Consider the following 92,067-nt stretch of genomic DNA (forward strand, 5'->3'; position numbering starts at 1 on the left):
CCTTGATCCCCGCCGGGTCGTAGCCGCGCACCACCGTGCTGCCGATGGTCAGCAGCGGCACGCCGCGGCCGTCCAGCGCCTCGTAGGCGCGGCGACCTTCGCTGGACTTCTCGATGTCGATCTCGGTGTAGGGAATGCCCTGCTCGGCGAGGAACGAGCGGGTCTTGGCGCAGTAGCCGCACCAGGCGGTGGCGTACAGCACCACGCCGGCTTCGGCCGCCGCCACTTGCGGGGTCGGCCTCAGGCCGAGGAAGGTCTCGATGCGGTCCCAGTGCTGCCAGGCGGCGAGCACTGCCAGCAGCACGAATATCCGTTTGCCCATGTCACTCCTTGCGACGCTTGAGTTGGTCCTTGAGCTGGGTCGGTACCTGGCGAATGATCAGCATGTCGCGCGCCTCATCGTACTCGATCTTCGAGCCCAGCAGATGGGCCTCGAAGCTGATCGACAGCCCCTCGGCGCGGCCGGTGAAGCGGCGGAACTGGCTGAGGGTGCGCTTGTCCGCGGGAAATTCCGGCGCCATGCCGTAATCCTTGTTGCGGATGTGTTCAAAGAAGGCGCGTGGGCGATCCTCGTCGATCAGCCCGGACAGCTCGTCCAGGGTGATCGGCTCGCCCAGCTTGGCCTGGCTGGTGGCGTAGTCGACCAGCGTCTCGGTCTTGGTGCGGGCCTGCTCCTCGGCCATGTCCTCGCTCTCGACGAAGTCGCTGAAGGCCTTGAGCAGGGTGCGCGTCTCGCTCGGCGCGTCCACGCCCTCCTGGCAGCCGATGAAGTCGCGGAAGTAATCCGAGACCTTCTTGCCGTTCTTGCCGCGGATGAACGAGATGTACTGCTTGGAGTGGGCGTTGTTGCGCCACTCGGAGATGTTGATGCGCGCCGCCAGGTGCAGCTGGCCGAGGTCCAGGTGCTTGGCCGGCGCCACGTCCAGCGCCTCGGTCACCGCCACGCCCTCGCTGTGGTGCAGCAGGGCGATGGCCAGGTAGTCGGTCATGCCCTGCTGGTAGTGGGCGAACAGCACGTGGCCGCCGGTGGACAGGTTGGATTCCTCCATCAGCTTCTGCAGCTGTTCCACCGCCTGGCGGCTGAACGCGGTGAAGTCCTGCTCGTCGTCCAGGTAGGCCTTCAGCCAGCCGCTGAACGGGTAGGCGCCGGACTCCTCGTGGAACAGGCCCCAGGCCTTGCCCTGCTTGGCGTTGTAGCTCTCGTTGAGATCGGCCAGCAGGTTCTCCATGGCCGGCGAGGCGGCCAGCTCCGAGTCGCGGGCGTGGAGCACGGCCGGCGAGCCGTCGGGCTTCTTGTCGATCAGGTGGACGATGCAGTGGCGGATCGGCATGGCGGGCGTCTTCGGGCTGTGGAAAGGGGAGCGGGCAGAGTCTACCCGACATCGCCGCGCCGGTGGGGTGGTGCTGGCGATGTGCTGGCATCTTGAGGGGTTATGCGTCGATCAGTCGTCATTTTCAGGAAATCGCGCATCTGTCGCTTCGCTTGCCGGAAGAACGCCGTCTACCGTCTTCTCGTCCACACGACGCAGTAAGGGACGGCACGCGCGGCGCCACAAGCGCTCGCGCATCCATCTGCTCCAAACATGGATTGGAGAACCCCCATGCACCTCAACAAGAAACCTCACCTGTTGTTGGCTTCCCTCCTGGCCGGCGTGTCCGCGCCGGCCCTGGCCACCGAGGCCCGCGACCTGGGCTCGCTGTTCGACAAGCTCTGGAGCCCCACGCGGCTCGGTCCGCTGGAATGCCGCTACGGCCAGATCAACGCCACGCCGCTTTTGCTGCCGCGCTGCATGCAGGCCGAGCGAACGGAACAGCACCTGCAGATGCTCCACGACATCGCCCTGGCCAACGGCGGCAACCGCGCCGCCGGCCTGCCGGGCTACCAGGGCTCGATCGACTACGTGAAGCAGACCCTCGAACGCGCCGGCTACCAGGTGCGCCTGCAGGCCTTCCCGTTCAGCGCCTTCTACCCGCAGGGCCCGGGCCAGCTGCAGGCCGTGGCGCCGACCCCGGCGCAGTACGAGTGGGAGGTGGACTTCACTTACCTGTCGCAGACCGAGGCGGGCGACGTCACCGCCGCCGCCGTGCCGGTGGACATCGCCCTGGGCGACGGCAACACCTCCACCAGCGGCTGCGAGGCCGAGGATTTCGCCGGTTTCCCGGCCGGCGCCATCGCCCTGCTGCAACGCGGCGCCTGCGACTTCGCGACGAAGGCGCAGAACGCCGCCGACGCCGGCGCGACCGGCGTGGTGCTGTTCAACCAGGGCGACACCGAGGACCGCAAGGGCCTGATCAGCGCCACCCTGGGCGACGCCTATGCCGGCGGCATCCCGGTGCTGTTCGCCACCTACGAGGTGGGCGTGGCCCTGGCGCAGACCGCCGACGTACAGGTGCGGGTGGTGGCGGACGTGACGCGCAAGCGCACCGAGACCCACAACCTGATCGCCGAGACCCGCCACGGCAACCCGGGCAACGTGGTGATGGCCGGCGCGCATCTGGACTCGGTGTACGAGGGCGCGGGCATCAACGACAACGGCTCGGGCAGCGCCGCGCTGCTGGAACTGGCGCTACAGCTGAGCAAGGCCCGGCCGACCAACCGCCTGCGCTTCGCCTGGTGGGGCGCGGAGGAGTCCGGCCTGGTCGGCTCGACCTACTACGTCAGCCAGCTGCCGGCGGAGGAGAAGGCGAAGATCAAGGCGTACCTCAACTTCGACATGATCGCCTCGCCGAACTTCGCCTACTTCGTGTATGACGGCGACGGCTCCGCCTTCGGCCTGGAAGGCCCGCCCGGCTCGGCTGCCCTCGAGAAGCTGTTCGAGGAGTATTACAAGCTACGGGGCCTGCCGTTCGAGGGCGACGAGATCACCTTCCGCTCGGACTACGCGCAGTTCTTCACCGACGGCATCGCCTTCGGCGGCCTGTTCACCGGCGCCGAGGTGCTGAAGACCGAGGAGCAGGCGGCACGCTACGGCGGCACCGCCGGCATCGCGCTCGACCCTTGCTACCACGCGGCCTGCGACGACCTGAACAACATCGACCGGCGCGCGCTGGAGGTGAACGGCGACGCCATGGCCTTCGTCACCAGTTGGCTGTCGCTGTCGACCCGGGTGGTCGACGACGAGATCGCCGCCAGCCAGCCGACTGGCCCGAGCCTGAAGCGCGCGGCCAGGGCCTACGACATCACCCACTGGGGCAAGCACTGGATCAAGTGAGTCCCGCTTGAAGGAGAAAGGCCCTGCCGGTACGTCCGGTGGGGCCTTTTTCTGTTACGTGTTGGTGGCGCAATCATGCTTTGTGTGGGAGTGGCTGGGCGGCATTCCGATTGGCCGCGACATTCGCGGCCAAGGCCGCTCCCACGAGGTGTGTAACAACTAACGTGGACATGGCCAATAAAAAGGCTATGTACCCGTTACATGTTGCAGACGCTATAGCTGACCTGCGGAAGCGGCCTGCCTGGGAGCCGGTAGGGTGGTTGGGTCGCAGGCCATAACCCATCAGCGCGATCGACCCTACGCGTTGCGCGAGCAAGCCCCTCTATCTGAACACTGCGGCTGCCTGCCCCTGGATTATTCCCCTTCGGGCCAGCGCAAGCGCTGTTCAGCGATAAAGCTGCTGTCCCGCCTGCGCGGGAATGACGGTTTCGGAAGAAACTCCACCCCTACCTCGTCATCCCCGCGCAGGCGGGGACCCAGAAGGGGTCAGGGCAGTACAACATCTAACGGGGACATAGCCTTGTCATGGCGAAGCAAATCCGCGTAGCGGCAGAAGCAGATTATCAAGCAGCTCGGAGCCCGAGTCCCCGTCAGGAGGCCGAGTGGAGGTGTCGCGTAGGGGGATGAGCCGCATGGATGCGGCGAAAGGCATAACGGGCCAGGGATGGCCCGTGTATGCCGTGCCCCCGGAGCGGCACCGGAGGGAGGGAAGTCCGGGCGCAGCCCGGACCCGGATGCCGGGGTGCGCTTTCTTTTGCTTACTTTTCTTTGCGCAAACAAAGAAAAGTGAGTCGCCCGGGAGGGCGAAACCGGAAGTATCGGAACACTCGGCAATCGGCTGGAAACCAAAGCACCAGACGAACACCGCCCCCGGATTTCATCCGGGCTACCCGTTGCCAATTTATCGGTGCGCACGGCGCACCCTACGAAGCCATGTCTCCTGCCGCCTGCGCCCGGCGCTGCTGCACCGAGCGCAGGCGCTCGATCATGTAGCGCAGGTGCATGTGCAGCTCGTACAGCTCGTTGGAATAGGACAGCGGCACCTCGACCCGTGCCAGTTCGTCTTCCAGCTTCTCCAGCCGCGCGATCTCGGCGCCGATGTCGTCGTCGAGCTTGCCCTTGTACAACTGCTGGTCGATCTCGCGCAGGTGCTTGTACCAGCGGTAGATGCGCGCGCGGATGCGCCACTGGTAGATCGGCCCGACCGCCTTGAACAGCGGGAACAGCAGTACCAGCAGCGGAATGGCGAGGATGATGTAGCGGTCGGCCAGCGAGGCGATGCGGAACGGCACGTAGCGCTGCAGGATCGGCAGGCCCTTGTCGTAGTAGTAGTCCGCCTCCGCCAGGGTGGCCAGCGAGCGCGGCGGGCGCTGCGGGTAGCTGCCGGCCGGGTCGAGCAGGCTGCCGTTCTTCAGCACCTCGCGGGCGGCCTCCAAGATCAGCGGGGTGAGCGACGGGTGGAAGTTCTCGCCGGCCACCAGGGTCGCCACCGGGCCGAGGGTGACGATGTCGCGCTCGGGGGTGTTCTGCGCCATGTCGAGCATGCCTTCGCCGACCTCCAGCCGGCTGAGGTAGGGCAGGCGCGCCAGGTAGGCCTCGGTGCGGCGCAGGCTGACCAGTTGCAGGCGAGGCTCGCGGGCCAGGCGCTGGATCAGGGTGTTCTCCGCCGGGCCGACGAAGAAGGCGGCGTCCAGCTCGCCGGCCAGCAGGGCGTCGGCGGCGCGGCTGCCGCCCAGCGGCTGCCAGCCTTTCGGGTACTGCGCCGGCTCGATGCGGTTGGTGGCGAACAGGGCGGCGGTCACCGCCTGGGTGCCGCTGTCCTCGGCACCGATGGCCAGGCGCAGCTTGGTCAGGTCGGCCAGGCGCTCGAACTTCACCTTGCGGCTGGTGAACAGCCACAGCGGCTCGCGGTAGACCACGCCGAGCCCGGCCAGGCGCTCGCGCACGTCGTCGTCCAGGGTCAGCTCCTGGCCGCTCTGCACCAGCGCCAGCTCCACCTGGCCGTCGACCAGCCGGGCGAGGTTGTCGCGCGAGCCACGGCTGTTGACCAGCTCCAGCTCGAAGCCCTGCCGGGCCAGCTCCTCGCGCAGGCGCTCGGCGAAGGCGTGGTAGCCGCCGCTGGCGGCGCCGGTGGCCATGCGCGCGTGCATCGGCGGCGGCGGGGCGACGAAGTAGAACAGGGCGCCGACCAGGGCGGCCAGCACCGGCACTATCCACAGGTTGGCGAGGAGGAGGATTTTCAGGTCGCGGAGGATGCGGCGCATGGGGCTTCCTTTCGGCGGGCTCGCTGCAAGGATAGAACCCCTGGCGCGCTCAGGTCACCCCGTGCGGGGTGCCATGATCCTGGAGGGTGCGCATGGCGCACCCTACGTCAGGGATCTCTGCGTCAGGCGCAGGCGGTCGAGCAGCAGCAACAGGCCGACCAGGCCCAGGGCGTACAGCGCCTCGACGCCGAGCATCGCCAGCACCGCCGCGCAGAGCAGGGTGCTGAACGCCGCGAGCAGGCGCCAGGCGCCGCGTAGCAGCACCGCGCCGGCGGCCATGCTGAGCAGGTAGACCACCACGAAATTGCCGTTGGCGTAGCGGATCAGGTCGTCCACCGAGAGCTGCAGCAGGGTCGTCAGGCTGGCGCACAGGGCGCAGATCACGACCACCAGCAGCAGGGCGCGGGCCGGCACGCCGTGGCGGTTGAGGGTGCCCAGCGGGGCGGGCAGCTTGCCCTCGTCGGCCAGGCTCCAGATCAGCCGGGCGAAGCCCTGCATGTAGACGTTCATCGAGGCGAAGCAGGCCAGGTAGCCGACCGCCGCCACCAGGGTGCGCGCCTCGCCGCCGAGCAGCTGGTCCATCAGCCGCGGCAGCGAGGCGGCGTCGCTGTGCACGTCGCCGTAGACGTGGAAGCTCAGCACCGCCACCGAGAAGGCCCAGTACACCAGGCCGGCCAGCAGCACGCCGAGCAGCAGCGCCAGGGGGAAGTCGCGCTGCGGGTTGCGGAATTCCTCGCCCAGGTGGGTGAACGCCTCGATGCCGACGAAGCACCAGAACATTACGCCCAGCGCCGCCGGGATCAGCGTCCAGTTGTCGCCCAGGGCCGGCAGCAGCGGCTGGTGTGCCTGCGGCAGGTCGCCGACCCACCAGACCAGGGCCACGGTGCCGAGGATGGCCAGGGCGATCAGCCCCTGCACCAGGCCGCTGGCGCGCGCCGGGCGTTGGCCGAGGAGGAGCATGGCGCCAAGGGTGGCGAACTGGATCAGCAGGGCCTCGCCCCGGTTCACCGGCAGCACCGCCTGCCAGAAGCCGGTGGCGATGTTCAGCGCCGCCGGCAGGCCGACCGGCAGCACGGCGAGGAACAGGAAGGCGATCAGCCGCTCGGCGCGCGGGCCGAAGGCGCGGCCGATCAGGTGCGGCGCGCCGCCGGCGTGGGGGAAGCGGCGGCCGAGCTGGGCGAAGGTGAAGGCCACCGGCAGCACCAGGGCGATGAGGATCAGCCAGGCCCACAGCGAGGCCTCGCCGGCGGCGGTGGCGGCCAGCGCCGGCACCACGAAGATGCCGGTGCCCAGCAGCGAGGTGCTGAGCAGCGCGACGCCCTGCAGCAGGCCCAGTTCCTTGTTCAGGCGGCTCATGAGGTATTCTTGCTCCCTTCTTCTATCCCGCCATGTTAAGCCGGCCTCTGCGGCCAGGTTGCCGCCAGTGCATGGCAAAGTGACGGATTCCGCCGTCAAACTGCGAGAGCCACCGTGGACAAGTTCGACCGCCAGATCATCGCCCTCCTGCGTCAGGACGCGCGCACCTCCGTCAGCCAGATCGCCCGCGAGGTGAACCTGTCGCGCTCGGCGGTGAGCGAGCGCATCCGCCAGCTGGAGCAGGACGGGGTGATCCGCGGCTATCACGCCCAGGTGGCCGACCCGGCGAGCGGCGGGGTGAAGGCCTTCCTCGAACTGTTCTATCAGAACAGCCGCTGCCAGGAGTACGTCGACCGCATGCGCGCGTTCCCGGAAATCCGCCAGTGCTGCGGCATCAGCGGCGAGACCGACATGCTGGTGCAGGTGGAGGCGGCGAGCATGGCGCGCCTGGCCGAGATCCGCGGGGTGATCGAGGGCTTCCCCGGCATCCAGCGGGTGAAGACGCACATGGTGGTCAGCGAGTGGGCGATGTGACCTGGGCGAGGTCGGCGGGCTAGCGTTGCGCCGCTTCTTCCTCTGAGAGCGTGTATTTGCCCGCCTGCAGGTCCTGGAAGTAGCGGTCGTAGCGGCCGCTGTCGCGGAACGCCTGCAGGCGCTGGTTGAAGCGCTGCAGCAGCGCCTGGCTGCCGGCCAGGCGCTTGGGCAGCATCAGGTAGCTGCGATTGACCAGCAGCGGCCGCGGGTGGTGGGTGATGCGTGCGCGCTCGGCGGGGGTGAAGTGGCGGGCCAGGGCGGCGTAGCCGACGTTCATCTCCTGCGGGTAGAGCACCACCCGCTCCTTGAGCAGCTTGTCGAAGTTCTGCTGGTCGCTGGAGACGCGCTCCATCTTCACCGTGCCCTTGGCCAGGAAGGCGTCGAACGCGGGGCCGTAGCTGTATTCCAGGCCGCCGCCCAGGGTCATGCCGGCGAGGTCGTCGAAGCGATGCCAGTCGAACGGCTGCGACTTCAGGTGGAAGAACACGAACTGCTCGTCCAGCAGCGGCGCGCTGAACAGGAAGTCCGCCTCGCGCTCGCCCTTGTGCATCCACACTCCGGTGGCGTCGAACTTGCCGGCGGCGGTGGCCGAGTAGGCGCGCGGCCAGGGCAGGAAGCGGAAACTGACGCGGTAGCCTTCCTCGGCGAACAGGTCGCTGATGATGTGGGCGATCACGCCGTTGTGGCGCAGCTCGCTGGACAGGTAGGGCGGCCAGTCGCCGACGCTGATCTGCAGCTCGCGCGGCTCCGCCCGGAGGGCCAGGCACCAGGACAGGCAGCAGAAGGTCAGCAGGATTTTCCAGCGCATGGGGATTTCCCGGCTCCCGGGGGCTGTTACTCCATAAGCATAGTCAGGTCGACGGCGTGGCGGCTACCGCGTTCAACCGGGGGCGGCCAGCCATGCGCGGCGCGCGGCCGTGTCGTGGAAGGTCCAGGCGACGAAGCGGCTCTGCTTGTTGCCCTGGGCCATGTCGACCTGGCGCACGGCATGGGCGCCGGCCTGGCGCAGCGCCGCCTGCAGCGCGGGCAGGTTGCCGGCCTTGGACACCAGGCTGCTGAACCACAGCACCTGGCCGGCCACCGCCGCGCTCTCGCGGGCCATGCGCCGCAGGAAGGCCACTTCGCCGCCCTCGCACCACAGCTCGTTGCTCTGCCCACCGAAGTTGAGCACCGGCAGCTTGCGCTTCGGGTCGAGCCGGCCGAGGTTCTTCCACTTGCGCGTGCTGCCGCTGCGCGCCTCGTCGGCCGAGGCGTGGAAGGGCGGGTTGCACAGGGTCAGGGTGAAGCGCTCGTCGGCCGCCAGCAGGCCCTGGAAGATGTGTTTCGGCTCGCTCTGCCGGCGCAGTTCGATGGCGCCTTCCAGGCCGTTGGCACGGACGATGGCGCGGGCCGAATCGAGGGCCACCGGGTCGATGTCCGAACCGACGAAGCGCCAGCCGTAGTCGACCTGGCCGAGCAGCGGGTAGATGCAGTTGGCACCGCAGCCCACGTCCAGCGCGCGTACCCCGGCACCGCGCGGCGGGGCGCCGTCGTGGTCCTCGGCCAGCAGGTCGGCCAGGCCGTGCAGGTAGTCGGCGCGCCCGGGAATCGGCGGGCACAGGTAGCCCGGCGGGATGTCCCAGTGGCGGATGCCGTAGAGCTGGCGCAGCAACGCGCGGTTGAACACCTTGACCGCGTCCGGGTTGGCGAAGTCGATGCTCTGCTTGCCGTAGGGATTGAGGATGACGAAGTCGGCCAGTTCGGGGCTGGCGGCGATCAGGCTAGGGAAGTCGTAGCGGCCCTGGTGGCGGTTGCGCGGATGCACCTGGCCCTTGGGGGCGGGTGTCGCGGCGCGGGGCGGAGTCTTCTGGCGCATGGCGGGCGGTTCGGCGGGAAAGGCGCGCATTGTCCCATAGGCGGTGTGGGCGCGGGGGCGGCGGCGACGAACCCTTGTGGGAGCGGCCTTGGCCGCGAAGCTTTGTGCCGGCCCTATCGCGGCCAAGGCTGCTCCCACAAGAGCAGCAAGAGCAAATCGCACGGGCTACGGGTTGCGGTGCTCCAGCAGCCGCCGTGCCGCTTCCTGGCCGCTGAGCCAGGCGCCTTCGACCCGGCCGGACAGGCACCAGTCGCCGCACACGTACAGGCCCAGGTCGGCGTCGGCCAAGGCGCCCCACTCGTGGGCGCCGGCCGGCCGGGCGTAGAGCCAGCGGTGGGCCAGGGCGAAGGCCGGGGCGGGCAGGGCGCAGCCGATCAGTTCGGCGAATGCGCCGTGCAGGCGTTCGATCACCGCGTCCTTGGGCAGGTCCAGGTGCTGCCGGCTCCAGGTGCTGGTGGCGTGCAGCACCCAGGTGTCGAAGCTGCCGTCGCGGCCCGGCTTGCTGCGGTTACGGGCCAGCCAGTCGAGCGCGCCGCCCTGCACGAAGCAGGCCTCGACGCGGGTCTCCAGCGGTGTGGCGAAGCCCAGGGCGACCGCCCAGGTCGGCTCCATGATCACGCTGGCGGCGGCGCCGGCCAGCTTGGGCGCGGCGGCCAGCAGGTTGGTCGCCTGCGGCGCTGGGGTGGCGACCAGCACGGCGCTGTAGGGACCGTGGCCGTTGCCCTCGGCGTCCTGCAGACTCCAGTGCTGCTCGCCGCGGAACACCTCGGTGATGCGGCAGGAGAAATGCACCGGCAGGGCGCCGAGCAGGGCGCGGCTGATGGCGCTCATGCGCGGCGTGCCGACCCAGCGCACCTGTTCGTCGGGGGAGGGCAGCAGGCCGTTCTGGTTGTAGTGGTAGAGCTGCGGATCCCACTCGGCGACCCAGCCGCGCGCCTGCCACTGCTGCACCACCTCGACGAAGCGGCGGTCGCGGGCGGTGAAGTACTGGGCGCCCAGGTCCAGCGAGCCGGCGTCGCTGCGCTTGCTGGCCATGCGCCCGCCGCTGCCGCGGCTCTTGTCGAACAGCTCGACCTCCAGCCCTGCGGCGTGCAGGGCCTGGGCGGCGGAGAGCCCCGCCAGGCCGGTACCGATTATCGCGATGGGTGCATTCATCATGAGCCTCGTTTCCCACGCCGGCCGCTCCTCGGAGCGATGGATGCCGGCTACCTGTTGGACACGGGTGGGCGATCATTGGTTGTACTCGTCTCGCGCCCGATTGCGCGAGTCGCTGAAACTGGGACGGCATCCTCGGCGGAAAAAGGCACGCCGCGCCGTCATGATTCAGACTAGGGGTTGACAGGCGGTTCACGCCAAGCGAGGAGGATGCCATGCACATATTGCTGACCGGCGGTACAGGGCTGATCGGCCGGGCGCTGTGTCGCCACTGGCTGGCCCAGGGGCATGCGCTGAGCGTCTGGAGCCGCTCGCCGGAGCGGGTCGCCGGTCTGTGCGGCGAGGCCGTGCGCGGCATCGGCCGGCTGCAGGACTATGGCCTGGGACCGCTGGACGCGGTGGTCAACCTGGCCGGCGCGCCCATCGCCGACCGGCCCTGGACGCACAAGCGCAAGGCGCTGCTGTGGGCCAGTCGCATCCACCTCACCGAACAGCTGCTGGCCTGGCTGGAAAGCCGCGACCACCGGCCGCAGGTGCTGATCTCCGGTTCCGCCGTAGGCTGGTATGGCGACGGCGGCGAGCGCGAGCTGAACGAAGGCAGCGCGCCGGTGATCGAGGACTTCGCCGCCCAGCTGTGCGGCGCCTGGGAAGAGACCGCGCAACGCGCCGAGGCGCTGGGCATCCGCGTGGTGCTGCTGCGCACAGGGCTGGTGCTGGCCCGTGAGGGAGGTTTCCTCAAGCGCCTGCTGCCGCCGTTCCGCCTCGGCCTGGGCGGACCGATCGGCAACGGCCGGCAGTGGATGCCGTGGATTCACCTGCGGGACGAAATCGGCCTGATCGATTTTCTCTTGCAGCGAGAGGACGCGCGCGGTCCCTATAATGCCTGCGCGCCGCAGCCGGTACGCAACAAGGCCTTCGCCCGCGCCCTCGGCCGCGCGCTGCACCGTCCGGCGCTGCTGCCGTTGCCGGGGCCGCTGCTGAAGCTGGGGCTGGGCGAGCTGTCCGGGCTGCTGCTCGGCGGGCAGAAGGCCGTGCCGCAGCGGGCGCTGGCTGAGGGTTACGCATTCCGCTTCACCGACCTCGACTCGGCCCTGGCCGATCTATTCAAGGACACCGCATGACCGATCATGCCCTGCTGTTGCTCAACCTGGGTTCGCCGGCCTCCACCTCGGTGGCCGACGTGCGTCGCTACCTCAACCAGTTCCTCATGGACCCCTACGTGGTCGACCTGCCTTGGCCGCTGCGCCGGCTGCTGGTCTCGCTGATCCTGGTCAAGCGCCCGGCCGAGTCGGCGCATGCCTATGCGTCGATCTGGTGGGAGGGCGGCTCGCCGCTGATCGTGCTCAGCCGGCGCCTGCAGCAGGCGATGCGCGAGCACTGGCCGCACGGCCCGGTGGAACTGGCGATGCGCTACGGCGAGCCGTCCATCGAGGCGGTGCTCGAACGCCTGGCGGCCCAGGGCGTGCGCAAGGTGACCCTGGCGCCGCTCTACCCGCAGTTCGCCGACAGCACCACCACCACCGCGCTGGAGGAAGTGCGCCGGGTGGCGCGCGCGCGCGGCCTGCCGCTGCAGTTCGCCAGCCTGCCGCCGTTCTACGACCAGCCGGAATACCTCGACGCCCTGGTGGAGAGCGCCAGGCCCTATCTGGAGCAGGACTTCGACCACCTGCTGCTGAGCTTCCACGGCCTGCCCGAGCGGCACATCCGCAAGCTGGTGAAGGACCCCGACCACAGCCTGACGGCGACCAGCAGCGCCGGCGTCAGCGCCGAGACCCTGGCGGTGTGCTACCGCAGCCAGTGCCTGCGCAGCGCCGAGCTGTTCGCCGCGCGCGCCGGCCTGCCGGCGGGCAAGTGGTCGGTGTCGTTCCAGTCGCGGCTGGGCCGGGCCAAGTGGATCGAGCCCTACACCGAGGCGCGCCTGGACGAGTTGGGCCGGGCCGGGGTGAAGCGGTTGTTGGTGATGTGCCCGGCGTTCGTCGCCGATTGCATCGAGACGCTGGAGGAGATCGGCCAGCGCGGGCAGGAGCAGTTCCGCGCGGCGGGGGGCGAGGAGTTGGTGCTGGTGCCTTGCCTGAATGATCATCCGCGGTGGGTGGGGGCGCTTGAGGTGCTTTGTGAGAGGGCGCCGGAGTGGGATGTGAAGTGAGGGGGTTGTGGCCCTGACTTCTTAAGTTCGGACTTGGCGCTTTCCTCGGCGGGGGCTACAGGTTTCGCCTCGCACGGCGAGTTCCTTTTGGCTGTCGCCCGGGTGGCCGGCCCCGCCATCCGGCCCTGCGCTTCGCTCCGGGTGACTCGCTACGCTCGCCCTTCGGGCCAGCCTGCGGCTGTTACTTCGCTGCGCTACGTTCGTTCGCTCCATCGCCGCTCCCGGGGCCCAGCGCGAAGGGCCATCCCTACCTAGGCGGCCCCGGCCATCGCGCCTCTCGCGGCATCTATGCCGCTCAAACCTCCCCGGCCGGCCCCTTACGCAACGATTCCGCTCACCCTCCTAAGGGGTGTTTGGTGCTGCCTGACAGACCGGGTAAACAATTGGCTCGGCTGGTTGATGTAGGGTGCGCCGTGCGCACCGATGACTTGGAGGACGGTGCGCACGGCGCACCCTACGCGAGCCGCTTGGCTTTTGTAGGAGCGAGCTTGCTCGCGAATCAGGCCCGCAAAGAGCTTCGCGAGCAAAGCTCGCTCCTACTGGTAGCCCGGATGAAATCCGGGAAAAGGCATGCTCCCATCCCGGATTGCATCCGGGCTACATGAAAGCGTTGCTTTCATCTCAACTCCCAAGAAACTTTCAGGCAACCCGGGGCTGGGGTTCTCGTCAGGAAGGAGGGCGGAGCGGCCTTCTATTGGTTACCTCCCCGTAGCACCCGCCGAGGAACGCGCCGAGTCCGGAACACTCTCCAACCCCAAGCCACAAACAAAAAACGGAGGCCGAAGCCTCCGTTTCCAGCAACAGAGCCGAGGCTTACAGCACCTCGAACAGCCCCGCCGCGCCCATGCCGCCGCCGACGCACATGGTGATCACCACGTACTTCACGCCGCGCCGCTTACCTTCCAGCAGGGCGTGGCCGACCATCCGCGCGCCGCTCATGCCGTAGGGGTGGCCGATGGAGATGGCGCCGCCGTTGACGTTCAATTTGGCCGGGTCGATGCCGAGCTTCTGCGCGCTGTACAGCACCTGGCAGGCGAAGGCCTCGTTGAGTTCCCACAGGCCGATGTCGTCGACGGTCAGGCCGTGCTGCTTGAGCAGCTTGGGTACGGCGAACACCGGGCCGATGCCCATTTCCTCCGGGGCCAGGCCGGCCACGGCGATGCCGCGGTACAGGCCCAGCGGCTTGACGCCGCGCTGGGCTGCCAGGGCGCCGTTCATCAGCACGCAGGCGCTGGCGCCGTCGGACAGCTGGCTGGCGTTGCCGGCGGTGATGCAGCCGCCTTCGATCACCGGCTTGAGCTTGGTCAGGTCTTCCAGCACGGTCTGCGGGCGGTTGCCCTCGTCCAGGCTCAGGGTGACTTCCTCGTAGCTGACCGCGCCGGTCTCCTTGTCGACCAGCTTCTTGCGCGCGGTGACCGGGACGATTTCATTGGCGAACAGGCCGGCGGCCTGGGCCGCGGCGGTGCGCTGCTGCGATTGCAGGGAGTAGGCGTCCTGCTCTTCGCGGCTGATGCCGTAGCGCTTGGCGACCAGCTCGGCGGTCTGCAGCATCGGCATGTAGGCGTGCTCGGCCATCTTCACCACGGCCGGGTCGTAGTCGGTGGCGGTCCACTTCATGTGGGTGTTCTGTACCAGGCTGATCTGCTCCTGGCCGGCGCCGACGGTGACGGCCATGCCGTCGACCATGATCTGCTTGGCGGCGATGGAGATGGCCATCAGGCCCGAGGCGCACTGGCGGTCGATGGTCTGGCCGCTGACCGACAGCGGCAGGCCGGCGGCCAGCAGGGACAGGCGCGCCAGGTTGGTGGAGGCGGTGCCGCCCTGCATGGCGGTGCCCATCACCACGTCCTCGATCTCGGCGGCCTCGATGCCGGCGCGCTCGACCGCGGCGCGCAGGGCGACGGCGGCCATGGACGGCGACTTGAGGTCGTTGAAGGCGCCGCGGAAGGCCTTGGCGATCGGCGTGCGGGCGGTGGAAACGATGACGGCGTCTTGCATGGCGGAATCCTCTGTTGTTGTCGTGTCAGGAGTGCAGCAGGCGGGCGAGCGCCTGGCGCAGGTTTTCGGGAATCGGCACCGGCCGGTTGCTGGCGCGGTCGACGAAGACGTGGACGAAGCGCCCGGCGGCGCAGGCCTCGTCCTCGCCTGCCTTGAAGATGGCCAGTTCGTACTGCACCGAGCTGTTACCCAGCTTGCCGACCCGCAGGCCGACCTCGATGCGCTCGGGGAAGGCGATGGAGGCGAAGTAGTCGCAGGCCGAGCTGACCACGAAGCCGACCACCTGGCCGTCATGGATGTCCAGGCCGCCGACTTCGATCAGGTAGGTGTTCACCGCGCTGTCGAAGAAACCGTAGTAGACGACGTTGTTGACGTGGCCGTAGACGTCGTTGTCGTGCCAGCGGGTGGTGATCGGCTGGAAGTGGACGTAGTCGGCGCGGCGGTGCTGCGGTGGGTTCATGCTCGGTCCTCGTGTCGCGCTCAACCCTAAGCCCTCGGGGCGGCGCGGGAAACTTTGATTCGTGGGCTGTATTGCGAACTATTGGCTGGGGCCACCCCTCTCCCTTTGGGAGAGGGGAAGGGGCGGTCCGCGTAGGGTGAGGGATTCACAAGCGACTCCGAGTGGCCTGTCTCACCCTCACCCCGGCCCTCGGCTTTGGCTTCCTGCGTCGCTCTACCTTCTACATCCATGTAGTCGTCTCCCGGAGGGAGAGGGAGTTGCTCCGTCGCGTAGGGCGGGTGAAACCCGCGACGGTCGCGCATCGGCGCGCGGGTTGCACCCGCCCTACGGTGGAGTCAGTAGGCGGCCTGGTAGATCGCCAGGGCGTCGGCCTCGCTCACCTCGCGCGGGTTGTTCACCAGCAGGCGCTGCTGCAGCATCGCGTCGCTGGCCAGGGTCGCCAGCATGTCCTGCGGCACGCCGGCGTCGCGCAGGCGGCTGGGCAGGCCGCAGCGCGGGTTGAGCGCGGCCAGTTCGTTGATGAACTCGGCGCAGCGCTGCTCGCTGCTGCCGTCGCGGAAGCGCTCGCCGAGCAGCAGCGGCGCCAGCTCGGCGTACAGCGGTGTGGCCGCCGGGGTGTTGAAGCGCAGCACGTGCGGCAGCACCAGGGCGTTGCTCAGGCCGTGGGGAATGTGGAAGTGCCCGCCCAGCGGGTAGGCCAGGGCATGCACCGCCGCCACCGGGGCGTTGGCGAAGGCCTGGCCGGCCAGGCAGGCGCCCAGCAGCATGGCCTGGCGCGCCTCGCGGTTGCCGCCGTTGTGCACCGCCTCGTCCAGGTTGGCGGCGAGCAGGCGCAGGGCCTCGCGGGCCAGCAGGTCGGACAGCGGGTTCTTCTTCAGCTTGGTGGTGTAGGCCTCGATGGCGTGGACCATGGCGTCGATGCCGGTGGCGGCGGTCACCGCCGGCGGCAGGCCGAGGGTCAGTTCGGCGTCGAGCAGGGCCAGGTCCGGCAGCAGCAGGGGCGAGACCACGCCCATCTTGGTGGTTTCGCCGGTGGTGACGATGGAGATGGGGGTCACCTCCGAGCCGGTGCCGGCGGTGGTCGGCACCTGGATCAGTGGCAGGCGCTGGCCGCGCGCATTGCCCACGCCGTAGATGTCCTGCAGCGTCTGCTGGCCGTGCGGGTGGGCGAGCAGGGCGACCAGCTTGGCCACGTCCATCGAGCTGCCGCCGCCGAAGCCGACCACCAGGTCGGCGCCCAGCGCGCGGGCGCGCTCCACGGCGTTGAGCACGATGGCTTCGGGTGGGTCGGCGATGACCTGGTCGAACACTTCCACGGCCACGCCGGCCGTGGCGAAGCCGGGCAGCACGCCGTCGAGCAGGCCGAAGCGGGTGATGCCCGGGTCGGTGACCAGCATCACCCGCCGCGCGCCGCGCTCGCGGCACAGCTCGGCGAGGCGGCCGCTGGCGCCGGCTTCGCAGAGGATCTGCGCGGTGGTGGCGAAACTGAAGGGTTGCATGGCGATTCCTCCGAACAGGGTCATGGCTGCACCGGCGCCGGGCGCTGGCGGGCGAAGAAGTCCCAGATGGCGCGCGGGCCGTCGAAGCCCGACAGGGTGGGGCCGAGCAGGCGCGGGGCGCGGAAGCCGGCCTGGGGCAGCAGGTGGCCGCCGCCGATCACGCCGTACAGGGCGATCTCGGCGCGGTCCTTGGCCTGCCAGCGGTCGAGGTCGACGCGGCGGGCGGGCTCGCCGGCGTCGCGCCAGGCGCTTTCGTGGCGCACGTCCTTCGCGGCGTGGCCGGCGCGCTCGGCGAAGTACAGCGCTGACTCGAAGGCCGAGCGCACGGTGCCGCGGTCGCCGAAGCCGAACAGGGTGACGCGGCCGCCGTTGTAGGGGTTGATCGGGTCGCGGGTGCCGTTCATGAACAGCACCGGGGTGGCGCCGTCGACGGGCTGGCAGGCCAGGTTGTCCGGCGTCGGCAGGTTGGCCGCCACGGCGGCGACGCCGGCCAGCAGCCGCGGCTGCTCCAGGGCGATGCGCAGGCCCAGGTGGCCGCCGTTGGAGTAGCCGGCGAGGAAGGCGCGGCCCGGGTCGGCCCGCTGCTGCTCGGCGAAGCGCCGGATCAGCGCGGCGATGAGGCCTACATCGTCGACGTTCTGCGCGCGCGCCGGGTAGTCGGCCGTGGCGCGGCAGTCGTTCCAGTTGCGCTCGAAGCCTTGCGGGTAGACGACGATGAAGCCCTGTTCGTCGGCCTGGCGCTCGAATTCATAGGCGCTGAAGGTGCGGATGTCCTCGACGGTCTGCAGCGAGCCGTGCAGGACGAACAGCAGCGGCGCGCCGGCGGGCAGCCCGGCCGGGACATAGAAGGCATAGTCGCGCGGCAGGCCGCCGACCTCGATCTGCCCGTGTTGCAGGGCCGCGCTCAGGACGGGCGCCGCGGGTTTCGGGGCGTACAGGAAATAGGCGTACAGCCCGCCGAGCAAGGCGGCGAGCAGCAGGAGGACGCAGAGGGCTGTTTTTGTTTTTTTCACCACAAGTCTCTCGGTTGTCAGGGCCGCTCCGGTAGGGCGGGTGAAACCCGCGCGGGTTGCACCCGCCCTACGGGAGCGGCAGGTCAGGTCAGAACGCGAAACTCTCCTCCGGCATCGCCATCAGGCAGTCCGCGCCGCCCAGCAGGGCCTCGCGGTGGCTGCTGGCGCGCGGCAGCACGCGGCGCAGGTAGAACGTCGCGCTGTGCAGCTTGGCCTGGTAGAAGGCTGCCTCGCCGGTGCCCGCGTCCAGTGCGCGCTGGGCGGTGGCGGCGGCCTGCAGCCAGAGGCCGGCCAGCAACACATAGGCCGAGTACTGCAGGAAGTCCACCGAAGTGGCGCCGATTTCCTGGGCGTCGCGCTGGCTGCTGGCGATCACCTGTGCCGCCAGTTCACGCCACTGCTCCAGACGCGCCGTCACCACGCCCGCCGCTTCGGCCAGGGCCGGGTGCGCCGCCGCCGTGTCGGCGAGCGCGGCGAATTCGTCGATCAGCGCGTTCAGTTCCGCGCCGCCGTCGCCGAGCAGCTTGCGGCGGATCAGGTCGAGCGCCTGGATGCCGTTGGTGCCTTCATAGAGCTGCGTGATGCGGCTGTCGCGCATCAGTTGCTCCATGCCCCACTCACGGATGAAGCCGTGGCCGCCGTACACCTGCACGCCGTGGCTGGCGGATTCCTGGCCCATGTCGGTGAAGAACGCCTTGACGATCGGGATCAGCAGCGCGGCGCGCTTGGCCGCGGCCTTGCGCTCGGCCGGCTCGCCCGCGCCGTGCTCCAGGTCGAGCTGGCGCGCGGTGTAGGCGGCGAGCATGCGGCAGCCTTCGACCAGGGTCTTCTGGGTCAGCAGCATGCGCCGCACGTCCGGGTGAACGATGATCGGGTCGGCCGCCTTGTCGGGCGCCACCGCGCCGGCCAGGCCGCGCGACTGCAGGCGCTCGCGGGCGTAGCGCAGGGCGCCCTGGAAGGCCGCCTCGCCCAGGCCCAGGCCCTGCAAGCCGACCTGGAAGCGCGCGTCGTTCATCATGGTGAACATGCAGGCCAGGCCCTGGTTGGCCTCGCCGACCAGCCAGCCGGTGGCGCCGTCGAAGTTCATCACGCAGGTGGAGGCGCCCTTGATGCCCATCTTGTGCTCGATGGCGCCGCAGCTCACGGCGTTGGCCGCGCCCGGGGTGCCGTCGGCGTTGGCGACGAACTTGGGCACCAGCAGCAGGCTGATGCCCTTCACGCCGGCCGGGGCGTCCGGCAGGCGCGCCAGCACCAGGTGAACGATGTTCTCGGACAGGTCCTGCTCGCCGCCGCTGATGAAGATCTTGCTACCGCTGACCCGGTAGCTGCCATCGGCCTGGGGTTCGGCGCGGGTGCGCAGCAGGGCCAGGTCGGTGCCGGCCTGGGGTTCGGTCAGGCACATGGTGCCGGTCCACTGGCCGCTGACCAGCTTGCCCAGGTAGGCGTTCTTCAGTTCGGCGCTGCCGTGCTTGTCCAGCGCCAGCACCGCGCCCTCGGTGAGGCCGGAGTAGACGCGGAACGACAGCGAGGCGCCCATCAGCATCTCGTGGAAGGCGAAGGCCACCAGTTGCGGGAAGCCCTGGCCGCCGAAGTCGACCGGCCCGGTCATGCTCGCCCAGCCGTTGTCCACGTACTGCTGGTAGGCGGCGCGGAAGCCCTTGGGCGTGCTGACCTTGCCGTCCACCAGCTGGCAGCCTTCCTCGTCGCTGTTGCGGTTGAGCGGGGCGATCTCGTTGCCGGTGAAGGCGGCGGCTTCTTCCAGCACGCCGTCGATCAACTCGCGGTCCAGGCCGTTGCCCAGGCGCGCGCAGTGGCCGGCCACGTCGAACAGTTCGTGGAGGACGAAGCGCATGTCGCGCAGTGGCGCCTGGTAGCTCATGCGCGGCCCTCCTGTACATCGCTGAACTGCTTGCCGTCGGCCACCAGGCGCTCGATCAGCGCGGCCGGCTGCCAGTGGGAGCCGTGGCGCTCGGCCAGGTCCAGCAGGCGCTGGCGGATGGCGGCCACGCCCTGGGCGTCGGCCCAGGACATTGGCCCGCCCTTGTCGGCCGGGAAGCCGTAGCCGTTGAGGTACACCAGGTCGATGTCGTGGGCGTTGGCGGCGATGTTCTCTTCGAGAATCTTGGCGCCTTCGTTGACCAGGGCCAGCAGGCAGCGCTCGAGGATTTCCTCCGGGCCGATGGCGCGGCGCGCGTAGCCGAGGCGCTCGGCCTCGCGCTGTACCAGGGCGTCCACTTCCGGGTCGTGCTCGGCCTGGCGGCTGCCCGGCGCGTAGGTGTAGTAGCCCTTGCCGGACTTCTGGCCGAAGCGGCCGAGTTCGCACAGGCGGTTGTCGACCTGTACCTGGGGCACGTCCTGGTCCTGGCCGGCCAGCTCGCGGGCGCGCCATTCCAGGTCGATGCCGACCACGTCGTACATGCGGAACGGGCCCATGGCGAAGCCGAAACCCTGCAGGGCGGCGTCCACCTGGTGCGGGTAGGCGCCTTCGAGGAGCATGCTGCGCGCCTCGAACACGTAGGTGTGGAGCATGCGGTTGCCGATGAAGCCGTCGCAGTTGCCGGCCACCACGCTGACCTTGCCGATGCGCTCGCCCAGGGCCAGGGCGGCGTCGAGCACGGCCGGGGTGGTGCTGGCGCCGCGCACGATTTCCAGCAGCTTCATGATGTGCGCCGGGCTGAAGAAGTGCAGGCCGAGCACGTCCTGCGGGCGCTGGGTGACGGCGGCGATGGCGTCGATGTCCAGCGCCGAGGTGTTGCTGGCGAGGATGGCGCCCTGCTTCACGGTGTGGTCGAGGGTGCGGAAGATCTCCTGCTTGAGTTCGAGGTTCTCGTACACCGCCTCGATCACCAGATCGACCCCGGCCAGCGCAGCGTAGTCGGCCACCGCCTGGATGCGCGAACGGCGCAGGCTGGCCTCGCCGGTGCTGATGCGGCCCTTGGCGACGTTCTGCGCCCAGGTGTCCTCGGCCATCTGCAGGCCGGCCTCGACCATCTGCGGGTTGTTGTCCAGCCACAGCACCGGAATGCCGGCGTTGGCCAGGCTGATGACGATGCCGCGGCCCATGGTGCCCGCGCCGATCACGGCGGCCTGTTCGATCTTGTACTGGTTACTCATAGCCTTCCCTCGGTCACGTAAAACACAACTGACGCACAGTAAGTTCACGGGTACTATTTGGGAAATTTTGACTTGTGATAAGTTGAATTCTCCTCGTGAATATATCGACCTTCGATCTCAACCTGCTGCGGGTGCTCGACGCCCTGCTGCGCGAGCGCAACGTGTCGCGCGCCGCCGAGCGCCTGGCGCTGAGCCAGCCGGCGGTGAGCAACGCGCTGAACCGCCTGCGCGACCTGCTCGACGACCCGCTGCTGGTGCGCGTCGGCCGCGCCATGCAGCCGACGCCACGGGCGCTGGAGCTGGAAGCGCCAATCCGCGCGGCGCTGCGCCAGATCGAGGAGAGCCTGAGCGGCGCCGAGCGCTTCGAGCCGGCGCGCAGCCGCCAGCGCTTCACCATCGCCCTCACCGACTACGCCGAGATGCTGCTGATGCCGCGCCTGCTGGCGCACCTGGCCGGGCAGGCGCCGGGCATCCGCATCGACGTGCAGCACCTGTCGCCGCGGCTGCCGAGCGAGGCCCTGGAAAAGGGCGAGATCGACCTCGCCCTGGGCCGCTTCGAGGCCCTGCCGCCGCGCTTCTGCGGTGTGCCCTGGATGAGCGAGACCTTGCAGTTGGTGGCCCACCGCGACCATCCGCAACTGCGCGACGGGCTGGACCTGAACACCTTCCTGCGCCTGCGCCACCTGTGGGTGCACGGTGGGCAGACCCGCGGCATGGTCGAGCAGTGGCTCGGCGAGCAGGGCCTGACCCGGGAGATCGTCTACACCACGCCCAACTACCTGCAGGCGGCGCACATCGCCGCCAGCGGCGACCTGGTGGCGGTGCTGCCGACGCGGCTGGCCCGCTACTTCGCCGGGCTGCTGCCGCTGACCCTGCACGCGCTGCCCTTCGAGCTGGGGCCGTTCCAGCTGGAGATCGTCAGCCTCGACCTGCGTCGCCGGGACATGGCCCTGCAGTGGCTGATCGAGCAGATCGGCTCGCTCGGCGACGCCCGGGGCTGACCGTTCGTCGCATTCTGCGCGCTGCGCCGGCCGCGCAGGCGAAGCGGCGCGCCGTTGCATTGGCCCTTTCGCCAGCGCAACGGTGCCTGCGGCGTCGACGCCTCTGGGACGGGCGATTCCGCCGAGCGGCCCGGCGCGCTTTGGGCATGGGAGACCGTAAACGCCTGGAAAAGTGCTAGACCATCTGCGTCGGCGCCTTATGCCTCATCCGCCTAAAGCAGGGCTCCGCGACGCCATAGACTGAGGTTCCCAGGCCGGAAAACCAGGGAGAAGCCTATGGCCATCGCCATCAGCCCGATAACTGACACGCTTTACCAAGCGCGCCCGTTGCGCGCGATCGACGACAGCGGCACCGCGGTGGGCGCCGTGCGCAACCGCGCCGACAGCGAACTCGATCCCACCCGATCCGAGCGTCTGCAGGACCGCCTCGAACTGGCCCGCGAACGGGCCGCCGAGCGTTTCGCCCGCCAGCAGGAGCTGGCCGAAGAGCGTCGCGAGGCGCTGCGCGAGGAACTGGCGGAGCAGGCGCGCCAGACCAACGAGGAGGCCATCAGCAACCTGCAGGACCGCCTGCGCCAGCAGCAGGTGGAGCGCTTCCTGGAGGCGCGGCAGGTGGATCAGGACCTGAACGCCGAACGCAGCAATCCGGCGAACCCGCAGTCCCTTGCCCAGCCGCGCGCCGAGGCCGGCCAGCTGACCTTCGGGCCGGCGCAGACGGTGACCGCGCGGACGGCCATCGAGGCCATCACCACCTACCAGCAGACCCGCGACCTGATCGCCTAGTGGCCGTCGCGCCGCTCCTCGCAGGCGGCGCGGTCCGCCCGGCTGCCGAGGTACCAGCCGAGCAGCCCCCACAGCGCGGCGCAGGCCGCGCCCACCAGCGCCACCAGGGCGACGCCCTGGCCGAGGGTGTCGAGCAGGCTCTTGGCCCAGCCACTGAGCGCGTCGCCGCCGCGGTAGACCACGGTGTCGATGAAGTTCTTCGCCTTGTACTTGGTCTCCGCGTCCAGCGGGGCGAACAGCATCTCGCGGCCGGGGCGGACGAAGGCGTATTCGCCGATCCGCCGCACGATCATCAGCGCCGCCAGCACGGCGAAGGTCGGCGCCAGGGCCAGGCCGAGGAAGCCCAGGGCCATCAGCGCCGGCACCCCGGCCAGCAGCACGCGGATGCCCAGGCGCTGGGCCACGCGCCCGGTGATGAACAGCTGCGAGGCCAGCGCGCCGGCCTGCACCACGAAGTCGATGATGCCGAACACCCGCACCTGGGCGTCGCGCTCGGGGAACAGCTCGGCCACCAGCCGCGCCTGCTCGAAATAGAGGAAGGTGCTGACCGTCGCCAGCAGGATCACGAAGGCCGACACGCCGAGCAGGTAGGGCGAGTGCAGCACCCGGGTGAGGCCGCTGAACGGATTGCCCGGCACCGGCCGCCGCGGGTTCTCGCTGGGCGCGGCGCCAGGCTGGCCGGCGCCGGCGACTTCGCGCCAGGCCATCAGCCGCTGCTTGAGCAGCAGGGCCGCCACCAGCAGCGCGGCGGCCAGCAGGGCCAGCCCGGCGGCGTCCAGCGCGGCGATCAGCAGGGCGCTGAGCGCCGGCCCGGCCAGCCCGCCGACGCTGGCGCCGGCGGCGATGAAGGCGAACAGGCGCCGGGCCTGGGCGCCGTCGAACACGTCGGCCATCAGGCTCCAGGCCAGCGACACGACGAACAGGTTGTACACCGAGATCCACACGTAGAACGCGCGCGCCAGCCCCACGCTGTCGCCGAGGGCGGCGAACAGCGCGGCGAAGGCCAGCAGGTTGAGGGTGAAGAAGCCGAACACCCAGTCGACGAAGCGGCGGCGCGGCACCCGCGAGTTGAGCCAGGCGAACAGCGGCACCGCCAGCAGCATGGCGACGAAGGTGGCGGTGAACAGCCACTGCAGGTGCTCCACGCCAGCCTGGATGCCCATCGACTCGCGGATCGGGCGCAGCATGAAGTAGCCGCAGAACAGGCAGAAGAACAGGGCGAAGCCGGCCAGGGCGGCGTCCAGCTCGCCGGCCTCGGCGTTGATCGCCCGCGCCAGGCGCCGGCGCATGCTCAGGCGAACAGCTCGACGATGCGCCGCCGCTGCGCCGCGTCCGGCAGGCGGCCATGGCCGGCCTGCAGATTGTCGGCCATGTAGCGGGCCTTGGAGGTGGCGGGGATCACCGCCGTCACCGCCGGGTTGGCGAGGATGTACTTGAGCATCAGCTGGGCCCAGGAGCCGGCGTCCAGCTCCGCCCCGGCCCACTCGGGCAGGTCCTTGCCGCGCACCTTGTCGAACAGGGCGGCACGCTGGAACGGCCGGTTGATCAGCACGGCGATGCCCTTGTCGGCGCAGAACGGCAGCAGCTCGCGCTCGGCGTTGCGCTCGCCGATGGAGTAGTTGAACTGGACGAAGTCCAGCGGCTCGCGGCGCAGCACCTCCAGCAGCCGCTCGTGGGCGGCGTCGAGGTAGTGGGTGACGCCGATGTAGCGCACCTTGCCCTGTTCCTTCAGCTCGCGCAGCAGCTTGAGCTGGGTCTCGGTGTCCTGCAGGTTGTGCACCTGCAGCAGGTCGATCCGTTCGGTGCCGAGGTCCGCGAAGCTGGTCTCGATCTGCCGCAGTCCGGCCTCGCGTCCGCTGGAGGACACCTTGCTGGCGAGGAACAGCCGGTCGCGCGCGCCGGTGGCCAGGGCGCCGCACACCGCCTCGGCGCGGCCGTAGCTGGGCGCAGTGTCGACCAGGCTGGCGCCGCCGCCGATCAGGGTGGCCATGACTTCGCGCAGCGGCGCCAGGTGCGCCTCGTCGAGCGGTACGTCGTGGGTGCGCGAGGTGCCCAGGCCGATCACCGGCAGCAGCTCGCCGCTGGAGGGAATCCTGCGCCGCAGCAGGCCGCTGCTGTCCGCGGCCCAGGACAGGTTGGGCAGCAGGGGGCCGAGGGCGGCCAGGGCGGCGACGCCGGTGGTGTGCTGGAGGAAGCGACGGCGAGTGGGCATGGCGAGGGTCTCCCGTGTCGGTGGCGGTCCGGACAGTGATAGACCCTCATGCCGGCCCGCGGGTGCCGGGGCAATATCCGGTAACCAAACCGGGCGCGCGGAAAGACAGTGCTTTGGCGCGGCGGGAGCGTTCGCCCCGCGCCGGCCTGGATTAGGCTGCGGGCATTCCAACAACAAGGAACATCGCCATGCGCAAGCTGTTGTCGCTGATCGCGCTCGCCGGCTTCGGCTACCTGCTGTTCTGGCCCACCCCGTTGCAGCCGGTGGCCTGGCAACCCGGCGCGCTGCCGCCGGCCGCCGGCGTGTGGGCGCCGAACGCCCGGCTGGATGGCGCGGTGCTGGAGCAGGCCGGCCTGGACGGCCCGGACACGGTGGTGGTGGACGGCGAGGGGCGCCGCTACAGCGGCATCGGCGACGGCCGCATCCTGCGCTGGCACGCCGGCCGGGAGGCGCAGACCTTCGTCGCTCTGGACGGCCGCCCGGTGGGCATGAACTTCGGCCCGGACGGCAGCCTGTACGCGGCCGACGAGGCCAACGCCAAGGTCTGGCAGGTGACGCCCGAGGGCCGGGCGCGGGTGCTGGTGGATAGCGACGCGCGCCAGCGTTTCACCTTCCTCAACGACGTGTTCGTCGCCCGCGACGGCCGCCTGTTCTTCACCGAGGCCTCCAGCCGCTGGGGCCTGGCCGACAACAAGCGGGCGCTGCTGGAGCATGGCGGCGACGGCGCCGTGTTCGTGCGCCACCCGAACGGCCGCATCGAGCGCGTGCTGGACGGCCTGGAGTTCGCCAACGGCGTGGTGCTGAGCGCGGACGAGTCCTACCTGCTGGTGGCGGAGACCGGCGCCTACCGCGTCACCCGCCTGTGGCTCGCGGGCCCGCGCGCCGGTCAGCGCGAGGTGCTGGTGGACGACCTGCCGGGCTTCCCCGGCGACCTGTCGCTGGCGCCGGACGGCAGCTACTGGTGCTCCTTCTTCTCGCCGCGCAAGCCGCTGCTCGACGCGCTGGCGCCCTGGCCGTTCCTGCGCAAGGTGGCCTCGCGCCTGCCGCCGGCGCTGCTGGCCAGGCCGAGCCGCTACCCCCACGTGTTCCGCTTCGACGGCGAGGGGCGCGTGCTGGAGAGCCTGCAGGCGTCGCCGGACAGCGACCTGCCCAGCTTCAGCAGCGTGGTGCAGCACGGCGACGAGCTGCTGCTGGGCACGCCGGGTGGGGTCGGCGAGATCGATGCGGACCGCGCCTACCGTGTGCGCCTGCGCTGACCCGGGGCGGGCTGCACGTCAGCCCTGGGCGAGCCGCGCGCGCACCTCGGCGTAGGGGTAGGCCTCCAGCGCGGCGAAGCCGGCGATCTGCCGCGCCTTGAGCTTGGTGAACAGCGGCACGCTGATGCCGCAGAGAAAGCGCGTCAGGCATTCGCCGCTCGGCGCCGCGCCGCTGTATTCCACGTGGCGCTGGCTGAAGTCGGCGCACAGGGCTTGCAGGTCCAGTTCGGCCAGCGGGCGCAGGGGCGGCGCCGGCGGCAGGTGGGCGACCCGGCCCTGGCACACCGAGCAGTGCCCGCAGCGCGCCGGCGCATTGGCGTCGCCGAAGTAGGCGGCCAGGCGCTGGCTCAGGCAGCGGTCGCTGGCGAACAGGTCGAGCATGGCCTGGATGCGGCGGATTTCGCTGGCTTCCTGCTGCTGGAAGTAGGCGTGCAGTTCACCGCTCAACTGGTGCGGGTCGAAGTCCGGCCGGAGCAGGGCGTAGACCTCGGTCATCTGCTTGCTTTCCAGCTCGATCCAGCCGCGCTCCTGGAAGAAGTCCAGCGCCTTGACCACCCGCCCGCGCTCGGCCTGGTGCTGGTTATAGAGTGCGTCGAAGTCCACCGTGCACCAGGTCCGCGCCCGTGCCGAGGTGGCGACGATGGCCTCGACGAACTGGCGCCGCTCGCCCTCGAACTTGTCCAGCAGCGCCTCCGGCTCGATCAGGTACTTGAAGCGGTACTCGGCGAAGTAGGCGTAGCGCGGGGCGATGATGCCGCGCAGTTCCAGCTGCACCAGCAGGGTCTTGAGCGGCAGCTGGCGGATGTTGCTGTGCTCGGAGAGCTGGTTGAGCATCAGCTCCCACTGGCCGTCCGCCGCGCCGGCCAGCAGCTCGTCGAGCACCCGGCGGATGCCGTCCGGCTCGGGGGTGTCGCCGTAGACGAAGTTCTCCAGCACGTTGAGACCGTCGCGGTTGGCCAGCACCAGGCAGTCGGACGGCTGGCCGTCGCGCCCGGCACGACCGATCTCCTGGCTGTAGTTCTCGATCGACTTGGGCAGGTCGAAGTGCACCACGTTGCGGATGTCGCTCTTGTCGATGCCCATGCCGAAGGCGATGGTGGCGACGATGCAGTCGACCTGACCGTCCATGAAGCGGCGCTGGATCGCCTCGCGCGCCTCATGCGGCATGCCGGCGTGGTAGGCGCAGGCACCGAGGCCGCGTCGTTCGAGCAGCTCGGCCACCTGCTCGGCGGTCTTCTGCTGGGTGACGTAGACGATGCTCGGCTGGCCGGCCCGGGCGCCCAGCCATTCGACCAGGCGGCCCTGCTTGTCGCGCCCGGCCACCGGCTCCACCAGCAGGTTGAGGTTGGCGCGGTAGAAGCCGGTGGTGACCACATCCTCGGCGGCGATGGCGAACTTCTTCTGCATGTCGGCGATCACCGGCGGCGTGGCCGTGGCGGTGAGCAGCAGCACCTGGGGGATGCCGAACTGGCGCTGGTAGTCGGGCAGCTTGAGGTAGTCGGGGCGGAAGTTATGGCCCCACTCGGAAATGCAGTGCGCCTCGTCGACCACCAGCAGGGAGATCGGCACCTGGCCGATGAAGTTGCGGAAGCGCTCGTTCTTAAGGCGCTCGACCGAGATCATCAGGATCTTCAGCTCGCCGGACTTGGCCCTGGCCATGGTCTCGGCGACCTGCTCGCGGCTCTGCGCCGAGTCGATGCTGGCGGCGCTGATGCCACGGGCGTGGAGGAAGGCCAGCTGGTCCTGCATCAGCGCCAGCAGCGGCGACACCACCAGGGTCAGGTGCGGCAGGCGCAGCGCCGGCAACTGGTAGCACAGCGACTTGCCCGAACCGGTGGGAAAGATCGCCGCCGCCGACCGCCCGGCGAGCACGGCATCGACCACCCGCTCCTGGCCGGGCCGCAGGTGGGAAAAGCCGAAGACGCTGGCAAGGGTATCGAGCATGGGACGAGGCCGGAACGAGGAAAAGGCCGACGACCATAGCGCGCCGAACGACCTGAGGCCAGGCCGATGGCGCCGTAGAACTCGGCCGTCCGTAGGGTGCGCTGCGCGCACCGGCAGGACGACACATTGCCCCGGTGCGCATGGCGCACCCTACGGCAGCCTCGTAGCCCGGATGAAATCCGGGATGCATGAAAGCACTGCTTTCATTGGAGAAAAACCACACTTGCAGGCGGCTCGGAGCCGGAGTCCCCGGAAGGAGGCCGAGCGGCACCGGAAGGAGGGAGCCCGGAGCGAAGCGCAGGGCCGGATGCCGGTGTGGCCTTCTCTTTGGTTACTTTCTCTTGGTCCGGGCGGCGATCCGCAGACAAGAGCAACGAAGCGAAGCGGAGTAACAGCCGCAGGCTGGCCCGAAGGGCGAGCGTAGCGAGTCAAGTGACTCGCTCGGGTGGGCGAAACCAGAAGCATCGAAGCACACAGAAATCGGCTGGAAACCCAAGCACCAGACCAACACCGCCCCCGGATTTCATCCGGGCTACGCATCGACGTTACCGATTCATCGGTGCGCGCGGCGCACCCTACGAGGCAGCGCCGCGGACGCGGGGCTAAATCTCCGGATCGATCGGCGGATGCTTGTGCCAGGCACTGCCGCCCGGCAGCAGCAGGTTCAGCGCCAGGGCGCTGATGGCGCACAGGGAGATGCCGGACAGGGCGAACTCCTTGCCGCCGATCACCATGCCGCCGATGCCGAACACCAGCGTTACCGACACGATGATCAGGTTGCGCGCCTCGGACAGGTCCACCTGGTGGCGGATCAGGGTGTTCAGGCCGACCACCGCGATGGAGCCGAACAGCAGGCAGAGGATGCCGCCCATCACCGGCACCGGAATGGCCTGCAGCGCGGCGCCGAACTTGCCGACGAAGGCCAGCAGGATGGCGAACACCGCTGCCCAGGTCATCACCTTGGGGTTGAAGCTCTTGGTCAGCATCACCGCGCCGGTCACCTCGGCGTAGGTGGTGTTGGGCGGGCCGCCGAACAGGCCGGCGGCCGAGGTGGCCAGGCCGTCGCCAAGCAGGGTGCGGTGCAGGCCCGGCTTGCGCACGAAGTCCTTGCCGGTGACGGTGCCGACGGCGATCACCCCGCCGATGTGCTCGATGGCCGGCGCCAGGGCCACCGGCACCATGTACAGGATGGCGCCGAGGTGGAACTCGGGGGCGACGAAGTTGGGCATGGCCAGCCAGGCAGCGGCGGCGATGCCGGCGGTGTCGAACACGCCGAAGATCGCCGCCAGGGTGCAGCCCACGGCGATGCCGGCGAGGATCGGCACTAGGCGGAACAGGCCGCGGCCGAGCACGGCCACCAGCAGGGTGGTGACCAGCGCCGGCATGGAGATGAACATGGCGGTCTGGTAGGGCACCAGTTCGGCGGCGCCGTCGCCGGTCTTGCCCATGGCCATGTTCACCGCCACCGGCGACAGGGCCAGGCCGATGGCGATGATCACCGGGCCGATCACCACCGGCGGCAGGATGCGGTCGATGAAGCCCGGGCCCTTGAGCTTCACGGCCAGGCCGAGGAAGGTGTAGACGAAGCCGGCGGCGACCACGCCGCCGAGCACCGCCGGCAGGCCGAATTCGCCCTTGGCGGCGATGATCGGGGCGATGAAGGCGAAGCTGGAGGCGAGGAACACCGGCACCTGGCGGCCGGTGGCCAGCTGGAACAGGAGGGTGCCGATGCCGGCGGTGAACAGCGCCACGTTCGGGTCCATGCCGGTGATCAGGGGCATGAGCACCAGCGCGCCGAAGGCCACGAACAGCATCTGCGCGCCGGAGAGAATCTGCCGCGGCAGCGGGTCGTTGTACTCGCTCATGCTCAGGCGTCCTTCTGCTTGGTGCCGAAGATCTTGTCGCCGGCGTCGCCCAGGCCGGGGATGATGTAGCCGTGTTCGTTGAGCTGCTGGTCGATCGAGGCGGTGTAGATGGTCACGTCCGGGTGGGCGTCGCCCACCGCCTTGATGCCCTCCGGCGCGGCGACCAGCACCATGGCGCGGATTTCCTTGCAGCCGGCCTTCTTCAGCAGGTCGATGGTGGCGACCATGGAGCCGCCGGTGGCGAGCATCGGGTCGATGATCAGGGCCAGGCGCTCGTCGATCTCGGGCGCCAGCTTCTCCAGGTAGGTGTGGGCCTGCAGGGTCTCCTCGTTGCGGGCGACGCCCACGGCGCTGACCTTGGCCCCGGGGATCAGGCTGAGCACGCCGTCGAGCATGCCGATGCCGGCGCGCAGGATCGGCACCACGGTGATCTTCTTGCCGGCGATCTTCTCCACCTGCACCGGCCCGGCCCAGCCCGGGATCTCGTAGCTCTCCAGCGGCAGGTCGTTGGTCGCCTCGTAGGTGAGCAGGGCGCCCACTTCCTGGGCCAGTTCGCGGAAGTTCTTGGTGCTGATGTCGGCGCGGCGCATCAGACCGATCTTGTGGCGGATCAGCGGGTGGCGGATCTCACGGATGGGCATGCGGGGGTCTCCGGGGCGAGGATTTCTGGCTAGAGTAAAGCACTGCTCGTGCCGGAGTCGGGCGCAACCGGGGGACCGATTGTCGCGGCGGTGGATCGCACCGCAGCCTCCGGCGTGCAAGGCCGCGCAGTTTACCGCCTCCCCTGGGCGAGCGGTCAGAAAATCACCGGCGGGCTTGCCCTCGGGCGGGCATCTGAGTACCTTTGCCGCCCATTTTTCAGGCTATGTCCCGTTACGTGTTGGTGGCGCATCCTGCTTTTGTGGGAACGGCTGGGCGGCATTCCGATTGGCCGCGAAGTTCGCGGATAAATCCGCTCCCACAAGGTGTGCGACAGCTAACGTGGATATGGCCATTTCTTAACCAGTTGCCTTTCGCTGCCCGGAGCCACCATGCCCGCCGATCTCGCCCACATCCGTCAAATCATGGCCGAGGCCGACTGCCTCTTCAGCGAGGCCGAGGTCGAAGCGGCTATCGAGCGCGTCGGCGCGGCCATCTGCGAGGAACTGGCCGAGCGCAACCCGGTGGTGTTCTGCGTGATGAACGGCGGCCTGATCTTCGCCGGCAAGCTGCTGACCAAGCTGAACTTCCCGCTGGAGCTGTCCTACCTGCACGCCACCCGCTACCGCAGCGAGACCACCGGCGGCGAGCTGTTCTGGAAGGCCAAGCCGGAAATCTCCTTCATCGACCGCGAAGTGCTGATCATCGACGACATCCTCGACGAGGGGCACACCCTGGCCGCGATCATCGAGTTCTGCCGCCACGCCGGCGCCAGCGACGTGCACACCGCCGTGCTGATCGACAAGGACCACGACCGCAAGGCCCGCCCGGACCTCAAGGCCGATTACGTGGGCCTGTCCTGCGAGGACCGCTTCATCTTCGGCTACGGCATGGACTACAAGGGCTACTGGCGCAACGCGGCGGGCATCTTCGCGGTCAAGGGGCTGTAATCGCTACGCGGGTTTCACCCGCCCTACGTAGGGCGGGTGAAACCCGCGTTTGCTCATTCGGCGACCGCCGGTTCCAGCCAGCTCAACGCCTTGGCCCGCGCCTGGCGCAGGTCGCGGGCGAAGGCGAGCCGCCCCGGCTCGCGGTGGATGCCGGCCCGGCGCAGCTTCAGGCGCAGGTTGGCCGAGGCGCCGCTGAGCACCAGGCCGACGCCCTGGCGGTGGTAGTCGCGCAGCACGTTCTCCAGGGCCGCCAGGGCGGTCATGTCGAGCATCGGCACCGCGCTCATTTCCACGATCACCACCTTCACCTCCGGGTTGAACCGGCGCAGCACGCTCAGGGCCTTCTCCGCCGCGCCGAAGAACAGCGGGCCGCGGATGCTGTAGGTCAGCACCGAGTCCGGCAGCTCTCCCAGCTGGCTCAACTGCGGGCGCGGCAGCGGCCCGGCGTCGGTCAGCTCGCTCATGCGCTTGATGAACAGGCCGCAGGCCAGCAGCAGGCCGACGCCGACCGCCAGCACCATGTCGAACAGCACGGTCAGCACCAGGCAGGTCAGCAGCACCAGCACGTCGCTGCGCGGCGCGATGCGCAGGGTGTGGATGACGTGGTGCGGCTCGCTCATGTTCCACGCCACCATCAGCAGCAGGGCGGCCAGCGAGGCCATCGGCAGCAGGCTGAACACCGGCGCGAGCAGCAGCATGGCCAGCAGCACCACGCCGGCATGGATGATCGCGGAGAGCGGCGAGACGGCCCCGGCGCGGACGTTGGCGGCGGAACGGGCGATGGCGGCCGTGGCGGTGATGCCGCCGAACAGCGGCGCGACCAGGTTGCCCAGGCCCTGGCCGAGCAGCTCGCCGTTGGGGTCGTGCTTGCTGCCGGTCATGCCGTCCGCCACCACGGCGCACAGCAGCGACTCGATGGCGCCGAGCATGGCGATGGCGAAGGCCGGCGCCAGCAGCTGGCGGATCAGCTCGAAGGACAGCACCAGCGGCTGGCCGTCCGGCCCCGGCAGCTGCCAGGGCCAGGCGAAGTCAGGCAGGAACGGCGGGATGCCGGGGTGGCTGACGCCGTCCAGGGTGTAGCTGAAGCGCTCGCCCAGGGTCGCCACCGGCAGGCCGGCGGCCTCCAGCAGCTGGGCGACCAGCACGCCCACCGCCAGCGCCGCCAGGTGGCCGGGCACCTTGGGCACCAGCTTCGGCCAGATCAGCAGCGTGGCCAGGCTGGCGGCGGCGGTCAGGCCGTCGCCGGGGTGGAAGTCGGGCAGCGCCTCGGCGAGCAGCTCCAGCTGGTCGAGGAAGTGCTGCGGCGTGGCCGACAGCTGCAGGCCGAGCAGGTCCTTGATCTGCAGCACGGCGATGACGATGCCGATGCCGGCGGTGAAGCCCAGGGTCACCGGGTAGGGCACGAACTCGATCAGCTTGCCGGCGCGCAGCAGGCCGAGGGCGATGAGGATCGCCCCGGCGAGCATGGTGCACAGCAGCAGGCCGCCGAGGCCGTACTGCTGGCTGATCGGCAGCAGGATCACCACGAAGGCCGCCGTGGGGCCGGAAATGTTGAAGCGCGAGCCGCCGGCCAGGGCGATCAGCGGCGCGGCCACCAGCACGGTGTACAGGCCGTGCTGCGGCGCCACGCCCACCGCGATGGCCAGGGCCATGGCCAGCGGGATGGCGATGATGCCGACCGTCAGCCCCGCGATCAGGTCGCCGCGCAGGGCGTGCCGGGAATAGCCGACGGCCAGGACCTGGCGCCAGGCGGCGAACAGCGGAGGTAGAGACATCGCGGGGCTCCAGCGGGGACTGTGCGCATTATAGGGACGAAGGCCTCCGGCTTGCCCGGCTGGATGCGCTGCTTTAGTCGCGTTGAGCCGCGCCACGGGCGGGGGTAAACTGCCGGCCCCGTAATGCCCGCCAGCTGGAGAGCGTGATGCGCAAAGACAAGAAACAGGTGATTGGCGAAGAGATCGGCGACGACGCGATCAAGCTGTTCCTCGCGGTCGAGCCGGCCGACGACACGCCGCCGTCCCTGCACAAGCTGGTCAAGGCCTACCGCAGCCTGCGCATCGACGACTTCGAGCGTTTCCTGACCTTCTTCAGGGAGGCAGGTTACGACCTCGACGCCCGGGATGCCAAGGGCAACGACTTCGTCGCCCTGATTCAGGACCAGCGCCTGGCCGAGCCCTACATCGACGCGATAAAGGCGGCAAAAGCCTGACCTTCGTAGGAAAAATGACCGTCTGCCCCAGGTTCGTGCATTTTTTGCGGCTGGGCGAGCGGCAATAGTGGTATCGTGCGCGCCGGAAAACTCCCGACCCGGCGCCCCTGCTGGGCTGGCGCGTCAGTCGCGCGCGGGCGGGAAGTGAAGAATTGAACGCGCGGGCTGCCCACAGGCAGTCCACGCCGGACGAGGTTGCTCGGCATCGATCAGGCCAAGTCATCGGCCATGGTACGAGCCCTCCGAAGCTCCAGACACTTGTCTGGCTGTCAGTGATTAGACGCCGATGCGTGGCTCAAAAGGCCGATGCCAGCGGCTTGGTACTGCAGATCTTGGAGAAGCGTTAATGACGCAAGTCAATCACGAAACTGTGGATGTGCTGCTGGTCGGCGCCGGCATCATGAGCGCCACCCTGGCGGTGCTGCTCAAGGAGCTGGACCCGAGCCTCAAGCTGGAGATCGCCGAGCTGCGTTCCTCCGGCGCCATCGAGAGTTCCAACCCGTGGAACAACGCCGGCACCGGTCACGCCGGCCTCTGCGAGCTGAACTACACGCCGCAGGCTGCGGACGGTTCGATCGACATCAAGAAGGCCGTGCAGATCAACGCGCAGTTCGAGGTTTCCCGGCAGTTCTGGTCCCACCTGGCCGGCAAGGAAGGCTTCGGTTCGCCGCGCAGCTTCATCAATTCCGTGCCGCACATGAGCTTCGTGCGTGGCGAGAAGGATGTCGGTTTCCTCAAGAAGCGCCATGAACTGCTCAGCCAGCATCATGCCTTCGAGAACATGGAGTACACCGAGGACCGGGCCGTCATGGCCGACTGGATGCCGCTGATGATGGAAGGCCGCGACCCGGCCGAACGCATCGCCGCGACCCGCGCCGGCAACGGCACCGACGTCAACTTCGGCGCGCTGACCAACCAGTTGCTGCAGTTCCTCTCCGCCCAGGGCGGCACCACCCTCAGCTACAGCCAGAAGGTCACCGGCCTGGCGCGCAGCGGCGAGGGCTGGACCGCCCAGATCAAGAACACCAAGACCGGCGAACAGCGCGAGATCGGCGCGCGCTTCGTCTTCCTCGGTGCCGGCGGCGGCGCGCTGCCGCTGCTGCAGATGTCCGGCATCCCGGAAGGCAAGGGCTTCGGCGGCTTCCCGGTGAGCGGCCAGTGGCTGCGCTGCGACAACCCCGAGGTGGTCAAACAGCACCAGGCCAAGGTCTACAGCCAGGCCGAGGTGGGCGCGCCGCCCATGTCCGTGCCGCACCTGGACACCCGCGTGGTGGACGGCAAGACCTCGCTGCTGTTCGGCCCCTACGCCGGCTTCACCACCAAGTTCCTCAAGTTCGGCTCGTTCCTCGACCTGCCGCTGTCGGTGCGTCCGAGCAACATCGGCCCGATGCTGGCCGTGGCCCGCGACAACATGGCCCTGACCCGCTACCTGATCAAGGAAGTGCTGCAGTCGCCGGAGCAGCGCCTGGATTCCCTGCGCAAGTTCTACCCGAACGTGAAGGCCGAGGACTGGCGCCTGGAGATCGCCGGCCAGCGCGTGCAGATCATCAAGAAGGACGCCAAGAAGGGCGGCATCCTGCAGTTCGGCACCGAGCTGGTGGCGGCCGAGGACGGTTCCATCGCGGCGCTGCTCGGCGCCTCTCCGGGCGCCTCGGTGACCGTGTCGATCATGCTCAACCTGATCGAGCGCTGCTTCGCCGACAAGGCCCGGGGCGAGTGGGCCGCCAGGCTCGCGGAAATCTTCCCGGCGCGCGAGAAGGCGCTGGAAGACGATGCTGAGCTGTATCGCTCGGTCGCCGAGCAGTGCTCCAAGGCCCTGCAGCTCGCCTGAGTGCCGTAGGGCGGGTGCAACCCGCGTGTCGCCCCATGAAAAAGCCGCCCTCGGTCGGCTTTTTCGTTGGCGATGTCCCCGTTAGATGTTGCAGTGCTCTGAGCCCTTCTGGATCCCCGCCTGCGCGGGGATGACGAGGTAGGGGGGAATTTCTAATTTCTTCCGAAACCGTCATCCCCGCGCAGGCGGGGATCCAGGGGCAGGCAGCTACAGCGTTCAGCTAGAGGAGCTTGACCGCGCGATGTGTAGGGCGGGTTAGCTGCTTGCAACACGCAACGGGGACATAGCCTTTTCGTGGCCGGCCTCAGGCGGCCAGCGCCGGGCTCGGGCGCGTGCCGACGCGGCGCGGGGTGACCAGCACGTCCAGCGGCAGCGCCTGGCCCAGCCACTGGGCGCGCAGTTCGCGCACCTCCACCCAGCCCGGCTCGCCCGGCAGTTCGCGGGCCTCGCGCAGGGCGCGGCAGGTGCCCGAGGCATCCAGCAGGGCGAAGCGGCGCATCGGCGCGCGCGGCATGAGTAGCGACCACAGACTCATCATGGGGCAATCCTCCAGGGCAACAGCAGCCTTATCGCACGCCGAGGTGACAGGCCCGTGACAGGAACCGCTCGGGCGCGGCGGAGGTCAGAAACACAGCTGTCGACGCAAGCGGAGCGGCAGGTATACTGCCGGCCATTTTCCGCCGCCACCTTTCTGGAGATCGTCATGAAGAAACATCTGCTGTTCGGTCTGGTAGCCGCGCTCGGCGTCGCGCTGGTCGGTTGTGCCCACAGCCCCCAGCAGCTGCGTCCGCAGCCCAAGCTCACCGTGGCGCTGGTGCCTGTCGGCCAGGGCCAGCCGGTGGTGGTGCGCGTGGTCGACGGTCGCGCCTCGCCGGTGCTCGGCACCCGCGGCGGCCTGTACCCGGAGACCAGCAACATCAGCGTGCAGTCCCAGGACATCCTGCCGCGCCTGCAGGCCGAGGCCGAGGCGGCGGTGCGCCTGCTGGGCTTCACCCCCAGCCCCAACGCCTACAACGCCCCGCAGCTGACCCTGACCCTGGCCGACCTCAAGTACCAGTCGCCGAAGGAGGGCTCCTACGTCACCGAGGCCGACATCAGCGCCAGCATCCGCGCCGACGTGCAGAACAGCGCGCGCCGCTACAGCGGCCGCTACGGCGCCTCGCTGAACCAGCGCTTCGGCATGGCGCCGAACCAGGAGACCAACACCAAGCTGGTGTCCGATGTGCTGAGCGACGCGCTCACCCGCGCCTTCAAGGACCCGACCATCGGCCAGATGCTCGGCCAGCAGTAAGCGCCTCCCATAAAAAAGCCCGGCACATGCCGGGCTTTTTTATGGCTCTGTCCCCATTAGTTTTTGCACGCCTTGTGGGAGCGGCGCGAATTTCGCGGCTGAAGCTGCTCCCACAGAAGCGATTGCGTCGCCAACACATAACGAGGACATAGCGAAAAAAGCTATATCCCCGTTGCGTGTTGCAGACGAAGCGGCCTGCCTGGAGCCCCCGTAGGGTTGTTGGGCCACAGGCCGTAACCCACCAGCGCAATCGACCGTGGCACCACGGTGGGTTACGCCGTCAAACGGCTAACCCACCCTACGCGTTGCGCGAGCAAGCCCCTCTATCTGAACACTGCGGCTGCCTGCCCCTGGATTATTCCCCTTCGGGCCAGCGCAAGCGCTGTCCAGCGATTCAGCTGCTGTCCCGCCTGCGCGGGAATGACGGTTTCGGAAGCAATTCCATCCCCCTACCTCGTCATCCCTGCGCAGGCGGGGATCCAGAAGGGGATATTGCCTTTTTATGGCCATGCCCAGGCTGGTTGTTGCACACCTTGTGGGAGCGGATTTATCCGCGAATTTCGCGGCCAATCGGAATGCCGCCCAGCCGCTCCCACAGAAGCAGGATTGCGCCACCAACATGTAACCGATCCTGCTTTAGGAGCGACCGAGTGGTGGTCCGCGAACAAGAGCAACGAAGCGAAGCGGAGCGAGTCAAGTGGGGCGAGGCCAGAAGCAGCAGGCCGCTCGGCCACCGGCTGAGCTTAACGACGGAGCACCGACAGAGACCGCCTCCGGATTTCCTCCGGGCCACGACCCGTTGCCGGTGCATCGGTGCGCACGGCGCACCCTACAGGGCTCAGGCCGCCTCGGCGTACAGCTCCGGCAGGCTGAAGCCGGTGCGCTCGTCGATGTCCGGCAGGTCGTAGTGCTCGTGGCCGCCCAGGGCGCAGTAGACCAGCCAGTGGTGGTCCTGCACGTTGATGGAAAGTTCGTCCACTACCGCCTCCACTTCGTCCAGGGAGTCGATGAGGTAGTCGTGATCAACCGGTTGCGGGTTCAGCATGGCGGGTCCTCCGCTGTTATGGATATTGCTCCGTCACGTCAGTGACCGATTAGTCACAGATGGAGAGACAAACCCTAGGCCAGGTTGGTGACGTTTTTCAGACAGATTCGCGATTAGTCCTGTCGCTCGTCGGAAACGGAACTTATAACCCGCACGCTTCCAGTAGACTGCCGCCCGCCGCAGCCGCGCCCTGGCGCCGATCCAGCGAAACACCGCCTCGATCTGGTGCGCCGACGAAAGGCTGCAAGGTTGGCGCCAGAGCCTCCGGGCCGCTCATGCTCGCTGTTGGTGCCGGTGTTTTCCTGTCGATGGTGCATCGTTTTCGTCGCTGAGGTGATTCGCGTGTCCCTGCAGTACCTCTGGAACCTGTTTTCGACCTACCCCGCCCAAGTGCTCAACGGTCTGGCCCTGTTCTTCGCCCTGGCCGGCGGCTGGCTGCTGCTCGCCACCCGGCTGCGCGAACAGCGTGCCGGTGTGCGTCTGGCCTCCGACTCCGAGCTGGACGAACTGGACGCCGACGCCAGCCTGTTGGACGAGCGCACCCAGCGCATCAACCGTTTCTTCTACGCCTTCGGCGGCGCCACCCTGGCGGGCGCGCTGGCGCTGTCCTGGTTCAGCACCGGCTTCTGATTCATCCCGCGCAAACGAAAACGGCAGCCCTGGGCTGCCGTTTTCGCATGTGGGCGCCGCTCAGAGCGGCAGGCCGGCCCTGACCCGGTACTGGTTGCGCACCGGCGTGGCGTACTGGCGGATCAGCCAGGGACGCTGCTCGGCGGGGCAGGCGGCCATGCGCCGCTGCCACTCGGCGCGGGCGGCGGCTACCTCGGCGGCGGGGAACTGCTGCTCGGCCGTCGGCACCTGCAGCGCGGGGTCGCGTTCCTCCCACTCGGCGTAGGCCAGGTAGTGCACCGGGAACAGCCTGTAGCCGCCGAGGATGTGGCGATCCATCAGCGCCGCCAGCTGCTTGGCATCCTCGAAGCCCTCGCGCACCGGCGCGCCGAACTGCACGTGGACGCGGCCCTTGTAGCCGGTGATGCCGAGGGCGATGCTGGCGTCGTCCTCGCCCGGGGCCTTCTCGTAGCTACCGGTGGTGGCGCGGATCTGCAGCTCGCGGGCCTTGGCCTGGTCGCAGGGGTCGTACTCGTAGCTGATCGACACCGGGATCAGGTTGAGCGCCGCCAGGGCCTCGGCGAACGGCTCGTCCTTGCGGCTCATGTGGAACATCTTGAGGATCGCCGAGTCGGTGCGGTCGTCGCCGTCCTTGGCCCGGCCCTCGGCCTGGGCGATCCAGATCGAGTGGCCTTCCTCGCGGATGGAGTGGTTGATGTAGGCCGACAGCAGCTGGAAGGCCGCCAGCTTCTCGCGCCGCCCCGCCACGTTGCGATGCACGATGAAGCTCTTGTTCAGGCGCATCAGGTCGCTGACGAAGGGGCGCTGCAGCAGGTTGTCGCCGATGGCGATGCGCGGGGTCGGCAGTTCGGCGTGGAACACCGCGTAGTTGACGAAGGCCGGGTCCATCACGATGTCGCGGTGGTTGGCCATGAACAGGTAGGGCGCGCCCGCCTTCAGCTGCTCCAGCCCGGCGAAGGTGATGCCGTCGGTGGCGCGCTCCACGGTGCGGTCGATGTACGGCTCGATGCGCGCCTGCAGGGCGTCCACCGATTCGATCCCCGCCGTCTCGCGGCGCAGGCGATGGGCGATGAGGGGCTTGAGCAGCCAGCCGAAAGGCCCGGCCAGGCGCGGGAAGCGGAAACGGGTGAGGATGCCGAGGAAGGTGTCGTCGCTCAACAGGCGCGCCAGGACGGCGGGGACTTCGTGGTCGGCGTAGGGTCGGATCGAATCGAATTCGCCCATCATGTTCTCGTGGTCAGGCTGCTCGGAAGGCCCATGGCGGGCTGGCAAATAGGCCGGCGATTATAAGGCCAATCGCGCTTCCGGGCGGAGGGTTCCGCATGCCTCGTGCCTGGCAACGAGTCGATTGGCTCGCGCCAGTGGGCGCAGGTCGAGTGGGAAGGTGGCGTTGTTTCACTCACCCGCAGCCTCGGTATCGGGTTCGATGAGGTGGGTTTTGCCGGCGGCCAGAAAGATCGCCTCCAGCTGGGCGCGGCGGCGTTTGCCCCAGTCGATGGTTCTGAAATCGATCCTGCTCAGGCAAGGGAGCGTGGGCAGGAAGGAAAAGCGCTCCGCCTGCAGATGGGTATTGATCTCTTCAAGCACCAGCGTTTCCAGGCTGGGCAGGCTCTGCAGCACCTCGGGGTTGTCCCAGACTTTCAGACGCTTCAGTTCGAGATGCTTCAGGGCGGCCATGTTTGCAAGGCTGGGCAGCTGCTGCAGATGTGGTGCTCCATGGATTTTCAGGACCTCAAGGCCTGAAAAATCTGCCAGGGCATCCAATGTGTCGAGCTTCCTGAGAGAACTTAGAAAGAGTGCTTTCAGGCCACGGCGATTCAGGACCGCGAGGTTCTCGGGCGCGGTGCAGCCGTCCAGTGTCAGTGCGCTCAGGTCAGGCAGCGAGTCGAGCAGTTCATCCGTAGCGATTCTCGCGCCACCGGCATACAGGCTTTGCAGGCTGTGGCAGTCGGCCAGCGCTTCCAGCCCGCAGAAGTCGCCGTACAGCTCCAGGGTGCTCAGGTTCTTGAGGGCGGGCAGAAAGTCCAGGCTGACGGATTTGCCGCCCTTGAGTGTCAGGGCCTCCAGGTCCAGTTGCATCAGGGGCGAGATGACCCGGGCCTGAGCCAGGCTGATCTCCAGCTTGCGCACATGGCGCAGCGAAGCCAGTGCTTGCAACTCTTCGTCGCTGTAGCTCTTTTTGTTCGCAACCGTCCAGACCTGCAACCCCAGGTCCGGGCGTTTGGAAAAGACCTGCCTATCCAGTTCGAAGAGGTGCTCCAGCGCCTCGAAGCCGAAGGTGAAGCCAATGTGGCCACCGTGCCTTATCTGTGACCCAGCCTCTGCGATCGATGCAGACGTCCATGGCAGGCCGTTCATCGAGAAGGGGCGGTCAGCCTCATTCATTTTCTGACTCCTCAAGCGGGGCGGATTCCATCGAATGGCTAGGGCTCGCAGCGATAGCTCGCGAACTCGACGAGCCGCTCGGTGAGCGAGCGCTCCTGCCACCGGATATCGAGAATGACCCACCGATTGCCCTCGCGGCGAAGGACGACGGTGTCCGTCCAGTGAAAGTCGTCGTAGGCGAGCCGGGCGGAGACGCGGGCCGTATCGCCCGCGACGCTGGCCTGGGTGGACAGGAGGGCCTGGGCTCCTTCCGGCCAGAGGAAAAAGGGGCTCTGGTCCAGCATGTGGGGCTTCATGTCCGCCGGCACCAGGCGGGCACAGGATTCTTCATAGGCGCGTTGCGCTGCCAGGGCGGTGAACAGCTCCTGCCCCAGCAGCGGTTGCACCCGAGCCGCTTCCTTGTCCGGGTCGTTCGAGGGGGTGTGAATTGCCCAGGCGTAGAAGTCCTGGACGGTACGGTCGGGCGAATCGTGGGCCATGCTGCCGAATGGGATCAGCAGCAGGAGTATTGCCAGCAGGGAGCGACAGTCGTGCATGTGTGTCCTATGGCTTGAGTTCGGTATCACTGTTGGAGTGGTCAAGCCGAAGTTCCCGGGTGGTCATAGAAGTCGTCGTATTCGCGGTAATGGTTCGCGGCGAGCACGAATCTTTCGATCTCCTCCTGATTCGGATCTTTGGGGATGGAGGCGTTCTCGATAACGCCGACCAGAGTCCCACTCTCGAACCACGGGTACAGATCGAGATCGCGTAGCGCGATGGGCAGATACCCACCGTGTCTGCATTCGTACACCTCGTCGTCCGGCATATCATCGACCTCATCTTCGTCGATGAAGAAGAACCGGGCCGAATGAGGATCGCTGTTCCATTGCTTGCGATTGACATAGATCCAGCAATTCACGTCATCGCCCTCGGCGATTGTCGTGTTGATCAGCTGCTTCAGGCTGTCACATTGAATCATGGCGAGTCTCCTTCCCTGGGCGTGGCGTTTGGTTGATGGGGCGACGACGGTTGCCGCGGCTTGCACGTGCACGCCGATAGAGAGTTTGAGTGGTTTGAGAAACCCAGACAGTGAAGCGGCAGGTGAAAACGAGATATTCACCGGAGCGAGCGCATCGTCCAGCGCCATGAGAACGATGAGCGAGCGATTCCTGCAGGCAACGGGCTATCGGCCCTCCGACAAGCTACTGTTCCACAAGGGATTGTCAGACGCCACGACGAACCACATGGAGACTGCGATGCTGGAAACACAGCTGTACCAGTGCCCCTATTGCTGGGAGACGGCCGAGGCGGTGCTCGACCTGTCGGCCGGGGATCAGGAGTATGTGGAGGACTGCCCGGTGTGCTGTCGGCCGATCCTGTTCGACCTGCGCACCGATGGCGTGGAGTGGTCGCTGGACGTGCGTGGGGAGAACGAGTGATGCAGCGCATCTACGAGCCGCAGGACCTGCTGGAGGCGGAGCTGTTGCTGGGCATGCTGGCCAGCGAGGGGGTGGAGGCGCACCTGGCCGGGCGTCATCTGCTCGGCGCGGTGGGCGAGCTGCCGGCGCTGGGCCTGCTCGCCCTGGTGGTGGAGGACGAGGACGCCGAGCACGCGCGTCGGCTGATCGCCGGGTACAATGCCGCCGCCCCGTTGCCCGGCGAGGAGCCCGAGGGCTGCCCCGGCGTGCTGCTTTGCTAGTTCTGTCGGTACTGCCCTGCCCATGAGTGGACGTTACGCCCTGTTTCGCTGGCCCCAGGCCATTTCCGGCCTGCCGGGTTTTCCCGAGGGTTTCCCCCAGCGCTGGAACCTGGCGCCCGGCGCCCAGGTGCTGTTCATCCACCAGCCCGAGGGCGAGCTGCAGGCCGCGGCCGGGCGCTGGGGGCTGACCCCGGCCTGGCTCGACGACCTGTCGAAGGCGCCCGCCCATGCCCGCGCCGAGACCCTGGCCGAGCAGCCGATGTTTCGCGAGGCCTTCCGCCAGCGCCGCTGCCTGTTGCCGGCCAACGGCTTCTATGAATGGCGTGGTCAGGCCAACCGCAAGCGCCCGTACTGGTTGAGCAGCGAGGGGCTGCTGTACTTCGCCGGCGTCTGGGAGCCCTACCCGACGGCGGGGCAGACCTACCTCAGCGTGGCGATGATCACCGCGCCGGCCAGCTATCTGCGCCGGCCCATCGTGCTGGACCAGGCCGCCACCCGCGCCTGGCTCGACCCGCAGACCCCGGTCGAGACACTGCAGGCGCTGCTGGCCGCGCCGCAGCCACCACTGCGCGAGCGGGCGCTGGCGACCCTGATCAACGATCCGGCCTTCGACGGGCCGGACTGCCTTACTCCGACGTGATGCCGCCGGTGCGCGTGGACTAGGTTTCTCGGTATTCGGGGCGTTGCGCCAGCCCTTCCTTCAACAGTTCCACCAGCAGGCGCACCTTGGGCGAGAGGTGGCGCTGCTGCGGGTACATCGCCCACACGGCGGTGTGCGGCGGGCTCTGCTGCGGCAGCAGGTCGACCAGCGCGCCGCTGCGCAGGTGCGGCTGCACGTAGTAGTCCGGCAGCTGGCACAGGCCGAAGCCGCGCAGGGCGGCGTCGAGCACCGCTTCGCCGCTGTTGCAGCGCCAGTTGCCCTGCACCCGCACACCCAGCTCGCGGCCGTCCTGCTGGAAGCTCCATTGCTCGCTGCTGCCGATCAGGCAGTTGTGCCGCGCGAGTTCGGACAGCGAGTGCGGCCGGCCGTAGCGCTCCAGATAGGCGGGTGCCGCGCACAGGTGCATGACCCGTGGCGCCAGGCGGGTGGCGACCAGGCGCGAGTCGGGCAGGCGGCCGAGGCGGATCGCCAGGTCCAGGCCGCCGTGGAGCAGGTCGAGGGTCTGGTTGCTCAGTTCGATGTCCACCCGCAGTTGCGGGTGGCGGGCCATGAAGTCGTTGACCAGCGGCACCACGAAGCGCTCGCCGTAGGCCACCGCGCAGGTCATGCGCAGCAGGCCCTTGGGTTCGCCGGCCAGGTCGCCGACCGCGCGCAGGGCTTCCTCGCGGGCGTCCTGCAGGCGCTGGCAGTGCTGCAGGAAGGTCTGCCCGGCCTCGGTCAGCGCCACCTTGCGCGTGCTGCGGTAGAACAGGCGGGTCTGCAGGCGTTCCTCGAGGCGCGCCACCTGGCGGCTGACCTGGGAGGTGGACAGCCCCAGGCGCTGCGCGGCGGCGGCGAAGCGACCGCATTCGGCCACCGCGACGAACTCGTCCAGCCCTTCCCATCCGCTCATGGATTATCCCTGCCTGGAAATAATGTTTTGCTGATGGCTGGGATTATCCAGGAAATCGCGGAGGTCTACACTCTCCGGCACTTTTCATCCGCTGGAGAACGTCCATGATCAAGTCCCGTGCCGCCGTCGCGTTCGGCCCCAACCAGCCGTTGCAGATCGTCGAAGTGGACGTCGCCCCGCCGAAGGCCGGCGAGGTGCTGGTGCGCATCGTCGCCACCGGCGTCTGCCACACCGACGCCTACACCCTGTCCGGCGCCGACTCCGAGGGTGTGTTCCCGTCCATTCTCGGCCACGAGGGTGGCGGCATCGTCGAGGCCGTCGGCGAGGGCGTCACTTCGGTGAAGGTCGGCGACCACGTGATCCCGCTGTACACGGCCGAATGCCGCGAGTGCAAGTTCTGCACGTCCGGCAAGACCAACCTGTGCCAGAAGGTGCGCGCCACCCAGGGCAAGGGCCTGATGCCGGACGGCACCAGCCGCTTCAGCTACAACGGCGAGCCTATCTACCACTACATGGGCTGCTCGACCTTCTCCGAGTACACCGTGCTGCCGGAAATCTCCCTGGCCGTGATCCCCAAGGACGCCCCGCTGGAGAAGGTCTGCCTGCTCGGCTGCGGCGTCACCACCGGCATCGGCGCCGTGCTCAACACCGCCAAGGTGGAGGAGGGCGCCACCGTCGCCATCTTCGGCCTGGGCGGCATCGGCCTGGCGGCGATCATCGGCGCGAAGATGGCCAAGGCCTCGCGGATCATCGCCGTCGACATCAACCCGGCCAAGTTCGACGTGGCCCGCGAGCTGGGCGCGACCGATTTCGTCAACCCGAAAGACCATGACAAGCCGATCCAGGACGTGATCGTCGAACTCACCGACGGCGGCGTCGACTACAGCTTCGAGTGCGTCGGCAACGTGCAGCTGATGCGCGCGGCGCTGGAGTGCTGCCACAAGGGCTGGGGCGAGTCGGTGATCATCGGCGTGGCCGGCGCCGGCCAGGAAATCAGCACCCGTCCGTTCCAGCTGGTGACCGGCCGCGTCTGGCGCGGTAGCGCCTTCGGCGGCGTGAAGGGCCGCACCGAGCTGCCGAGCTACGTGGAGAAATCGCAGAGCGGCGAAATCCCGCTGGGTACCTTCATCACCCATACCATGGGCCTGGATCGGATCAACGAAGCCTTCGACCTGATGCACGAGGGCAAGAGCATCCGCACCGTCATCCATTACTGAGGAAATCCCGTGCGGCCCGCTGGCCGCGCGGATTGCTCGCAGGGTGCGCGGGGCCGCCCAGGTCGTGCGCACCACAAATCCATCGGTGCGCGCGGCGCACCCTACGGAGTGGGTCATGACCCTCGAAATCGTTTCCAGCAACAAGAGCTTCGGCGGCTGGCACAAGCGCTACCGCCACCGTTCCACCGCGCTCAACTGCGACATGGTGTTTGCCGTGTACCTGCCGCCGCAGGCGGAGCAGGGCGCCAAGCTGCCGGTGCTGTACTGGCTGAGCGGCCTGACCTGCAGCGACGAGAACTTCATGCAGAAGGCCGGCGCACACCGGCTGGCCGCCGAACTCGGCCTGATCATCGTCGCGCCGGACACCAGCCCGCGCGGCGAGTGCGTGCCGGACGACCCGGACAAGGCCTGGGACTTCGGCCTCGGCGCCGGCTTCTACGTCAACGCCACCCAGGAGCCCTGGGCGCGCCACTACCGCATGTACGACTACGTGGTGCAGGAGCTGCCGACGCTGATCGAGGCCAACTTCCCGGTCAGCGACCGGCGTGGCATTTCCGGTCACTCCATGGGCGGCCATGGCGCGCTGATCTGCGCGCTGAAGAACCCCGGGCGATACCGGTCGGTGTCGGCCTTCTCGCCGATCACCAACCCGCTCAATTGTCCCTGGGGCGAGAAGGCGTTCTCCCACTACCTGGGCGACGACCGTTCGCGCTGGCGCGAATGGGACGCCTGCGCGCTGATTGCCGAGGCGACGGAAAAGCTGCCGCTCCTGGTCGACCAGGGCGACCGCGACGACTTCCTCGAAGGCCAGCTCAAGCCCCAGGCGCTGCAGGCCGCAGCCAAGGCGGCGGATCATCCGCTGACCCTGCGCCTGCAGCCGGGCTACGATCACAGCTACTACTTCATCGCCAGCTTCATCGACGATCACCTGCGCCATCACGGCGAGGCGCTGAACCGCTGAACCACGAGGGGCGCCAACAATCAGGTCAGGTGTGGTGCCGTAGGGTGCGCCCTGCGCACCGAACGCCCCTGATGCGCACGACCAGGCGGCCCCGCGACACCTTACCGACGCCTGGCTGACAGGCTTGGCCCCATTGGCGCCCCTCGCTCACTGGCGACTCAGAAGTCGTAGCGGGTGGTCAGCATCACGTTGCGCGGCTCGCCCCAGGAGTAGGTGCTGTAGAAGTCCATGAGGGTCAGGTACTTCTCGTCCAGCAGGTTGTCCACGGTGAGCGTGGCCGAGAGGTTGTCGCTGACCTGGTAGCGGGCCATGACGTTGAGCAGCCAGAAGTCGTCCTGGCCGAAGTCCTGGTAACGATCGAGCGGGGCGTTCCACACCGAGCCCCAGGTACGGTCCTGCCAGCGCGCGCCGCCGCCGAGGGTGACTGGCGACAGCGCGCCATGCAGCTGGTAGGTGGTCTGGACGCTGAACTGGTTTTCCGGCTCCAGGGTGGAGATCTTCTCGCTGTCGAGGCGGGCGATCTTGTGGGTGAAGCCGGCCTGCAGGTTCCAGCCCTCCGCCAGCCTGCCGGAGATCTCCGCCTCGTAGCCCTTGGTCCTCACACCCTGGACCGCCTGGTAGGCGACCTCGCCGGTGCCGGGCACCGTGCCCACCGCTTCGCCGTAGTTGTCCTGCTTGATCTCGAAGTAGGCCAGGCTGGCATTCAGTCGGCCATCGAAGAACTCGGCCTTGAAGCCGGCCTCGTAGCTGTCGCCTTCCAGCGGGTCGAGGGTTCGGGAGTCCAGGTCGCGGATGCTCTGCGGCTTGAAGATGCTGGTGTAGCTGGCGTAGGCCGAGAGGTTGTCGGTCAGGTCGTAGACCAGGCCGGCATAGGGCACCGGCACGCCGCTCTCGCGGATGTCCTCGCCCTCGTAGTCGGACACCCGGACGCCGAGGATCGCCTTCAGGTCGTCGGCCAGGTTCAGGCGGGTGGCGAGGTAGGCGCCGCGCTCGCGGATCAGCTCGTCGTTGATCCCTGATGGCTCGCCCCATTCCGGTTCCGGCACCTTGCCGTTCCACCCGTAGTAGTCGCTCACCTCGCCGTCGTAGGCATAGCCCCAGTAGCCCTTGCCGTCCCATTCGCGGCGCGCCAGGCTGCCGCCGACGACCAGCTCGTGCTCCCGGCCGAAAGCCTGGAAGGGGCCGGACAGGTAGGCGTCGACGGCGTCGCTGACGGTTTCGCCGGTGTACTTGCCGGTCCACATGCTGGCGCCCGTGCCGGTGGCCGGGTCCGGGTTGCCGGCGGCCGCCGAGCCCAGGGTGGCGTAGTAGCCGTTGATCTGGTGGTTGAGCTGCAGCTTGCCCAGCCAGCCGTTGGCGAAATGGTGTTCGAGGGTGGCGAACAGCGTGCGGGTGTACTGCTCCCAGGTGCTCCACTCGGCGGCGTTGCTGAACGAGCGGGAGCGGTCGTTGAAGTTGCCGTTGGCGTCGAAGATGGGGTTGCCGCCCCAGGTGGAGCCTTGCGGCAGGTTGTCCTGGTAGTCCGCACCGAGGGTCAGCAGGGTGTCCTCGCCGAGGTCGGCCTCGAGGATGCCGTAATAGATGGTGCTTTCGCGGCTGTAGTTGTCCTGCACGCTGTGTTTCTTCTGGTGGGCGGCCACCGCCCGGCCGCGCAGGTTGCCGGTCTCGGTCAGCGGGCCGGAAACGTCCAGCTCGCTGCGGTAGGTGTCCCAGCGCCCGGCGCCCAGGCTCAGGTGGCCCTGGAAGTCGTGGGTGGGTTTCTTGCGGATCAGGTTGATGGTCGCGCCCGGGTCGCCGCTGCCGGTGAGCAGGCCGGTGGCGCCCTTGAGCACCTCGACGCGGTCGTAGATGGCCATGTCGCTGAGCGTGTTGCCCGCCGAGTAGGCCGAGTTGCGGGTCATCGGGACGCCATCGTACTGGAAGTTGTCGATGCTGAAGCCGCGGGCGAAGTAGACATTTCGCTCGCTGTCGAAGGTGACGATGCTGATGCCCGGGGTGTGGGCCATCACCTGGTCGATGGAGTTCAGGGCGAAGTCGTCCATGTGCTGGCGGGTCACCACGCTGATCGACTGCGGCGTCTCGCGTGGCGTCAGCACCAGGCGGGTGGCCGTGGCGATGGTGCCCGGCGTGTAGGAGCCGCTGTCCTCGGTGATGGTGCCGAGCTGGTTGCTGACGATGCTGGTGGCGCCCAGCTCCAGCGCGCCGCTGCCGTCACCGGCAGGGATCAGCTGGTAGCGGCCATCGCTGGTCCGCACGGCCTGCAGGCCGCTGCCGGAGAGCAGCAGGCCGAGGCCTTCCTCGACGCCGTAGTGGCCGTCGAGCCCGGCGCTGGACTGGCCGCGGGTCAGCGCCGGGTCGAACGACAGCACCACGCCGGCCTCGCTGGCGAAGCGGGTCAGCACCTGGCCCAGGTCGCCCTGGGCGAGGTGGTATTCGCGGGCGTCGGCATCCTGGGCCTGGACGGCCAGCGGGGCGCTCAGCAGGAGCGCGGAGCAGAGCAGCGCGTGGCTCAGCCCGACGCGCAGCGGGTGTAGGGGAAAGGGGATGCTCATGGTCGTGTTCTCTGTTTGGTTGGCGGGTGGGCATGGGGCCCACCTCCCCAAGTCGTACGAGAACGCGAAGAAGTATCATTCGAGATGATTTTTCATGTTTCCACCGGCACCACGCTGACCCAGTAGCGGGTGCGCCGCTCGATCCGCACCGGCAGGCTGTCGGCCAGGGCACGCAGGGCCTGGTCGGTGTCGTCGAGGGCGAAGGTGCCGCTGATGCGCAGGTCGGCGATCGAGGGATCGCAGCGCAGCAGGCCGGGGCGATGGCGCGACAGTTCGGCCAGGAAGCGGTCCAGGCGCTGGTCGTTGGCCACCAGCAGGCCCTTGCTCCAGGCGTCGTGGCCGGCTGCCAACGGCTCGACCCGGCCCGCGCCGCGGGCGTCGAAGCGGCACTGCTGTCCGGCTTCGAGCAGCACGGGCGAGCCCTGCTCGGGGATCCGCACCCGGCTGTGGAACACCGCCACCGTCACGCCGTCGTCGGCCAGCCTCACCGAGAAACGGGTGCCCAGCGCCTGCACCGGCCCGGCGGGGGGCTGTACCGCGAGCGGGCGGCCCAGCGGGTCGGGGTGGGTGGTCAGCAGCAGCTCTCCCCGGCGCAGCACCAGCAGACGTTGTTGAGGGCTGTAGCGGATGTCCACCGCGCTGTCGCTGTTGAGCTGCAGGCGCGAGCCGTCGGCGAGCAGCGTGTCCGTGCGCTCGCCGATGCCGCTGCGCCGGTCCGCCAGCCAGGCCCGCTCGTGGACCGCGCGGCTGCCGACCCAGCCCAGGGCGCCGGTGCCGGCGAGCAGAGCGAGGGTCTTGAGCACGGCGCGGCGATTGCGGTCGGCCAGGCCGAGGGCGTGGCGGGCCAACGGCCCCGGCATGTCGCGCAGGCGCGATTGCAGGCGTTCGGCCTGCTGCCAGGCCCAGCGGTGGAGCGGCTCCGCGTCCAGCCAGGCCTGCCAGGCCAGCTGGTCCTCGGGCGTGACGTCCTCGCAGGCCAGGCGGCTGTACCACTGGGCCGCCTGTTCCAGGGCCATGAGCTGGCGAGGGTCGAGGGACGGCACGTCAGGCGTCCAGCTGCAGGTGGTAGAGCATGCAGTGCTGCACGGCCCTGGCCATGTAGCGATTGACGGTGATCAGCGAGACGCCGAGGCGCTCGGCGATGTGCTTGTAGGTCATGCCCTCCAGCTGCGACAGCAGGAAAGCCTGGCGCACCCTGGGGCCGAGTCCGGCGAGCATGGCGTCCAGCTCGCACAGCGTTTCCAGCAGGATGGCCCGGGTCTCCTCGGAGATGTCCTGCGCTTCGGGGCGCTCCGCCAGCGCCTGCAGCCAGGCCTTCTCCAGGCGCACGCGGCGGAAGTGGTCGATCATCAGGCGCCGGGCGATGGTCGCCAGGTAGCCCTTGGGCTCGCGCACCTCGCTCAGCCTGCTGGAGGCGTCCTCGGCGCTGAGCACCCGCACGAACACGTCCTGCACCAGGTCGGCGGCCAGGTGGCGGCAGTCCACCCTGGGTTGCAGCCAGCCTCGCAGCCAGCGGTGGTGGTCCTGGTAGAGGCGGCCGACCTGGGCCTGGAGGGCGGGAGTGGGCGAGGTCATGGGGCTCGGTTCAAATGAGAATTTTTATCATTCTAGGGGCGGCGCGAGGGCGGGGACAAGTCCGGCTGCGGCGCGTCGCGACGCATTCGCGCTAGAATCCGGCCGAATTTCAGCAAGGCGTTCCCATCATGCGCATCGGTCACGGCTACGACGTCCATCGTTTCGGCGAAGGCGATTTCATCACCCTCGGCGGAGTGCGCATCCCGCACCGGTTCGGGCTGGTCGCCCACTCCGACGGCGACGTGCTGCTGCACGCGCTGTCCGACGCGCTGCTCGGCGCGGTGGCCCTGGGCGACATCGGCAAGCACTTCCCGGACACCGATCCGACCTTCAAGGGCGCCGACAGCCGCGCGCTGCTGCGCCACGTGGTCGGGCTGATCCGGGCCAAGGGCTACGCGGTCGGCAACGTCGATGCCACGATCATCGCCCAGGCGCCGAAGATGGCGCCGCACATCGAGACCATGCGCGCGCGCATCGCCGAGGACCTGCAGGTGGAACTGGACGCGGTCAACGTCAAGGCCACCACCACCGAGAAGCTCGGTTTCACCGGGCGCGAGGAGGGCATCGCGGTTCACGCCGTGGCGCTGCTGATCAAGGCATGACCGAACTGCAACTGCTGGGCCCGCGCGCCCATGGCGAGGCCTGTGGCCGCGCCGTGCTCAAGGCCACCGCCGAGGACTTCCAGGTCGACGAGGTGCTGGACATCCCGCTGGCCGGCGAGGGCGAGCACCTCTGGCTGTGGGTGGAGAAGCGCGGCCTCAATACCGAGGAGGCGGCGCGGCGCTTGGCGCGGGCGGCCGGCGTGTCGCAGCGCAATATCAGCTACGCGGGCCTGAAGGATCGCCAGGCGCTGACCCGCCAGTGGTTCAGCCTGCACCTGCCGGGCAAGGCCGATCCCGATTTGAGCGCTGCCGAGGGCGAGACCCTGGCCATCCTCAAGCAGGTGCGGCACAAGCGCAAACTGCAGCGTGGCGCCCATGCGGCGAACGGCTTCACCCTGCGCCTGACCGACCTGCGGGCCGACCGCGACGCGCTGGAGCAGCGCCTGCAGCGCATCCGCGAGCAGGGCGTGCCCAACTACTATGGCCTGCAGCGCTTCGGCTGGCAGGGCGGCAACGTGGCCGATGCCCGCGCCTTCGCCGAGCGTGGCGAGTTGCCGGAACAGCGCAACCTGCGCTCGCGGCTGCTCTCGGCGGCGCGCAGCTTCCTGTTCAACCGCGCACTGGCGGCGCGGGTGGAAGAGGGCAGCTGGAACCAGGCCCGGGTCGGCGACCTGCTGGCCTTCACCGACAGCCGCAGCTTCTTCATTGCCGGCGAAAGCGAGTGCGACGATCCGCGCCTGGCGATCCTCGACCTGCACCCGACCGGCCCGCTGTGGGGCGAAGGCCCGTCGCCGGCCGGCGGCGCCGCGCAGGCGCTGGAGCAGGGCATCGCTGAGGCCGAGCCGGCGCTGGCCGCCTGGCTGGCGAAGGCGGGCATGGCGCACGAACGGCGAATCCTGCGCCTCCCCATCGCCGACCTGACGTGGCATTATCCCGAGCCTGAGATAGTGCAACTGCAATTCGTCCTGCCGGCCGGTTGCTTCGCCACCGTCGTGGTGCGCGAACTGGTCGATCTGCTGCCGGCAGGGCAGACGGACTCTCCATGCGAATTCTGATTTCCAACGACGATGGGGTAATGGCTCCCGGCATCGCCGCGCTGCATGGCGCGCTGCAGGACTATGCCGAATGCACCATCGTCGCCCCCACCGAAGACAAGAGCGGCGCCAGCAGCTCGCTGACCCTGGACCGCCCGCTGCATCCGGCGACCATGCCCAACGGCTACATCGGCCTCAACGGCACGCCCACCGATTGCGTGCACCTGGGCCTCAACGGCCTGCTGGAGCAGGTGCCGGACATGGTCGTGTCGGGCATCAACCTGGGCGCCAACCTGGGCGACGACGTGCTCTATTCCGGCACCGTGGCGGCCGCCCTCGAAGGGCGTTTCCTGGCCCGGCCGGCCTTCGCCTTCTCGCTGGTCTCGCGGCGCACCGACAACCTGGCGACCGCCGCCTACTTCGCGCGCAAGCTGGTGGAGGCGCACGAGCAGCTCGACCTGCCGCCGCGCACCGTGCTCAACGTCAACGTGCCCAACCTGCCGCTGGACCGCATCCGCGGCATCCAGCTGACCCGCCTGGGCCACCGCGCTCGCGCCGCCGCGCCGGTGAAGATGGTCAACCCGCGGGGCAAGGAAGGCTACTGGATCTCCGTGTCCGGCGACGCCGAGGACGGCGGCCCGGGCACCGACTTCCACGCCGTGCTGCAGGGCTACGTGTCGATCACGCCGCTGCAGCTCGACCGCACCCTGCACGAAGCCGTCGACGGTCTCGGCGGCTGGCTGGAGGGCCTGGTCTGATGCGCGGCCAGGATCATCTGCAGCGCCAGGGCGTCGGCATGACCTCGCAGCGCACCCGCGAGCGTCTGATCGAGCGGCTGTACGAGGAAGGCCTGTCCAACCCGCGCGTGCTGGAAGTCATCCGCCGCACGCCGCGCCACCTGTTCGTCGACGAGGCCCTGGCCCATCGTGCCTACGAGGACACGGCGCTGCCCATCGGCCACAACCAGACCATCTCCCAGCCCTATATCGTCGGCCGCATGACCGAGCTGCTGCTGGCCGGCGGCCCGCTGGACAAGGTGCTGGAGATCGGCACCGGCTCCGGCTACCAGACCGCCGTGCTGGCGCAACTGGTGGAGCGGGTGTTCTCGGTGGAGCGCATCCAGTCGCTGCAGGACCGGGCCAAGGAGCGTCTGGTCGAACTCAAGCTGCGCAACGTGGTGTTCCGCTGGGGCGACGGCTGGGAGGGCTGGAACGCCCTGGGGCCGTACAACGGCATCATGGTCACCGCGGCCGCCGCGGAAGTGCCGCAGGCGCTGCTGGATCAGCTGGCCATCGGCGGGCGCCTGGTCATCCCGGTCGGTGCCGGGGAGACCCAGGAGCTGGTGCTGATCGTGCGCGAGGAGGACGGCTACAGTCGCCACGTGCTCGACCTGGTGCGTTTCGTGCCGCTGCTCAACGGCCCGCTGGCCTGAGCGGCGGGGCGTTCCTGCATCACAGTGCGCGCGCCGGACGCTGGCGATGCCGGATAAATCCGGCACAATGCACCACATTCATTTCAGGAATCACCGGCAAAGGGAGCAGGGGTTGAGTCTCACGAGCGGACAGCGGCGCAAGCGCCCGGCGAGGTATGGCCTCGGGGCGGTGGTCTTCGCGGTGATACTGTCGGGCTGTGGCAGCTCGCCTTCCACACCCGTGCAGGTGGTGGATCGCACCCATGGCGGCCAGGCGCGGCCGCAGGCGACCGCTGGCCAGTACATCGTGCAGCCGGGCGACACCCTCTATTCGATCGCTTTCCGCTTCGGCTGGGACTGGAAAGCCCTGGCGGCGCGCAATGGCATCGCCGCCCCCTACACCATCCGCCCGGGCCAGAGCATCCGCTTCGACCAGCAGGGCAGTGCGCCGGTGGCGGCACAGCCGAGCAAGCCGCCGGTGGTGAGCACGCCGTCCACCCCACCCAGGACTTCCACCCCGCAACCACCGGTGCAGACCCCGCCGCCGGTGGCGACACCAACCCCTTCCCAGCCACCGGTGAGCCAGCCTCCACCCACGGCCAGCACCACGCCGGCCACCCCCGGCAAGGTGCAGACGGTGCCCCGTTCCGCGACCGGCTGGGCATGGCCCGCCAGCGGCGTGCTGATCGGCAAGTTCTCCTCAAACGGGAGTTTGAATAAAGGCATTGATATCGCTGGTGAATTGGGCCAGCCTGTTTTGGCTGCGGCTGATGGTGCCGTCGTGTACGCCGGAAGTGGTTTACGGGGCTACGGCGAACTGGTGATCATCAAGCACAGCGATGCCTACGTAAGCGCCTACGGACATAACCGCAGGCTGCTGGTGCGGGAGGGACAGCAGGTCAAAGTCGGACAGCATATCGCCGAAATGGGATCCACGGGCACCGACCGGGTGAAGCTCCATTTTGAGATTCGCCGCCAGGGCAAACCGGTGGACCCCCTGCAATATCTGCCTCGCCGTTGACTCTGCAGACCAACCTGTTCCATGCGTGGGAGGAGCGGGCTTTGGTGTTGCCAGGGAGTCTTCCAGCTACTCATCAGGTGCGCGGTTATCGGCGGCAGGTCGGCCAGGAGGCTGACTTGGGGGGCCGGTTCTCTCTGATGTGAAACTGGGTCAGGCGCCGCCAGAGCTTGTTGTCGAACTCAGCACAGGACAACAACAATGGCACTCAGTAAAGAAGCGCCGGAGTTTGACGTCGACGATGAGGTTCTCCTGATGGAGCCCGGCATCGTCCTGGACGAAATGACAGAGGAAGCCGAGCTGTCCCTCGCCAGCGCCAAATCCAAGAACTCGAGCACGACTCTCAAGCAGCACAAGTACATCGACTACACCCGGGCGCTCGACGCGACCCAGCTGTACCTCAACGAAATCGGTTTCTCCCCCCTGCTGACTCCTCAGGAAGAAGTGCACTTCGCGCGCCTGGCGCAGAAGGGCGATCCTGCGGGTCGCAAACGCATGATCGAAAGCAACCTGCGCCTGGTGGTGAAGATCTCCCGGCGCTACGTCAATCGCGGCCTGTCGCTGCTGGATCTGATCGAGGAAGGCAACCTCGGCCTGATCCGCGCCGTGGAGAAGTTCGACCCCGAGCGTGGTTTCCGTTTCTCCACCTATGCGACCTGGTGGATCCGGCAGACCATCGAGCGGGCGATCATGAACCAGACCCGCACGATACGTCTGCCGATCCACGTGGTGAAGGAGCTGAACGTCTACCTGCGCGCGGCCCGCGAGCTGACCCAGAAGCTGGATCACGAGCCTTCCGCGGAAGAGATCGCCAACCTGCTCGAAAAGCCAGTGGACGAGGTCAAGCGCATGCTCGGCCTGAACGAGCGGGTCACCTCCGTGGACGTGTCCCTCGGCCCGGACTCCGACAAGACCCTGCTCGACACCCTGACCGACGACCGGCCCAGCGACCCCTGCGAACTGCTGCAGGACGATGATCTCTCCGAGAGCATCGACCAGTGGCTGTCCGAGCTGACCGACAAGCAGCGCGAGGTGGTGGTGCGCCGCTTCGGCCTGCGCGGCCACGAGAGCTGTACGCTGGAGGAAGTCGGCCAGGAGATCGGCCTGACCCGCGAGCGGGTGCGGCAAATTCAGGTCGAGGCCCTAAAGCGTCTGCGGGAGATTCTCGAGAAGAACGGCCTTTCCAGCGATGCCTTGTTCCAGTAGTCCGAACGCTTTCTGATGTACCCCGAGCCCGGCCAAGCGCCGGGCTTTTTCATGGCTATGTCCCCGTTGCGTGTTGCAGACTCTACAGCTGGCGTGCGGAAACGGCCTGCCTGCCATATCAATAGGAGCTCGTAGGATGGGTTAGGCCAGCAAGCGGCTGACCCACCCTATGCGATGCGTGGTCAAGCCCCTTATCCGAGCGCTGCAGCTGCCTGCTCCTGGATTCCCGCCTGCGCGGGAATGACGGTTCCGGAAGAAATTCCCCCTACCTCGTCATCCCCGCGCAGGCGGGGACCCAGAATGAGCCCGAGCGCTACAACACGTAATGGGTACACAGCCTTTTTCATGGTCGCATGGCCATACAGGTAGGGTGCGCCGTGCGCACCATCGAGCCCTCCCGGTGCGCACGGCGCACCCTACGAGCACGGACATATCCGAGGGGCGTGTAGGTAATTGCTTACACGGGCTGTAAGCGATTGCAGTCTGAATGCGCTGGTTGAGAGCCATTCTTATCTGATGATTTTTAGTAAGTGATTGAAATTATTTGATTTTTATAAATAGGCATCGAGTGCGAGAGGAGGTTTTCCCCTACCCGATGGCCTTGTCGGGCACTGAGGAAACGCTACTATGAGGTCGTGCCTAGGGATGAGGCACGGGGGCCAGGACGGCGACCAGGGAACCACTGCGGGACGCAGTTCATCAGGATGATGAAAGGATTCTCAGGGAGTAGGGAAGAAAGAGTGGGCGGCTAACACCGCCCCTTTTTTTGCCTGCGATTTGCCCATGACGAAAAAGGCCGCTCCAGCGAGGAGCGGCCTTTTTCGTTTTTGCCGGGCCGAGACGGGCCGGCTGGGCGATTACACCAGGGGATCGCCCACATGCAGGATCTTCATGGTGTTGGTCCCGCCGGTGCCGTGGTAGCTGTCACCCTTGGTCAGGATCACCCAGTCGCCGGGCTCGACCACGCCACGCTTGAGCAGTTCGTCCACCGCCGCCTGGCTGACTTTGCTGGCCGGCAGGGCGGCGGGGTCGAACGGCACCGTGTAGACGCCGCGGAACAGCGCCACGCGCGCCTGGGCCTCACGATGTGGGGTGAAGGCGAAGATCGGGATCGAAGAGCGGATGCGCGACATGATCAGCGGGCTGTAGCCACTCTCGGTCAGGCTGATGATGGCCTTGACCCCGGGGAAGTGGTTGGCGGTGTACATGGTGGCCAGGGCCACGCTCTCGTCGCAGCGCTCGAAGGTGCGACCGATGCGGTGGCTGGAGCGCTGGCTGGTCGGGTGCTTCTCGGCGCCCAGGCAGACCCGGGCCATGGCCTCGACCGCCTCCACCGGATATTCGCCGGCGGCGCTCTCGGCGGAGAGCATCACCGCGTCGGTGTAGTCGAGCGCGGCGTTGGCCACGTCGGACACTTCCGCGCGGGTCGGCATCGGGCTGTGGATCATCGACTCCATCATCTGGGTCGCGGTGATCACCGCTTTGTTGTAGCGGCGGGCGTGGGCGATGATCTTCTTCTGGATGCCGACCAGTTCGGCATCGCCGATTTCCACGGCGAGGTCGCCGCGGGCCACCATCACCGCGTCGCTGGCGCGGATCAGGCCGTCCAGCGTGGCATCGTCCGCCACGGCCTCGGCACGCTCGATCTTGGCCACCAGCCAGGCATTGCCGCCGGCCTCGGTGAGCAGGTTGCGGGCGTAGTCCATGTCGGCGGCGTCGCGCGGGAAGGATACGGCCACGTAGTCCAGTTCCAGTTCGGCGGCCAGCTTGATGTCGACCTTGTCCTTCTCGGTCAGGGCCGGGGCGGTAAGGCCGCCACCGCGACGGTTGATGCCCTTGTTGTCCGACAGCGGGCCGCCGATCTCGACGCGGCAGTGCAGCTCCTCGGCACCTTTCAGCTCCACGCGCATGACCACCCGGCCGTCGTCCAGCAGCAGCTCGTCGCCGACGTCGCAATCCTGGATCAGCGCCGGGTAGTCGATGCCGACCACTTCCTGATTGCCTTCGGTGCGCGAGTGGGTGGACGACAGACGGAACAGGTCGCCTTCCTTGAGCTCGATGCGCTTGTCGGCGAACTTGGCGATGCGGATCTTCGGCCCCTGCAGGTCGCCGAGCAGCGCCACGTGGCGGCCGTGTCTGGCGGCCAGCTCGCGCACCAGGGTGGCACGGGCCCTGTGGTCGTCGGCCGTGCCGTGGGAAAAGTTCAGGCGGGCGACGTCGATGCCGGCGACTATCAGTTGCTCCAGCACCTCCGGGGAGCTGCTGGCCGGGCCGAGGGTGGCGACGATTTTGGTGCGGCGCAGGGTCATGCGGTAACTCCAGTTGGCATAGCGTGCGGGGAGGCTACTACGGCCAGTCACTGTAGTCATTGTTCGCCTGTACTACCTGACTCTGCAGAAAAAGCGTCGGTGGCCGATACGCTTCTCACTGGAGGATTTTCATCATGCGAACCCTTGTTCTGATTCTGGCCCTGATCGCCCTGGCCGGCTGTACCCGAATCTCCCTGGACCGCCACATGGACCAGGCCTACCGGCACTACAACGAAGGCGACTGCGAGCAGGCGCTGCTCGACCTGAGCCGGGCCGAGCGCACCAGCTGCTCGCGGCGCTACCTGCAGCCGGAAATCTCCCTGCTGCGTGGCCAGTGCCTGGAACGGCAGAGCCTGTTCGTCGACGCGGCGCAGACCTACGAATTCATCGTCAGACGCTACCCCACCAGCGAATACGCCTATCGCGCGCATGCCAGGCTGGAGACATTGCGACAGCTCGGGCATCATCAGGCACCCGCGCCGGCCAAGGCGTCGCCCGCGTCGCTGTGACGCCGGCGTCGCGCCAGAGGGAAGGGCCGCGCCACGCTCGTCGCAGGAGGGAGCCTATGCGTCACCTGATTCTCATCGCCCTGCTTCTGCCCGGTCTCGCCGGCGCGGAAATCTACCGCTGGACCGACGCCCAGGGCCGCGTGCATTTCGGCGAGAGGCCAGGCGGCGAGGGCGCGCAGCAGGTGGAGGTGAAGCCCCAGGTGGTGGAGCGCGACGAGGCCACGCGCGAGCGCGAGGAGCGCTCCAGGAAATATTTCGACGCCCGCCGCGAGGAGAAGTCGGTAGCCGATGGCCGGGTCGCCGAGGCGCGCGCCGAGCGCCGCCAGGAGTGCGCCGAGCTGCGCAGCCGCCTGGAAAGAATCCAGCGCGACCAGCGCTATTTCTCCACGGCCCCGGACGGCACCCGGACCTACGCCAGCGCCGAGCAGATCGACGAGGCGCGCAGCCGTTTGTCGTCTCGCATCGCCGAGCGGTGCGACTGAGTCTGGTAGAGCGGCGGCTCAGCGGCCATACTCGGGGTCCTTCCATAGCGATTGGCCATCATGCACACCCAGCGCCGCATCGAACGCCACCAGCTGCCGTACTACCTCAAGGTGTTCAACCGCATCACCGACAAACCCATGGGCTATATCGGCAACGTCTCGCTGGACGGTCTCATGCTGATCAGCCAGTACCCCATGCTGGTCAACGCCCGCTTCGACATGCGCCTCAAGATTCCCGGCCGCGACGGACGCATCCATAACGTCGACTTCGCCGCCAACTGCCACTGGAGCCGCGAGGACATTACCCCCGGCACCTACGACTCGGGCTTCTCCCTGGCCGCGCCACCGCTCGAATACGTCGAGATGGTTGCCGCGCTGCGCAGCTACTTCAGCTTTCGCCCGCTGGCCGCGTCGGCCTGACTGACGTCGATCAGGCAATCGTCGGCAGGACGATCTCGTCGCTGCGGCGGATGCCCGCCGTCATCTCCCGGCACAGGTCGAGGAATTCGCGCATGGCGGCGGTCTGGTATTTCTGTCGGTGCCAGATGAAGTAGAACTGGCGGGTGAGGTCCAGCGCCGGCGTATCGACCGGTACCAGGCTGCCGCGGCGGAAGGCGTCGCGCAGCGCCAGGCGTGAGATGCAGCCGATGCCCAGTCCCGACTCCACGGCGCGCTTGATCGCCTCGGTATGTTCCAGCTCCAGGCGGATGTTGAGCTGCGCCGGGTGGTGGCGCATCGCCTGGTCGAAGGTCAGACGCGTGCCCGACCCCTGTTCGCGCAGAATCCAGGCTTCGCGGCTCAGCTCCTCCAGGGTCGCCGTGCCGCGCTCGGCCAGTGGGTGACGGGGGGCGCAGAAGACCACCAGTTCGTCCTCCACCCAGGGTTGCACCTCGATGTCCGGGTGCTGGCAGTCCCCCTCGATCAGGCCCAGGTCCAGCTCGTAGTGGGCGACCTGCTGCACCACGTTGGCGGTGTTCTGCACGTGCAGCTTGAGGCGGCATTCCGGGTGGCGTTGCATGAAGTTGCCGATCAGCAGGGTGGCCAGGTAGTTGCCGACGGTGAGGGTGGCGCCCACTTCGAGCAGGCCATAGCCGGTCTTGCCGCTGAGCAGGAGTTCCATTTCCCGGGCCTGGTCGAGCAGGGCGACGGCCTGGGGCAGCAGCTGGCGGCCCAGGGCATTGAGCGAGAGGCGCTTGCCGGCGCGGTCGAACAGCTGGCAGTCGGATTGCCGCTCCAGTTCGCTGAGCGAGGTGCTTGCCGCCGACTGGGACAAGGCCAGGGATTCGGCCGCGCGCGACACGCTTTCCTGCTTGGCCACGGCGACGAAGACTTCCAGCTGTCTGAGAGTGAATCGCATATCTATATAACCAATAATCGTTATCTTGATAATTCGCTTAACAGATATTGTGACTGCCTCTAGAATGGCGCGCAACGCTGCCGGCCCCGGCAGAGGATTGCCCGCGAAACTCGCCAACCATTGACCTGACTCAACAGGTCGGATGCGCTATCCGGCAATCTGACTACCGAGACTTTTGAGGACCTACCGCATGAGCAACATGAACTCGGAACGCGTACTCAGTGTGCATCACTGGAACGACACCCTGTTCAGCTTCAAGTGCACCCGCGACCCGGGCCTGCGCTTCGAGAACGGCCAGTTCGTGATGATCGGCCTGATGCAGCCCAACGGCCGCCCGCTGATGCGCGCCTACTCCATCGCCAGCCCGAACTGGGAAGAGAACCTGGAGTTCTTCAGCATCAAGGTGCCGGACGGCCCGCTGACCTCGCAGCTGCAGCACCTGAAGGAAGGTGACGAGATCATCATCAGCAAGAAGCCCACCGGCACGCTGGTGCTCGATGACCTCAACCCCGGCAAGCACCTGTACCTGCTCAGCACCGGCACTGGCCTGGCGCCGTTCATGAGCGTGATCCAGGACCCGGAAACCTACGAGCGCTTCGAGAAGGTGATCCTGGTTCACGGCGTGCGTTACGTGAACGAAGTCGCTTACCGCGAGTTCATCACCGAGCATCTGCCGAACAACGAGTTCTTCGGCGACGCGCTGAAGAACAAGCTGATCTATTACCCGACCGTGACCCGCGAGCCGTTCGAGAACCAGGGCCGCCTGACCGACCTGATGCGCAGCGGCAAGCTGTTCGCCGACATCGGCCTGCCGCCGATCAACCCGCAGGACGACCGCGCCATGATCTGCGGCAGCCCGAGCATGCTCGACGAGACCAGCGAAGTGCTCGACAGCTTCGGCCTGAAGATCTCCCCGCGCATGCGCGAGCCGGGCGACTACCTGATCGAGCGCGCCTTCGTCGAGAAGTAAGCGCCAGTCGCCGCACAGACAAACCCGCCTTCCGGCGGGTTTGTCGTTTCAGAGCCTGTTCACGATCCGATGTGTGGGAGCGGCTTCAGCCGCGAAGCTTTTCTGTGCCATCTCGGTTCGCGGCTAAAGCCGCTCCTACCTGCTGCTCTCGCGAGAGCATGAACAGTCTCTCAGTGCTCGCAGTGGCCTCAACCCGGCACCACTTCCAGCACGCGGATGCGGCCCGGTTCCGGGTAGTGCCAGCGCACCTGAACGTCCCAAAGCAGCACGCCGTAGCGCCGCTCCGGTTCCGGTACCTGATAGGCGGGGCGCGGGTCCTGGGCCAGGCACTGCTCGATCAGCTCCACCAGTGGCTCGCCCAGACGCAGGGCGTGGTCGCCGGCCTGGCGCAGCGCCATGTCGTCCCACTCCAGCACTACCCGGGGCGGCTGGGCGTCGGCCATGCGGTTGACGGCCTCGGGCACCTGGTCGGCGTAGGGCACGTAGGGCTTGATGTCCAGCACCGGCGTGCCGTCCAGCAGGTCGATGCCGGACAGCCACAGGCGGCCGGGTTCCACTTTCTCCAGCTTCACCACGGACTGGCCGATGCCGTTGGGCCGGTGGGTGGCGCGGGTGGCGAACACGCCCATCGAGGCGTTGCCGCCCAGCCGTGGCGGGCGCACCTTCAGCCGTGGTTTTTCCTCCAGCGCCTGGTGGAAGAGGAACAGCAGCCACACGTGGCTGACCTGCTCCAGGCCTTCGACGGCCTCGGCGCGGTCGAACGGCGGCACCAGCTCCAGCACGCCACGGGCGGCCGGAGCCAGCTGGGGCTGGCGCGGAATGGCGAACTTCTCCTTGAAGCAGGAGCGCAGGAAGCCGATGGGCGTGATGGTGTGCTGCATGATGTTCCGCGACGATCAGTTGCCGCGCCTGCTCTCGATCTTGACCAGGCGATTGCCCTGCAGGCGCAGGAAGTAGTACATGCCGTTCTTCGGCCCGTAGATCCATTCCTCCAGTGCCACTTCGCTGACGAAGCCGTATTCGTCGACCACCTCGCGGTAGCCGAGGAAGTCGCGGCTGACCGGCTCGCCGCACTTGGCCTGCACCTGGCTGGAGGTCTCGTCCAGGCTGATCAGCTTGCTGCCGCAGCGCAGCGTGGAGCCGGCTTCGGCCTGGGCGGCCAGAAGCAGGCAGAGTAGCGGCAGATACCTGTAGAACATGTCGGTTGTTACCTGAGAGTGAGTCAGTCGGCGCGCTTGGTTTCGATGCGCACCAGGCGGTTGCCCTGGAAGGTGAGGATGCTGAGCATGCCGTTGTTGGGGCCGTAGACCCATTCCTCGATCACCAGTTCGCGATCACCGTAGACGCCTCCGGTGTAGCCCACCAGATCGCGGTGGGCGGGCGTGCCGCACTTGCGCTCGACCTCGAAGGCGCGGTCGCCTTCGTTGACCAGCTTGCTGCCGCAGCGCAGCGTGCCCGCTTGCGCGAGGCCGCAGGCCAGGGTCAGGGCGGCGAGCCAGAGATACCTTTTCATCACATGCTTCCCAGGTGCAGGGTCGTGGACACGCGGTCGCCGCTGTCTTCCTTGTTCAGGCTGACATCGAGCAGATAGATGCGCTGGTCCTCCAGGCCGCCGCGTTCCACGAGATAGTCCTTGATGCTGGCCGCCCGCGCCTGGCCCAGCCGGCGCAGCAGCAGCTCGCTGCCGGCCCAGGATTGCAGCACGGCGTCGCGCATTTTCTTCGTACGCTCCTCGTCCGGCAACTCGCGCCACTCCGCCGGGGGCTGCTGTTTCAGGCGGGCGCGGTAGATGCCCTCCAGCAGCGCGGGTTTGTCGTCCTCGTCGACCACCAGCAGGGCGGGTTCGGCGGGCACCGTGTCGCCGCCGCGTTGCAGGATCTTGTACTGGGTGTTCTGGTATTCCAGCTCCAGGCGCTTCTCCGCCAGCAGCGGACCGTCGCCGGCCTGGGCGCTCACGCCCTCGACCTCCAGGCGCAGCACCGGGCGCTCCTTGAGCGCCGCGGCCAGGGTATCCAGGGACTTCTGCGCCGCCTCGTCCAGCTCGCTGCTGCCGGCGGCGAACTGGACCTGGCTGAGGTCGGTGTCGCTGCCGCCGACCAGGCCGGCGATGAACTTGAAGGGCGCCTGGGCGGCACGCAGTACCAGGTTGCGCAGGGTCTGCCAGACGATGGGCATGACGCTGAACTGCGGGTCGTTGAGGTTGCCCTGCACCGGCAGCTGGATGTCGATGTTGCCCTTGGTGTCCTTGAGCAGGGCCACCGCCAGGCGCACCGGCAGGTCTACGGCATCCTTGCTGTCGACCTTCTCGCCCAGCTGCAGGTCTTCCAGCAGCAGCTTGTTCTCGGCGTTGAGCTGGCCTTTCTCGATCCGGTAGTGCAGGTCGAGGTTCAGGCGACCCTTGCGGATGCGGTAGCCGGCGAACTTGCCGGAGTAGGGGGTGAGGGTGGTCAGCTCGACGTTCTTGAAGCTGGTGGCGATGTCCAGGCTGTTCATCGGATCGAACGGCGTCAGCTTGCCCTGGATACTCACCGGCGCGTACTTGTCGACCTTGCCCTTGACGTCGACGCTCGCCGCCTGCGGGCTCTGGTTGTCCAGGGTGCCGATGCGGCCGTCGAGCTGCTGGATGGCGGTGGCGAAGTTCGGCATCAGGCTGAAGTCGGCGAAGTTGGCCGAGCCGTTGCGGATGTCGATCCCGCCGATGCGGATCGGCAGCGGCTTGCCGGCCTCGGCGGGCTTGGCTTCGGGCTGGGCGGGCTGGGCGATGATCAGGTCGTTGACGTTGGTGGTCAGGTCCTCGTTGATGACGAAGCGGGCGTAGGGCTGCTGCAGGTCGACCTTGCCGATCACCAGGCCTTCGCCGTGCCGGTAGTCCAGGCCCTCGACCACCAGTTGCTGCCACTTGAGGAAATCGCGGTTTTTCAGGGTGTCCAGGGTGTGCAGCTGGTTGACCTCGGCCCGTCCGCTGACGCCGAAGGCCAGCGGTTCGACGCTTTTCAGCTCCACCGCCAGGTCGCTGCCGAGCGAGCCGCTGCGCAGCTCCAGGCGCACGAAGGGGTCGATATAGGCCTGGGCCAGGCGCAGGTCGATGTCGCGGGTGACCACCTGCAGCCTGGCCGTGGTCGGCTGCAGCTGGACCTGGCCCTCGGCCCCGATCCGGCCGCGCTTGTTCACCCCGGTGTCCAGCTTGAGGGCGAAGGGCGAGGTGCCCAGGCTGTCGAAGTCCTGGATGTCCAGGTTGAGCGGGGCCAGGTCGAGTTTGACCTCGTTGGCGCCGGCGGCGCGGTCGGCCAGGTGGACCTGGTAGTCGCGCAGCTGCACGTCGCGCAGCAGCACCTGCCAGGGCTTGGCCGGTTCGTCCGGTACCTGGGCAGTGGCCTGCGGCTCGGCTGCGGCTGCGGCTGCGGGTTCGGTGGCCGCCTCGCTGTCCGTGGCAGGCGGGGTGGCGGGCGCCTGGTCGGCGGAGGCCTCGCCGGCGAACAGCTTCTGCCAGTCCAGCTGGCCGTCCGCCTCGCGGGCGGCCCAGGTTTCCAGCTTCTGGCTGCGCACCTTGCCGACCGTCACCTGCTGTTTGGCCAGGTCCAGGCTGGCCTCGCTGACGTCCAGGCGTTCCAGGCGGGCCAGGGGCTTGCCGCTGGGGTCGTTGATGGCGAAGGGCGCGACGCTGATGGCGACATTCTGCAACTGCAGCTCAGTGCCCTTGGCCAGGTTCAGCACGTAGTCGCCGCTCAGGTTCAGGGTGCCCTTCTCCAGGGCCAGGGGCACGGCGTCGCGCACGTAGGGCCAGAAGCCCTTCATGTTGCCGTCGGTGACCTTGAGGCTGCCGCGGGAGGCGATCGGCGTCAGGCTGACCTGGCCCTGCCAGTCGATGCGCCCGCCGTAGGGGCCGGTGGCGACCATCTGCATGTCGGCGTTGTCGTCGGGCAGGGTGCTGAGGTTCTTCAGTTCGAGGTTGAGCGAGTCGTAGACGAACTCCACCGGCTCGCTGGGACGCAGGTCCTCGAAGTGCAGGCCGTTCTCGATCAGCACGATGCGCCCGATGCGCAGGGGGAAGGGATCGCCCGGCTCCTGCTCGGGCTTCGCTTCGCTGGGCGGCAGTTCGAACAGGCGGGTCAGGTTGAGCGTGCCGTCCTTGGCGAACAGCACCTCGGTGTGGGCACGCTCCAGTTCCACCCGGGCCAGGTGCAGCGCGCCGCTCCACAGGCTGTCGAGCTGCAGGTCGGCGTACAGGCGCTGGAAGGCGATCTGCGGCTTGTCGGCCTCGCCGATGTGCAGGCCCCAGAGCTGCAGCTCCAGGCTGAAGGGGTTGAGTTCGACGCGCTGCAGGCGCGCCGGCACGGTGGCCAACTGGTCCAGTTGCTGGTTGGCGACGCGCAGGGCGATCCCCGGGAGGATGAGGAAGCCCAGCAGGCTGTAGAGGCCGAGCGCGATGGCGAGGGCGTAGGCGGCGCGTTTCAATCCTTTGGGCATGGGGCTGCATATCTTCCGGGCCAAGACGCCTGGAGTATGGCATGGGCCGTCGGGCTTTGTGGGCCAGCACTGTGCCCTCTCGGTCGATTCAGAAGCGCAGGACCAGGGTCTTCAGCGGCGGCTGGCCATCGTGCGAGGGGAAGTCGGCGGCCGGTCGGAGCTGCTCCCATTCGCGCACCGGGCGGCCGAGCTTTTCGGCGCAGCGCAGCACCTGGGGGCGCCATTCGTCCATCGGCACCTTCGCCAGGTTGTTGCAGCAGATCAGCACGCCGTCGTCCTCGGTGGCGAGGATCGCCGGCTTGAGCAGGCTCTGGTAGTCGCGCAGCAGGTCGACGGTGCCGAAGGCGCTCTTGGCCCAGGCCGGCGGATCGAGCAGCACCAGATCGAACCGGCGTTGCTCCAGGCGCGGATAGCTCGGCAGCTTGTGTCCGCGGCGTGTGGCCACCGGGAGACCGGCCAGTTGGCGGATGGCCGGGAAGTAGTCGGACTGCACGAAGTCCATCGCCAGCCCCGGATTGAGTGCCAGGTTCTCCCGGCCCACCGCCAGGTTGCCCTCGGCGAAGTCCAGATTGAGGACCTCGCGCGCACCGCCGGCGGCGGCACAGAGGCCGACGCCGCAGGTGTAGGCGAACAGGTTGAGGACGCTTCTGCCGGCGCTGTTGCGCTTCACCCAGCCCCGCGCCTCGCGCAGGTCGAGGAACAGCAGCGGGTCCTGGCCGGGGTGGCGGCCGCGCACCCGGTAGTCGAGGCCCCATTCCCGGCCGATCAGGTCTTCCAGCGCCTCGGGCGTGGCCTGGTACACCGGATCGCGGCGGTCTACCCGCGAGTTGCCGCCGGAGCGGTCGTTGTAGACCAGGCGCAGCTCGCTGCCGAGGCGTTCGTTGATGGTGGTGTGCAGATCGAGCAGCGCATCGCGTTCCAGCGGCTGGTGGAAGCTCTGCACCATCAGCTGCGGGCCGTAACGGTCGGCGGTGAGGCCGGGGGCGCCTTCCTGGCTGCCGTGGAACAGGCGGTAGCAATCGGTCTGCTGCTGGTGCAGCTCGGCCAGCAGTGGCTGGCGGGCGTCGAGGGCGGCGCGCAGCGCCTGAGCGAGGGAGGACATGCGCGGCATCTCGGGGCGGAAGGGGCGCGCAGTCTACCAAGAAAAACGCCGGCTCTCGGCCGGCGCGTTCTGGGTGTTGGTGAGTCGGTAGGGCGGGTGAAACCCGCGAGGGGCACGCGCGGGTTTCACCCGCCCTACGGTCAGGCCCGCTCGATGGCCAGGGCCACGCCCTGGCCGCCGCCGATGCACAGGGTGGCCAGGCCCTTCTTGGCGTCGCGCTTGATCATTTCGTGCAGCAGGGTGACCAGCACGCGGCAGCCGGAGGCGCCGATGGGGTGGCCGAGGGCGATGGCGCCGCCGTTGACGTTGACCTTGGCCGCGTCCCAGCCCAGTTCCTTGCCCACCGACAGGGCCTGGGCGGCGAAGGCCTCGTTGGCCTCGATCAGGTCGAGGTCGGCCAGCTGCCAGCCGGCCTTGTCCAGGCAGCGGCGGGTGGCCGAGACCGGGCCGATGCCCATGATCGCCGGGTCGACCCCGGCGCTGGCGTAGGCGGCGATCTTCGCCAGCACCGGCAGACCCAGCGCCTTGGCCTTGTCTGCACTCATCAGCAGCACGGCGGCGGCGCCGTCGTTGAGGGTGGAGGCGTTGCCGGCGGTGACGCAGCCGTCCTTGCGGAAGGCCGGGCGCAGCTTGGCCAGGCTCTCGGCGGTGGTGCCGGCGCGCGGCTGTTCGTCGGTGTCGAAGACCTTCGGCTCGCCCTTCTTCTGCGGGATGGCGATCGGCGTGATCTCGTCACGGAAGCGGCCCGACTCGATGGCGGCCAGGGCCTTGCGCTGGGATTCGGCGGAGAAGGCGTCCTGTTCCTCGCGGCTGAGGCCGTACTTGTCCACCAGGTTCTCGGCGGTGATACCCATGTGGTAGTCGTTGAAGGCGTCCCACAGGCCGTCGGTGATCATGCTGTCGATCACCTGGGCGTGGCCCATGCGCAGGCCGGTGCGCGCGCCGGGCATGACGTAGGGCGCCAGGCTCATGCTCTCCTGGCCGCCGGCGATGACCACGTCGGCGTCGCCGCAGCGGATCGCCTGGGCGCCCAGGTGCAGGGCCTTGAGGCCGGAGCCGCAGACCTTGTTCAGGGTCAGCGCCGGCACGGCGTGGGGCAGGCCGGCCTGGATCGCGGCCTGGCGGGCGGGGTTCTGGCCGGCGCCGGCGGTCAGCACGTGGCCGAGGATCACTTCGTCGACCTGGGCGCCGTCCAGGCCGGTCTGCTCCAGCAGGCGGCGGATCACCGCGGCGCCCAGCTCGACGGCGGGCACCCCGGCCAGCGAACCCTGGAAGCTGCCGATGGCGGTGCGGGTGGCGGCGACGATGACGACTTCTTGCATGATGGGTTCCTCGGAGTCGGGGCGCGCGGTGGGCGCGACGGGGGCGTTATGTTGGCATAGCCGATTCGCCCCCGGCCAGTGCGCGAACCGACTGGTCAGTCCCGCAGTGGCAGGCCCATGCGCTGGCGGGCCCGGTGTACCGCGCCGCCGCGCACGGCCCAGCGCAGGGTCGGCGCCAGGCCGTTCACGCCCGCGCGGATGGCCCGGCTGCGCACGGGATCGACCCGCTCGCCGAGCAGCTCCTGGGCCCAGCCCGGCAGCAGGTCGACGCCGGCCTGCATCAGCAGCTTGCCCACCGGCACGGCCAGCGCGCTGGGGGCCGGGGCGCCGCGCAGGATGCGCAGAATTTCCCGCGAGCGTTCGTCGCACAGCAGTTGTGGGCGCACGCCCTCGAGGTAGGCGGCGACCTCGGCGCGCGAGCGCGGCACGCCTTCGGCGCCCAGGCGCTCGGCGATCAGCGCCACTTCGGCGTAGTAGCGGTCCTGGTCCGCCTCGCTCAGCGCGGGATTGCGGTAGCGCAGGTGGGCGGAGAGGAAGCTGGAGACCTCGGCCACGTGTACCCAGGTCAGCAGGGCCGGGTCGCTGGCGGCGTAGGGACGGCCGTCCGGCGCGGTGCCGACCACGCGCAGGTGGATGGTGCGCACCTTGTCGATCAGCCATTCGGCGTCGCGCCGGGAGGCGAAGGTGGTGCCGGAGATGAACTGGCCGGTGCGGCGCAGGCGGCCGATCAGGTCGTCGCGGAAGTTCGAGTGGTCCCACACTCCGGCCAGGGCCAGCGGGTGCAGGGCTTGCATCAGCAGCGCGCAGATGCCGCCGACCATCATGCTGGTGAAGTCGCCGTGGACCCGCCAGCACACGGCGCCCGGGCCGAACAGGCCGGGGTCGCCCACGGGCTGGCTGAAGTCGATCTGGCCGAGGGCGATGCCGCTGAGGCCGAGGACCTGGGCTTCGATGCGGCGACGGAGGAATTCCACGAGAGCAGCCTCAAGTTGCAAGCCGCAAGCGGCAAGTAAGAGCGAAAGCCTAACCGAGTCGATCCGGCTCTCATACTGGCTCGCTTGCAGCTTGCAGCTTGCAGCTTGCAGCTTGCAGCTTGCAGCTTGCAGCTTGCAGCTCTAGCGGTTCAGGCGCTGCTCGATCAGGCTGTCGACCACGCTGGGGTCGGCCAGGGTCGAGGTGTCGCCCATGTTTTCCAGTTCGTTGCAGGCGATCTTGCGCAGGATGCGCCGCATGATCTTGCCCGAACGGGTCTTGGGCAGGCCCGGCGCCCACTGGATCAGCTCCGGCTTGGCGAAGCTGCCGATCTCCTTGCCGACCAGCGAGAGCAGTTCCGCCTTCAGTTCCTCGGAGGGTTCCAGCCCCTTCATGGTGGTGACGAAGGCGTAGATGCCCTGGCCCTTCACGTCGTGCGGGTAGCCGACCACTGCGGCCTCGGCCACCGCGTCGTGCAGCACCAGGGCGCTCTCCACCTCGGCGGTGCCGATGCGGTGGCCGGAGACGTTGATCACGTCGTCGACCCGGCCGGTGATCCACCAGTAGCCGTCCTCGTCGCGGCGCGCGCCGTCGCCGGTGAAGTAGTAGCCGGGGTAGGGCTTGAAGTAGGTGTCGATCATCCGCTGGTGGTCGCCGTACACGCTGCGGATCTGGCTCGGCCAGCTGGCCTTGATCGCCAGCACGCCGGCGCCGGGGCCGTCGATCTCCTTGCCCTGTTCGTCGAGCAGCACCGGCTGCACGCCGAAGAAGGGGCGGGTGGCCGAGCCGGGCTTGAGGTCGGTGGCGCCGGGCAGCGGGGTGATCAGGATCGAGCCGGTCTCGGTCTGCCACCAGGTGTCGACGATCGGGCAGCGCCGGTCGCCGACCACGTTGTAGTACCACTCCCAGGCCTCGGGGTTGATCGGCTCGCCCACCGTGCCGAGCAGGCGCAGGCTGGAGCGGTCGGTGGCCTGCACCGGCGCCTCGCCCTCGCGCATCAGCGCGCGCAGGGCGGTCGGCGCGGTGTAGAAGATGTTCACCTGGTGCTTGTCGATCACCTGCCAGAAGCGCGAGGCGTCCGGGTAGTTGGGCACGCCCTCGAACATCAGGGTGGTGGCGCCGTTGGCCAGCGGGCCGTAGACGATGTAGCTGTGGCCGGTGACCCAGCCGACGTCGGCGGTGCACCAGTAGATGTCGCCGTCGTGGTAGTCGAACACGTACTTGTGGGTCATGGCCGCGCCCAGCAGGTAGCCGCCGGTGGTGTGCAGCACGCCCTTGGGTTTGCCGGTGCTGCCCGAGGTGTAGAGGATGAACATCGGGTCCTCAGCGTCCATCGGTTCGGCCGGGCAGTCGGCGTCGGCCTCCTTGAGTGCCTGGTGGTACCAGAGGTCGCGGCCTTCCACCCAGTCGATCTCGCCCTGGGTACGCTCGACCACCACCACGGTGCTGACGTCTGGGCAGCTCTGCAGGGCCTTGTCGACGTTGTTCTTCAGCGGGATGTACTTGCCGCCGCGCACGCCCTCGTCGGCGGTGATCACGGTGCGGCAGTCGGCGTCGAGGATGCGGTCGCGCAGAGCGTCCGGGGAGAAACCGCCGAACACCACCGAGTGGATGGCGCCAATACGCGCGCAGGCCAGCATGGCGTAGGCGGCTTCCGGCACCATGGGCATGTAGATGCACACCCGGTCGCCCTTCTTCACGCCGCGGCTCTTGAGCACGTTGGCCAGGCGGCTGACGTTGTGGTGCAGCTTGTTGTAGGTGATGTGGGCGGATTCGGCCGGGTTGTCGCCTTCCCAGATGATGGCGATGTCTTCGCCGCGGGTGGCCAGGTGGCGGTCGATGCAGTTGTAGGCGGCGTTGAGCTTGCCGCCCTTGAACCACTGCGCCTCGCCCTTGGTGAGGTCGCTGTGGTGCAGCTGGTCCCACGGCTCGAACCAGTGCAGGAACTGCCGCGCCTGCTCGCTCCAGAAGGCTTCCGGCTGCTCGATGGACTGGCGGTACAGGCGCAGGTAGGCGTCGTTGTCGAGGAAGGCGCGCTGGCGCACGCTGTCGGGCACGGGGTGGCGAGTGATCTCGAACATGGCGGGAATCCTTCTTATTGTTGAGCCGCAATGCCGAGCAGGGTGGACCAGGCAACTGCCCGGTTCAAGTGCCGGCGCCTCAGTGCGGCATGCGCGGGTACTCGAGCTGTTGAACCACCAGGCGCTCGGTCGCCGCTCCATAACGTTCGGCAATGTCGCGCAGGGCCAGTTCCAGGCTGGCCATCGTCGTTGCGTGCGGGGCGGGCTCGGGCGGCAGCAGTTCGACGCTCGCCTGCCGTGGCAACAGTAGCAGGCCCGCACGGCCACGCACGGGGTCGGGCGCCACGGCCAGCACCTCGCTGCGGAAGGTGCGGCCGTAGGCGTCGGCACGCAGGGCCAGCGCCGCTTCGTCGAAGCCTTCGGCGACGACCAGGCCGATGCGCTGGTGTCGCCAGAAGGCCAGCCAGTTGCCGGCCACCGTCAGGTAGTCGCCAGCGGTGAAACCGAAGTTCGCGCTGGCATGGTCTGGCGACCAGTCGTCCACGCCCAGTTCGCGTGCCAGCCGTTCGGCCCGCGGCGTGCCGGCGATGGCTTCGACCAGGGCCAGGCTCAACGGCACGGCGGCGCTGATGCCGGCGCTGCTGACGATGCGGCCGTCCACCACGTAGCGGCGGTCGGCCTGCCAGCGGGTTTCGGGGAACCCCTTCTCGCGGTCTGCGCGCGAGTACCAGTGGCCCGTGGCGCGTCGCCCCTGCAGCAGGCCGGCGTGGCCGAGCAGCAGCACACCGTCGCAGATGGCCACCAGGGTCGCACCCTTGGTCGCCTGTTCGGCCAGCCAGGCGGTCAGGCGCGGGTCGTCGCTGTGGTGTACGGCGGGCACTATCAGATAGTCCGCGCCCTCGGGGTGGTCGCGGTCGAACTCGGCGAGGCTGGCCTGCGCCTGGATGCGCAGGGCCGGCATCATCTCGATGGGGCCGGCGTCGCGGCCCAGCGCCACCAGATCGGCTACACCGGCGCGACCGAGAATGCCGTAGGGCACCAGGTAGTCGGCCAGTTCGGTCATGCGGTTGTCACCGACCACCGCCACCAGCGGGCGCTCGCGACCGAAGCGAGGCTCGTGGGGCGGCAGGCGCTCGTCGGCCGATGCGATCAGCGGTAACAGCAGGAGCGAGGCGAGCAGGGCAGGGCGCATGGTGAGACTCCACAGGGAAGGCGTTGGCGTTGCAGTCTGCGCCGGCACGTATTGGCGTGAATGACATCTATGAATGAAAATCTGCCAACCCCTTTCGAGAGCTGCGCCATGTCATCGCCCCACGAAGTGCTGTTGCTGGTGTTTCCCGGCTTCCAGTTGCTCGACGTCAGTGGTCCGGCCGAGGTGTTCGCCGCGGCCAACGACCTGAAGGGGCGGCCCTTGTACCGTTTGCGCCTGATCTCGCAGGAGGGCGGCCTGGTGGCGTCGTCCTCGAGTCTGGCCATGCACACCGAGCCTATGCCGGTGGCGGAGATGCTGGAGGGTTGCACCCTACTGGTCAGCGGTGGCTTCGGTGTGCAGCAGGCCATGGGGCGTGGCCTGCTGGCGGCATGGCTGAAACGGGTGGCGCCGTGCCTGGCGCGCTGCGGCTCGGTGTGCACCGGCGCCTTCCTGCTGGCCCAGGCCGGGTTGCTCGACGGGCGCCGCGCCGCCACCCACTGGCGCTATGCCGAGCTGCTGCAGCGGCTGTTTCCACGGGTGCAGGTCGAGGCGGATACGCTGTTCGTCGAGGAGGATCGGTTGTTCAGTTCGGCCGGCGTCAGTTCCGGCATCGACCTGTGTCTGGCCCTGCTGGAGGCCGACCATGGCCGCGAACTGGCGCTGCAGGTGGCCAAGGGACTGGTGGTGCATCTGCGCCGCAGTGGCGGCCAGCGCCAGTTCAGCGTCGAGCTGCTGGCCCAGGCGGCCGCGCCGGGTGGCGTGGTCGAAGGCCTGGTGACGTGGCTGCACGAACATCTGCACGAGGCGCTGGATGTCGAGCGGATGGCGGCGGCGCTGTCGCTGTCGCCGCGCAGTCTGCATCGGCATTGCCAGGCCGAACTGGGCCAGACCCCGGCGCGCCTGCTGTTGCAGTTGCGCCTGGAACGGGCCTGTCGCCTGCTGGAGAACGGTGCGCCCTCGCTGAAGCGGGTGGCGCTGCAGACCGGCTTCGCCAGCGAGTACAACCTGCGGCGGGCCTTCCTGCAGTCGCTGGGCATCGCGCCCAGCGACTATCGGGCGCGCTTCAGCCGCGGTGACGGCCGCGGAAGAAGTCGATCAGGCCCTGGGTCGAGGGGTCCTCGGCCGGCGGCTGGTCCCAGCCGGTGAGGCGCTGGTAGACGCCCTTGCCGAGATCCTTGCCCAGCTCCACGCCCCACTGGTCGAAGGCGTTGATGCCCCAGATGACGCTCTGCACGAACACCTTGTGCTCGTACATCGCCACCAGCGCGCCCAGGCGGCGGGGGCTGATGCGCTCCAGCACCAGGGTGTTGCTCGGGCGATTGCCCGGGATCACCTTGTGCGCGGCCAGGCGCTGCACCTCGTCCTCGCCCAGGCCCTTGGCGCGCAGTTCGGCCTCGGCCTCGGCGCGGCTCTTGCCAAGCATCAGCGCCTGGCTCTGCGACAGGCAGTTGGCGTACAGCCACTGGTGGTGGTCGGCCACCGGGTTATAGCTGACCACCGGCACGATGAAGTCCGCCGGGATCAGCGGGGTGCCCTGGTGCAGCAGCTGGTGGTAGGCGTGCTGGCCGTTGCAGCCGACGCCGCCCCAGATCACCGGGCCGGTCTCGGTGTTCACCGGGCTGCCGTCCTGGCGCACGCTCTTGCCGTTGGACTCCATGTCCAGCTGCTGCAGGTGCTTGGTGATGTTCCGCAGGTAGTGGTCGTAGGGCAGGATGGCGTGGCTCTGGGCGCCCCAGAAGTTGCCGTACCAGACGCCGAGCAGGGCCAGCAGCACCGGCATGTTCTTCTCGAACGGGGTGCTGCGGAAGTGCGTGTCCATGCTGTAGGCGCCGGACAGCAGCTCCTTGAAGTTGGACATGCCGATCGCCAGGGCGATGGGCAGGCCGATAGCCGACCACAGCGAATAGCGCCCGCCGACCCAGTCCCACATGGGGAAGATGTTCTTCTCGCGGATGCCGAAGTCGATGGCCGCGTCCCGGTTGCTGGTCACGGCGATGAAGTGCCGGTACAGCTTCTCCTCGGTGCCGCCGCGGGCCAGGTACCAGGAGCGTGCGGCCTGGGCGTTCTTCAGGGTCTCCAGGGTGCCGAAGGACTTCGATGAGACGATGAACAGGGTGGTTTCGGCGTTGAGCTTGGCGGACAGTTCGTGGAATTCGCTGCCGTCGATGTTGGCCAGATAGTGGCAGCGCACGCCGTGCTGGGTGAACGGCAGCAGCGCCTCGGACACCAGTTGCGGGCCGAGGAACGAGCCGCCGATGCCGATGTTGACCACATCGGTGATGGTCTTCTCGCTGTAGCCGCGCCACAGGTTGCTGTGGATGCGGCTGACGATGTCGGTCATCTGGTTGAGCACGCGGTGCACGTCCGGCATCACGTTGACGCCGTCGACCTTGACGCAGTCGCCGATCGGCCGACGCAGGGCGGTGTGCAGGGCGGGGCGGCCCTCGGAGGCGTTGACCCGCTCGCCATTGAACAGCGCCTCGATGGCCTCCTGCAGGCCGGCTTCCCGGGCCAGGTCGACCAGCAGGCCCAGGGTCTCCTCGCTGAGCAGGTTCTTCGAGTAGTCGAGGAAGATGCCGCTGGTGCTCATGGAGAAGCGCTCGAAGCGTTTCGGGTCGGCCGCGAAGGCCTCGCGCATGCTGAAGTCCTGCATGGCCTGGCGATGCTGGCGCAGGGCCTGCCAGGCCGGCAGGGTGGTGACGTCGAGCGGGTGCTGGTAATACGCCATGGGTGGCAATTTCCTTTGTGTGCGGCGTTCCGGTATCTGGAGGTTCAGGGCCCTGGATGGTGCGCGCCTGTCGTTGCGTGCCTTGGCGCGCGGGCGCGGCGCACCAACAAAAAGCCCGGAAGGGTTCCGGGCTTGGAGTGTAGCGGTCGCCGACTCGTTCAGGCGACCTGCACGGGGATGGCGTTGCTGGTGTGGCTCAGCTCGCCATCGGCGCCCATGTAGAGGACGCGGGGCTGGAAGTTGGCCAGTTCGGCCTCGCTGTAGTGGGCGTAGGCGCAGATGATGACGCGGTGGCCGACCCCGGCCTTGTGCGCGGCGGCGCCGTTGACCGAGATGATCCTAGAGCCTTCCTCGCCGCGGATGGCGTAGGTGGTGAAGCGCTCGCCGTTGTCCACGTTGTAGATCTGGATCTGCTCGTACTCGCGGATGCCGGACAGGTCCAGCCATTCGCCGTCGATGGCGCAGGAGCCTTCGTAGTCGAGCACCGCGTGGGTGACGATGGCGCGGTGCAGCTTGGCCTTGAGCATGATGGCGTGCATGACTACTTCCCCCTCGGAATACTGCGGCGGCAGAGTGTGCCCGAACCCCCGCGGGGGTTCAAGGCCAGGCGATATGCGGGTTACAGCTCGAAGGCCAGGTTGTCGATCAGGCGCGTGGTGCCGAGGAAGGCGGCGGCCAGGATGACCAGCCGGGTGTCTTCGGCATGGGCCGGACGCAGGCCGACCGACTCGCGGATTTCCAGGTAGTCGGGACGCAGGCCGGCGCTCAGCAGGCTGCCCTTGCCGCTCTCCACCAGCTGGGCGAAGTTGCGCTCGCCGCCGCGGATGGCCTCGGCCAGCTGGCGCAGGGTGCGGTGCAGGGCGGGCGCCTGGGCGCGCTGCTCGGCGCTCAGGTAGCCGTTGCGCGACGACAGGGCCAGGCCGTCCTCGGCGCGCACCGTCGGTTCGCCGATGATCTGGACCGGCATGTTCAGGTCGCGCACCAGGGTGCGGATCACGGCCAGCTGCTGGAAGTCCTTCTCGCCGAACACGGCGATGTCCGGCTGGACCATGTTGAACAGCTTGGTCACGACGGTGGCGACGCCCTCGAAGTGGCCCGGCCGGCTGGCGCCGCACAGGCCCTCGGAGACGCCGGGCACGCTGACCCGGGTCTGGCCTTCCTGGCCGTGGGGGTACATCTCGTCCACCTCGGGGTGGAACAGCAGGTGGCAGCCGGCGGCGACCAGTTTTTCCTGGTCGGCGGCCAGGGTGCGCGGGTACCTGGCCAGGTCTTCGCTGGGGCCGAACTGCAGCGGGTTGACGAAGATGCTGGCGACTACGAAGTCGGCGCGCTGGCCGGCCTTCTCCACCAGGGCGACGTGGCCCTCGTGCAGGTTGCCCATGGTCGGCACGAAGGCGACGCGCTTGCCGTCGCCGCGCGCCCGCGCCACGGCGGCGCGCAGTTCCACAACGGTCTTGACGGTGTTCATGCTGAGAATCCGTGCTCCGCGGCGGGGAAGCTGACGTCCTTCACCGCGCGCACGTAGGCGGAGAAGGCCGCCTGGATGCTCGGCTGGCCTTCCATGAAGTTCTTCACGAACTTGGGCGCGCGGCCGCTCAGGGACAGGCCGAGCATGTCGTGCATCACCAGCACCTGGCCGTCAGTGGCGGAGCCCGCGCCGATGCCGATGACCGGAATCTTCACCGCCTGGGTGATCTCGGCGGCCAGCTCGCTGGGCACGCATTCGAGCAGCAGCATGGCGGCGCCGGCCTGTTCCAGGGCCATGGCGTCGGCGCGCAGCTGGCGGGCGGAGGCTTCGCCACGGCCCTGCACCTTGTAGCCGCCGAACACGTTGACCGCCTGCGGGGTGAGACCCAGGTGAACGCACACCGGCACGCCGCGTTCGGCCAACTGGCGGGTCGGCTCGGCCAGCCAGCTGGCGCCTTCCAGCTTGATCATGTGGGCACCGGCCTGCATCAGCGCGGCGCTGCTGGCGAAGGTCTGTTCGAGGGTGGCGTAGGCCATGAAGGGCAGGTCGGCGAGGATCAGCGCGCCCTGGTTGCCGCGCTTGACCGACGCGGTGTGGTAGGCCATGTCGCTCAGGGAGACCGGCAGCGTGCTGTCGTGGCCCTGCAGGACCATGCCCAGGGAGTCGCCCACCAGCAGCACCTCCACGCCGGCCTCGCAGGCCGCCCGCGCCAGGGTGGCGTCATAGGCGGTCAGCATCGCGATCTTCTCGCCCTTCTGCTTCAGGCCCAGCAGGGTGCTCACGGTTGTATCAGGCATCAAGGCTTCCTCATCAGCGGGCCGGACTACGGCGCTCGTGTCGCCTTCTCGGCCTTCTAGGGGCGGTGTTGTATGCACCGCCTCGGGGCAACGGGACGCCTATAGTCCCGATGGGGGGGCATGAAGTCAATCGCATGTGTTACCGCGCTGTTACGGCGTTACCTGCTGCGCTCGGCCCCGCGTGGACGGTGGCGCGCCCCGGGTTACAGGGCGCGCTCGGCGAGGCGTTCCAGGCCCGCGTAGGGACAGGCGGCGAGCAGCGCCGGCAGGGAGCGGCCGTCGGGTAGCTGGAGGTCGGCGGGGGCGATCTCGGCCAGCGGGTAGAGGACGAAGGCGCGCGCGTGCATGTGGTAGTGGGGCACGGTCAGGCGTTCCTCGGCGAGCAGGCGCTCGCCGAACAGCAGGATGTCCAGGTCCAGCGTGCGCGGCCCCCAGCGCTCGGCCTTGCGCACCCGGCCCTGCTCCCGCTCGATGCGCTGCAGGGCGTCGAGCAGCTCCAGCGGCGCCAGGTCGGTGTCCAGTGCGGCCACGGCGTTGACGTAGCGTGGCTGGTCCGGCGGGCCGAGCGGGTCGCTGGCATAGAAGGAGGAGACGGCGGCCAGCTGGCTGTGCGGCAGCTCGGCGATGGCCGCCAGGGCGTCGCGCAGTTGCCGGAGCGGCTCGGCCAGGTTGCTGCCGAGGCCGAGGTAGACCCGCTCCATCACTCGCCGGCCGGGCCGTCGCTGCGCGGGCCGCGACGGCGGTTGCGCCCGCCGCGGCGACGCTTGCGCGCGGCCGGCGCGGCCGGCGCGGCACTGCCTTCGCCGGCGTCTTCCTGGCGGTTGCCGAGGGCGCGGATCATGGCGCGACGTTCGCTGTCGGTGGCGTCCTGGTAGTCGGTCCACCAGTCGCCGAGGCCGCCGGTCTGCTCGCCGGCGTCCTCGCGCAGCAGGAGGAAGTCGTAGCCGGCGCGGAAGCGCGGGTTCTCCAGCAGCAGGTCGGCGCGCTTGCCCTGGCGGCGCGGCAGGCGTTCCTGCATGTCCCAGATCTCGCGGATCGGGATGGTGAAGCGCTTGGGCACGGCGATGCGCCGGCACTGTTCGAGGATCAGCTCGTGGGCCGCCTCCTGCATGGCGGGGATCGGCGGCATGCCGCGATCCTGCAGTTGCAGGGCGCGCGCCGGCAGCGCCGGCCACAGCAGGGCGGCGAACAGGAAGGCGGGGGTCACCGGCTTGCCGACGGCGATGCGCTCGTCGGTGTTGGCCAGGGCCTGGCGGATCAACCGGCCGGCGTATTCCGGGTTGCGTTCCAGGGCCTTGGCGCTGGCCGGGAACAGCGGGGCGAACAGGTCGTAGTCCAGCAGCAGCTCGAAGGTGCGTTCCGCGCGGCCGGCGAGGAACAGCTTGAGCACTTCCTCGAACAGGCGCGCGGCGGGAATGTCGCGCAGCATGGGCGCCAGGCGGCGGATCGGCGCGGCGCTGTGCTTCTCGATCTCGAAGTCGAGCTTGGCGGCGAAGCGCACGGCGCGGAGCATGCGCACCGGGTCTTCCAGGTAGCGCTGCTCGGGATCGCCGATCAGGCGGATCAGGCGGTTGCGGATGTCGTGCACGCCGTGGGCGTAGTCCAGCACGCGCTCGCCGGTGACGTCGAAGTACAGCGCGTTGATGGTGAAGTCGCGGCGCTGGGCGTCGCTCTCCTGGCTGCCGTAGACGTTGTCGCGCAGGATGCGGCCGCTCTCGTTGCGCGCGGACAGGTGGCTGTCCTCTTCGTCGTCGCCCTGCGGGTGGTTGCTGCGGAAGGTGGCGACCTCGATGATCTCGCGGCCGAAGTGCACGTGGGCCAGCTTGAAGCGGCGGCCGATCACCCTGGCATTGCGGAACTCGGCGCGGACCTGTTCCGGTGTGGCGCTGGTGGCGACGTCGAAGTCCTTCGGCTGCACGCCGATCAGCAGGTCGCGCACGCAGCCGCCGACCAGGTAGGCCTGGTAGCCGGCCTTCTGCAGGCGGTCGACCACGCTCACCGCGTTGCGGCTGAACTGGCCGCGCTGCAGCGAATGCTGGCGCGGGCCGAGGATCTCCGGCGTGCTGCGGGGACGGGGTTGGCGCTTCAGCGCGAGGGGCGAGCGAAGGGACTTGAACAGCTTTTTCAGCATGGGAGGCACTGTTTGCAGGGATAAGCGGCCGGAAATGCCGGTAACCGCACGATTGGCGCGGATTCTAGCATCGGGAAGGAGAAGGATGGAAAAGGCAGGCTGGGGATGATGAGAGGGGTGAAGCTACTGGGGGAGCCGAAGCTCCCCCCCAAAATGGTGCGTGCTTTGTTTTTATTGTTATGCCGGGCCTGTTGTTCTTGTTGTAAGCCCGTTTGAGGTATCCCAAGCCGGGTACCAGGAGCAAACGGATTGCTTTGGATGCTGATGCTGCCATGATCTTTCCGTGATCCAACCAGTGCAGGCGCTGCTTTAGTGCAGTTTTTGTTGTTCTCAGCCTGGTCGTGGGGCGAACCCCAAAGGCAAATCCTCTCCAAAAGAATCAGTTAGCTGCGCCTCCGCGTTGTTGTTCTTGTTGGGCTGGAGCCGTTCTGTATTGTTTTTATTGTTGAGGTTTCAAGCGTTGTTATTGTTGTTGTGCCAGAGATAAAGCAGATGCCGTGCCAGTTTTTGTAAATCCTTTATTTTCAATGTGTTACGGTTTTCATGGCCGAACAGCAGGCCGAAAAAAGCCGGGTCATCGTTACCGATGAACCCGGCTTTTGTTACGCGATGTTGATGTGGGGTAACAGCTGCGGAACCAATCGCGTGGGGTTCTGTCGCGCTCAGCCGGCCGTCGCGCCCGACTTGCGACGTGGAATGCCCAGGCGCTGGCGACGCTCCCACAGGCATTTGCGGCTGATGCCCAGCTTGCGCGCCAGCTCGGTCTCGGTCATGTGGTCCTGGTGCTCCAGCACGAAGTGCTGGAAGTAGTCCTCCAGGGACAGGTCCTCGGTGGGCTCGTGGTTGTTGCTCGCCGCCGCTTGGGCGGAGGGCGCCTCGGCGAAGTCGTCGTCGTTGAGGTCGTCCAGCTCGATGTCGATGCCCAGCAGCTCGGCGGAAATCTCGTTGCCCTCACAGAGAATCACCGAGCGCTCGATGGCGTTCTCCAGCTCGCGCACGTTGCCCGGCCACGGGTAGTGACGGATCGCCTGTTCGGCGTCGTGGGCGAAGCGCAGCCCCTCGCGGCCCATGCGCTCGCACTGGCGGGCGAGGAAGGCCTGGGCGATCTCCAGTACGTCGGCGCCGCGCTCGCGCAGCGGCGGCAGCTTGAGGGCGATGACGTGCAGGCGGTAGTAGAGGTCCTCGCGGAACTGGCCGGTCTTGGCCAGGGTCTTGAGGTCGCGGTGGGTGGCGGCGATCAGGCGCACGTCGACCTTCTGCGACTGCACCGAGCCGACGCGGCGGATCTCGCCTTCCTGCAGCACGCGCAGCAGGCGGGCCTGGGCTTCCAGTGGCAATTCGCCGATCTCGTCGAGGAACAGGGTGCCACCGTCGGCCGCTTCCACCAGGCCGGCGCGGCCCGCACTGGCGCCGGTGAAGGCACCTTTCTCGTGGCCGAACAGCTCGGATTCGATCAGGGTCTCGGGAATCGCCGCGCAGTTCACCGAGATCAGCGGCGCCTTGGCGCGGCGGGACAGGTTGTGCAGGGCGCGGGCGACCAGTTCCTTGCCGGTGCCGGACTCGCCCTGGACCAGCACATTGGAGTCGGTGGGCGCGACCTTGCGGATCTTGCTGTAGAGGTCCTGCATGGCGGCGCAGGAGCCGATGATGCCGATGTCGCCCTCGGCGGCGGCGCCGTTGGCCTTGCCGGCAGGCTTGCTCGGCGCCTCGCCGGGCGGGTTGCGACGGGCCTCTTGGTTGTCGCGCAGGATGCGCGCCACGGCCTGGAGCATCTCGTCGTGGTCGAAGGGCTTGGCGATGTAGTCCACCGCGCCCATCTTCATCGAGTCCACGGCCGAGCGCAGGCTGGCGTAGCTGGTCATGATCAGTACCGGGGTGCCCTCGGCCAGCTTGATCAGCTCGGTGCCGGGGGCGCCGGGCAGGCGCAGGTCGCTGACCACCAGGTCGAAGGTGGGGATGCTGTAGCGCTCCTGGGCTTCCTGCACCGAGCCGGCCTCGCTGACCTGGTACTGGTTGCGTTCCAGCAGGCGGCGAAGGGCGGAGCGGATGATGGTTTCGTCTTCGACGATGAGGATGTGCGGCATTGTGTTCTCTCGACGGTCTCCGGATCGGCGAGGCCCGTGGTACGGGCGCGCGACGATCACAGGTCACTACTCAGGTCGCTACGGACGTCGCTTCGACATAGCGCGGCAGGGTAACGCGGAATCGGGTTCCGCGCTGGCGCTCGGGGTCGGCCGGGCTGTCTATGATGATCTGTCCATAATGCTCTTCCACGATCGAATAGACCAGCGCGAGGCCCAAACCGGTGCCCTTGCCCGGGTCCTTGGTGGTGAAGAAAGGCTCGAACAGACGGTCCATGATCGCCTGCGGGATGCCCGTGCCTTCGTCCTCGACGATCAGCTCGACGCTCTGTTCGCTGGCCTCGCTGCAGACCCGGATCGCGCCGCCCGCCGGCGAGGCGTCGCGGGCGTTGGACAGCAGGTTGATCAGCACCTGGGCGAGGCGCTGCGGGTCGCCCTTGGCCAGGTGGTCGGGGTCGCACAGGTTGAAGAACTGCACCTCGGTGCCGTGGCGGTTCAGCGACAGCAGGCCGATGGCGTCCTGGGCCACCTCGGCCAGGCTCACCGGGTACTCGGCGTGTTGCTGGGCGCCGGCGTGGGCGAAGTTCATCAGCGACTGGACGATGCGCGAGATGCGCTTGGTCTGGTCGAGGATCTGGGTGCTCAGCTCGGCCACCTCGTCGTCGTCCTCGCGTTCCTCGCGCAGGTTCTGCGCCAGGCAGGCGATGCCGGTGACCGGGTTGCCGATCTCGTGGGCCACGCCGGCGGCCAGGCGGCCGATGCTGGCCAGGCGTTCGGAGTGCACCAGTTGGTCCTCCAGCACGCGGGTCTCGGTGACGTCCTCGACCAGCAGCACCAGGCCGCTGTTGCCCGGTGCCAGCGGCTCGTCGATGGCCGCCTTGTGCAGGTTGAGCCAGCGCACCTCGCCGTCGAGCGCCAGGTGCTGCTTGTGCTGGTGTTCCTCGTCCTGCTCGATGAAGCCCTGCAGCATGCCGCGCCAGGGTTCCTCCAGGCTGAGCAGGCGCGAGCCGACCACGCGCTGGGCGGCGATGCCGGTGAGTTCTTCCATGGCCCGGTTCCACATCAGCACTTCCTGGTCCTTGGCCAGGGAGCACACGCCCATGGGCAGCTCCTGCAGGGTCTGGCGGTGGAAGCGGCGCAGGGCGTCCAGCTCGGCGGCCAGGCCGGTGAGGCGCGACTGGTAGTCCTCCAGGCGGGTTTCGATGAAGTGGATGTCCTCGCTGACGTAGGCCTCGCTGCCGGACTTGTAGGGCAGGAAGGTTTCCACCATGTCCTGCGCCACGCTCGGCCCCATCAGGCCCGAGAGGTTGGCCTCGACCCGGTCGCGCAGGCGGCGCAGGGCGTAGGGGCGGCGCTCGTCGAAGGGCAGGTGCAGGTCGCGCAGGGCGCGCTCCACTTCCTTCTGCGCGGTCACCGCGCCGAGCGGCTTGGCCAGTTCGGCGGCGAATTCCTGCGGCGAGCCGGCCAGCAGTTCGCGTCGTTGCGGGCGACGCACGTTGTCCACGGTGCAGGCCTCGGCGGCGCTTTTTTCCTCGTCGCTGCCCTCGGTGAACAGCGAGACCAGGGTGAACACCAGCACGTTGGCCGCCAGCGAGCCGACGGCGGCGAGGTGCCAGCTGTTCTCGTCGAGCACGTAGACCACGTTGACGAACGGCAGGTGCAGCCCCTGCAGGTTGCTCACCAGCGGGATCAGCATGCTCACCGCCCACACGCCGATGCCGGCCAGCAGGCCGGCGATGAAGCCGCGGTGGTTGGCGGTCGGCCAGTACAGCACCGACAGCGCGCCGGGGAGGAACTGCAGGGTGGCGACGAAGGCGACGATGCCCAGGTTGGCCAGGTCCTGCTCGGCGCCGAGCAGCAGGTAGAAGCCGTAGGCGGCGGCGATGATGGCGATGATCAGGCCGCGCCGGGTCCACTTCAGCCAGCGGTAGATGTTGCCTTCGGCCGGCGGTTGATAGAGCGGCAGCACCAGGTGGTTGAGGGCCATGCCGGACAGCGCCAGGGTGCTGACGATGATCAGCCCGCTGGAGGCCGACAGGCCGCCGACGTAGGCCAGCAGCGCCAGGCTGCGGTCGCCCACGGCCAGGCCCAGACCCAGGGTGAAGTACTCGGGGTTGGTGGTGGCGCCGATCTTCAGGCTGGCCCAGAGGATCAGCGGCACCGACAGGCTCATCAGCAGCAGGAGCAGCGGCAGGCCCCAACTGGCGCTGACGATGGCGCGGGGGTTGAGGTTCTCGGTGAAGGTCATGTGGTACATGTGCGGCATGACGATGGCCGAGGCGAAGAACACCAGCAGCAGGGTGCGCCAGGGGCCTTCCTGCAGCGGCGTGTGCAGGTCGTTCAGGGCGGACTGGTTCTGCATCAGCCACTGCTCCAGCTCGCCAGGGCCGCCGAACACGCCGTACAGCGCGTAGAGGCCGATGCCGCCCAGCGCGCCGAGTTTGATCACCGATTCGAAGGCGATGGCGAAGACCAGGCCCTCATGTTTTTCCCTGGTGGCGATATGGCGGGCGCCGAAGAGGATGGTGAACAGGGTGATCAGGGCGCAGAAGCCGAGGGCGAAGCGGTCCTGCAGCGGCTCCCGGGTGAGGATGCCGATGGAGTCGGCCACCGCCTGGATCTGCAGTGCCAGCAGCGGCAGCAGGCCGACCAGCATGAACAGCGTGGTCAGTACCCCGGCCCAGGTGCTGCGGAAGCGGAAGGCGAACAGGTCGGCCAGCGACGACAGCTGGTAGGTGCGGGTGATGCGCAGGATCGGGTAGAGCAGCACCGGCGCCAGGAGGAAGGCGCCGGTGACACCCAGGTAGCTGGCGAGGAAGCCGAAGCCGTACTGGTAGGCCAGCCCGACCGTGCCGTAGAAGGCCCAGGCACTGGCGTACACGCCGAGCGACAGGGTGTAGACCAGCGGGTGGCGGATCACCTGGCGCGGGATCAGGCCTTTCTCGCTGATCCAGGCCACGCCGAACAGCAGCAGCAGGTAGCCGGCGCTGATCAGGATCAGCTGGCTGAGTTCAAAGCTCGTCGGCATCGCGCTGGCTCTGCAGGATGAGGGTGACGACGATGAGGATCAGCCATAGCAGGTAGGGGCGGTACCAGGCGCCATTGGCGTCGATCCACCAGTCCATGATGGCGGGGGAGAACAGGTAGATCCCCACCACCAGGATCAGGACCAATCGGTAGATGTACATGCGGCATCTCGTCTGAGGATGGGGCCGATGGTAAAGGAAGCGGCGAGCGGCAACTACCGGCAGGCGCATGGCCAGCAGGCGCCATCTGGCCAGCCCCTGCTCTTGTTGTGGGAGCGGCCTTGGCCGTGAAGGGGTTGGCGCGGGCTCATTTCGCGGCCAAGGCCGCTCCCACAGGATGGTGCCGCTTACTTGAGCTGGGCCTCGGCCAGTGTGCGGCTGCGCGGGATGCGTCCGGCGTCCCAGTGGGCGATGCCCCAGGCCAGCGCCTCGCGCGGCGTGGCGGCGGCCAGTTCGGCCGGCGGTTGCTGGCCGAGGGCGCGCAGGGCGCGGGCCAGCAGCGGCGCGGCCTGGTCCGCCGGCAGCGGCGGCGAGCGGTAGCGCTTGCCCAGCTTGTGGCCGTCCGGCTGGATGATCAGCGGCACGTGCAGGTAGCGCGGCTGTGGCAGGCCGAGCAGCTCCTGCAGGTACAGCTGGCGCGGCGTGGAGTCGAGCAGGTCGGCGCCGCGCACCACGTCGGTCACGCCCTGCCAGGCGTCGTCCAGCACCACCGCCAGCTGGTAGGCGAACAGGCCGTCGCGGCGGCGGATCACGAAGTCGCCGACCTCGCGGCCCAGGTGCTGGCGGAACTCGCCCTGAACGCGGTCGACGAAGCGGTACTCCAGTTCCGGCACGCGCAGGCGGATGGCGGCGTCGTGGTCGGCATGGCCGGCGTTGCGGCAGGTGCCCGGGTAGATGCCGCCGCAGCCTTCCAGCTGCTTGCGCGAGCAGGTGCAGGCATAGGCCAGGCCCTGGGCGAACAGGCGCTCGATCAGCGCGGTATATTCGGCGTGACGCTCGCTTTGCCGGACCAGTTCGCCGTCCCACTCGAAGCCGTAGGTCTCCAGGCTGCGCAGGATGGCGTCCTGGGCGCCGGGCATCTCGCGCGGCGGGTCGAGGTCTTCCATGCGCAGCAGCCACCGGCCGCCGACGTGGCGGGCGTCCAGGTAGGAGGCGAGGGCGGCGACCAGCGAGCCGAAGTGCAGGTAGCCGCTGGGGGTGGGGGCGAAGCGTCCGATGTAGGAACTGTTCATTGGCGCGAGGCTGGAGCGATGGTCAGTCGTTGGCCATCCGACCCTGTAGGAGCGACTTCTGCTCGCGAACGCGGGAAACACGGCAGGCTTCGCGAGCCGGGCTCGCTCCTAAAGAAGCGGTTGCGAAGCCGGGGCAGAAACAGAACGGGGCGCCGTGGCGCCCCGTCGTGCAACTCAGGAACCGAGCTGCTTTTCCTTGATTTCCGCGAGGGTCTTGCAGTCGATGCACAGGGTCGCGGTGGGGCGGGCTTCCAGGCGGCGGATGCCGATTTCCACGCCGCAGGAGTCGCACCAGCCGTACTCGTTGTCCTCGATCAGCTGCAGGGTCTCGTCGATCTTCTTGATCAGCTTGCGCTCGCGGTCGCGGGCGCGCAGTTCCAGGCTGAATTCTTCTTCCTGGCTGGCGCGGTCGGCCGGATCGGGGAAGTTGGCCGCCTCGTCCTGCATGTGGTGCACGGTGCGGTCGACCTCCTGCATCAGTTCCAGCTTCCACTTGTTGAGGATGCCGGTGAAGTGAGCCCGCATCGGCTCGCTCATGTACTCCTCGCCCTTCTTCTCTTTGTAGGGTTCGAAGCCACGAACCAGCTGGTTGCTGTTCTCTTTCGCTTTGGTGGGCATGGATGACCGCCTCTCACTCTCTCTGATCCAATGCGCAGGATCGGTTCCTTTGCCGGCAAGTGACGCCGGGCCTGCGGCTGCAAGCCGGCGAACTTACCAGATCGATTCGGGCGATGCCACTCCCGGTTGTCACGCTTCCTACAAGCATCGGGGGCAGTTGGTTAGAATCCCCCCTTTTATCCAATTAAGGAAGGCCATATGGCCCAGCCCTTCAGCGCACGTAGCCGCGCCATCGAACCCTTCCACGTCATGGCGCTGCTGGCCCGGGCCAACGAGTTGCAGGCCGCCGGCCATGACGTGATTCACCTGGAGATCGGCGAGCCGGATTTCACCACCGCCGAGCCCATCGTGCGCGCCGGACAGGCCGCGCTGGCCGCCGGGCATACCCGCTACACCGCGGCGCGTGGCATTCCCCAGCTGCGCCAGGCCATCGCCGGTTTCTACGCCAGCCGCTACGGTCTGGATATCGACCCCGAACGCATCCTGATTACTCCCGGTGGTTCGGGGGCTCTGCTGCTGGCCGCCAGCCTGCTGGTCGATCCGGGCCGGCACTGGCTGCTGGCCGACCCCGGCTACCCCTGCAACCGCCACTTCCTGCGCCTGGTGGAAGGCGCCGCGCAGCTGGTGCCGGTCGGCCCGGAGAGCCGCTACCAGCTCACCCCGCAGCTGGTGGAGCGGCACTGGGACGCGGACAGCGTCGGCGCCCTGGTCGCCTCGCCGGCCAACCCCACCGGCACCCTGCTGCAGCGCGACGAGCTGGCGGCGCTGTCGGCCACGCTCAAGGGGCGCGGCGGCCACTTGGTGGTGGACGAGATCTACCACGGCCTGACCTACGGCACGGATGCGGCCAGCGTGCTGGAGGTGGACGACGAGGCTTTCGTGCTCAACAGTTTCTCCAAATATTTCGGCATGACCGGCTGGCGCCTGGGCTGGCTGGTGGCGCCCCAGGGCGCGGTGCCGGAGCTGGAGAAGCTGGCGCAGAACCTCTACATCAGCGCGCCTTCCATGGCCCAGCATGCCGCGCTGGCCTGCTTCGAGCCGGCCAGCCTGGCGATCTTCGAGGAGCGCCGCCACGAGTTCCAGCGGCGCCGCGACTACCTGCTGCCGGCCCTGCGTGAGCTGGGCTTCCGCATCGCGGTGGAGCCGGAGGGCGCCTTCTATTTATATGCGGACATCTCGGCCTTCGGCGGCGACGCCTTCGCCTTCTGCCGGCACTTCATCGAGACCGAGCACCTGGCCTTCACCCCGGGCCTGGACTTCGGCCGCCACCTGGCCGGCCAGCACGTTCGCTTCGCCTACACGCAGAGCGTCGAGCGCCTGCAGCAGGCGGTGGAGCGCATCGCCCGCGGCCTGAAGACGTGGAACCCCGATGCGCTTTGATCCGCCGCTGGAGGAAGGGCGCCTGCTGCGCCGCTACAAGCGCTTCCTGGCCGACATCGAGACGGCGAGCGGCGAGGCGCTGACCATCCACTGTCCGAACACCGGCTCCATGCTCAACTGCATGAGCGAGGGCTGCCGGGTCTGGTTCAGCCGCTCCGACGATCCCAAGCGCAAGCTGCCGGGCACCTGGGAGTTGGGCGAGACCCCGCACGGGCGCCTGGCCTGCCTCAACACCGGCCGGGCCAACGCCCTGGTGGAAGAGGCGCTGCGCGCCGGAATCGTCACCGAACTCGCCGGCTTCACCGGCCTGCGCCGCGAGGTGGCCTACGGCAGCGAGGGCAGCCGCGCGGACTTCCGCCTGGACTACGCCTCCGGCGCGGTGATGCTGGAAGTGAAGAGCGTGACCCTGGGCTTCGCCGACTCCCGCGTCGCCGCCTTTCCCGACGCGGTGACCGCGCGCGGCGCCAAGCACCTGCGCGAGCTGGCGGCGCTGGCGCGGCAGGGCGCGCGCGCGGTGCTGCTGTACTGCGTGAACCTGAGCGGGGTCGACGCGGTGCGCGCCTCCGGGGAGATCGACCCGGTCTACGCGGCTGCTCTGGACGAGGCGATGGCGGCGGGTGTCGAGGTGCTGGCCTACGGCGCCGATGTCAGCCCCGAAGGCGTCTGGCTCAATCGCCGGCTGCGCCTGGCAGCGTCCGCTGGCGATAGGCCGACGGCGGCACCCCTTCCCAGCGCTTGAAGGCGCGGCGGAAGTTGGCCTGGTCGGTGTAGCCCAGGGTGCCGGCGATCTCTTCCACCGTCAGGTGCCCGGCCTTGAGGTGTTCCACCGCCAGGGTGTGGCGCACCTCTTCGAGAATCTGTTTGAACGAGGTGCCCTCGGCCAGCAGGCGCCGGTGCAGGGTGCGCGGGGTCAGGTGGAACAGGCGCGCGGTGACGTTGAGGCTGGGGAAACCGTGCTGCTTCTCCAGCATCACCCGGCGCACGCGGGCGTTCATCGAGGTCTTTTCCTCCAGCTTGGCCAGTTCGCGCCGGCAGATCTGCTCGGCCTCGCGGAAGGCGGCCGGGTCGGCCATCTTCAGCGGCATGTCGAGCAGCGCCGTGTCCAGGGTGAAGCCGGCCCAGGGCTGGTCGTAGGCGATTTCGCAGCCGAACATCTCGGCGGCCAGCGGCGCGTAGTCCGGTTCCGGGCAGGGGAAGCACACCCGGCGCGGGCGAGCGGCGCCCAGGGTGATGGCGTCGAACACGTGCTTGATGGCCAGCATCACCGCCTCCTGCAGCGGACGCTCGCTGGCGCCCAGGGCGTAGTTGGCGCGGAAGCGGATGTGTTCCAGCCCGGTCGCTTCGTCGTGCTCGTGCTCCAGGTCGAACAGCGTGGTGCGCAGCGCCAGGTAGCGCTGCAGCAGGTGCAGTGCCTGGCGCGGCGACTCGCTCTGCAGCGCGGCGAAGCCGAGGATGCCGTGGGTGTTGACCACCAGCCGCTCGCCGATCAGCAGGCCGAACGCCGGTTCGCCGGTCAGCGCCAGGGCGTCCTCGATCAGTTGGCGGAACACGGCGAAGTCCGGCTGGAAGCCGGGTTCGTCGAGCCGGCGCGGGCTCAGCTGGCTGCGCGCCAGCCAGTCTTCGGGCGCCACGCCCATGGCGCGCAGCTGCTCGGCGATCTGTCGCAGGTACTGCACGGGCAGGGTGAAGTCGACCATGGACGGTTCCGGCTGGGGTGCGAGGGGTGAAAAGTGTCAATAAATGACCTGTTCATTGTCAATCCGCAACCTCTCGCTCCAGGCCCGGGTTGGCCGAGGATGGTGGCGTCATCCACCACCTCTGCGGAGCACCCATGTTCTCTTTCTTCGCCAGGCGCCGCGCTGCCACGGCGCTGATCAACGGCACGGCGGTCGTGGTCGAGCCGCGCGAGACCCTGTTGCAGGCCGCCCTGCGCCAGGGCATCGACTTTCCCCATAGCTGCCGGGTCGGCGGGTGTGCCAGCTGCAAGTGCCGGCTGGTCGCCGGCCAGGTGCGCGAACTCACCGAGACCGGCTACATCCTCTCCGACGAGGAACTCGACGCCGGCTACATCCTCGCCTGCCAGAGCCTGCCCAGGGGCGATGTGCGCATCGAGGTCGACCTGTCCCGTGCCCAGGCGCGGCGCCAGGTACGTGGCCGGGTGGTGGCGCAGGAGCGGCTGACCCACGACATCACCCGGCTGGTGATCCAGCTCGAAGAGAGCCTGCCTTACAAGGCCGGCCAGTACGCCGAACTCGGTCTCGACGCGCTGCCGGGGCATGCGCGCAGCTTCTCCTTCGCCTGCCGCCCGCGACCGGACGCCAAGGTCGAGTTCTTCATCCGCAAGGTGCCGGGTGGGCGCCTCACCGGCCTGGTCGACGGCCAGTCACTGCTCGGCCTGGGCGCGACGCTAGAGGGGCCGCTGGGCGACTTCCACCTGCGCCCGGCCGAGGCGCCGCTGCTGCTGGTGGCCGGCGGTAGCGGGCTGGCGCCGATCCTGGCGCTGCTCGAGGAGGCCCTGGCCGCCGGCGCCTGCCGCCCGGTCAGCCTGCTGTTCGGCGCCCGCGAGGCGCGCGACCTCTACTGCCTGGAGGCCATCGAGGCCCTGGCGGCGCAGTGGCGCGCGCCGTTCCGCTTCCTGCAGGTGCTGTCCGAGGCCGCCGCCGACGCCGACTGGCAGGGCGCGCGCGGCTGGATCACCGAGCACATCCCCGCATGGCTGGAGGACGGTGCCCACGCCTACCTGTGCGGGCCGCCGGCCATGATCGACAGCGCGGTGGCGCTGCTGCGCGAGCGCGGCGTGGCCCACGAACACATCCACGCCGATCGCTTCATTACCCGACACGGCCCGCTGGCGGCCGCATGAGCCCGAACATCACAACAACACGCGAGGCGACCATGAACGCGCTGCACTACCTGAAGTTCTTCCTGTTCCACGCCATCGGCCTGCTGGCCGTCGTCGCCATCCTGGCCGGCGGCGCCTGGGTCACCTTCGGCCTGCTCGGCGTGCTGGCCATCTACCTGATCGGCGACGCGGTCTGCGGCGACGACACCAGCACGCCGCGCTTCGAGCACCCCGGCATCCTCACCTTCCAGTTGTGGCTGGCCCTGCCGCTGCTGGCCGGCATCGTCTTCGCGGCGCTGTGGAGCGTGAGCGCCGGCGACTTCCTCGGCTTCGGCGCCGCGCTCGGCCGGCTGACCGGCCACGACCTGCTCGCCGCCCGCGACGCGACCGCCGCCGGCCACCATGTCTCCACCTGGCTGCTCACCGGCCTGATGATCGGCATGATCGGGACCATCACCGCCCACGAGCTGACCCACCGCACCTGGGACCCGGTGTCCATGCTGATCGGCCGCTGGCTGCTGGCGTTCAGCTTCGACACGGTGTTCTCCATCGAGCACGTCTACGGCCACCACCGCTACGTGTCGACCACCGAGGACCCGGCCACCGCGCCGCGCGGTCGCAACGTCTACTGGCACATCCTGGCCTCGACCGCGAAGGGCAACCTCAGCGCCTGGAAGATCGAGAGCAAGCGCCTGGCGCGCAAGGGCCAGAGCCGCTTCGGCTGGCACAACGCGGTGCTGCGCGGCCACCTGATGAGCGTTCTGCTGGTCGCCGCCGCCTACGCCATCGGCGGCGTCGGGGCCGCCCTGTTCTTCGTCGCCTGCGCGCTGTGGGGCAAGGCGCTGCTGGAGATCGTCAACTACATGGAGCACTACGGCATGGTGCGCAACCCGGCCACGCCGGTGCAGCCGCGCCATTCCTGGAACACCAACCGGCGGATCAGCTCGTGGACCATGTTCAACCTGACCCGCCACTCGCACCACCACGCCCAGGGCGAGGTGCCCTACCAGGACCTGCGGCCCTTCCCGGACGCGCCGATGATGATCGGCGGCTATCTGACCACCATCCTCGTGGCGATGATCCCGCCGCTCTGGCACCGGCTGATGACGCCCAAGGTGCTGGCCTGGGACCGCGACTTCGCCAGTGCCGAGGAGCTGGCCCTGGCCGCCCAGGCCAACGCGCGCAGCGGCATCGCCGCGCTGCGGCGGGCCGGCAGGGGCTGATTCAGTCGAGCAGCCACAGGCCCTGGTCGTCCTCGCGCACGGGCAGGGCCTGCAGCCTTTCGCCGGCGCACGGCCCGGTCACGCACTCGCCATCCTCGATGAGGAACAGCGCACCGTGGTGGGCGCAGCGGATCAGGCTGCCGCTGGCGTCGAGGAAGTCGTCCTCGCGCCATTCCAGCGCCAGGCCGCGATGGGGGCAGCTGTTCAGGTAGACATAGGGCCGGCCATCGCGGCGCACCGCCAGCAGCTTGCGGCCCTGAACGGAAAAACCCCGGCTGCGGCCTTCGGCCAGCTCTTCCGGGGCGCACAGGCGAATCATGGGGAGCCTCCGTGCCGGGGCGTAACGCTTTTCATGAAAGGAATGGCTATGTCCGAGTCAACGGC

The 92,067-nt window shown here is 68.4% G+C and carries 85 protein-coding genes; 32 read left to right on the forward strand and 53 right to left on the reverse strand.

What is annotated here, in order from left to right; all coding sequences use genetic code 11:
* Together N5D30_RS17100 and yejK are read right to left on the reverse strand one after the other, a co-directional pair.
* A partial coding sequence (locus tag N5D30_RS17100) for a glutaredoxin family protein (RefSeq protein WP_279909911.1) occupies window positions 1–322 on the reverse strand: 322 nt, incomplete at its 3' end.
* Between the two features lies 1 nt (window position 323).
* Window positions 324–1,331, reverse strand: a complete 1,008-nt coding sequence (gene yejK, locus N5D30_RS17105) for a nucleoid-associated protein YejK (protein WP_279909913.1) — start codon at window positions 1,329–1,331, stop codon at window positions 324–326.
* 270 nt (window positions 1,332–1,601) lie between these two features.
* On the opposite strand from yejK, the gene N5D30_RS17110 reads away from it, so the two are divergent.
* A complete protein-coding gene (locus N5D30_RS17110; RefSeq protein WP_279909914.1) occupies window positions 1,602–3,212 on the forward strand; it encodes a M28 family metallopeptidase in 1,611 nt (536 codons plus the stop codon).
* A gap of 923 nt (window positions 3,213–4,135) precedes the next feature.
* Here the strand turns inward: N5D30_RS17110 and N5D30_RS17115 are convergent.
* Entirely contained in the window at window positions 4,136–5,476 is a 1,341-nt protein-coding gene (locus N5D30_RS17115; protein WP_279909915.1) for a TAXI family TRAP transporter solute-binding subunit, read from the reverse strand.
* Between the two features lie 102 nt (window positions 5,477–5,578).
* A complete protein-coding gene (yjeH, locus tag N5D30_RS17120; RefSeq protein WP_279909916.1) occupies window positions 5,579–6,832 on the reverse strand; it encodes an L-methionine/branched-chain amino acid transporter in 1,254 nt (417 codons plus the stop codon).
* Between the two features lie 114 nt (window positions 6,833–6,946).
* Here yjeH and N5D30_RS17125 point away from each other — a divergent pair, with 114 nt between their 5' ends.
* Window positions 6,947–7,366, forward strand: coding sequence for an Lrp/AsnC family transcriptional regulator (locus N5D30_RS17125; protein WP_220815418.1), 420 nt, complete (start codon window positions 6,947–6,949; stop codon window positions 7,364–7,366).
* 19 nt (window positions 7,367–7,385) lie between these two features.
* Here the strand turns inward: N5D30_RS17125 and N5D30_RS17130 are convergent, their stop codons facing one another.
* From N5D30_RS17130 to N5D30_RS17140, 3 genes are all read right to left on the reverse strand, one after another.
* Window positions 7,386–8,174, reverse strand: coding sequence for a transporter substrate-binding domain-containing protein (locus N5D30_RS17130; RefSeq protein WP_279904667.1), 789 nt, complete (start codon window positions 8,172–8,174; stop codon window positions 7,386–7,388).
* A 72-nt stretch (window positions 8,175–8,246) separates the two neighbouring features.
* Window positions 8,247–9,221, reverse strand: coding sequence for a 23S rRNA (adenine(1618)-N(6))-methyltransferase RlmF (rlmF, locus tag N5D30_RS17135; protein ID WP_279909917.1), 975 nt, complete (start codon window positions 9,219–9,221; stop codon window positions 8,247–8,249).
* A gap of 165 nt (window positions 9,222–9,386) precedes the next feature.
* Window positions 9,387–10,376: an FAD-dependent oxidoreductase gene (locus N5D30_RS17140; RefSeq protein WP_279909918.1), complete on the reverse strand. Its 990-nt coding sequence runs from the start codon at window positions 10,374–10,376 to the stop codon at window positions 9,387–9,389.
* A gap of 215 nt (window positions 10,377–10,591) precedes the next feature.
* On the opposite strand from N5D30_RS17140, the gene N5D30_RS17145 reads away from it, so the two are divergent.
* Window positions 10,592–11,497: a TIGR01777 family oxidoreductase gene (locus N5D30_RS17145; protein WP_279909920.1), complete on the forward strand. Its 906-nt coding sequence runs from the start codon at window positions 10,592–10,594 to the stop codon at window positions 11,495–11,497.
* Entirely contained in the window at window positions 11,494–12,522 is a 1,029-nt protein-coding gene (gene hemH, locus N5D30_RS17150) for a ferrochelatase (RefSeq protein WP_279909921.1), read from the forward strand. The genes N5D30_RS17145 and hemH overlap by 4 nt, the downstream gene beginning before the upstream one ends.
* An 813-nt stretch (window positions 12,523–13,335) precedes the next feature.
* On the opposite strand, the gene N5D30_RS17155 is transcribed toward hemH, so the two are convergent.
* From N5D30_RS17155 to N5D30_RS17180, 6 genes are all read right to left on the reverse strand, one after another.
* On the reverse strand, window positions 13,336–14,520 hold the full coding sequence (locus N5D30_RS17155; RefSeq protein ID WP_220812075.1) for an acetyl-CoA C-acyltransferase: 1,185 nt from the start codon (window positions 14,518–14,520) through the stop codon (window positions 13,336–13,338).
* A 25-nt stretch (window positions 14,521–14,545) separates the two neighbouring features.
* On the reverse strand, window positions 14,546–14,980 hold the full coding sequence (locus N5D30_RS17160; protein ID WP_279909922.1) for a thioesterase family protein: 435 nt from the start codon (window positions 14,978–14,980) through the stop codon (window positions 14,546–14,548).
* 335 nt (window positions 14,981–15,315) lie between these two features.
* A complete protein-coding gene (locus N5D30_RS17165) occupies window positions 15,316–16,479 on the reverse strand; it encodes an iron-containing alcohol dehydrogenase (protein ID WP_279909924.1) in 1,164 nt (387 codons plus the stop codon).
* A gap of 20 nt (window positions 16,480–16,499) precedes the next feature.
* Window positions 16,500–17,492 carry a PHB depolymerase family esterase gene (locus N5D30_RS17170; protein ID WP_279909925.1) on the reverse strand — a complete coding sequence of 331 codons (993 nt, stop codon included), beginning with the start codon at window positions 17,490–17,492 and terminating at the stop codon, window positions 16,500–16,502.
* Between the two features lie 88 nt (window positions 17,493–17,580).
* Window positions 17,581–19,371, reverse strand: a complete 1,791-nt coding sequence (locus N5D30_RS17175; protein ID WP_279909926.1) for an acyl-CoA dehydrogenase C-terminal domain-containing protein — start codon at window positions 19,369–19,371, stop codon at window positions 17,581–17,583.
* Window positions 19,368–20,606 (reverse strand): 3-hydroxyacyl-CoA dehydrogenase, encoded by a 1,239-nt coding sequence (locus N5D30_RS17180; protein WP_279909927.1) that lies wholly within the window; start codon window positions 20,604–20,606, stop codon window positions 19,368–19,370. The genes N5D30_RS17175 and N5D30_RS17180 overlap by 4 nt, the downstream gene beginning before the upstream one ends.
* Before the next feature lie 95 nt (window positions 20,607–20,701).
* Here N5D30_RS17180 and N5D30_RS17185 point away from each other — a divergent pair, with 95 nt between their 5' ends.
* Both N5D30_RS17185 and N5D30_RS17190 read left to right on the forward strand, forming a co-directional pair.
* Window positions 20,702–21,607, forward strand: a complete 906-nt coding sequence (locus N5D30_RS17185) for a LysR family transcriptional regulator (RefSeq protein ID WP_279909928.1) — start codon at window positions 20,702–20,704, stop codon at window positions 21,605–21,607.
* 276 nt (window positions 21,608–21,883) lie between these two features.
* Window positions 21,884–22,390, forward strand: coding sequence for a hypothetical protein (locus N5D30_RS17190; protein WP_279909929.1), 507 nt, complete (start codon window positions 21,884–21,886; stop codon window positions 22,388–22,390).
* Here the strand turns inward: N5D30_RS17190 and N5D30_RS17195 are convergent.
* Window positions 22,387–23,679, reverse strand: a complete 1,293-nt coding sequence (locus N5D30_RS17195; RefSeq protein WP_279909930.1) for an MFS transporter — start codon at window positions 23,677–23,679, stop codon at window positions 22,387–22,389. The two genes, N5D30_RS17190 and N5D30_RS17195, sit on opposite strands and share 4 nt — an antisense overlap.
* 2 nt (window positions 23,680–23,681) lie before the next feature.
* Window positions 23,682–24,602 (reverse strand): aldo/keto reductase, encoded by a 921-nt coding sequence (locus N5D30_RS17200; RefSeq protein WP_279909932.1) that lies wholly within the window; start codon window positions 24,600–24,602, stop codon window positions 23,682–23,684.
* Window positions 24,603–24,790: 188 nt separating this feature from the next.
* On the opposite strand from N5D30_RS17200, the gene N5D30_RS17205 reads away from it, so the two are divergent.
* Window positions 24,791–25,858, forward strand: coding sequence for an SMP-30/gluconolactonase/LRE family protein (locus tag N5D30_RS17205; RefSeq protein WP_279909934.1), 1,068 nt, complete (start codon window positions 24,791–24,793; stop codon window positions 25,856–25,858).
* An 18-nt stretch (window positions 25,859–25,876) separates the two neighbouring features.
* Here N5D30_RS17205 and N5D30_RS17210 read toward each other — a convergent pair whose 3' ends face one another.
* The 3 genes from N5D30_RS17210 to upp form a co-directional block, all read right to left on the reverse strand.
* The gene (locus N5D30_RS17210; protein WP_279909935.1) at window positions 25,877–27,802 is read right to left on the reverse strand and encodes a RecQ family ATP-dependent DNA helicase; all 1,926 of its coding nucleotides are present in this window, start codon (window positions 27,800–27,802) and stop codon (window positions 25,877–25,879) included.
* Between the two features lie 602 nt (window positions 27,803–28,404).
* The gene (locus N5D30_RS17215; protein ID WP_279902697.1) at window positions 28,405–29,667 is read right to left on the reverse strand and encodes a uracil-xanthine permease family protein; all 1,263 of its coding nucleotides are present in this window, start codon (window positions 29,665–29,667) and stop codon (window positions 28,405–28,407) included.
* A gap of 2 nt (window positions 29,668–29,669) precedes the next feature.
* Window positions 29,670–30,308 carry a uracil phosphoribosyltransferase gene (upp, locus tag N5D30_RS17220; RefSeq protein ID WP_220812106.1) on the reverse strand — a complete coding sequence of 213 codons (639 nt, stop codon included), beginning with the start codon at window positions 30,306–30,308 and terminating at the stop codon, window positions 29,670–29,672.
* A gap of 390 nt (window positions 30,309–30,698) precedes the next feature.
* Here upp and N5D30_RS17225 point away from each other — a divergent pair, with 390 nt between their 5' ends.
* Window positions 30,699–31,256, forward strand: coding sequence for a hypoxanthine-guanine phosphoribosyltransferase (locus N5D30_RS17225; protein ID WP_279902696.1), 558 nt, complete (start codon window positions 30,699–30,701; stop codon window positions 31,254–31,256).
* Between the two features lie 53 nt (window positions 31,257–31,309).
* Here N5D30_RS17225 and dauA read toward each other — a convergent pair whose 3' ends face one another.
* Window positions 31,310–33,031 carry a C4-dicarboxylic acid transporter DauA gene (dauA, locus tag N5D30_RS17230; RefSeq protein WP_220812109.1) on the reverse strand — a complete coding sequence of 574 codons (1,722 nt, stop codon included), beginning with the start codon at window positions 33,029–33,031 and terminating at the stop codon, window positions 31,310–31,312.
* A gap of 146 nt (window positions 33,032–33,177) precedes the next feature.
* On the opposite strand from dauA, the gene N5D30_RS17235 reads away from it, so the two are divergent.
* Both N5D30_RS17235 and mqo read left to right on the forward strand, forming a co-directional pair.
* Window positions 33,178–33,465 carry a PA4642 family protein gene (locus N5D30_RS17235; RefSeq protein WP_220812111.1) on the forward strand — a complete coding sequence of 96 codons (288 nt, stop codon included), beginning with the start codon at window positions 33,178–33,180 and terminating at the stop codon, window positions 33,463–33,465.
* Between the two features lie 346 nt (window positions 33,466–33,811).
* Entirely contained in the window at window positions 33,812–35,296 is a 1,485-nt protein-coding gene (gene mqo, locus N5D30_RS17240) for a malate dehydrogenase (quinone) (RefSeq protein WP_279909936.1), read from the forward strand.
* Between the two features lie 304 nt (window positions 35,297–35,600).
* On the opposite strand, the gene N5D30_RS17245 is transcribed toward mqo, so the two are convergent.
* Entirely contained in the window at window positions 35,601–35,834 is a 234-nt protein-coding gene (locus tag N5D30_RS17245) for a hypothetical protein (RefSeq protein ID WP_279902693.1), read from the reverse strand.
* Window positions 35,835–35,999: 165 nt separating this feature from the next.
* Here N5D30_RS17245 and N5D30_RS17250 point away from each other — a divergent pair, with 165 nt between their 5' ends.
* Window positions 36,000–36,587, forward strand: coding sequence for a YajG family lipoprotein (locus N5D30_RS17250; protein WP_220812117.1), 588 nt, complete (start codon window positions 36,000–36,002; stop codon window positions 36,585–36,587).
* 838 nt (window positions 36,588–37,425) lie between these two features.
* Here N5D30_RS17250 and N5D30_RS17255 read toward each other — a convergent pair.
* Complete coding sequence (locus N5D30_RS17255) at window positions 37,426–37,632, reverse strand: hypothetical protein (protein WP_220812119.1); 207 nt, start codon at window positions 37,630–37,632, stop codon at window positions 37,426–37,428.
* 342 nt (window positions 37,633–37,974) lie between these two features.
* Between N5D30_RS17255 and N5D30_RS17260 the strand changes: the two genes are divergently transcribed.
* On the forward strand, window positions 37,975–38,262 hold the full coding sequence (locus N5D30_RS17260) for a hypothetical protein (RefSeq protein WP_279902692.1): 288 nt from the start codon (window positions 37,975–37,977) through the stop codon (window positions 38,260–38,262).
* 60 nt (window positions 38,263–38,322) lie between these two features.
* Here N5D30_RS17260 and N5D30_RS17265 read toward each other — a convergent pair whose 3' ends face one another.
* The 4 genes from N5D30_RS17265 to N5D30_RS17280 form a co-directional block, all read right to left on the reverse strand.
* On the reverse strand, window positions 38,323–39,489 hold the full coding sequence (locus N5D30_RS17265) for a 1-acyl-sn-glycerol-3-phosphate acyltransferase (protein WP_279909937.1): 1,167 nt from the start codon (window positions 39,487–39,489) through the stop codon (window positions 38,323–38,325).
* 168 nt (window positions 39,490–39,657) lie between these two features.
* Window positions 39,658–40,647, reverse strand: a complete 990-nt coding sequence (locus N5D30_RS17270; RefSeq protein WP_279909938.1) for a hypothetical protein — start codon at window positions 40,645–40,647, stop codon at window positions 39,658–39,660.
* Between the two features lie 38 nt (window positions 40,648–40,685).
* Window positions 40,686–41,183: a DUF3828 domain-containing protein gene (locus tag N5D30_RS17275; RefSeq protein ID WP_279909940.1), complete on the reverse strand. Its 498-nt coding sequence runs from the start codon at window positions 41,181–41,183 to the stop codon at window positions 40,686–40,688.
* A gap of 41 nt (window positions 41,184–41,224) precedes the next feature.
* Window positions 41,225–41,773: a hypothetical protein gene (locus N5D30_RS17280; protein ID WP_279909941.1), complete on the reverse strand. Its 549-nt coding sequence runs from the start codon at window positions 41,771–41,773 to the stop codon at window positions 41,225–41,227.
* A 109-nt stretch (window positions 41,774–41,882) separates the two neighbouring features.
* Between N5D30_RS17280 and N5D30_RS17285 the strand changes: the two genes are divergently transcribed.
* Genes N5D30_RS17285 through N5D30_RS17295 form a run of 3 tightly spaced genes read left to right on the forward strand, consistent with a single transcriptional unit; the run spans window position 41,883 to window position 42,965 of the window.
* Window positions 41,883–42,065: a CPXCG motif-containing cysteine-rich protein gene (locus N5D30_RS17285; RefSeq protein WP_220812130.1), complete on the forward strand. Its 183-nt coding sequence runs from the start codon at window positions 41,883–41,885 to the stop codon at window positions 42,063–42,065.
* Window positions 42,065–42,325, forward strand: coding sequence for a DUF2007 domain-containing protein (locus N5D30_RS17290; protein WP_220812132.1), 261 nt, complete (start codon window positions 42,065–42,067; stop codon window positions 42,323–42,325). Before N5D30_RS17285 ends, N5D30_RS17290 begins: the two co-directional genes overlap by 1 nt.
* A gap of 22 nt (window positions 42,326–42,347) precedes the next feature.
* On the forward strand, window positions 42,348–42,965 hold the full coding sequence (locus N5D30_RS17295) for an SOS response-associated peptidase (RefSeq protein WP_279909942.1): 618 nt from the start codon (window positions 42,348–42,350) through the stop codon (window positions 42,963–42,965).
* Between the two features lie 19 nt (window positions 42,966–42,984).
* Here N5D30_RS17295 and N5D30_RS17300 read toward each other — a convergent pair whose 3' ends face one another.
* Window positions 42,985–43,878, reverse strand: a complete 894-nt coding sequence (locus N5D30_RS17300) for a LysR family transcriptional regulator (RefSeq protein WP_279909943.1) — start codon at window positions 43,876–43,878, stop codon at window positions 42,985–42,987.
* Window positions 43,879–43,982: 104 nt separating this feature from the next.
* On the opposite strand from N5D30_RS17300, the gene N5D30_RS17305 reads away from it, so the two are divergent.
* Window positions 43,983–45,095: an S-(hydroxymethyl)glutathione dehydrogenase/class III alcohol dehydrogenase gene (locus N5D30_RS17305; protein ID WP_279909944.1), complete on the forward strand. Its 1,113-nt coding sequence runs from the start codon at window positions 43,983–43,985 to the stop codon at window positions 45,093–45,095.
* Window positions 45,096–45,210: 115 nt separating this feature from the next.
* Complete coding sequence (gene fghA, locus N5D30_RS17310; RefSeq protein ID WP_279909945.1) at window positions 45,211–46,056, forward strand: S-formylglutathione hydrolase; 846 nt, start codon at window positions 45,211–45,213, stop codon at window positions 46,054–46,056.
* Between the two features lie 158 nt (window positions 46,057–46,214).
* Here the strand turns inward: fghA and N5D30_RS17315 are convergent, their stop codons facing one another.
* From N5D30_RS17315 to N5D30_RS17325, 3 genes are all read right to left on the reverse strand, one after another.
* Window positions 46,215–48,608: a TonB-dependent siderophore receptor gene (locus N5D30_RS17315; RefSeq protein ID WP_279909946.1), complete on the reverse strand. Its 2,394-nt coding sequence runs from the start codon at window positions 48,606–48,608 to the stop codon at window positions 46,215–46,217.
* 92 nt (window positions 48,609–48,700) lie between these two features.
* Window positions 48,701–49,651, reverse strand: coding sequence for a FecR domain-containing protein (locus tag N5D30_RS17320; RefSeq protein ID WP_279909947.1), 951 nt, complete (start codon window positions 49,649–49,651; stop codon window positions 48,701–48,703).
* A gap of 1 nt (window position 49,652) precedes the next feature.
* Window positions 49,653–50,183: a sigma-70 family RNA polymerase sigma factor gene (locus N5D30_RS17325; RefSeq protein WP_220812142.1), complete on the reverse strand. Its 531-nt coding sequence runs from the start codon at window positions 50,181–50,183 to the stop codon at window positions 49,653–49,655.
* A 128-nt stretch (window positions 50,184–50,311) separates the two neighbouring features.
* Here N5D30_RS17325 and ispF point away from each other — a divergent pair, with 128 nt between their 5' ends.
* From ispF to rpoS, 6 genes are all read left to right on the forward strand, one after another.
* On the forward strand, window positions 50,312–50,785 hold the full coding sequence (ispF, locus tag N5D30_RS17330; protein ID WP_220812144.1) for a 2-C-methyl-D-erythritol 2,4-cyclodiphosphate synthase: 474 nt from the start codon (window positions 50,312–50,314) through the stop codon (window positions 50,783–50,785).
* On the forward strand, window positions 50,782–51,840 hold the full coding sequence (gene truD / locus N5D30_RS17335) for a tRNA pseudouridine(13) synthase TruD (protein ID WP_279909948.1): 1,059 nt from the start codon (window positions 50,782–50,784) through the stop codon (window positions 51,838–51,840). Before ispF ends, truD begins: the two co-directional genes overlap by 4 nt.
* Complete coding sequence (gene surE, locus N5D30_RS17340; RefSeq protein ID WP_279909949.1) at window positions 51,828–52,577, forward strand: 5'/3'-nucleotidase SurE; 750 nt, start codon at window positions 51,828–51,830, stop codon at window positions 52,575–52,577. Before truD ends, surE begins: the two co-directional genes overlap by 13 nt.
* Before the next feature lie 38 nt (window positions 52,578–52,615).
* Window positions 52,616–53,251 carry a protein-L-isoaspartate(D-aspartate) O-methyltransferase gene (locus N5D30_RS17345; protein ID WP_220812298.1) on the forward strand — a complete coding sequence of 212 codons (636 nt, stop codon included), beginning with the start codon at window positions 52,616–52,618 and terminating at the stop codon, window positions 53,249–53,251.
* Between the two features lie 46 nt (window positions 53,252–53,297).
* Window positions 53,298–54,251 (forward strand): peptidoglycan DD-metalloendopeptidase family protein, encoded by a 954-nt coding sequence (locus tag N5D30_RS17350; RefSeq protein ID WP_262880197.1) that lies wholly within the window; start codon window positions 53,298–53,300, stop codon window positions 54,249–54,251.
* A 198-nt stretch (window positions 54,252–54,449) separates the two neighbouring features.
* Window positions 54,450–55,454, forward strand: coding sequence for an RNA polymerase sigma factor RpoS (gene rpoS, locus N5D30_RS17355; RefSeq protein WP_279909950.1), 1,005 nt, complete (start codon window positions 54,450–54,452; stop codon window positions 55,452–55,454).
* Between the two features lie 857 nt (window positions 55,455–56,311).
* Here the strand turns inward: rpoS and pyk are convergent.
* Window positions 56,312–57,763, reverse strand: a complete 1,452-nt coding sequence (pyk, locus tag N5D30_RS17360) for a pyruvate kinase (protein ID WP_220812151.1) — start codon at window positions 57,761–57,763, stop codon at window positions 56,312–56,314.
* A 134-nt stretch (window positions 57,764–57,897) separates the two neighbouring features.
* Between pyk and N5D30_RS17365 the strand changes: the two genes are divergently transcribed.
* Genes N5D30_RS17365 through N5D30_RS17375 form a run of 3 tightly spaced genes read left to right on the forward strand, consistent with a single transcriptional unit; the run spans window position 57,898 to window position 59,174 of the window.
* The gene (locus N5D30_RS17365) at window positions 57,898–58,272 is read left to right on the forward strand and encodes a tetratricopeptide repeat protein (protein WP_279909951.1); all 375 of its coding nucleotides are present in this window, start codon (window positions 57,898–57,900) and stop codon (window positions 58,270–58,272) included.
* 56 nt (window positions 58,273–58,328) lie between these two features.
* Window positions 58,329–58,754 (forward strand): DUF4124 domain-containing protein, encoded by a 426-nt coding sequence (locus tag N5D30_RS17370; protein WP_279909952.1) that lies wholly within the window; start codon window positions 58,329–58,331, stop codon window positions 58,752–58,754.
* A 60-nt stretch (window positions 58,755–58,814) separates the two neighbouring features.
* Window positions 58,815–59,174, forward strand: coding sequence for a PilZ domain-containing protein (locus tag N5D30_RS17375; protein ID WP_220812156.1), 360 nt, complete (start codon window positions 58,815–58,817; stop codon window positions 59,172–59,174).
* Between the two features lie 10 nt (window positions 59,175–59,184).
* On the opposite strand, the gene N5D30_RS17380 is transcribed toward N5D30_RS17375, so the two are convergent.
* Entirely contained in the window at window positions 59,185–60,111 is a 927-nt protein-coding gene (locus N5D30_RS17380) for a LysR family transcriptional regulator (RefSeq protein WP_220812158.1), read from the reverse strand.
* A 190-nt stretch (window positions 60,112–60,301) separates the two neighbouring features.
* Here N5D30_RS17380 and fpr point away from each other — a divergent pair, with 190 nt between their 5' ends.
* Complete coding sequence (gene fpr, locus N5D30_RS17385; protein ID WP_279909953.1) at window positions 60,302–61,081, forward strand: ferredoxin-NADP reductase; 780 nt, start codon at window positions 60,302–60,304, stop codon at window positions 61,079–61,081.
* Window positions 61,082–61,269: 188 nt separating this feature from the next.
* On the opposite strand, the gene tsaA is transcribed toward fpr, so the two are convergent.
* The 9 genes from tsaA to N5D30_RS17430 form a co-directional block, all read right to left on the reverse strand.
* Window positions 61,270–61,962 (reverse strand): tRNA (N6-threonylcarbamoyladenosine(37)-N6)-methyltransferase TrmO, encoded by a 693-nt coding sequence (gene tsaA, locus N5D30_RS17390; RefSeq protein WP_279909955.1) that lies wholly within the window; start codon window positions 61,960–61,962, stop codon window positions 61,270–61,272.
* A gap of 15 nt (window positions 61,963–61,977) precedes the next feature.
* Window positions 61,978–62,280 carry a DUF2845 domain-containing protein gene (locus tag N5D30_RS17395; RefSeq protein WP_279909956.1) on the reverse strand — a complete coding sequence of 101 codons (303 nt, stop codon included), beginning with the start codon at window positions 62,278–62,280 and terminating at the stop codon, window positions 61,978–61,980.
* A gap of 23 nt (window positions 62,281–62,303) precedes the next feature.
* Window positions 62,304–62,594 (reverse strand): DUF2845 domain-containing protein, encoded by a 291-nt coding sequence (locus tag N5D30_RS17400; RefSeq protein WP_279909957.1) that lies wholly within the window; start codon window positions 62,592–62,594, stop codon window positions 62,304–62,306.
* A complete protein-coding gene (locus N5D30_RS17405; protein ID WP_279909958.1) occupies window positions 62,594–65,548 on the reverse strand; it encodes a DUF748 domain-containing protein in 2,955 nt (984 codons plus the stop codon). The genes N5D30_RS17400 and N5D30_RS17405 overlap by 1 nt, the downstream gene beginning before the upstream one ends.
* Before the next feature lie 88 nt (window positions 65,549–65,636).
* Complete coding sequence (locus N5D30_RS17410; protein ID WP_279909959.1) at window positions 65,637–66,650, reverse strand: class I SAM-dependent methyltransferase; 1,014 nt, start codon at window positions 66,648–66,650, stop codon at window positions 65,637–65,639.
* 140 nt (window positions 66,651–66,790) lie between these two features.
* Complete coding sequence (locus N5D30_RS17415) at window positions 66,791–67,972, reverse strand: acetyl-CoA C-acetyltransferase (RefSeq protein WP_279909960.1); 1,182 nt, start codon at window positions 67,970–67,972, stop codon at window positions 66,791–66,793.
* A gap of 95 nt (window positions 67,973–68,067) precedes the next feature.
* A complete protein-coding gene (locus N5D30_RS17420) occupies window positions 68,068–68,946 on the reverse strand; it encodes an oxygenase MpaB family protein (protein WP_279909961.1) in 879 nt (292 codons plus the stop codon).
* Between the two features lie 141 nt (window positions 68,947–69,087).
* Window positions 69,088–71,025 (reverse strand): acetate--CoA ligase, encoded by a 1,938-nt coding sequence (gene acs, locus N5D30_RS17425; protein ID WP_279909962.1) that lies wholly within the window; start codon window positions 71,023–71,025, stop codon window positions 69,088–69,090.
* Window positions 71,026–71,104: 79 nt separating this feature from the next.
* Window positions 71,105–72,157, reverse strand: a complete 1,053-nt coding sequence (locus N5D30_RS17430; RefSeq protein WP_279909964.1) for a DJ-1/PfpI family protein — start codon at window positions 72,155–72,157, stop codon at window positions 71,105–71,107.
* A gap of 108 nt (window positions 72,158–72,265) precedes the next feature.
* Here N5D30_RS17430 and N5D30_RS17435 point away from each other — a divergent pair, with 108 nt between their 5' ends.
* Entirely contained in the window at window positions 72,266–73,303 is a 1,038-nt protein-coding gene (locus tag N5D30_RS17435; protein WP_279909965.1) for a helix-turn-helix domain-containing protein, read from the forward strand.
* Here the strand turns inward: N5D30_RS17435 and pgi are convergent.
* The 11 genes from pgi to dksA all read right to left on the reverse strand — a co-directional run bounded on the left by pgi (window position 73,221) and on the right by dksA (window position 86,238).
* Complete coding sequence (gene pgi / locus N5D30_RS17440; RefSeq protein WP_279909966.1) at window positions 73,221–74,885, reverse strand: glucose-6-phosphate isomerase; 1,665 nt, start codon at window positions 74,883–74,885, stop codon at window positions 73,221–73,223. The two genes, N5D30_RS17435 and pgi, sit on opposite strands and share 83 nt — an antisense overlap.
* 158 nt (window positions 74,886–75,043) lie before the next feature.
* Window positions 75,044–75,424: an aspartate 1-decarboxylase gene (gene panD / locus N5D30_RS17445; RefSeq protein WP_279909967.1), complete on the reverse strand. Its 381-nt coding sequence runs from the start codon at window positions 75,422–75,424 to the stop codon at window positions 75,044–75,046.
* A gap of 80 nt (window positions 75,425–75,504) precedes the next feature.
* Window positions 75,505–76,353, reverse strand: coding sequence for a pantoate--beta-alanine ligase (panC, locus tag N5D30_RS17450; RefSeq protein WP_279909968.1), 849 nt, complete (start codon window positions 76,351–76,353; stop codon window positions 75,505–75,507).
* On the reverse strand, window positions 76,350–77,150 hold the full coding sequence (panB, locus tag N5D30_RS17455; protein ID WP_279909970.1) for a 3-methyl-2-oxobutanoate hydroxymethyltransferase: 801 nt from the start codon (window positions 77,148–77,150) through the stop codon (window positions 76,350–76,352). The genes panC and panB overlap by 4 nt, the downstream gene beginning before the upstream one ends.
* A 203-nt stretch (window positions 77,151–77,353) precedes the next feature.
* On the reverse strand, window positions 77,354–77,851 hold the full coding sequence (gene folK / locus N5D30_RS17460) for a 2-amino-4-hydroxy-6-hydroxymethyldihydropteridine diphosphokinase (protein WP_279909971.1): 498 nt from the start codon (window positions 77,849–77,851) through the stop codon (window positions 77,354–77,356).
* Entirely contained in the window at window positions 77,851–79,281 is a 1,431-nt protein-coding gene (locus N5D30_RS17465; protein WP_279909972.1) for a polynucleotide adenylyltransferase PcnB, read from the reverse strand. Before N5D30_RS17465 ends, folK begins: the two co-directional genes overlap by 1 nt.
* Window positions 79,282–79,943: 662 nt before the next feature.
* Window positions 79,944–81,365, reverse strand: a complete 1,422-nt coding sequence (locus N5D30_RS17470; protein WP_279909973.1) for a sigma-54 dependent transcriptional regulator — start codon at window positions 81,363–81,365, stop codon at window positions 79,944–79,946.
* A gap of 70 nt (window positions 81,366–81,435) precedes the next feature.
* Complete coding sequence (locus tag N5D30_RS17475; RefSeq protein ID WP_279909974.1) at window positions 81,436–84,390, reverse strand: ATP-binding protein; 2,955 nt, start codon at window positions 84,388–84,390, stop codon at window positions 81,436–81,438.
* Complete coding sequence (locus N5D30_RS17480) at window positions 84,374–84,550, reverse strand: hypothetical protein (protein ID WP_192318065.1); 177 nt, start codon at window positions 84,548–84,550, stop codon at window positions 84,374–84,376. The genes N5D30_RS17475 and N5D30_RS17480 overlap by 17 nt, the downstream gene beginning before the upstream one ends.
* 185 nt (window positions 84,551–84,735) lie before the next feature.
* The gene (gene gluQRS, locus N5D30_RS17485) at window positions 84,736–85,620 is read right to left on the reverse strand and encodes a tRNA glutamyl-Q(34) synthetase GluQRS (protein ID WP_279909975.1); all 885 of its coding nucleotides are present in this window, start codon (window positions 85,618–85,620) and stop codon (window positions 84,736–84,738) included.
* Window positions 85,621–85,794: 174 nt separating this feature from the next.
* Window positions 85,795–86,238, reverse strand: coding sequence for an RNA polymerase-binding protein DksA (dksA, locus tag N5D30_RS17490; RefSeq protein WP_220812205.1), 444 nt, complete (start codon window positions 86,236–86,238; stop codon window positions 85,795–85,797).
* 198 nt (window positions 86,239–86,436) lie between these two features.
* Between dksA and N5D30_RS17495 the strand changes: the two genes are divergently transcribed.
* Both N5D30_RS17495 and sfsA read left to right on the forward strand, forming a co-directional pair.
* The gene (locus N5D30_RS17495; protein WP_279909976.1) at window positions 86,437–87,618 is read left to right on the forward strand and encodes a pyridoxal phosphate-dependent aminotransferase; all 1,182 of its coding nucleotides are present in this window, start codon (window positions 86,437–86,439) and stop codon (window positions 87,616–87,618) included.
* Window positions 87,608–88,357: a DNA/RNA nuclease SfsA gene (gene sfsA / locus N5D30_RS17500; RefSeq protein WP_279909977.1), complete on the forward strand. Its 750-nt coding sequence runs from the start codon at window positions 87,608–87,610 to the stop codon at window positions 88,355–88,357. Before N5D30_RS17495 ends, sfsA begins: the two co-directional genes overlap by 11 nt.
* Here the strand turns inward: sfsA and N5D30_RS17505 are convergent.
* Window positions 88,287–89,315: an AraC family transcriptional regulator gene (locus N5D30_RS17505; protein WP_279909978.1), complete on the reverse strand. Its 1,029-nt coding sequence runs from the start codon at window positions 89,313–89,315 to the stop codon at window positions 88,287–88,289. The two genes, sfsA and N5D30_RS17505, sit on opposite strands and share 71 nt — an antisense overlap.
* Window positions 89,316–89,449: 134 nt before the next feature.
* Here N5D30_RS17505 and N5D30_RS17510 point away from each other — a divergent pair, with 134 nt between their 5' ends.
* Window positions 89,450–90,481 (forward strand): 2Fe-2S iron-sulfur cluster binding domain-containing protein, encoded by a 1,032-nt coding sequence (locus N5D30_RS17510; RefSeq protein ID WP_279909979.1) that lies wholly within the window; start codon window positions 89,450–89,452, stop codon window positions 90,479–90,481.
* Entirely contained in the window at window positions 90,478–91,683 is a 1,206-nt protein-coding gene (locus N5D30_RS17515; protein ID WP_279909980.1) for an alkane 1-monooxygenase, read from the forward strand. Before N5D30_RS17510 ends, N5D30_RS17515 begins: the two co-directional genes overlap by 4 nt.
* Window position 91,684: 1 nt before the next feature.
* On the opposite strand, the gene N5D30_RS17520 is transcribed toward N5D30_RS17515, so the two are convergent.
* Window positions 91,685–92,002, reverse strand: a complete 318-nt coding sequence (locus N5D30_RS17520; RefSeq protein WP_279902653.1) for a Rieske (2Fe-2S) protein — start codon at window positions 92,000–92,002, stop codon at window positions 91,685–91,687.
* Between the last annotated feature and the right edge of the window lie 65 nt (window positions 92,003–92,067).

It is taken from the genome of Pseudomonas sp. GD03875, from assembly GCF_029840585.1.
GTDB lineage: Bacteria > Pseudomonadota > Gammaproteobacteria > Pseudomonadales > Pseudomonadaceae > Aquipseudomonas > Aquipseudomonas paralcaligenes.

Coding starts and splice junctions, on each gene's coding strand:
- pyk (WP_220812151.1), bottom strand. CDS start 57,763: ATGACCCTGCGCCGCACCAAAATCGTCGCCACCCTCGGCCCGGCCAGC.
- yjeH (WP_279909916.1), bottom strand. CDS start 6,832: ATGAGCCGCCTGAACAAGGAACTGGGCCTGCTGCAGGGCGTCGCGCTG.
- N5D30_RS17480 (WP_192318065.1), bottom strand. CDS start 84,550: ATGTACATCTACCGATTGGTCCTGATCCTGGTGGTGGGGATCTACCTG.
- N5D30_RS17175 (WP_279909926.1), bottom strand. CDS start 19,371: ATGAGCTACCAGGCGCCACTGCGCGACATGCGCTTCGTCCTCCACGAA.
- N5D30_RS17505 (WP_279909978.1), bottom strand. CDS start 89,315: ATGGTCGACTTCACCCTGCCCGTGCAGTACCTGCGACAGATCGCCGAG.
- N5D30_RS17245 (WP_279902693.1), bottom strand. CDS start 35,834: ATGATGAGTCTGTGGTCGCTACTCATGCCGCGCGCGCCGATGCGCCGC.
- folK (WP_279909971.1), bottom strand. CDS start 77,851: ATGGAGCGGGTCTACCTCGGCCTCGGCAGCAACCTGGCCGAGCCGCTC.
- rlmF (WP_279909917.1), bottom strand. CDS start 9,221: ATGCGCCAGAAGACTCCGCCCCGCGCCGCGACACCCGCCCCCAAGGGC.
- N5D30_RS17305 (WP_279909944.1), top strand. CDS start 43,983: ATGATCAAGTCCCGTGCCGCCGTCGCGTTCGGCCCCAACCAGCCGTTG.
- N5D30_RS17285 (WP_220812130.1), top strand. CDS start 41,883: ATGCTGGAAACACAGCTGTACCAGTGCCCCTATTGCTGGGAGACGGCC.
- N5D30_RS17520 (WP_279902653.1), bottom strand. CDS start 92,002: ATGATTCGCCTGTGCGCCCCGGAAGAGCTGGCCGAAGGCCGCAGCCGG.
- pgi (WP_279909966.1), bottom strand. CDS start 74,885: ATGGCGTATTACCAGCACCCGCTCGACGTCACCACCCTGCCGGCCTGG.
- N5D30_RS17475 (WP_279909974.1), bottom strand. CDS start 84,390: ATGCCGACGAGCTTTGAACTCAGCCAGCTGATCCTGATCAGCGCCGGC.
- upp (WP_220812106.1), bottom strand. CDS start 30,308: ATGCCCATCCGTGAGATCCGCCACCCGCTGATCCGCCACAAGATCGGT.
- dksA (WP_220812205.1), bottom strand. CDS start 86,238: ATGCCCACCAAAGCGAAAGAGAACAGCAACCAGCTGGTTCGTGGCTTC.
- hemH (WP_279909921.1), top strand. CDS start 11,494: ATGACCGATCATGCCCTGCTGTTGCTCAACCTGGGTTCGCCGGCCTCC.
- sfsA (WP_279909977.1), top strand. CDS start 87,608: ATGCGCTTTGATCCGCCGCTGGAGGAAGGGCGCCTGCTGCGCCGCTAC.
- N5D30_RS17145 (WP_279909920.1), top strand. CDS start 10,592: ATGCACATATTGCTGACCGGCGGTACAGGGCTGATCGGCCGGGCGCTG.
- N5D30_RS17405 (WP_279909958.1), bottom strand. CDS start 65,548: ATGCCCAAAGGATTGAAACGCGCCGCCTACGCCCTCGCCATCGCGCTC.
- mqo (WP_279909936.1), top strand. CDS start 33,812: ATGACGCAAGTCAATCACGAAACTGTGGATGTGCTGCTGGTCGGCGCC.
- N5D30_RS17350 (WP_262880197.1), top strand. CDS start 53,298: ATGCCGGATAAATCCGGCACAATGCACCACATTCATTTCAGGAATCAC.
- tsaA (WP_279909955.1), bottom strand. CDS start 61,962: ATGCAGCACACCATCACGCCCATCGGCTTCCTGCGCTCCTGCTTCAAG.
- N5D30_RS17415 (WP_279909960.1), bottom strand. CDS start 67,972: ATGCAAGAAGTCGTCATCGTCGCCGCCACCCGCACCGCCATCGGCAGC.
- N5D30_RS17315 (WP_279909946.1), bottom strand. CDS start 48,608: ATGAGCATCCCCTTTCCCCTACACCCGCTGCGCGTCGGGCTGAGCCAC.
- rpoS (WP_279909950.1), top strand. CDS start 54,450: ATGGCACTCAGTAAAGAAGCGCCGGAGTTTGACGTCGACGATGAGGTT.
- N5D30_RS17225 (WP_279902696.1), top strand. CDS start 30,699: ATGCCCGCCGATCTCGCCCACATCCGTCAAATCATGGCCGAGGCCGAC.
- N5D30_RS17380 (WP_220812158.1), bottom strand. CDS start 60,111: ATGCGATTCACTCTCAGACAGCTGGAAGTCTTCGTCGCCGTGGCCAAG.
- panD (WP_279909967.1), bottom strand. CDS start 75,424: ATGCACGCCATCATGCTCAAGGCCAAGCTGCACCGCGCCATCGTCACC.
- N5D30_RS17295 (WP_279909942.1), top strand. CDS start 42,348: ATGAGTGGACGTTACGCCCTGTTTCGCTGGCCCCAGGCCATTTCCGGC.
- N5D30_RS17395 (WP_279909956.1), bottom strand. CDS start 62,280: ATGTTCTACAGGTATCTGCCGCTACTCTGCCTGCTTCTGGCCGCCCAG.
- fpr (WP_279909953.1), top strand. CDS start 60,302: ATGAGCAACATGAACTCGGAACGCGTACTCAGTGTGCATCACTGGAAC.
- yejK (WP_279909913.1), bottom strand. CDS start 1,331: ATGCCGATCCGCCACTGCATCGTCCACCTGATCGACAAGAAGCCCGAC.
- N5D30_RS17215 (WP_279902697.1), bottom strand. CDS start 29,667: ATGAGCGAGTACAACGACCCGCTGCCGCGGCAGATTCTCTCCGGCGCG.
- N5D30_RS17130 (WP_279904667.1), bottom strand. CDS start 8,174: ATGCGCTGGAAAATCCTGCTGACCTTCTGCTGCCTGTCCTGGTGCCTG.
- N5D30_RS17510 (WP_279909979.1), top strand. CDS start 89,450: ATGTTCTCTTTCTTCGCCAGGCGCCGCGCTGCCACGGCGCTGATCAAC.
- N5D30_RS17165 (WP_279909924.1), bottom strand. CDS start 16,479: ATGCAACCCTTCAGTTTCGCCACCACCGCGCAGATCCTCTGCGAAGCC.
- N5D30_RS17290 (WP_220812132.1), top strand. CDS start 42,065: ATGCAGCGCATCTACGAGCCGCAGGACCTGCTGGAGGCGGAGCTGTTG.
- N5D30_RS17115 (WP_279909915.1), bottom strand. CDS start 5,476: ATGCGCCGCATCCTCCGCGACCTGAAAATCCTCCTCCTCGCCAACCTG.
- N5D30_RS17195 (WP_279909930.1), bottom strand. CDS start 23,679: ATGCGCCGGCGCCTGGCGCGGGCGATCAACGCCGAGGCCGGCGAGCTG.
- N5D30_RS17265 (WP_279909937.1), bottom strand. CDS start 39,489: ATGATGGGCGAATTCGATTCGATCCGACCCTACGCCGACCACGAAGTC.
- N5D30_RS17375 (WP_220812156.1), top strand. CDS start 58,815: ATGCACACCCAGCGCCGCATCGAACGCCACCAGCTGCCGTACTACCTC.
- N5D30_RS17255 (WP_220812119.1), bottom strand. CDS start 37,632: ATGCTGAACCCGCAACCGGTTGATCACGACTACCTCATCGACTCCCTG.
- N5D30_RS17200 (WP_279909932.1), bottom strand. CDS start 24,602: ATGCCCACTCGCCGTCGCTTCCTCCAGCACACCACCGGCGTCGCCGCC.
- N5D30_RS17430 (WP_279909964.1), bottom strand. CDS start 72,157: ATGCGCCCTGCCCTGCTCGCCTCGCTCCTGCTGTTACCGCTGATCGCA.
- panB (WP_279909970.1), bottom strand. CDS start 77,150: ATGCCTGATACAACCGTGAGCACCCTGCTGGGCCTGAAGCAGAAGGGC.
- N5D30_RS17155 (WP_220812075.1), bottom strand. CDS start 14,520: ATGCAAGACGCCGTCATCGTTTCCACCGCCCGCACGCCGATCGCCAAG.
- N5D30_RS17190 (WP_279909929.1), top strand. CDS start 21,884: ATGGCCATCGCCATCAGCCCGATAACTGACACGCTTTACCAAGCGCGC.
- N5D30_RS17495 (WP_279909976.1), top strand. CDS start 86,437: ATGGCCCAGCCCTTCAGCGCACGTAGCCGCGCCATCGAACCCTTCCAC.
- N5D30_RS17370 (WP_279909952.1), top strand. CDS start 58,329: ATGCGTCACCTGATTCTCATCGCCCTGCTTCTGCCCGGTCTCGCCGGC.
- N5D30_RS17275 (WP_279909940.1), bottom strand. CDS start 41,183: ATGCACGACTGTCGCTCCCTGCTGGCAATACTCCTGCTGCTGATCCCA.
- N5D30_RS17365 (WP_279909951.1), top strand. CDS start 57,898: ATGCGAACCCTTGTTCTGATTCTGGCCCTGATCGCCCTGGCCGGCTGT.
- N5D30_RS17210 (WP_279909935.1), bottom strand. CDS start 27,802: ATGCTCGATACCCTTGCCAGCGTCTTCGGCTTTTCCCACCTGCGGCCC.
- N5D30_RS17235 (WP_220812111.1), top strand. CDS start 33,178: ATGCGCAAAGACAAGAAACAGGTGATTGGCGAAGAGATCGGCGACGAC.
- N5D30_RS17465 (WP_279909972.1), bottom strand. CDS start 79,281: ATGCTGAAAAAGCTGTTCAAGTCCCTTCGCTCGCCCCTCGCGCTGAAG.
- ispF (WP_220812144.1), top strand. CDS start 50,312: ATGCGCATCGGTCACGGCTACGACGTCCATCGTTTCGGCGAAGGCGAT.
- fghA (WP_279909945.1), top strand. CDS start 45,211: ATGACCCTCGAAATCGTTTCCAGCAACAAGAGCTTCGGCGGCTGGCAC.
- N5D30_RS17205 (WP_279909934.1), top strand. CDS start 24,791: ATGCGCAAGCTGTTGTCGCTGATCGCGCTCGCCGGCTTCGGCTACCTG.
- N5D30_RS17250 (WP_220812117.1), top strand. CDS start 36,000: ATGAAGAAACATCTGCTGTTCGGTCTGGTAGCCGCGCTCGGCGTCGCG.
- N5D30_RS17160 (WP_279909922.1), bottom strand. CDS start 14,980: ATGAACCCACCGCAGCACCGCCGCGCCGACTACGTCCACTTCCAGCCG.
- N5D30_RS17470 (WP_279909973.1), bottom strand. CDS start 81,365: ATGCCGCACATCCTCATCGTCGAAGACGAAACCATCATCCGCTCCGCC.
- gluQRS (WP_279909975.1), bottom strand. CDS start 85,620: ATGAACAGTTCCTACATCGGACGCTTCGCCCCCACCCCCAGCGGCTAC.
- N5D30_RS17435 (WP_279909965.1), top strand. CDS start 72,266: ATGTCATCGCCCCACGAAGTGCTGTTGCTGGTGTTTCCCGGCTTCCAG.
- N5D30_RS17280 (WP_279909941.1), bottom strand. CDS start 41,773: ATGGCGCTGGACGATGCGCTCGCTCCGGTGAATATCTCGTTTTCACCT.
- acs (WP_279909962.1), bottom strand. CDS start 71,025: ATGTTCGAGATCACTCGCCACCCCGTGCCCGACAGCGTGCGCCAGCGC.
- truD (WP_279909948.1), top strand. CDS start 50,782: ATGACCGAACTGCAACTGCTGGGCCCGCGCGCCCATGGCGAGGCCTGT.
- N5D30_RS17515 (WP_279909980.1), top strand. CDS start 90,478: ATGAGCCCGAACATCACAACAACACGCGAGGCGACCATGAACGCGCTG.
- N5D30_RS17345 (WP_220812298.1), top strand. CDS start 52,616: ATGACCTCGCAGCGCACCCGCGAGCGTCTGATCGAGCGGCTGTACGAG.
- N5D30_RS17140 (WP_279909918.1), bottom strand. CDS start 10,376: ATGAATGCACCCATCGCGATAATCGGTACCGGCCTGGCGGGGCTCTCC.
- N5D30_RS17325 (WP_220812142.1), bottom strand. CDS start 50,183: ATGACCTCGCCCACTCCCGCCCTCCAGGCCCAGGTCGGCCGCCTCTAC.
- N5D30_RS17180 (WP_279909927.1), bottom strand. CDS start 20,606: ATGAGTAACCAGTACAAGATCGAACAGGCCGCCGTGATCGGCGCGGGC.
- N5D30_RS17110 (WP_279909914.1), top strand. CDS start 1,602: ATGCACCTCAACAAGAAACCTCACCTGTTGTTGGCTTCCCTCCTGGCC.
- N5D30_RS17410 (WP_279909959.1), bottom strand. CDS start 66,650: ATGTCCTCCCTCGCTCAGGCGCTGCGCGCCGCCCTCGACGCCCGCCAG.
- dauA (WP_220812109.1), bottom strand. CDS start 33,031: ATGTCTCTACCTCCGCTGTTCGCCGCCTGGCGCCAGGTCCTGGCCGTC.
- panC (WP_279909968.1), bottom strand. CDS start 76,353: ATGAACACCGTCAAGACCGTTGTGGAACTGCGCGCCGCCGTGGCGCGG.
- N5D30_RS17400 (WP_279909957.1), bottom strand. CDS start 62,594: ATGAAAAGGTATCTCTGGCTCGCCGCCCTGACCCTGGCCTGCGGCCTC.
- N5D30_RS17300 (WP_279909943.1), bottom strand. CDS start 43,878: ATGAGCGGATGGGAAGGGCTGGACGAGTTCGTCGCGGTGGCCGAATGC.
- N5D30_RS17270 (WP_279909938.1), bottom strand. CDS start 40,647: ATGAATGAGGCTGACCGCCCCTTCTCGATGAACGGCCTGCCATGGACG.
- surE (WP_279909949.1), top strand. CDS start 51,828: ATGCGAATTCTGATTTCCAACGACGATGGGGTAATGGCTCCCGGCATC.